General features: G+C 40.1%; 89 protein-coding genes, 2 tRNA genes and 1 pseudogene (2 of these 92 cut by a window edge). 49 read left to right on the top strand and 43 right to left on the bottom strand.

Translation table 11 applies throughout. The features are described from left to right. From FRX97_RS00240 to FRX97_RS00280, 9 genes are all read right to left on the bottom strand, one after another. A protein-coding gene (locus FRX97_RS00240; RefSeq protein ID WP_147012176.1) for a peptidoglycan DD-metalloendopeptidase family protein crosses the window boundary here: on the bottom strand, positions 1-1,036 show its 5' portion. The gene continues 248 nt to the left of window position 1, outside the view; 1,036 of the gene's 1,284 nt are visible here — the first part of the coding sequence; it begins with the start codon at positions 1,034-1,036; its stop codon lies off the left edge, out of view. Position 1,037: 1 nt separating this feature from the next. Continuing rightward, positions 1,038-2,006, bottom strand: coding sequence for a tryptophan 2,3-dioxygenase family protein (locus tag FRX97_RS00245; protein WP_147012178.1), 969 nt, complete (start codon positions 2,004-2,006; stop codon positions 1,038-1,040). An 11-nt stretch (positions 2,007-2,017) separates the two neighbouring features. Continuing rightward, entirely contained in the window at positions 2,018-2,824 is an 807-nt protein-coding gene (locus tag FRX97_RS00250) for a DUF3108 domain-containing protein (protein WP_170226955.1), read from the bottom strand. Positions 2,825-2,853: 29 nt separating this feature from the next. Continuing rightward, positions 2,854-5,661, bottom strand: a complete 2,808-nt coding sequence (leuS, locus tag FRX97_RS00255; RefSeq protein WP_147012183.1) for a leucine--tRNA ligase — start codon at positions 5,659-5,661, stop codon at positions 2,854-2,856. A gap of 40 nt (positions 5,662-5,701) precedes the next feature. After that, complete coding sequence (locus FRX97_RS00260) at positions 5,702-7,216, bottom strand: sensor histidine kinase (protein ID WP_147012185.1); 1,515 nt, start codon at positions 7,214-7,216, stop codon at positions 5,702-5,704. Between the two features lie 2 nt (positions 7,217-7,218). Then, a complete protein-coding gene (locus FRX97_RS00265; RefSeq protein WP_147012187.1) occupies positions 7,219-9,714 on the bottom strand; it encodes an AsmA-like C-terminal region-containing protein in 2,496 nt (831 codons plus the stop codon). Positions 9,715-9,794: 80 nt separating this feature from the next. Continuing rightward, on the bottom strand, positions 9,795-10,688 hold the full coding sequence (locus tag FRX97_RS00270; protein ID WP_147012189.1) for a pseudouridine synthase: 894 nt from the start codon (positions 10,686-10,688) through the stop codon (positions 9,795-9,797). Positions 10,689-10,719: 31 nt separating this feature from the next. Further along, entirely contained in the window at positions 10,720-11,067 is a 348-nt protein-coding gene (locus tag FRX97_RS00275; protein ID WP_147012191.1) for a YraN family protein, read from the bottom strand. Beyond that, positions 11,057-11,947: a S66 peptidase family protein gene (locus FRX97_RS00280; protein WP_147012193.1), complete on the bottom strand. Its 891-nt coding sequence runs from the start codon at positions 11,945-11,947 to the stop codon at positions 11,057-11,059. Before FRX97_RS00280 ends, FRX97_RS00275 begins: the two co-directional genes overlap by 11 nt. Positions 11,948-12,029: 82 nt before the next feature. Here FRX97_RS00280 and metG point away from each other — a divergent pair, with 82 nt between their 5' ends. Together metG and FRX97_RS00290 are read left to right on the top strand one after the other, a co-directional pair. Further along, a complete protein-coding gene (metG, locus tag FRX97_RS00285) occupies positions 12,030-14,093 on the top strand; it encodes a methionine--tRNA ligase (protein WP_223266529.1) in 2,064 nt (687 codons plus the stop codon). A 2-nt stretch (positions 14,094-14,095) separates the two neighbouring features. After that, positions 14,096-14,476 carry a rhodanese-like domain-containing protein gene (locus FRX97_RS00290; protein ID WP_147012196.1) on the top strand — a complete coding sequence of 127 codons (381 nt, stop codon included), beginning with the start codon at positions 14,096-14,098 and terminating at the stop codon, positions 14,474-14,476. Here the strand turns inward: FRX97_RS00290 and FRX97_RS00295 are convergent. Together FRX97_RS00295 and FRX97_RS00300 are read right to left on the bottom strand one after the other, a co-directional pair. Then, positions 14,466-15,077: a polysaccharide deacetylase family protein gene (locus tag FRX97_RS00295; RefSeq protein WP_147012198.1), complete on the bottom strand. Its 612-nt coding sequence runs from the start codon at positions 15,075-15,077 to the stop codon at positions 14,466-14,468. The two genes, FRX97_RS00290 and FRX97_RS00295, sit on opposite strands and share 11 nt — an antisense overlap. Further along, entirely contained in the window at positions 15,077-18,454 is a 3,378-nt protein-coding gene (locus FRX97_RS00300) for a protein O-mannosyl-transferase family (RefSeq protein WP_147012200.1), read from the bottom strand. Before FRX97_RS00300 ends, FRX97_RS00295 begins: the two co-directional genes overlap by 1 nt. A gap of 122 nt (positions 18,455-18,576) precedes the next feature. Here FRX97_RS00300 and FRX97_RS00305 point away from each other — a divergent pair. Continuing rightward, positions 18,577-18,649: transfer RNA gene (locus FRX97_RS00305), tRNA-Gln, on the top strand. A gap of 163 nt (positions 18,650-18,812) precedes the next feature. On the opposite strand, the gene ispG is transcribed toward FRX97_RS00305, so the two are convergent. Genes ispG through hemW form a run of 7 tightly spaced genes read right to left on the bottom strand, consistent with a single transcriptional unit; the run spans position 18,813 to position 24,974 of the window. Continuing rightward, on the bottom strand, positions 18,813-20,735 hold the full coding sequence (ispG, locus tag FRX97_RS00310; RefSeq protein ID WP_147012202.1) for a (E)-4-hydroxy-3-methylbut-2-enyl-diphosphate synthase: 1,923 nt from the start codon (positions 20,733-20,735) through the stop codon (positions 18,813-18,815). Position 20,736: 1 nt separating this feature from the next. Further along, the gene (locus tag FRX97_RS00315) at positions 20,737-21,645 is read right to left on the bottom strand and encodes a DMT family transporter (protein ID WP_147012204.1); all 909 of its coding nucleotides are present in this window, start codon (positions 21,643-21,645) and stop codon (positions 20,737-20,739) included. Beyond that, complete coding sequence (locus tag FRX97_RS00320; protein WP_147012206.1) at positions 21,611-22,225, bottom strand: DUF502 domain-containing protein; 615 nt, start codon at positions 22,223-22,225, stop codon at positions 21,611-21,613. The genes FRX97_RS00315 and FRX97_RS00320 overlap by 35 nt, the downstream gene beginning before the upstream one ends. Beyond that, positions 22,222-22,581 carry an MmcQ/YjbR family DNA-binding protein gene (locus FRX97_RS00325; RefSeq protein ID WP_147012208.1) on the bottom strand — a complete coding sequence of 120 codons (360 nt, stop codon included), beginning with the start codon at positions 22,579-22,581 and terminating at the stop codon, positions 22,222-22,224. Before FRX97_RS00325 ends, FRX97_RS00320 begins: the two co-directional genes overlap by 4 nt. After that, the gene (locus FRX97_RS00330) at positions 22,578-23,060 is read right to left on the bottom strand and encodes an Lrp/AsnC family transcriptional regulator (RefSeq protein WP_147012210.1); all 483 of its coding nucleotides are present in this window, start codon (positions 23,058-23,060) and stop codon (positions 22,578-22,580) included. Before FRX97_RS00330 ends, FRX97_RS00325 begins: the two co-directional genes overlap by 4 nt. A 2-nt stretch (positions 23,061-23,062) precedes the next feature. Further along, positions 23,063-23,842 carry a cyclase family protein gene (locus FRX97_RS00335; RefSeq protein ID WP_317129528.1) on the bottom strand — a complete coding sequence of 260 codons (780 nt, stop codon included), beginning with the start codon at positions 23,840-23,842 and terminating at the stop codon, positions 23,063-23,065. Between the two features lies 1 nt (position 23,843). After that, on the bottom strand, positions 23,844-24,974 hold the full coding sequence (hemW, locus tag FRX97_RS00340) for a radical SAM family heme chaperone HemW (RefSeq protein ID WP_147012212.1): 1,131 nt from the start codon (positions 24,972-24,974) through the stop codon (positions 23,844-23,846). 38 nt (positions 24,975-25,012) lie between these two features. Here hemW and FRX97_RS00345 point away from each other — a divergent pair, with 38 nt between their 5' ends. From FRX97_RS00345 to FRX97_RS00395, 11 genes are all read left to right on the top strand, one after another. Further along, positions 25,013-25,888, top strand: a complete 876-nt coding sequence (locus FRX97_RS00345; protein ID WP_147012214.1) for a cell division protein FtsX — start codon at positions 25,013-25,015, stop codon at positions 25,886-25,888. A 4-nt stretch (positions 25,889-25,892) separates the two neighbouring features. Further along, entirely contained in the window at positions 25,893-26,126 is a 234-nt protein-coding gene (locus FRX97_RS00350; RefSeq protein WP_147012216.1) for a DUF3098 domain-containing protein, read from the top strand. A gap of 6 nt (positions 26,127-26,132) precedes the next feature. Continuing rightward, positions 26,133-26,918 (top strand): undecaprenyl-diphosphate phosphatase, encoded by a 786-nt coding sequence (locus tag FRX97_RS00355; protein WP_147012218.1) that lies wholly within the window; start codon positions 26,133-26,135, stop codon positions 26,916-26,918. After that, positions 26,915-27,619 carry a tRNA pseudouridine(55) synthase TruB gene (gene truB, locus FRX97_RS00360; RefSeq protein WP_147012220.1) on the top strand — a complete coding sequence of 235 codons (705 nt, stop codon included), beginning with the start codon at positions 26,915-26,917 and terminating at the stop codon, positions 27,617-27,619. The genes FRX97_RS00355 and truB overlap by 4 nt, the downstream gene beginning before the upstream one ends. Before the next feature lie 71 nt (positions 27,620-27,690). Then, the gene (queA, locus tag FRX97_RS00365; RefSeq protein WP_147012222.1) at positions 27,691-28,740 is read left to right on the top strand and encodes a tRNA preQ1(34) S-adenosylmethionine ribosyltransferase-isomerase QueA; all 1,050 of its coding nucleotides are present in this window, start codon (positions 27,691-27,693) and stop codon (positions 28,738-28,740) included. 67 nt (positions 28,741-28,807) lie between these two features. Beyond that, on the top strand, positions 28,808-29,479 hold the full coding sequence (gene ispD, locus FRX97_RS00370) for a 2-C-methyl-D-erythritol 4-phosphate cytidylyltransferase (RefSeq protein ID WP_147012224.1): 672 nt from the start codon (positions 28,808-28,810) through the stop codon (positions 29,477-29,479). Next, complete coding sequence (gene rlmN / locus FRX97_RS00375; protein WP_147012226.1) at positions 29,476-30,537, top strand: 23S rRNA (adenine(2503)-C(2))-methyltransferase RlmN; 1,062 nt, start codon at positions 29,476-29,478, stop codon at positions 30,535-30,537. The genes ispD and rlmN overlap by 4 nt, the downstream gene beginning before the upstream one ends. A 34-nt stretch (positions 30,538-30,571) precedes the next feature. Further along, positions 30,572-31,543 carry a polyprenyl synthetase family protein gene (locus FRX97_RS00380; protein WP_147012228.1) on the top strand — a complete coding sequence of 324 codons (972 nt, stop codon included), beginning with the start codon at positions 30,572-30,574 and terminating at the stop codon, positions 31,541-31,543. A 7-nt stretch (positions 31,544-31,550) separates the two neighbouring features. Then, a complete protein-coding gene (locus FRX97_RS00385; RefSeq protein ID WP_147012230.1) occupies positions 31,551-31,949 on the top strand; it encodes a toxin-antitoxin system YwqK family antitoxin in 399 nt (132 codons plus the stop codon). Next, positions 31,946-33,904 carry a DNA primase gene (dnaG, locus tag FRX97_RS00390; RefSeq protein ID WP_170226956.1) on the top strand — a complete coding sequence of 653 codons (1,959 nt, stop codon included), beginning with the start codon at positions 31,946-31,948 and terminating at the stop codon, positions 33,902-33,904. The genes FRX97_RS00385 and dnaG overlap by 4 nt, the downstream gene beginning before the upstream one ends. 271 nt (positions 33,905-34,175) lie before the next feature. Beyond that, a complete protein-coding gene (locus tag FRX97_RS00395) occupies positions 34,176-34,964 on the top strand; it encodes a DUF3050 domain-containing protein (protein ID WP_147012234.1) in 789 nt (262 codons plus the stop codon). On the opposite strand, the gene recJ is transcribed toward FRX97_RS00395, so the two are convergent. Next, positions 34,948-36,654, bottom strand: a complete 1,707-nt coding sequence (gene recJ, locus FRX97_RS00400; RefSeq protein ID WP_147012236.1) for a single-stranded-DNA-specific exonuclease RecJ — start codon at positions 36,652-36,654, stop codon at positions 34,948-34,950. The two genes, FRX97_RS00395 and recJ, sit on opposite strands and share 17 nt — an antisense overlap. Before the next feature lie 60 nt (positions 36,655-36,714). On the opposite strand from recJ, the gene FRX97_RS00405 reads away from it, so the two are divergent. Together FRX97_RS00405 and FRX97_RS00410 are read left to right on the top strand one after the other, a co-directional pair. Beyond that, positions 36,715-37,473 (top strand): glycosyltransferase family 2 protein, encoded by a 759-nt coding sequence (locus FRX97_RS00405; protein WP_147012238.1) that lies wholly within the window; start codon positions 36,715-36,717, stop codon positions 37,471-37,473. 1 nt (position 37,474) lies between these two features. Then, positions 37,475-38,563, top strand: a complete 1,089-nt coding sequence (locus tag FRX97_RS00410; protein WP_170226957.1) for a glycosyltransferase family 4 protein — start codon at positions 37,475-37,477, stop codon at positions 38,561-38,563. Here the strand turns inward: FRX97_RS00410 and FRX97_RS00415 are convergent. From FRX97_RS00415 to FRX97_RS12450, 5 genes are all read right to left on the bottom strand, one after another. Then, a complete protein-coding gene (locus tag FRX97_RS00415) occupies positions 38,545-39,930 on the bottom strand; it encodes an O-antigen ligase family protein (RefSeq protein WP_170226958.1) in 1,386 nt (461 codons plus the stop codon). The genes FRX97_RS00410 and FRX97_RS00415 overlap by 19 nt on opposite strands. 118 nt (positions 39,931-40,048) lie before the next feature. Then, on the bottom strand, positions 40,049-41,710 hold the full coding sequence (locus FRX97_RS00420; RefSeq protein ID WP_147012244.1) for a S41 family peptidase: 1,662 nt from the start codon (positions 41,708-41,710) through the stop codon (positions 40,049-40,051). Then, positions 41,700-42,092, bottom strand: coding sequence for a ribonuclease P protein component (gene rnpA, locus FRX97_RS00425; RefSeq protein ID WP_147012246.1), 393 nt, complete (start codon positions 42,090-42,092; stop codon positions 41,700-41,702). The genes FRX97_RS00420 and rnpA overlap by 11 nt, the downstream gene beginning before the upstream one ends. A gap of 50 nt (positions 42,093-42,142) precedes the next feature. Then, positions 42,143-42,877 carry a uroporphyrinogen-III synthase gene (locus FRX97_RS00430; protein WP_147012248.1) on the bottom strand — a complete coding sequence of 245 codons (735 nt, stop codon included), beginning with the start codon at positions 42,875-42,877 and terminating at the stop codon, positions 42,143-42,145. Between the two features lie 42 nt (positions 42,878-42,919). Further along, positions 42,920-43,447, bottom strand: coding sequence for a DUF4271 domain-containing protein (locus FRX97_RS12450; protein ID WP_223266538.1), 528 nt, complete (start codon positions 43,445-43,447; stop codon positions 42,920-42,922). A 192-nt stretch (positions 43,448-43,639) separates the two neighbouring features. Between FRX97_RS12450 and FRX97_RS00440 the strand changes: the two genes are divergently transcribed. After that, entirely contained in the window at positions 43,640-44,818 is a 1,179-nt protein-coding gene (locus FRX97_RS00440) for an acyl-CoA dehydrogenase family protein (protein WP_147012252.1), read from the top strand. A 6-nt stretch (positions 44,819-44,824) separates the two neighbouring features. Then, a complete protein-coding gene (locus tag FRX97_RS00445; protein ID WP_147012254.1) occupies positions 44,825-45,226 on the top strand; it encodes a (4Fe-4S)-binding protein in 402 nt (133 codons plus the stop codon). On the opposite strand, the gene FRX97_RS00450 is transcribed toward FRX97_RS00445, so the two are convergent. From FRX97_RS00450 to hemA, 5 genes are all read right to left on the bottom strand, one after another. Then, positions 45,223-47,904, bottom strand: coding sequence for an Ig-like domain-containing protein (locus FRX97_RS00450; RefSeq protein ID WP_147012256.1), 2,682 nt, complete (start codon positions 47,902-47,904; stop codon positions 45,223-45,225). The genes FRX97_RS00445 and FRX97_RS00450 overlap by 4 nt on opposite strands. A gap of 97 nt (positions 47,905-48,001) precedes the next feature. Next, positions 48,002-48,841 carry a choice-of-anchor V domain-containing protein gene (locus FRX97_RS00455; RefSeq protein ID WP_147012258.1) on the bottom strand — a complete coding sequence of 280 codons (840 nt, stop codon included), beginning with the start codon at positions 48,839-48,841 and terminating at the stop codon, positions 48,002-48,004. Between the two features lies 1 nt (position 48,842). Further along, positions 48,843-49,442 (bottom strand): uroporphyrinogen-III synthase, encoded by a 600-nt coding sequence (locus FRX97_RS00460; RefSeq protein WP_147012260.1) that lies wholly within the window; start codon positions 49,440-49,442, stop codon positions 48,843-48,845. 59 nt (positions 49,443-49,501) lie between these two features. After that, a complete protein-coding gene (gene hemC, locus FRX97_RS00465; RefSeq protein WP_147012262.1) occupies positions 49,502-50,413 on the bottom strand; it encodes a hydroxymethylbilane synthase in 912 nt (303 codons plus the stop codon). Positions 50,414-50,424: 11 nt separating this feature from the next. Further along, entirely contained in the window at positions 50,425-51,633 is a 1,209-nt protein-coding gene (gene hemA, locus FRX97_RS00470) for a glutamyl-tRNA reductase (protein ID WP_170226960.1), read from the bottom strand. Positions 51,634-51,739: 106 nt separating this feature from the next. Here hemA and FRX97_RS00475 point away from each other — a divergent pair, with 106 nt between their 5' ends. After that, positions 51,740-52,930 carry an NRAMP family divalent metal transporter gene (locus tag FRX97_RS00475; protein ID WP_147012266.1) on the top strand — a complete coding sequence of 397 codons (1,191 nt, stop codon included), beginning with the start codon at positions 51,740-51,742 and terminating at the stop codon, positions 52,928-52,930. Between the two features lie 97 nt (positions 52,931-53,027). Continuing rightward, positions 53,028-55,061: a M13 family metallopeptidase gene (locus tag FRX97_RS00480; protein WP_147012268.1), complete on the top strand. Its 2,034-nt coding sequence runs from the start codon at positions 53,028-53,030 to the stop codon at positions 55,059-55,061. Between the two features lie 127 nt (positions 55,062-55,188). On the opposite strand, the gene FRX97_RS00485 is transcribed toward FRX97_RS00480, so the two are convergent. The 4 genes from FRX97_RS00485 to FRX97_RS00500 form a co-directional block, all read right to left on the bottom strand. Continuing rightward, positions 55,189-56,088, bottom strand: a complete 900-nt coding sequence (locus FRX97_RS00485) for a phosphotransferase (RefSeq protein WP_147012270.1) — start codon at positions 56,086-56,088, stop codon at positions 55,189-55,191. Between the two features lie 262 nt (positions 56,089-56,350). Next, on the bottom strand, positions 56,351-58,705 hold the full coding sequence (locus FRX97_RS00490; RefSeq protein ID WP_147012272.1) for a ribonucleoside-diphosphate reductase subunit alpha: 2,355 nt from the start codon (positions 58,703-58,705) through the stop codon (positions 56,351-56,353). A 36-nt stretch (positions 58,706-58,741) separates the two neighbouring features. Then, complete coding sequence (locus FRX97_RS00495; RefSeq protein WP_147012274.1) at positions 58,742-59,716, bottom strand: ribonucleoside-diphosphate reductase small subunit; 975 nt, start codon at positions 59,714-59,716, stop codon at positions 58,742-58,744. A 248-nt stretch (positions 59,717-59,964) separates the two neighbouring features. After that, positions 59,965-60,555 (bottom strand): DUF3109 family protein, encoded by a 591-nt coding sequence (locus FRX97_RS00500; protein WP_147012276.1) that lies wholly within the window; start codon positions 60,553-60,555, stop codon positions 59,965-59,967. Between the two features lie 198 nt (positions 60,556-60,753). Between FRX97_RS00500 and FRX97_RS00505 the strand changes: the two genes are divergently transcribed. The 9 genes from FRX97_RS00505 (at position 60,754) to FRX97_RS00545 (ending at position 79,664) form a co-directional block, all read left to right on the top strand. Then, on the top strand, positions 60,754-65,067 hold the full coding sequence (locus FRX97_RS00505; protein ID WP_147012278.1) for an FG-GAP-like repeat-containing protein: 4,314 nt from the start codon (positions 60,754-60,756) through the stop codon (positions 65,065-65,067). A gap of 174 nt (positions 65,068-65,241) precedes the next feature. After that, on the top strand, positions 65,242-69,525 hold the full coding sequence (locus FRX97_RS00510) for an FG-GAP-like repeat-containing protein (RefSeq protein ID WP_147012280.1): 4,284 nt from the start codon (positions 65,242-65,244) through the stop codon (positions 69,523-69,525). Between the two features lie 89 nt (positions 69,526-69,614). Beyond that, positions 69,615-72,401: a hypothetical protein gene (locus tag FRX97_RS00515; RefSeq protein WP_147012282.1), complete on the top strand. Its 2,787-nt coding sequence runs from the start codon at positions 69,615-69,617 to the stop codon at positions 72,399-72,401. 123 nt (positions 72,402-72,524) lie between these two features. Beyond that, complete coding sequence (locus FRX97_RS00520) at positions 72,525-74,060, top strand: glycine--tRNA ligase (protein WP_147012284.1); 1,536 nt, start codon at positions 72,525-72,527, stop codon at positions 74,058-74,060. Positions 74,061-74,231: 171 nt separating this feature from the next. Next, complete coding sequence (locus FRX97_RS00525; protein WP_147012286.1) at positions 74,232-74,768, top strand: hypothetical protein; 537 nt, start codon at positions 74,232-74,234, stop codon at positions 74,766-74,768. Positions 74,769-74,830: 62 nt separating this feature from the next. Next, positions 74,831-76,084: a pyridoxal phosphate-dependent aminotransferase gene (locus FRX97_RS00530; RefSeq protein ID WP_223266530.1), complete on the top strand. Its 1,254-nt coding sequence runs from the start codon at positions 74,831-74,833 to the stop codon at positions 76,082-76,084. Between the two features lie 228 nt (positions 76,085-76,312). Continuing rightward, positions 76,313-77,776, top strand: coding sequence for a RimK family protein (locus FRX97_RS00535; RefSeq protein WP_147012288.1), 1,464 nt, complete (start codon positions 76,313-76,315; stop codon positions 77,774-77,776). After that, positions 77,773-78,996, top strand: a complete 1,224-nt coding sequence (locus tag FRX97_RS00540) for a glutamate-cysteine ligase family protein (RefSeq protein WP_147012290.1) — start codon at positions 77,773-77,775, stop codon at positions 78,994-78,996. The genes FRX97_RS00535 and FRX97_RS00540 overlap by 4 nt, the downstream gene beginning before the upstream one ends. Further along, the gene (locus FRX97_RS00545) at positions 78,993-79,664 is read left to right on the top strand and encodes an N-formylglutamate amidohydrolase (protein ID WP_147012292.1); all 672 of its coding nucleotides are present in this window, start codon (positions 78,993-78,995) and stop codon (positions 79,662-79,664) included. The genes FRX97_RS00540 and FRX97_RS00545 overlap by 4 nt, the downstream gene beginning before the upstream one ends. 60 nt (positions 79,665-79,724) lie before the next feature. On the opposite strand, the gene pth is transcribed toward FRX97_RS00545, so the two are convergent. The 3 genes from pth to FRX97_RS00560 are packed head-to-tail and all read right to left on the bottom strand — an operon-like array spanning position 79,725 to position 81,894. Continuing rightward, positions 79,725-80,285 carry an aminoacyl-tRNA hydrolase gene (gene pth, locus FRX97_RS00550; RefSeq protein WP_147012294.1) on the bottom strand — a complete coding sequence of 187 codons (561 nt, stop codon included), beginning with the start codon at positions 80,283-80,285 and terminating at the stop codon, positions 79,725-79,727. 23 nt (positions 80,286-80,308) lie between these two features. Next, complete coding sequence (locus FRX97_RS00555) at positions 80,309-80,929, bottom strand: 50S ribosomal protein L25/general stress protein Ctc (protein WP_147012296.1); 621 nt, start codon at positions 80,927-80,929, stop codon at positions 80,309-80,311. A 26-nt stretch (positions 80,930-80,955) separates the two neighbouring features. Next, a complete protein-coding gene (locus tag FRX97_RS00560) occupies positions 80,956-81,894 on the bottom strand; it encodes a ribose-phosphate pyrophosphokinase (protein WP_147012298.1) in 939 nt (312 codons plus the stop codon). Positions 81,895-82,111: 217 nt separating this feature from the next. Between FRX97_RS00560 and FRX97_RS00565 the strand changes: the two genes are divergently transcribed. From FRX97_RS00565 to FRX97_RS00575, 3 genes are all read left to right on the top strand, one after another. Next, positions 82,112-82,193, top strand: a tRNA-Leu gene (locus FRX97_RS00565). Between the two features lie 41 nt (positions 82,194-82,234). Continuing rightward, positions 82,235-82,687: a deoxycytidylate deaminase gene (locus tag FRX97_RS00570; protein WP_147012300.1), complete on the top strand. Its 453-nt coding sequence runs from the start codon at positions 82,235-82,237 to the stop codon at positions 82,685-82,687. Continuing rightward, positions 82,688-84,286 (top strand): S41 family peptidase, encoded by a 1,599-nt coding sequence (locus tag FRX97_RS00575; protein WP_147012302.1) that lies wholly within the window; start codon positions 82,688-82,690, stop codon positions 84,284-84,286. It abuts the gene before it with no gap. Here FRX97_RS00575 and FRX97_RS00580 read toward each other — a convergent pair. Both FRX97_RS00580 and FRX97_RS00585 read right to left on the bottom strand, forming a co-directional pair. Beyond that, complete coding sequence (locus tag FRX97_RS00580) at positions 84,270-90,752, bottom strand: T9SS type B sorting domain-containing protein (protein WP_147012304.1); 6,483 nt, start codon at positions 90,750-90,752, stop codon at positions 84,270-84,272. The genes FRX97_RS00575 and FRX97_RS00580 overlap by 17 nt on opposite strands. Before the next feature lie 99 nt (positions 90,753-90,851). Beyond that, entirely contained in the window at positions 90,852-91,838 is a 987-nt protein-coding gene (locus tag FRX97_RS00585) for a YhdH/YhfP family quinone oxidoreductase (RefSeq protein ID WP_147012306.1), read from the bottom strand. A gap of 84 nt (positions 91,839-91,922) precedes the next feature. Here FRX97_RS00585 and galE point away from each other — a divergent pair, with 84 nt between their 5' ends. The 3 genes from galE to FRX97_RS00600 are packed head-to-tail and all read left to right on the top strand — an operon-like array spanning position 91,923 to position 93,537. Next, positions 91,923-92,933, top strand: a complete 1,011-nt coding sequence (gene galE / locus FRX97_RS00590) for a UDP-glucose 4-epimerase GalE (protein WP_147012308.1) — start codon at positions 91,923-91,925, stop codon at positions 92,931-92,933. Further along, positions 92,909-93,292: a diacylglycerol kinase gene (locus tag FRX97_RS00595; RefSeq protein ID WP_170226961.1), complete on the top strand. Its 384-nt coding sequence runs from the start codon at positions 92,909-92,911 to the stop codon at positions 93,290-93,292. Before galE ends, FRX97_RS00595 begins: the two co-directional genes overlap by 25 nt. Then, entirely contained in the window at positions 93,289-93,537 is a 249-nt protein-coding gene (locus FRX97_RS00600) for a VF530 family protein (protein WP_147012312.1), read from the top strand. The genes FRX97_RS00595 and FRX97_RS00600 overlap by 4 nt, the downstream gene beginning before the upstream one ends. Positions 93,538-93,540: 3 nt before the next feature. On the opposite strand, the gene FRX97_RS00605 is transcribed toward FRX97_RS00600, so the two are convergent. Genes FRX97_RS00605 through FRX97_RS00615 form a run of 3 tightly spaced genes read right to left on the bottom strand, consistent with a single transcriptional unit; the run spans position 93,541 to position 96,069 of the window. Further along, on the bottom strand, positions 93,541-94,374 hold the full coding sequence (locus tag FRX97_RS00605) for a hypothetical protein (RefSeq protein WP_147012314.1): 834 nt from the start codon (positions 94,372-94,374) through the stop codon (positions 93,541-93,543). Positions 94,375-94,431: 57 nt separating this feature from the next. Next, on the bottom strand, positions 94,432-95,265 hold the full coding sequence (locus FRX97_RS00610; protein ID WP_147012316.1) for a hypothetical protein: 834 nt from the start codon (positions 95,263-95,265) through the stop codon (positions 94,432-94,434). An 18-nt stretch (positions 95,266-95,283) separates the two neighbouring features. Beyond that, positions 95,284-96,069, bottom strand: coding sequence for a hypothetical protein (locus FRX97_RS00615; protein WP_170226962.1), 786 nt, complete (start codon positions 96,067-96,069; stop codon positions 95,284-95,286). A gap of 486 nt (positions 96,070-96,555) precedes the next feature. Here FRX97_RS00615 and FRX97_RS00620 point away from each other — a divergent pair. Continuing rightward, a pseudogene (locus FRX97_RS00620) lies at positions 96,556-96,953 on the top strand (transposase). A 4-nt stretch (positions 96,954-96,957) separates the two neighbouring features. On the opposite strand, the gene rpoN reads toward FRX97_RS00620, so the two are convergent. Continuing rightward, the gene (gene rpoN, locus FRX97_RS00625) at positions 96,958-98,400 is read right to left on the bottom strand and encodes an RNA polymerase factor sigma-54 (RefSeq protein WP_147012320.1); all 1,443 of its coding nucleotides are present in this window, start codon (positions 98,398-98,400) and stop codon (positions 96,958-96,960) included. Between the two features lie 43 nt (positions 98,401-98,443). Next, entirely contained in the window at positions 98,444-99,880 is a 1,437-nt protein-coding gene (asnS, locus tag FRX97_RS00630; protein WP_147012322.1) for an asparagine--tRNA ligase, read from the bottom strand. Positions 99,881-100,023: 143 nt separating this feature from the next. On the opposite strand from asnS, the gene FRX97_RS00635 reads away from it, so the two are divergent. The 13 genes from FRX97_RS00635 to FRX97_RS00690 form a co-directional block, all read left to right on the top strand. Continuing rightward, positions 100,024-100,632: a TetR/AcrR family transcriptional regulator gene (locus FRX97_RS00635; protein ID WP_147012324.1), complete on the top strand. Its 609-nt coding sequence runs from the start codon at positions 100,024-100,026 to the stop codon at positions 100,630-100,632. Further along, entirely contained in the window at positions 100,629-101,960 is a 1,332-nt protein-coding gene (locus FRX97_RS00640) for a TolC family protein (RefSeq protein ID WP_147012326.1), read from the top strand. Before FRX97_RS00635 ends, FRX97_RS00640 begins: the two co-directional genes overlap by 4 nt. Before the next feature lie 14 nt (positions 101,961-101,974). Then, positions 101,975-103,117 (top strand): efflux RND transporter periplasmic adaptor subunit, encoded by a 1,143-nt coding sequence (locus FRX97_RS00645; protein ID WP_147012328.1) that lies wholly within the window; start codon positions 101,975-101,977, stop codon positions 103,115-103,117. 11 nt (positions 103,118-103,128) lie between these two features. Continuing rightward, positions 103,129-106,608, top strand: a complete 3,480-nt coding sequence (locus FRX97_RS00650) for an efflux RND transporter permease subunit (protein WP_147012330.1) — start codon at positions 103,129-103,131, stop codon at positions 106,606-106,608. Positions 106,609-106,775: 167 nt separating this feature from the next. Then, complete coding sequence (locus FRX97_RS00655) at positions 106,776-107,318, top strand: GNAT family N-acetyltransferase (RefSeq protein WP_147012332.1); 543 nt, start codon at positions 106,776-106,778, stop codon at positions 107,316-107,318. Positions 107,319-107,394: 76 nt separating this feature from the next. Continuing rightward, positions 107,395-108,141, top strand: coding sequence for an NYN domain-containing protein (locus FRX97_RS00660; RefSeq protein ID WP_147012334.1), 747 nt, complete (start codon positions 107,395-107,397; stop codon positions 108,139-108,141). 91 nt (positions 108,142-108,232) lie between these two features. Beyond that, on the top strand, positions 108,233-109,237 hold the full coding sequence (locus tag FRX97_RS00665) for an adenylate/guanylate cyclase domain-containing protein (protein ID WP_147012336.1): 1,005 nt from the start codon (positions 108,233-108,235) through the stop codon (positions 109,235-109,237). A gap of 76 nt (positions 109,238-109,313) precedes the next feature. After that, positions 109,314-111,254, top strand: a complete 1,941-nt coding sequence (gene dxs, locus FRX97_RS00670) for a 1-deoxy-D-xylulose-5-phosphate synthase (RefSeq protein ID WP_147012338.1) — start codon at positions 109,314-109,316, stop codon at positions 111,252-111,254. 213 nt (positions 111,255-111,467) lie between these two features. Beyond that, complete coding sequence (locus FRX97_RS00675; RefSeq protein ID WP_147012340.1) at positions 111,468-112,541, top strand: Fic family protein; 1,074 nt, start codon at positions 111,468-111,470, stop codon at positions 112,539-112,541. 163 nt (positions 112,542-112,704) lie between these two features. Continuing rightward, positions 112,705-112,863, top strand: a complete 159-nt coding sequence (locus FRX97_RS12310) for a hypothetical protein (RefSeq protein WP_223266531.1) — start codon at positions 112,705-112,707, stop codon at positions 112,861-112,863. Positions 112,864-112,874: 11 nt separating this feature from the next. Continuing rightward, positions 112,875-113,207 carry a helix-turn-helix domain-containing protein gene (locus FRX97_RS12315; protein ID WP_223266532.1) on the top strand — a complete coding sequence of 111 codons (333 nt, stop codon included), beginning with the start codon at positions 112,875-112,877 and terminating at the stop codon, positions 113,205-113,207. Positions 113,208-113,424: 217 nt separating this feature from the next. After that, entirely contained in the window at positions 113,425-113,757 is a 333-nt protein-coding gene (locus FRX97_RS00685; RefSeq protein WP_147012342.1) for a nucleotide pyrophosphohydrolase, read from the top strand. After that, positions 113,754-115,343: the 5' portion of a DNA/RNA helicase domain-containing protein gene (locus FRX97_RS00690; RefSeq protein ID WP_147012344.1), read on the top strand. Its footprint extends 621 nt past the window's final position; the window shows 1,590 of its 2,211 coding nt (coding positions 1-1,590); it begins with the start codon at positions 113,754-113,756; its stop codon lies off the right edge, out of view. The genes FRX97_RS00685 and FRX97_RS00690 overlap by 4 nt, the downstream gene beginning before the upstream one ends.

Below are 115,343 nucleotides of genomic sequence, written 5' to 3' on the forward strand. Positions count from 1 at the left end.
ACATGTGTAGATACTGAGAGGTATAGGTGGAATTATGCTTTATCTTAACATACCTACCATTGTATTTAGAGTACTTAGCCTCTAAAACCACCCCATCGCCCACCGCTAAAATAGGAGTGCCATGCGGTGCGGCATAATCGGTACCTAAATGAGCTTTATACCTTTTTTGAACAGGATGGAACCTCCTAAGTGAGTAGCGTGATGATATTCGTCCAAATTTCACTGGGGACTTCAGCATAGATTTTTGAAGATTCTCTCCCTTATGATCAAAAAATTGATCCATATCCAGGGCAGAATGGTAAAATCTAAATGCATCCAAAGTATCATTACCTGATCTATATTCGGCAGCCAAAACACGCCCCACTCCAATGGATTTACCCTCGGCTTTTCTCTCTTCGAAAAGGAAAGAGAACTCATCGTTTTTGTTTAATCGATAGAAGTCTAGAGTCCAAGCATAGATGTCGGATAACTTTAGTGCCAATCCCACCGGAAGGTCTTTTTCTTTAAAAGCATCGTACAGGTTACTTGTAATTTTCACATTACCCGACCTCAAAGTGGTCTCCACGGGAAGAGAAAAAATCTTTGCATTGGTACTATCTTTTAGCGATATCCGTAAAAAATCTGTTTTATCAATCTGATACAGAAAATAGGCTGCAGTTTCTATTGAATCTTTGAGATAGGTGAATACCGAATAAGCGTTTCCAGCTTTAATTTTAGTAACAGGAAAGACTTTTTTACAGCTATCTGCGGCTACCAATATTTGCTCCCAAGAAATGTTGTAATCCAAAAGTAAATCGGAGAAAACAGCACCGCGTCTTACCTCTCCTTCCACCACATTAAACTTGGTAATAGGAATACCAAACTTACGCTCCTCCACCTTCGGTTTTTGAACCAACAATGTATCTGTAGCGTCGGAGCCAGTGTTGGAAGGAGCATCTTTACCACCTCGGTTAAAAATAGAAAATAAGGCTATAGCGATGGTCCCTACAACTAGGACAATCCACCATAATTTCTTTTGGGGAGACTTCTTTTGCATATTACTTTAAGCCCAACGCACTTTCAACCCAATTCTTGCCCCAGTTATCTTTTTCTTCTTGAGTCCATAGGGTTGGGAAAAAGATTCTTTTTTGAAAGTGTGGAGGTAAATAATCCTGCCAATTGGTACCTCCTGTAGCAGCGATGTCTTTTTCTTTGCTTTGCAGGTAACGAACAGCAGATTTATAATGTACCAAAGGCCAATCTACGTTAACCAGGATGTCGAAGGTTTTAAGTTGGCGCTTAATTTCTTCATCCCCATCAGAAAGGTAACCTTCTAGCAACAGGTGATTTAGGTTGCAAAACTTCAGTTTGGTTAAAAGACCCAACAGTTCGGTATCGTAACGCTCTTCGAACATTTTAAGCGTTAGGGTTTTCTCCCCCGTATCTTTTGTAGTTGCTCCAAACTTCCAGTAAATGTTATCGAAGTTCTGGTTGATATCTTCCTCCTTGGTAATTTCTACCTCTCCTCGAACTGAGTGGTGCAACAAGTTTTCAAGTCCCGTTGCGTGAATTTCAATTTTACGGTATTGCACCGACTGAAATCCTGAAGCCGGCAAAAGAGCCATTCTAAATTTCAAAAACTGTTCCTTGTCCATTCCTTCGATCATAATTCCGAATGAATGCACCAAGGCTCTGAAGTAATTATTAATGCGCTTAAGCTTGGTAACGGTTTTTTTACTGTCCCATTTTTCCTTTTTAGACCCCCCACAGATATGATCTAGCTCCTGCAGACAAAGCTTAAAGTAAAGCTCCGTTATTTGATGGTAGATGATGAAAATATTTTCATCTGGATATATTGTTCGAGGAGTTTGCAGGGATAGTAAGGTATCTTGATGGATATAATCCCAATAGGTTAGAAACTCGCTATGAAGCAATCCATCTAGGTATGAGCCCAAATCTTGTCCACGTTCCGAAAACTTTTGGTGGAGCGCTTCTAACTTGTTCTGAATTTCTGAGGTAACAACCATTTAAAATCTATTTAATCAATCTTGGAAATTGGCGCAGCCAACCCCTTGTAATCTGTAAGTTCCATTTTAATAGAACCCACCAATACTTTTGCTTGGATCAATACCGGAATGTTGTTTTTATCCGCCGTAATCCAAACATTTAGATCTTCTTCGTCTTTAAAAATTCGTCCTTTTTGAACCACTGGGACAAATTTTCGACACTTAAATTTTCCATTCCTAATACTTACCACATCCGAACCCAGATACTTTATCTTCAGAGGCCAGTACTCATCGTCTACAAAAGCTGGAATGGTAAATACATCGCCAATTTTTGCCGTATCGAAATTTAGGGTTCTCGCATAATAAAATGCCGACAACATATCTTGGGTGTACTCGGGAATGTCAAAGACTTTATGCTTTCCTGTCTCGACTTTTTGCTGATGCTGGTAAAACTTATAATCTTGATTGATTTCGTACCCACCTTCGTTTACCCTTCGGATAAAAATCCAGGGAAATGCTCCATTAGCATCTAAATAACTCTCATAACGGTCCCTAACCTTAAAAAACCAGTTGAAAGCACCAACAGACCTTCCCGTTCCAACCAAATGCAAAAGTGGCCTCCCATAAACAGTTCTATCAGTAGCCTCCACTTTTAACTTGGCTACTCCTGCATTTACTAGACCATAGTGCAGAACGTAATCTAATTCTTCTCCAACCTTATATGCCTTTACTGAAAATTTTCTAAGTGTATCGGCACTGGCTTTTAAATTTTGGCCGTTCGTATTGGCATAAATGAACCCAATAGAAACGGTCAGAATAATGCTGCTTATCCATTTCATAATATTAGCTGAGCTCAAGAAGTGTGCCATTAGGCCACAACATTAACTATTTTCTTAGGTACAACGATGACCTTTTTAGGTTTTTTATCGACTAAATATTTTGCAGTTTGAGGATTTTTCAAAACCTCCTCTTCCACCTGATCCTTACTTAATGAAAGCGAAAGTTCTAGTTTAAACCTCATTTTACCATTAAAAGAGATAGGATATTCGAAGGTATTTTCCACAAGATATTCTTCGTTATGAACGGGGTATTCCGCAAATGTTATACTGCCAGTCATTCCTAGTTTTCCCCACAGTTCCTCGGCAATATGAGGAGCGTAGGGTGACAATAAAACACACAGCGGCTTAAGAATATCCTGCTTATTGCACTTAAGTGCTTGCAATTCATTAACGCAAATCATTAACTGACTTACCACGGTATTAAAGGAGAACCTATTGATGTCCTCGTTAACCTTTTTAATGGTAGCATGCAGAACTTTAAGCTCCTCTTTACTTGGTGCTTCCTGGCTTACACCTTGCTCTCCGTTAAATAATCTCCAGAACTTTTTAAGGAAGTTGAATACACCAGTAATTCCTTGAGTATCCCATGGTTTGTGTTGTTCTATAGGACCTAAAAACATCTCGTAACACCTCAAGGTATCCGCTCCAAACTGCTCAACTAAATCATCTGGATTCTGAACATTTAGCTTGGATTTAGACATTTTTTCTACCTCGTCATCACAAAGTACGTGAGTAGCATTTTCTGGGAAGAAGGTAGCATTTGCAAAATCGGGGGCTGAATTGCGTAGGGCTTCTAAACCGATCTTATCGTTTTCTACCAAGTTGATATCTACGTGAAGCTTTTGGAAACGATCGAATTTGAACTCCTCATTGGGAAATTGATCTTGATACTCCTGTAACTTATCCTTAGAAACAATAACATTGGGATTGGCTTTGTCCCTAAAAACAAAGTTACTTCTACCCAATATCATCCCTTGATTAATCAGCTTTTTAAAAGGCTCTTCGAATGGTAAGTAGCCTAAATCGAATAGGAATTTAGTCCAAAAGCGTGCATATAAAAGGTGTCCTGTAGCATGCTCAGCACCACCAATGTATAGGTCTACATTTTGCCAATAGGCAAGCTTATCCTGGCCAGCAAAAGCTTTGTCGTTATTAGGGTCTACGTACCTAGCGAAATACCAAGAAGAGCCAGCCCATCCCGGCATGGTATTGCATTCCATTTCATCGGCATCCACCTGCACATTCCAGTCTTCCTTTGCCGCTCTTGCTAAAGGTGGCTTACCATCTTTTGTAGGTTTAAACTCATTTATCTCTGGAAGTTCAATTGGCAGCTGTTCGTCGGCAATTAATTTTGGAATTCCATCTTGGAAATAAACTGGGAAAGGCTCGCCCCAATAACGCTGTCTTGAGAACACCGCATCGCGCAATCTAAAATTGGTTTTCCCCTTTCCTAAACCACGTTTTTCTATTTCCTTAATTGCAACGGGAATAGCCTCCTGCCCGGTAAGGCCATTTAAGAAATCGCCATTAATTACTTTGGCTTCTTTGGTGGCATTTGCCTCCTCAGAAATATCTACCCCTTCGAATATCGCAGGGATATCCAAATTGAATTTTTTAGCAAAATTATAATCGCGTTGATCGCCAGCAGGTACTGCCATTACAGCACCGGTACCATAACCAGCAAGCACGTAATCGGCTATATAAACTGGGATTTTATTTCCAGTAAATGGGTGGATAGCATAAGCTCCGGTAAAGCAACCTGTAACCTTATCGGTATCTGCCTGACGCTCTCTTTCTGTTTTTAAACCTGCAGTTTTGATGTATTTTTCAACCTCTTCTTTTTGCTCGGCAGTGGTAATGGATTTTACAAGCTCGTGTTCGGGAGCCAAAACCATGAAACTTACACCAAAAATAGTATCAGGACGAGTGGTAAACACTTCAATTTTGCCCTTTTCATTTTCCAACTCAAAGTTTACCGAAGCCCCTTCAGATTTACCTATCCAATTGCGCTGAATTTCTTTTAGCGCATCACTCCAGTCTAACTTATCCAGATCTTCAAGTAGACGCTCAGCATACGCTCCGATGCGCATCATCCACTGTTTCATCAATTTTTGCTCAACAGGGAATCCGCCTCGCTCCGACTTGCCGTCTTTTACTTCATCATTGGCTAACACTGTACCCAATTCTTCACACCAGTTTACCCAAGTATCTGCTAAATAGGTTAAGCGATATTCTTGGAGAATAGCCTCCTTTTCTTTATCGGAATAATTTTCCCAATCTGGAGCTGAGAAAATACGCTCACAGGAAGTTTCGGCTTCAACATTCTTATTTCCTTCTTTTTCAAAGAGAGACACTAAGTCTTCGATAGGACGTGCTCTGTCTAACCCTTTATCGTAATACGAATTGAATAACTGCTTGAATATCCATTGGGTCCATTTATAGTATTCGGGGCTAGAAGTTCTAATCTCCCGACTCCAATCGAAAGAGAAACCAATATTATCTAATTGCTGACGGTAACGAGCAATGTTGTTTTCAGTAGTAATTGCAGGATGCTGACCCGTTTGGATGGCATATTGCTCTGCTGGCAATCCAAAGGAGTCGTACCCCATTGGATGCAATACGTTAAATCCTTTATGTCTTTTGTAACGAGCAATAATATCGCTTGCAATGTAGCCCAGAGGGTGCCCCACGTGTAATCCAGCACCAGAGGGGTAAGGGAACATATCTAGTACATAGTACTTTGGCTTAGTACTGCTATCTTCAGCTTTAAAAACCTGGTTTTCTGCCCAAAATTTCTGCCACTTTTTCTCTATCTCTATGTGCTTGTATTCGCTCATTACCAAAAAACTTTGGCGCGAATTTAGGCATTAAGAAGCGTTATGCCCGTAAAAGAATCCTAAAGGTTGTACCTACACCTGGTTCTGAATGTTTTACAAAGATTTTTCCTTTGTGATAATCCTCTATAATTCTCTTTACAAGGGTTAAACCTAAGCCCCAACCTCTTTTGCGGGTGGTGTAGCCAGGTTCAAAAACCGTCTTCTGTTTGTTTGCAGGAATTCCTTTTCCGGTATCTGTAATATCTATGATAACCTCAGCACCTTTTGATTGGAGATTAATATCAATTTTACCTGAGCCCTGCATGGCATCCACAGCATTTTTAATAAGGTTTTCCAATACCCATTCAAACAGCTGAATATTAATCTTTGCAGCAGTATTGGCATCCTCTGCACTAATATTTATCTCAACCGTTCTCGGTATTCTCGGTTTTAAATAATCTACCCCAGCATTGATAATGGGTAACATTTTTCTTGGCGACAACTCAGGTGCAGCTCCAATTTTTGAAAAACGAGCCGTGATTACTTCCAAGCGTTTTATATCGTTCCCCATTTCCTTGAGGGTAGATTTATCAACCCCCTGCGACTCTAAAACATCCTTCCAAGCTAATAAAGATGATAACGGGGTACCCAATTGGTGTGCCGTTTCCTTGGCCATTCCCACCCAAACCTGATTTTGTTCGGCGTTGCGAAATGTGGAAAACAGTAGGTAGCTAATCAAAAGAAATACGGCAATGGCCACTAATTGTATATAGGGGTAATATCGCAACTGGGTTAGGATGAAGGAGTCTTTATAGAAAATGTAATGATCCTCTTGTTCCAGTGCCACCTTTATGGGAGCATTTTGCTCGCTCATTTCTTCAATCATAGCCGCGAGCAGTTCTGGTGTATTAATTACGATTGAATCTATATTACCCGAAGCGATTACTTTTTCGTGCGAACCATCGGTAAAAATAACCGGCACACTTGCAGAGTTAATCACTGTTTCGGAAATGAAATTGTTAATCAGGTTATCCATAACCTGTTGTAACTCCCTAAAGATGTGCGACTCTCGGTAGTAAAGGTACTGGCGTTTATTTTTGGTGTATTCTATTTCTAGTGGAGGGAAAGCTTTTTTCATTTTTTCCAATTCCGCAGACAAAATGGAATCGGTGGGAGCGCTATTCTCCAAAATGTTTTTCTCAATTACTACCTCTCCCTTATCATCCACCACAATTATTGGGATAGTGGTGTTATCGGAAATGATATCCGTAAGTAGTTTAAAGGTTTTTTGGTCTAAATCATTGGTTTCGTTGGAGGTTAATATACTGATCGCCATGAACCAGTGCTTCACCTTTTTTCGCTCCTCGGACCTGAGTGTTTCAAATAATTTTTGGGTATAGGCGACTAAATCTGCCTTATTTTGAATGGCGTTTGACCAAAGCCTTACTTTCTGCCTTTCTTCGTTTCGAATTTTATTTACAATGCGATTGGAATAAAACAAAGACACCCCGATAATAAGAGAAGCCAATATAAAAAGGACAATTTTTGTGCCTTGCTTTCGAGAATATAAGTTCATGCTTAAAAGTCTTCCTCCTCGAAGGAAATTTCAACTTTAGATTTTTCCTCCTTTTCAATTCGTAACCAAGACGGTTTTTTTTGCTTTTTCTTGTCTTGGGGGGATAATTTCTCAGAATTTTCCTGGGTAGTGCTGCTGTCTATTTGAATCAGAACCCGAGGCTTTTCGGGTTGGGTATTGGTTTCATTAGCAAAAATCTCCTTAAACAAGCCAACATCTTGTCCCTGCTTGTTTTTCTTATACTCTTTCGCAGCTTCCTTGTCAATTGCAAACTCTGGGTTTTCGGTTGTTCCTGTAATACGAAGAAAAATTCGTTTTCCGCTTTCCCTTTCCTCATTGGTTTTCCCGATGTTTAATGCATCTGCAAGGAGAAAATCTAGTTTATAATCTATTTGATTGGTGAGTTTATGCGATCCGGAGATATTTAGATTAAAAACATTGGAAGCTATACTCATTTTTGGAAACGTAATATTTCCATTCCTAATTGAAAACTCATTCCCCAGATTATCAAAGCGTACTGTTTTCAATGCCTGGGACATCTTTTTTACATTGATAAAGGTATTCGTAAGCAGGTTACCCTTTATAGCTGCCGCTAAATCATCAAACAATGGAAATTCAACCAATTCTCCATTGGCAATAAGTACGTTGCCCGAGGCATCAAGAGTTTGCGACTGAAGCTCCCAATTTGGAGTTAAAAAGCAAGAGAACTTAATGTTAGCATCCATATTTCCTGCTATGTATTCAGACTTCAGCGTTTGCTGACCAAAGTTCTCGAAGTCGGCAAACAACGTTTTAATATTCATTCCATCCAGCAACACATCACCCGAAAGTTTCACCGATTTGTTGGGCAAAAAGAAAAAGCTTAAATCTCCACCTAGAACTCCATCGTTCAATTGGGAGTTGAAACCCGAAAAATGCATTTCATTTTCCGACCAAACCACATGTCCAATATTTTCAGAAGACGAGATTTTTTGATAGTTAGCCTTCTTTATGTAATAATCTAGTTCCACTTCTACATTAATTGGCTCAGACTCGGCAGTTGGATCTGAGCTTTTTTGGGAAGTAAGCTGATTGAAATCGAATTCCTCGGAGGCTAGGTACCCCGTAATCTTGAGCTTTGGATTTAGTAAATCGTTACCGTAAAAAATGGTTCCAGAGTAATTCACTTCTCCGGCATCTATTTTTATGTTGCTAGATTGAACTTGGAGGTTTCCATCCGAATTTTTAACCCTAACATCTTCGATTTTCCAACCCGCTCCAGTTTGGATATTTTTTCCCGTTAATACCCCTTCTCCTGCATTAATTCGCAAACCATTACTAGAATGGGTAAGCCCAATGCTTCCTACATAACTAACTTGACCTTGAAGTTCGTCCCAAATTTGTTTCTGAGTCGTGATTTCAACCCCATCAAACCAAAGGTTAGTTCTATTTTCTACAACCCTAATTGCCCCTTTCTCGGTTTTAAAATCGAATGACTTATAGCGTCCTGCTCCTTCCTGAAATTTCACATAGACTTCTTCCGTAAGCTCAGAATAGCTAACATTTAATACTCCTTTTTTCAGGGTAAGCCAGTCATCTCCCGATTTCCAGGCACCGGACAATACATTCAAGTCTAAATCCAATTCTATGTTTTCTTTAGCTGAAATATTGGCTGAAAGCTTGAATTTAGAATCTGGTTTTACCTCTGTGGGTATGGTTTTATAAATAATGGGAAGGAAACTCAATTGATCTAACACCAAGGGATTGATGGTGATAAAGTTAGCGGACCAATTACCAGAAAAATCTGCATTTCCTAGGGTTGAAATTTCCAGTCCATTAACGGATATCCCATCGGATTTCCACTTAAGGTTATTATTCTCAATTTCTAGCCACAGCTGACCACCTACCTTAGATGGTTCCAGAAAAACCCCATTGGAATTACTGAATTTAAATTGGTCGGCATCGAGGAAAAGAACTAGCTTTTTGAATTGATTTTCACCCCTTAACTCCAAATTCTTGAATTCCGCTGTGAGAAAATCTCCATCCTTTGTTTTAAGAGAGGACTTTACATCGAAAAATTCGATCTCCCTAATATCAAATGTAACATTGCTGGAACTGGAGTTCTGAGATTTCCATACCTCTACATTCCATTTCCCATTTGATTGCTGCACAACATCGAGATTTCCATTCTGCGCACTTAATTTGCTGATGGTTATCTTTTTCTGAAGCAGATCCAAAAGGGAAAACTCGAGGTTAATTACCTCCAAATTCAAAATTTCGCTTTCTGAATCTGTAAGGCGGCAATCCTTTAGTGAAACTGCGGCGTTGGGAAATCTGCGGATAAGGTCGAGGTTGACATTTCCGACCTCAACAACAGCAGTAAGGTGTTCGTTTGCTGCTTTGGTCACCTCTTTAACCAGGTCTTGTTCGTAGTATTTAGAAAGCAACCACAAGCTGCATAATGCCGTAATACACAGCATTAGCAGCCAAAAAACAAGGTTTTTTAGTAATCGCAGCATGGAACAAATTTAAGATGGCCGTTTAAGCGATTGAGCTTAAAGGATTTAAGTTGCGAACGAAGCCTTGTTGAGATAATTGCTTATTTCATCATTTTTAGGTTTATCACCTCCTGCTCTGTAAGCTTTCTGTATTTACCTCTAGGGAGATTCTTTTTGGTAATTCCACCAAAATACACTCTATCCATGGCAACTACCTTACAACCAAAGTGTTCGAAAACCTTTCTTACCACACTGTGTCTACCCGTGGTAATTTCCAGACCAACTTGGGTTCTATCATCACCCTTACCCACAAATTCAATTGCTTCGGGTTTAAAGAAATGTCCATCAATTTCCAGACCTTCTTTAACCTCCTCAAGAGATTGCTCGGCAAACTTTCTATTTAGCGTTACGTGATAAATTCTCTTGATCCTAAATTTTGGATGTGACAGTTTGATGATAAGGTCTCCATCGTTAGAGAAAAGCAAAACTCCAGAGGTCATTTTATCTACCTTATCTACGGGGTAAATTTGCTCCTTACAAGCTCCTTTCATCAATATACTCACTGTTTTACGGCTGTATGGATCACCCATTAGCGGGTTAAAATCCTTAGGTTTATTTAGTACAAAGTATTGCTTGGTTTCCAAGCTAACTCGGTTACCATCAACCTTTACAACGTCTTTGTCAGGATTTACTTTAATCCCCAACTCCGTTACGTGAACATCATTTACTGAAACTGCTCCTGATTTGATCAGTACATCTGCCTCGCGTCTTCCACAAACTCCGGCATTAGATAAAAACTTGTTTAATCTAACTTCGGAAGAAAACTTAGGGATGTTTTCTAGTCCTTTATTGCGTCGGAACTCCTTCTTAAACCCAGGTTTAAAAGGTTTATTACCTCTGGGTTTATCGCCAGACTCCTGTCTTGAATCCTCGCGTTTAGCTTGAGCTCCTCTTCTACTTCCTTTATCTCTCCAATTACTGCGCTCTCTGCCCATTGCTTAAAAAATTTGCACAAAGATAGGTTAATTAATACGGCCTGAAAGCTTCCTTAAAATACTGTAAATCAAATTCTCCAATTCCAACAACATCAAATCGCACTTCACCATCGAATTGTGTAGAAATTACATACTCATTCGCAGCTCTAACTATTTTCTTTTGCTTAGCTCGGGTTACAAATTCATGTGGTTGACCGAAAAAATCAGAACTTCTAAATTTAACCTCGGTAAAAACCAGAAAATTTTCGTGACTTGAGATGATATCCACTTCTAATCTTCCAAATCGCCAATTGGTCTCAATTATATCATGTCCAATTTTCCTCAAATAGGCTATCGCCTTCTGCTCCGCCCAATCGCCTTTCTTTTTATTATCCGACATACTCTAATATAGCACTTTCCTTGCTAGAAACCCGAAGATTTACCTGTGCTCCATGAATAAGAGGTAAGTTATTTTCGCAGTGACCAAAGGGGAAATTAAATGCAACGGGGATCCCAAGATTTTTGGTGTAATCGAATACTATTTCATTCGCATTTTTCCCGAAAGGAACGGTGTTATCATTCATGTCGCTCAACTGGCCCACCACCAATCCTGCTATTTTATCCAAGGCCCCAGAGTGTTTCAAGTTTTGCATCATCCTATCTATGTGATACAAATACTCATCAAGATCTTCTATAAACAATATCGCGCCGTTCAGTTCGGGCATGTAAGGCGTATTTTGCATAGAATATAGCATCGAAAGGTTACCTCCAACCAAATGACCTGAAGCCACACCAGGACTGTTAAATTGATTGCGTGTTGCACTTAGACCAGGCAGTTTATTACCCTTTAAAAAATCGACAATACGCTCCAGAGATTCCGGGGTATTTGTGCCAAAATTAACTGGCATGGTACCGTGAATGGAGTAAAATCCACAACGTTGAAATAATCCATGCAGGGCAGTAACATCGCTGTATCCAATAAGCACTTTATCATTAGGCTTGTTACGAATAAGCTGCTTAATTTCTTGAGCTATTCGGATAGAGCCATAACCACCTCTAACAATCCAAATAGCATCTACATCGGTTTGATCCCAAGCCCATCTAAAATTTTTAAAACGGATTTCATCCGAACCGCCAAACTGATTATCAGATGCATAAAAGTTTGGAGGCAAAACCACGTTACACCCCATTTCATTGAGTCTTTGAATGGCTGGTATACAAAAAGATTCCTCCGCAAAACGTGCAGTAGCAACTAAAGCGATGGTGGGGGTATGGCTCATAATTATTTCCTATTTTATCTACGTTAATCTCAATTTTTTGGCGCGATGCAAATGGCTACCTTTGCCCAAATTTTTTCACACGTTGAGCAAAGCTAAAAGATACCTTGTAACCGCAGCCCTTCCATATGCAAACGGGCCTTTACATATTGGACATATAGCAGGAGCCTATTTACCTGCAGATATTTACGTGCGCTTTTTAAAAGCACAGGGCAAAGATGTTGCCTTTATATGCGGAAGTGATGAAAACGGTGCAGCAATTACTTTACGCGCCAAAAAAGAAAAAACTACACCAAAAGAAATAGTAGACCGATACCACGGAATCATTCAAAAAGCTTTTGAAGATTTCGGTATGTCTTTCGATATCTACCACCGCACCTCAGGTGATGACCACAAAGAAATGGCTCAGGAATTTTTTCTTGAGCTACATAAAAACCAAGCCTTTGAAGAAAAAAAGTCGGAGCAATATTTCGATGAAAAGGAAGGCATGTTTTTAGCGGACAGGTACATTACTGGAACCTGCCCGAAATGCTCAAATGAAGGAGCTTATGGAGATCAATGTGAAAAATGTGGATCGGCATTAAGTCCGGACGACTTGATAAACCCAAAATCTACAATTAGTGGAGCTACTCCAGTAAAGAAGGAAACTAGCCATTGGTACCTGCCTATGCAGCAGCATGAGGACTGGCTAAGAGATTGGTTGGTAGAAGGAAAGCTAGAGGGAAAGGAAACGCATAATCCTTCGGACTGGAAGAACAACGTACTTGGACAATGTAAATCGTGGATAGACGGTGGCTTGCAAAGTAGAGCCATGACACGTGATTTGGACTGGGGAGTACCGGTGCCTCTGGAGAACTCTGAAGGAAAAGTTCTTTACGTATGGTTAGACGCCCCAATTGGATACGTAACTGCAACTAAAAAATGGGCAGACCAACAAAAAAAAGATTGGAAGGAATACTGGAAAAGTGAGGATAGCGAATTAATCCACTTTATTGGAAAAGACAATATCGTTTTCCACTGTATTATTTTCCCCATCCTTCTGAAACTAAACAAGGGTTTCAACCTTCCGGCAAACGTACCCGCAAACGAGTTCTTGAATCTTGAGGGGCAGAAAATTTCAACCTCTAGAAATTGGGCGGTATGGCTCCACGAATACCTTGAAGATTTCCCTGGAAAACAAGATGAATTGCGTTACGTATTGTGTTCAATTGCCCCAGAAACAAAGGATAGTGAATTTACCTGGAAAGATTTTCAAGCTAGAGTTAACAATGAACTCGTTGCTGTGCTTGGAAATTTTGTAAACCGCGCTCTTGTGCTAACCCATAAGTATTACGAAGGTGAAGTTCCGGCGCCAAACACCTTAAATGAAACCGATAAAGAAGTACTAGCGGAAGCTAAAGCAATCCCTGCACGAGTAGAAAAGGCATTAAGCGAATACAAATTCAGAGAAGCGCTTCAGCATGCAATGAGCCTAGCCAGACTGGGAAATAAATATCTTGCTGATGAGGAGCCATGGAAGCAGATAAAAACGGATCAAGAACGCGTAAAAACGATAATGTCTATAGCATTAGAAATTACTGCAGGATTGCGCGGAGTATTACTTCCGTTTTTACCAAACACTGTTGCGAAATTAGACGCGATGCTAAATCTGGAACCAGCTACTTGGAGAACTTTACAAAGCGATATTTGGATAGAAGCTGGACATAAAATTAACAAAGCACAACTTCTATTCTCCAAAGTGGAGGATGCTGATATTGATAAACAAATAGAAAAATTAGCGCAAAACAACAAAGCCAATAATCAGAAAGTAAAACCCATGAAAGAACTTACCGACTTCGATACCTTCCAGAAAATGGATTTGAGAATGGCAGAAATAAAAGAAGCTGTAAAGGTGCCCAAGTCTTCGAAGCTGTTCCAATTGAAGGTAGACATTGGTTCGGAGGAAAGAACAGTGGTTTCGGGAATCGCGAAACACTTCTCCCCAGAAGATTTAGTTGGGAAAAAGGTATTGATGCTGGCCAACTTGGCACCAAGAAAAATAATGGGTATAGAAAGCCAAGGTATGTTATTGTTTGCCGAAGATGACCAAGAAAAACTGTATACTGTGGAAGGTAATTCCGACGTTATGAACGGAGCAACAGTAAGTTAACTATGAAAAAGTATTTATTCTTTATATTGATTCTAGGTTTAAATCTTAGCGCTTGCGCTCAAAATGAGGTACTGGAGCCAAAGGTTTTTATTGAAAACTTTAAAACCCATGAAAATGCGGTTTTATTGGACGTTAGAACTCCAGAAGAGTGGAATCAAGGGATTATTGAAGGAGCTAAAATGATCAACTTCTTTTCTCCTGCATTTGAGGCAGAACTCAAAAAGTTAAATAAGGAGCAAGCGGTTTATGTATACTGTAAATCGGGAGGGAGATCTGGTAAAACAGCTGCAAAACTTAAAACATTGGGTTTTACCGAGGTATATGATTTATCTGGTGGGATTACCGCTTGGAGAGATCAGGACTTACCGACGGTTAAACCTTAATCGACTTAAACGTGTACCCCAGATTTTGATAGTGTTCCAGAAATCTGGGGAGCACATACTCTAAATTCTTTCGGGCCTTTAAACTATCGTGAAATACGATAATATCTCCCTCCTTGCATTTCAAGGCATTATCTAAAACCTGTTGAGGAGATAAATTTTTACTGTAATCCTTGCTTAAAACCGACCATAAAATGGTTGTGTAACGTCTTTTAAGCCATTCTAACTGCCCCTTGGTAAATTTGCCATAAGGAGGTCTAAAAAGCTTACTATCTACCCATTTTGAACAGGCCTCTACGTTGCTTACGTAGTTACTCTTAGAACTTTTCCAGCCATTTAAATGGTTTTGTGTGTGGTTTGCTACCCCATGTCCTTCTTCTATTATCCTTTGGTAAATAGCTGGATGTTTTTGCACATTATCCCCAATACAAAAGAAGGTAGCTTGGGCATTGTACGAAAGAAGAAGGTCCAACACCCAGGGTGTAACCTCGGGAATTGGACCATCATCAAAAGTTAAATAAAGTTCTTTTTCTGCGGTTTCTACACGCCATAGCACCCCAGGGATTGCTTTTTGAATCCACTGAGGTGTATTAGCTGGTATCATTAGAAACTTATTCTTTGATTTCTTGATTGAAGCTTCTCGTTCGCCTCGGTTACCTTTTGGTTTAACACCTGTAACCTCGCTCTTAAATCTTCAGTTAGCGCAGTATCGTTTCCAAAACGACCCGACATTTGAACGATTCGATTGGCTACCATTTGGGCAATTTCCATTTCCCTTCTATCCTGAACCAAAAACTCCGGTTCTAAGCTGGTATAGTAATCGATGTCATCCTCGAAAATTTCAAATAAACGAACACTTAATCTATTTGCAGCAGCAGTATCTCCAATTTGGTAATACCCTTCAACCAGCGGCTGAACAATTCGGTTATATGGTACATTTTTCTCCGGCATAACCTCAAAGGCCTTATCCAGAACTTCCTTTGCTTTTTCGTTATCACCAGCAGCAATAAATTCATCGGCAAGGTTTGAGAATTGTAGTCTAAGGTTAGTTGTCATCCTTAAATTATTCTCATCCATGTAGATTTCCTCGGTATCCATGTTACCCCAAGTGAATTTCTGCATCAGATTTTCGTACATGATATCCGCTGCAATTCTTCCACTCACATTAGGATTAGAGTTATTGCTCTTAATTGGAACTAAACGATACGTTAAGCCCTCTAATTGGAAGTAATCTTGAAGTCCAAGGTATGCATCGGCCCCAGTAGTTACTGCAAAATAAATTGGACGTTCCCAATCGTTAGTAGCCAGTAGATCTAGCACCATTAATTGTGCTTTTAATAAGTAGCGCTTATTAATTTGCCATTTTATTTCATCAACAACTAGACTGGAATCCTTAACCGCAACTGTACCGTTAGACAATATCTTGTCTTTGTCTACACTTACGCTAAAGCGTTTGGTTGGAATATAGAAAACCGATTCTCCGCCTTGCGTTTGAACTTTGTTTCCATCGTCTTTAACAAAGTCCATAATTCGATCAACATCTACGTACAGTCCCGCTTTGTTTTTAGAATTATCCAGGAAAACAATATCGCGAGTTCCTTGGCGATATTGGTATTCGCTTAAGCTAAATGGAACAGGATCTGAATCGTATGCCTTTCTCTTCATCTGATCAACATACCAGTCGGTATTCAATAATGAAAGGTTAACAATTCTCACATCAGTTCTATACCCCTCTACTTCCTGCGCATACCAAAGTGGGAAGGTATCGTTATCACCATTGGTAAATAAGATGGCATTTGGAGCACAACTATCTAGGTAATTTTTTGCGAATGCAACTGCAGTTTCACGCTTCGCTCTACTGTGGTCGTCCCACCCTTCTGCCGCCATAATTAATGGCACAGGAATGGTAACCAATAGGGCCAAAGCTGCCTGAGTAAGCGGCTTCTTAACCTTGGTTCCAATAAAGCTGAACAAGGCTAAGGCGATAAGTGCTACAACAGAAATGTATAAAATAGAGTATGAAAGTCCATGATCTGATCCCGAAGCGGCCTCTACTAAGAATAAGAAGGCACCTGCTCCCAATGAAGGAATAGCAATTTTCTTAAGTACCGCTAAGTTAGCTTCTCTTGCCATTTGGTATAGGGCATAGGCTCCAAATCCTATCCAAATTGCAAAGGCGTAGAAAGATCCTACATAGGCATAATCACGCTCCCTTGGTTGAAGAGGATATTGATTTAAGTAGACCACAATAGCCAATCCTGTAGTAAGGAATAATAGCATCACCACAGACCATCCCTTAATGTCTCTAAATAGATGGAATACCAATCCAATCATCCCTAGGATAAATGGAAGTAGATAGAATTTATTATACGCTTTGTTATTCTTCTGGGTCTCGGTAATTTTTTCCTGATTACCTAGGCGTTGCTCGTCTATAAAATCGACTCCAGAAAGCCAGTTTCCATCGGTGTGATTTCCATGACCTTGAATATCATTTTGACGACCCGCGAAATTCCACATAAAGTAGCGCCAATACATCCAATCTATCTGATAGGCGAAGAAAAACCTAAGGTTTTCTCCAACTGTTGGCTTTCTTAGAATGGTTTGCTGCCCAGTTTGTGGGTCTCTTGTTCTTATGGGTTTCCCCTCGAAGTTACTCCACTTCTTATATTGTGAAATATGATTGTCTTGCGGAGAATACATCCTTGGGAAAATACTGCAAAACTCAGGATCGTAGTTGTACTTGGCTCCCTTTTGGTCATCGGAAACAATGTATTCCGTTTCTATGCTTAGGTTAGGAAGCTTTGAGGACTCGATGAATTGACTTGCCTCAAAATTGGCAGCATAAGTTCTTATGGTACGCTCTCCAGATTTAACTGTATATCCTTTCGTGTAAACCGGATTTCCATCTCTTCTGGGGTTCGCTGGGTCTAGCGGAGCCATCCAATATTGTCCGTATAAAAGAGGGCGGTCTCCGTATTGCTCACGATTTAAGTATGAAAGTAATGAGAAAACCGATTCTGGGTTGTTTTCATCCATGGGTGGATTCGCAGCAGAACGAATCATGATGGTAGTATAGGTACTGTACCCTAGAAGGACTACTCCAAGACAGATTAGGACCGTATTCCAAAGTGGTTTTTCCTTTTTCTTGGTGTAATTCAATCCAAAAACAATTCCCGCTGCTATTAAAATCAAGAAGAAAATTAATCCAGAATGAAATGGAAGGCCTAGTGAGTTAACAAATAGCAACTCAAATTTACTAGCCAGTTTCACTGAGCCAGGAATGATGATCGATTGGAATACCCCTAAAATAACCATGGAAATCAGGAAGGTATAGATTACCCCTTTTCTGGTCACTTTAAAGTTTCTGAAATAGTAAACAAATGCAATAGAAGGAATTACAAGAAGGTTAAGAAGGTGAACCCCGATGGATAATCCCATGAAATAAGCAATAAGAACTAACCAGCGAGTGGCATGTGGCTTATCGGCTACCTCGTCGTATTTCAGGATGGACCAGAATACCACGGCCGTGAAAAGCGAAGACATTGCATATACCTCTCCCTCTTCTGCAGAGAACCAGAAAGAATCTGAAAAGGTATAAGCAAGTGCACCAATAACACCGCCTATCATTATTGCCCAGATATTCCCTTGGTCCAATACTTTTTCTCTACGTAGTTGTAACTTTTTTAACAGTGCTGTTATCGACCAGAACAAGAACAGGATGGTGAATGAGCTACATAATGCCGACATAATATTAACGGCGTATGCAACAAGATCTTGAGGAACAAAAATGGTAAAGAAGCGGGCGATAAGCATAAACAGGGGAGCTCCGGGTGGGTGCCCAACTTGCAGCTTATATGCCGAGGTAATAAATTCCCCACAATCCCAAAAACTTGAGGTTGGTTCAACTCCTAATACGTAAGTGGCGGTGGCGATAATAAATACAAACCATCCGACTAGGTTATTCAACTTTTTATATTCCATCGAAAACAGTTAACGCTGCGAATTTAAAAATATTAGCAGGCGGAAAAATTTAATCAATGCATCATTCTTGTTGTGGGATTAAAAAGAAAGTATTTATATTTGCACCCGCATTCGCGAAACAATGCCCGATGGTGTAACTGGCAACACGTCTGATTTTGGTTCAGAAGAGTCTAGGTTCGAGCCCTAGTCGGGCAACTAAGAAAAAACCGACATCCAAAAGATGTCGGTTTTTTTATGTCCTATTTTTTTGGAAATAATTGGAGCTGGGGATTTTTATTTGCTTTTTTTAAGCAGTAGCCTTTCTAATTAGAATAAAGATGTGATTTGATTATTCCCGTACGGAAATCCTAACCCTCTATCATACTGCTTCCGGCTCTTTCCAATCGCCGTGTGTTTTAATAAGATCAATAAGCGCATCTACGGCCTCTTCTTCTGGCACGTTTCGTGTTACCACCTCTTTTTCTTTATAAAGCGTAATTTTTCCTGGCCCCGTGCCTACGTAGCCATAATCTGCATCGGCCATTTCTCCTGGACCGTTTACAATACAGCCCATAATACCAATTTTCACCCCCTTTAAGTGGTTGGTTACCTTTCTGATTTTAGCCGTAGTTTCCTGAAGATCGAAAAGGGTTCTACCGCAACTTGGACAAGAAATATATTCCGTTTTAGAAATCCTCGTTCGCGTAGCCTGAAGTATCCCAAAACATGTTTCCATCTTGTCTTTTAATGGAATTTTGGGCGCATCTAAGAATAATCCATCTCCTAACCCGTCGATTAATAGTAGTCCGGCCCTTGCAGACGCGTACAACTGTACATCTTCCTTTTCCGCTCGCTTATCGCCAACTTGAATGATAATGGGTGCCTTAGAATTGGATCTCAATTTTAAAAATGCGGCACGTAAAGATTGACCTTCTTCTACAGCAGAGCTTAAAACTATTACCGCCCTGTCTGGTAAAACAGAATAATCATCATTTTCAAAAACCTGGGTATCCGAAATTTTCACAAATACCTCAGTAGAAGGAAGCGACCTTTCGGTTAGTTGATTAAAATCTATAACGGGATGTACCCTTTCCTTTTGCTCCCATACCTCAACATCCTGCAAGACGTGTAAAGTTCCGGGAATTTCAAAATCGAGGTTATTTTTACCTATGTACACGGCATCTACAGCCATGGACATGATATTCCATTTATCTAGTGGCACGGAATAATTATATCCAACTGGGAAAAGACTTGCTGGTTTAATCTGGTCGCGATCCGATAAATCTGAAAGCACAACAGGATGATTTCCACCACCAATCCAACCTAAATCCTTCGATTCACTTTTTTGATATGCGTAGGGATTAATATTGTACCAATCCGAGATATCCGGTAGACTTCTATCTATTCTATTTTTGTATGATGCAGCTAATTTTGCCGCAACTGGAATTTCTGCTTCCGGTTCTTCGGTTAACGAAACCCTAATGGTATCGCCAAGCCCATCCTCTAGCAAAGCACCAATACCCACAGCAGACTTTATTCTTCCATCTTCTCCATCTCCAGCTTCAGTAACGCCCAAATGCAATGGATAATTCATTCCTTCGGCATGCATCTTATTCACCAACAAGCGATATGCCTGTACCATAACAAGAGTATTACTGGCCTTCATGCTCAGTACTATGTTGTGGTAATCCATCCTTTTTGCAATGCGCAAAAATTCGAGTGCAGACTCCACCATCCCCTCTGGAGTATCGCCAAAGCGACTTAAAATTCGATCGCTTAAAGAACCGTGGTTAGTTCCAATACGCATTGCAGTGTTATGCTTTTTACACAACTCAACAAGGGGTACAAATTTCTTCTCTATTCGGTTTAGCTCTTCCTGATAACTATCGTCGGTATACTCTATGAACTCGAATTTTTTCTTATCCACAAAGTTCCCCGGGTTTATTCTTACCTTCTCCACAATTTGCGCCGCAACCTCAGCTGCGTTGGGTGTGAAATGGATATCCGCTACTAGAGGAGTATCATGCCCCATAGCCCTTAGAGCATTTTTAATTTCTAGCAGATTTTGAGCCTCCTTTTTACTAGGGGCAGTTATACGCACCAACTCACAGCCCGCTTCAATCATCCTTACAGATTGCTCCACGGTTTCCTTGGTATTCATGGTGTCGGTGGTAGTCATACTTTGCAGTCGGATGGGATTATTACCGCCAATTTTTACCGATCCTACCGTTACCTCAAGTGTCGATAATCTTTTATATGTAGTTAGGGATTCGCAGTATGTATGTGGCGTAAAGTCTTTCATGCTAAGTATTAAGCTTTGCTTTTTGCTTAAGGCGCTTTTTAATAATGGAGTTCAAAAGTATGGAGGCTATTATAATTGTTGCCCCAATTACAAAAGAAAAATTCCAGAGTTCGTATTCTTCAAAAATTACAAATGCCAGTAAAATGGCATAAATAGGTTCGAGATTTATGCTTATGGATACCGTAAAAGCTGGCAAATGTTCCATCACGCGAATGGATGCCACAAAAGCGAAGGCGGTACAAGCGACTCCAAGAACTAAGAGCCACAATAAATCTTCGGTAGAAATTGAAAAAAATTGGGCGTCGAATTTTCCAGAGAAAATAAAATAAAGGGTAACGGCTGCCCATCCTGCCGCCATTTCCCAGAAGGAAACTCTTGATGGAGCTAGAGATCGAATAAACTGCTCGTTTATCAATGTAAATACCGAAGCTAGAGCTGCAGCAATAACACTTAAAATTATTCCCACCCTAAAACTGGTGGATATTTGAAATATCACTCCAATTCCAACCAATACCATAATACCCAGAAGAACTTCGTATGCTAGTATTTTTCTTTTGGTAAACAGGGGTGATAATAATGCGGTAAACAACGTACTGCTGGTAACCCCTACTAACGCTACCGAAACAGAGGATTGTTTAACCGCCTCGAAGAAAAATATCCAATGTATAGCGATAACCGCTCCTGTTGCTAATACCTTGGGAAAAGATTCGCTAGGAATTTTGGGTTTTGGGAAGGAAACCAAATACAATCCCAAAGCTATTGCAGCTATCCCCATTCTGTACCAAACGATGTCAGAAGATCCAACAGAAATCAATTTGCCCAATACCCCAGTAAATCCGAAAAGAAAAACCGTTAGGTGCAGCAATAAATAGGCATTAGTTTTTTTCGGCATCGCTCTGCTGTTCGTCATTTTCTAGGGTATCGAAACTGGAAATTCCCCCAGAGACAATATACTTCATCACATCCGCAGATTTTGCTTGGATTGGAGTAACATTTTTCTTGGGAACAATGAAAATATTGCCCGAGAATGCATAAGAATGGGGTAGATAAACGGCAATTTTACCTTCACCGGCATCCAAGCTCTCAAGTGTTTCATCGGTAACAAACCCAATCCGCTCTACTTCATAGGCCTCGGTAACTCTTACCAAAACAGGCTTGTTAAAGCCCTTTTTTTGCCCAACGAAAGCCGATAAAAGATCCTTAATAGAGGAATAAATGGTTTTAATAAGAGGAATGCGATCTAAAAGACTTGAGAAATACTTGGTTATGGGCTGAGCTATGAACGTAGACCCTAAAAAACCCAAAGCGGTTAAAGCCACCACAAATGTTAAAATCCCAAGGCCTTTTTCCTCGAATCCAAAGATTCCATCAATGTATTCGAAAGCAGAAACCAGGATATAAACCGTTAGGGCCAAAGGCACGGTTAGTAATATTCCCCTAAAGAAATATCCGGCAAAAAGTTCTGCAACTTCCTTAAAGTTGGGCTTCATGATTCGCTTGCTAAAATTTGGGACTGCAATTTCTTGGTTAGGGAATTAAAAACCAATTCGTAACTGTGGTCAATGAGCTCTTTTAACAATTTGGTATTGGCCAATTCTTCGGGGTAAACCGAGTTCCAATGCACCTTGCTCATATGGTAACCTGGCTTAATAGCACTATACGTTTCCCTTAATTCTACGGCACGCTCCGGATTGCACTTCAGGTTTACAAATTCATAATTCGCCATACCCGTTAATGCAAACATTTTATCGCCCACTTTAAAAACCAAAGTATCCGCATCAAACGGGGTGTGCTCCGATGTACCGAGTTTGGCTAGGCAATATTCCCTAAACTCTTCTAGGTTCATTCTGGGTAATCTAGAGGCAACAACTTAGAGTCCTTGATTTTATTAAGAACTACCATTGTTTGCATACTTCCAATTTCCTCTATTTCGGCTAGTTGTTCCCTAATTAACCTTTCAAAATCAGAGATGCTTTTTGCATGAACTGTTAACTGGTAATCGAAAGCTCCAGTAACCTGATAAATTTCAACGACCTCGGCAACCTGCTCTGCCTTAGCCAAAAATTTAGCTGCCGCATCTTGCACCTGACGAACCAAGGTAACCTGGATAAGTGCCTGAAGGTGTAATCCTAGTTCACCCTTATTCAATTTTGCATGGTAACTTTCTATAATGCCGTTTTGCTCTAATTTTTTTACCCGCTCCAAGGTTGGCGCTGGGGAAAGACCAATGGTTTTAGAAAGGTTAAGGTTGGAGATTTTTCCGTTTTCCTGTAGTACCTTCAGAATTTTGAAATCTGTACTATCTAAGTTGTGGTTTTTGTCCATTTCTATTGGATTCTTTTTAATGGGTAAATAATCGGTCTGGAGGGTACTGCGTCATTTTCGAATGCGCTCAACATTAAATTGAGCCAATACCAGCCATCTTTTGCCTCATCGGGCACAAAAATTAGTTCTGTTATGGTTCGGTAACTACCGTTTTCATTTTTTATCTGGCTCCAAAAGGCTCTGTGCGCCAACAATAAACCATTATCGTGTTCTCTATCCACGGAAGGTAAATCCACCAACAAGTGGTCCACCCCTATATCTGCAAGCCATTTCAACGCTTTGGGATCGAAGTAACACGGGTTGGTATTGGAGTAATTCAATTTTTTCTTTTCAGCCGTATTGGGAAGGGTACGCACTATCACAGCCTTTGGTTTTGCACCGCCTAAAGCCTCCTGAATTTGTCGTTCCGAAATCCATAAATCGCCCTTTTCGCTTACTTCTATTTCCCCTCCCTCTAATACCTGGGGTTTAATACTTAATACCACCGCGGTGCAGTGATAATGTTTAAGCTTATCAAGCGTCTCGTGCTGGGGGGTAATATGACCTATACATTCTGTATGCGTCCCGTGTCCATGGGGGTTAAATCCTATGTCGAAAAAGTTAACCGATCCACCTTGATCTACCGCTCCAACAAACCCATCTCCCCTTACCGGTTCAATTTTTGGTGGATCAACATACCAGGCTTTAACACCTTCCTTTTTTATAGCTATCGATAAATCAATTCCTTGATCTAAATCTACTTTGAAAGCCTCTTTATCGGTTTTTACACTTACTTCTATCACACTATCTAAATAACTTGGCTGCAATTCCGTCAGCTAAATGACGGCCTTTTTGGGTGAGAGACAGCCTATCGCGGCTCAAAGATATCATTCCTTCCCTATATAATTCGTTTATAACAGAGTTTTGCAGAATATTTTTCGGAGATTCTCCACTTTCCAACCATAGGTGAACCGAAACTCCATCCTTCCGGCGCAACCCCGTCATTATTTTTTCGTTAAACGCATCCGTTTCACTCAAAATTTCAATCTCATTTGGAAGATTTCCCTTTGAAATTTCTTTCTGATAAAGTGCATTGGAGGCAGGGTTCCACCACCTTTTTCCTTTCCGGTATGAATGTGCTGAGGGCCCAATTCCCAGATAAGGAACGCCATTCCAGTAATTACTATTGTGCTTAGATTCTTTGCCTGGCTTTCCCAGGTTAGATATTTCATAGTGATTGAAACCATTCCCCTCAAAAAAAGAGGAAAGCATATCAAACTGGGTTGTACTCACCTCATCTTCAGGCATGGTGAGCTCGCCATTTTTAACCATTTGTTCCAGTTTGGTTTTCTCTTCTACCGTAAGGCAATAGCACGAAACGTGCTGAATATTTAATTCCAACACCTTTGTTAAATTCTCTTCCCATTGGCTATGTGTTAGACCAGGAATTCCATAAATAAGGTCTACTGAAATATTATCAAACCCAACTTCCTGAGCCAAACGAACGGCTCTTAATCCTTCCTCGGCTGAGTGCGCACGGTTCATCCAAGTTAGAATTTCATCTTGGAATGCCTGAAGGCCAATACTTAAACGATTCACTCCAAGCTCCTTCCAAGAGTGCAACTTCTCTAGGGTAACATCCTCAGGATTGATTTCAAGGGTAAACTCAACTTCATCACCCCAAGAAAAATTGCTTTTAGCTCCATTTACCACCGCACTTAACTCATCGGAGTTAAGAATCGATGGAGTTCCCCCGCCAAAATAGAGGGTTTGAAAATGGTAATTGCACCAATCTTCCTTCCAAAGAACCATTTCAGAAACCAGGGCGTCGCAAATTTGAGCCCTATTCTTTTGATTCACGGTAAAATGAAAATCGCAATAAGAGCAAGCCTTCCTGCAAAAAGGAATATGTATGTATAATCCAGCCGAATCCACTTAATAATATTTCTAATTTAGCTGCCGTTGAACGAATTATGGCAGCAAGTCCCGAAAAAATATCCAGAATAAGTGCGCGAAGTTCCTACATATCTACGGTAATAGGAATTTCTTTGGTTCTTTTTATGTTAGGATGTTTGGGTTTTATTTTGGTAAATGCCAAAAAACTTTCCCAGCATGTTAAGGAAAATATCCAGGTCCAGGTATTTTTAAAGGAAAATACAGATGAAAAAGATGTACTGCGGGTAAAGAAAGTTATAGAGGCCGAAACCTTTGTAAAGCGCTCCGAATTTATTTCGCAAGCTAAAGCGGCAAAGTCGCTTGAAGAAGAAATTGGAGAAGATTTCGTTTCATACTTAGGGTATAATCCCCTTCCTCCTTCTATTGAGGTATTTCTTCACTCAGACTACGCCAGCCCCGATAGCTTACAATGGATAGAGCAAGAATTAAAGCGAAATGCCTTTGTAACAGAAGTTGATTATAGTCCAGACTTACTGGAAACCGTGAATGCAAATATCAATTCCATCACTCTAGTATTTCTGGGTTTTTCTATACTCTTATTGCTCATTAGTATTGCCTTAATTAACAACACCATAAGGCTAGCCATTTTCTCAAAAAGGTTTTTAATAAAAACTATGAAGTTGGTAGGTGCAACACCCAGCTTTATTAGAAAACCATTTGTTTGGAGCGGAATTGTACAAGGACTTTTAGCAAGTTTTATTGCCATAGCCATAATTATTGCACTGCTAATAAGTTTTAAAGAGCAGTTACCAGAGTTTTTCGAATTACAAGATTTGATTTCCTTTGGGGTTGTATTTGCTGGCATTACTGTAATGGGAATTATAATCTCCTGGTTATCAACCCACTTAGCGGTTAGGCGATACATAAAATTAAAGAACGACGACGTTTATTAAGATCATGACAAATTCTAAGAAAGAATTTCCTTTAACCAAAAGCAATTACAAACTCCTAATTGCGGGAATCGTTGTAATTGTAATGGGTTACATCCTAATGAGTGGTGGGGGAACCGACAATCCAAATCAATTCAATCCAGAAATATTTTCTTTCAGACGTATAACCTTAGCGCCGCTAATTTTGTTAGCTGGATATGGCCTTGTAGGATATGCGATCATGAAAAAAACAGGTGAATAATTCCCCATGTCTTGGCTGCAAGCATTAATCCTTGGAATAATTCAAGGACTTACCGAGTATTTACCAGTAAGTAGCAGTGGGCATTTAGAAATTGCCGCCGTTATTTTTGGAAGGGATGCCCTTCCAGAGGAAAGCATGTGGTTTACTGTATTGTTACATGCGGCAACCGCACTAAGTACCGTTGTAGTGTACCGTAAACGTATAGCAGAAATTTTTGCTGGACTATTTTCTAGAAATAAGGAGCAGTGGAACTTTTCTATGCTCATTGTTCTTTCCATGATTCCCGCGGCAGCCGTTGGTTTGTTTTTTGAAGACGTCATAGACAACCTATTTGTTGGCAACTTACTATTGGTTGGAATTGCGCTAGTTGTAACGGCGTTCCTTCTGTATTTTGCAGATGTTTATACTGCCAAAAAAGAGCCGGTAAAAGTAAATTCTGCCCTGTGGATGGGTATTGCACAAGCCATTGCTATCCTTCCAGGTATTAGTAGGTCGGGCGCAACCATAGCCACTGGAATTTTATGCAAGACGGATAAATCCAAAGCTGCTGAATTTTCCTTTTTAATGGTTATCCCATTGATCTTAGGGAAAATGGCAAAGGATTTAATCGACGCCCCAACGACCATTAATACGGAAACATCGGTCTTAGCATTGGGATTCTTAGCTGCATTTATATCCGGTATTTTCGCTTGTACTGCGATGATAAAATTGGTGAAAGCTAGTAGCCTAAAATACTTCTCCATTTACTGTCTTTTGGCCGCTACAGGCTGCATCATTTATTACTTTTCATGAGCTTAACTCTTCCCGAAACGGGTTTTGTAGTTTTAGTGGATAAACCCTACGGCTGGACCTCCTTTCAGGTGGTAAATAAAACTCGATGGCTACTGAAAAAACTTACGGGTATCAAAAAAATAAAGGTGGGACACGCAGGCACCCTAGATCCTTTAGCTACAGGACTTATGGTGCTTTGTGTAGGGAAGATGACCAAGCAAATTAGCTTGTTAACTGCAGATGAAAAAGAATACCAAGCAACGGGATGTTTTGGAAGATGGAGCCCCAGCTTCGACTTGGAAAAAAGAACCATAGAAACCCACCCAACCCCAAATTTCAATGCTAAACAATTCGAAAATTGTATAGAAAAATTTAGAGGTAAACAGCTTCAAAAAGCCCCCATATTTTCTGCGAAAAAAATTGACGGCAAAAGAGCCTATTTATCTGCCAGAGCAGGAGAAAAAGTGGAAATTAAGGCCAACGAAATAGAGATTTTTTACCTCAATGCAGACGCCAGTAAATGGCCCAATGTAAACTTACATATCCACTGTAGCAAAGGAACATACATAAGATCATTGGTTAATGATTTGGGTGCTTGTTATGGAACAAACGCCGTTTTAACTGCGCTACGCAGAACCCGAAGTGGAAACTATAAATTATCCGAAGCCGTTAAAATAAGTGAATTAAAAGCGCATCTTGCGAGTAAGCTTACACAAGGTTAAATCTCAATACTTTAGGCATTTTTTTTTTATTAAATTCGCACCCCTTTTAAGGAATTCCAAGGAAACCATTTATGAAGCTATCACAGTTTAAGTTAGACCTTCCGAAAGAGTTAATAGCTACACACCCAACTATAGACCGCGAGGATAGTAGGCTGATGGTTGTTGACCGCAAAAGCGGAAAAATAGAGCACAAAACCTTTAAAGATATCATCAATTATTTCGATGACAAGGATGTTTTTATCCTAAATAATACAAAGGTTTTCCCAGCTCGTTTGTACGGAAACAAAGAAAAAACCGGTGCTAAAATCGAAGTATTCTTACTTCGCGAATTAAACCGTGAATCATTGCTTTGGGATGTACTTGTGGATCCAGCAAGAAAGATTAGAATTGGAAATAAGCTTTATTTCGGCGAAGACGATTCTCTTGTTGCTGAGGTAATCGACAACACTACCTCTAGGGGAAGAACTTTGAGGTTTTTATACGATGGTCCTCACGAGGAATTTAAAAAGACCATCATGGCGCTTGGGGAAACTCCAATCCCGAAGTACATCGATAGAGAGGTAGAACCAGAAGATGCAGAGCGCTACCAAACGGTATACGCTAAGCACGAAGGTGCTGTTGCAGCGCCAACTGCTGGTCTGCACTTTAGTAAAAACCTACTTAAGCGTCTTGAAATCAAGGGAATAAACTTTGCTGAGGTAACCCTTCATGTTGGATTGGGAACTTTCCGACCTGTAGAGGTTGAAGATCTTACCAAGCATAAAATGGATAGCGAGCAGGTAATTATTCCTTCTGCTACCAGCAATATGGTAAACGAAGCCATTGAAAATAGAAGAAAGGTTTGTGCGGTTGGAACAACAGTAATGAGAGCTATAGAATCATCAGTAAGTTCTAATGGAAGATTAAATCCGATAAACGACTGGACCAATAAATTCATCTTCCCTCCTTACGAGTTTAGCATTGCCGATTCTATGGTAACTAACTTCCACATGCCAGAAAGCACCCTACTTATGATGGTTGCTGCTTTTGCAGGGTACGACCTAACTATGGAAGCATACCAAGAGGCTATAAAAGAGAAATACCGTTTCTTCTCTTATGGAGATGCGATGTTGATTCTTTAAGAACCGATTTTCCTAGATATTAAAAAGGCTACCTTCGTGTAGCCTTTTTGTTTTTACAGGATTTACAATGAATAAATACGGCGTCGTAATTGTTGCAGGTGGTGTTGGTAAACGAATGGGAAGTAGCATTCCCAAACAATACTTAACCATCAAAAACACTCCCATTATTGCTTGGACTATTCGGGCTTTTTACGATTGGAATAAAAACCTGGATATCGTGATTGTGATATCCAAAGAAATGCAAGATGTATTCCAAGAAATAAAAGATCAATTCCTACCTGACATAACCATTTCCACGGTATTTGGTGGGAAAGAGCGTTTTCACTCGGTGCAAAACGGAGTACGTGCTTGCAAGGCAGAAATTATTGGTATTCACGACGCAGTAAGGCCTTTAGTAAACAACAAAACACTCGAAACTTGTTACTCCACTGCCGAAAAACTAGGGAACGCAATCCCCTTTATACCTTCTGGAAATTCATTGCGTTGGAAAGAAGGAGATCAAAGTAAAGCGTTAGATCGGAGTAAGGTAGTACAGATTCAAACGCCACAATGTTTTACCAGAAAACTAATTAACCAAGGGCTAGAACAAGAATTTTCGGAAAACTTTACAGATGATGCATCCGTTGTAGAAGCAATGGGAATGGAAGTAAATTTGGTGGAAGGGAATTTTGAAAATATTAAAATTACTTCCCCAGTAGATTTAAAAATTGCAGCAGCCTTATTACCAGATAAGTTTTGACAACAGAGAATAAGCCAAATATTAGAGCACTTAGCTTTGAAGAGTTAAAGGAAAAGATGGTTTCATGGGGAGAAAAACCCTTTAGAGCCAAACAACTTTACGAGTGGATATGGACGAAATCCTACACTGGATTTGATGAAATGACCAATCTCTCCAAGGCCCTTAGAGAAAAGTTACACGAGAATTTCAGTTTTAGAAAATTAGAAATTTCAGATTTACAACACAGCTCAGATGGGACTTTTAAAGCTGCTTTTAAATTATTTGACGGCAATGTAGTCGAGGGGGTTTTAATCCCTGCAGGCGACCGCATGACCGCATGTATTTCTTCGCAAGTTGGATGCAGTTTAACCTGCGCCTTTTGCGCTACTGGTAAACTTAAAAGAGTTCGAAACCTAAGCCCTGATGAGATATACGATCAGGTGGTTACCATTAAAAATCTTGCTCAGGAACACTATGGTAAAAACCTAAGCAACATAGTTTACATGGGGATGGGCGAACCTCTTTTGAATTACAAAAACACCCTTGAATCGGTAGAAAAAATTACTGGAACCTACGGCTTAGGTATGTCTCCCAAAAGAATTACCATTTCAACAGCTGGGGTTTCGAAACTCATCAAGCAATTGGGTGACGATGAAGTGCGATTTAACCTTGCCCTTTCTCTTCACGCGGCTAATGACGAGAAGCGTAATAAAATAATGCCGATTAATGAATCCAATAACCTAGAAGTACTAGCGGAAAGTCTTCGTCATTTCCACGATAAAACTGGAACTCGCGTAACCTTTGAATATATCATTTTTAAAGACTTTAATGATGAGTTGGAGGATGCTCAAGAGCTTGCTGATTTCTGTAGGCATGTCCCTTGTAAAATTAACATTATCGAGTACAATCCTATAGACGAAGGCATATACCAACAAGCTGATCCAGAAAAGGTAGATCGATTTTCCGCCTACTTGGAATCGAGGAATTTAGTAGTAAATGTTAGACGTTCTCGAGGTAAAGACATAGATGCTGCTTGTGGGCAATTAGCAAATAAAAACAAGGCGGTAGAGCTGCCCTAAATCCCTAAACCATATATTAGCGGCAAATTAAAACATGGGTCGGGTAGATAACATTAAAGCTCCCATAATAGAGGAATTAGAAGCCTTTGAAGATCGCTTCAGAAAATCCATGAAATCCAAGGTTCCACTCTTGGACAAAATCACCCATTTTATTATTAAGCGCAAGGGGAAGCAAATGCGTCCCATGTTTGTTTTCCTCTCTGCAAAAGCTGTTGGAAATATTTCAGACGGAACCTTCAGAGCGGCTTCACTAATAGAACTACTCCATACGGCAACTTTGGTGCACGATGACGTGATTGACGACGCCATGGAGCGCCGTTCATTTTTCTCCATAAACGCCCTTTGGAAAAATAAAATAGCGGTACTGGTAGGAGATTATTTACTCTCCAAACTTTTAGTTTTAGCGATAGACCACAACGAATTTGAATTACTGAGAATAGTTTCCACTTCGGTAAAGAAAATGTCGGAAGGAGAATTATTACAGTTAGAAAAATCGAGAGGAATAAACCTAAACGAAGAGGTCTACCTAAACATCATAGAACAAAAAACGGCGAGTTTAATTTCTACCTGTTGCCACGCTGGAGCTACCTCTGCTACGGACAATGAAGAGCATAAAGAAGCCTTAAAAAACTTTGGAACTCAGGTGGGAATGGCCTTCCAAATTAAGGATGACCTTTTTGACTACGGAACAGATGCGGTGGGCAAACCATTGGGTATAGACATCAAAGAAAAAAAGGTAACCCTGCCTTTACTTTATGCGCTAAACAACTGTAGTTGGCTAGAGCGAAAACAAATTATTTTTCAGTTAAAAAATCACCGAAATAAGCGGGAGCGAATTCAAAAAATTATTGATTTTGTAATTGAAAAGGGTGGAATTGAATATGCAAAAACGAAAATGCTGGCTTACCGAGATGCTGCCCTAGAGTGCATTAAAGTAATTCCAGAATCGGAAGCAAAATCATCCTTGATAGACCTAGTACAGTATACCATAGAAAGAACCAAATAATCGATTTATGCGCAGAAAATTCATTTTTAGCCTATTGATCATTGGTTGCTTGGCTTGTAACCAAACCTCCACATCGGAAGAAACCCAGAAGCAAACGGAGCAAACTAGCAAAAACCTCGAAAAAAAAGAGATCATAACCTACTACGAAACTGGGGAATTAGAAAGCATTGGCTTCGAGCAAAATGGACAACGGATAGGGACCTGGAGCTCTTGGTACAAAACGGGAGAGAAAAAAACCGAAGTAGATTTCATCGAAGGAAAAAAACACGGACTATATAGAATTTGGCATAAAAATGGGAAAGTGCAATTAATGGGAGAATACGATATGGATATCCCTGTGGGCACTTGGACCTCATACGATACAAACGGAATTCAAATTTCACAAAAAGTTCATACGCAAGATTGATCCCAAAGGAAACCATTCAGCAAATAATTGACTCCGCCTCCATTGAGGAGGTGATTGGAGAATTTGTTGCCTTAAAGAAATCGGGATCAAATTTTAAAGGACTAAGCCCATTTACTGACGAAAAAACTCCATCGTTTTTCGTTTCACCATCCAAACAAATATTTAAGTGCTTTTCTACCGGAAAGGGAGGCAATGTGGTCTCCTTTTTAATGGAGCACGAAAAGTGGACTTATCCTGAAGCCCTAAAATGGCTGGCCGGCAAGTACAACATTCTCATTGAGGAAAAGGAACAAAGTCCTGAACAAATTCAAGCAAGGTCTGAAAGAGAATCCATAGCCGCATTAAACCGTTTTGCCGCTGATTATTTTGAGGATTGTTTGCACCAAACAGAGGAGGGAAAAAACATTGGACTCTCTTACTTCTATGAAAGAGAGTTTACCGATGCCACAATCAAAGAATTTAATCTGGGGTACAATCCAGAAAAAGATGGGATTACCCAAGAAGCCCTAAAAAATCAATTCAATCAAAAGTATTTGCTGGCTGCTGGATTGAGTAAAGAAGGTAGATCAGGACTTTACGATTTTTTACGCGGACGGGTTATCTTCCCTATCCATAATTTATCTGGCCAAGTATTAGGTTTTGGTGCCCGCACCTTAAAAGCGGATAAAAAAATTCCAAAATACCTCAACAGTCCAGAGAATGAACTGTACAACAAGAGCAAAGTGTTGTACGGCTTGTATCAAGCGAAAAACACCATAACCAAAGAGGATAACTGCTTTTTGGTAGAAGGTTATACCGACGTTATTTCCCTACACCAAGCTGGAATTAAAAATGTAGTAGCCTCCTCGGGTACATCACTAACCAAAGATCAGGTTAAACTTATCCGTCGTTACACGAAAAATGTTACCATTTTATTCGATGGCGATTCAGCGGGGATAAAAGCATCTTTCAGAGGGATTGACCTTTTCCTCCAGGAAGATTTGGCTGTAAAGGCCTGTCTATTTCCTGACGGTGAAGACCCAGATTCCTTCGCTAAAAAACACGCCAGAGAAGAGGTTTTAGATTTCATCCAGGATAACGCCAAAGACTTTGTATCATTTAAGGCTAGTATTTTAACAGAAGGTCAGGAGTTAAACGACCCCATTAAAAAGGTAGCTGTTTTGCGGGAAATGGCTGAAACCATAAGCCAAATTAGCGACCCCTTAGCAAGAAATGTTTACGGTAAGAATTGTGCCGGCTTGCTCGATATTGATGAAGCCGTTTTACTTAAAGAGGTTAACAAATACCTCCGCGGTAAGGCCAGAGAAAACCTTAAACAAGGCTTCGATAGCGACCAAATAGAAGGTGAAATTACCGCTCGAATTGCAGGAACCGAAATTCCCACCGAGAAGCAAAACCTAAAAAAAGGACTCAGCGCTGATATTCAGGAAAGAGAAATACTTCGGTTACTATTGCAATATGGCGATAAACAATTCCTTTATCGAGAGAAAGATGGTGCTGGCGAAATAATTGAAGCTGAAGTTGGTGTTAGAGACTTTATTCTTGAAACTTTAGACGCCGATGAAATAACTTTTCAAAGCGAAAAACACCAAAAACTACTAGCCTTTATTCGAGAAAATGAAAATTTCTCTGAGGCCATTAAGTGGGTTGAAGATTCAGAAATTACTTCCCTTTACGCAGACATCATAACTCCAGCCTATGAACTAAGTCCTAATTGGGAGAAAAAGCATTTTATTTTCACCAATAAAGAAGAAGCAAACTTAAACTTAGCCATTACTAAAACCCTTTACACCTATCAATTGCTAAGGGTTGAAATGGAAATACGAGACATTCAGGAGGCACTAAAAACCACGCGTTCGGAAGACGAAATGATGGAACTTTTACGCAATCAAAAAGAATATGATCGCGCTAAAAGTCAGTTATCAGCTCGACTATCCAGAGTTATAATCCGTTAGTTTTTCCACCTAGAATTCCAACTTGGAAATCACTACACCAAATTTTATTTTCCCAAATTCAATCAGTTCATAAAAAAACTGAATTATTGGTATGCTAACCGCTATTTTAACCTACTTTTGTACTAGTAGTCATTTTTGTAAAAACAAAACAGCTTAAATCTTGTTAGAAGTATAGGTCAGAGATGCTTAACGCATTGACGAACACTCAGAAAGACAAAAAAACCATACCAAGTTTAAAACGAAACCGTAACATTTACCGTAAGTGGCAATTATGAGAACAGAAGAAATTCAAGACGCAGTAGCCCCTCTTCGACAAGATTTAATCAATCATTCCCTTTACAACCAGTTAGACAGCATTGAGAATGTGAACACCTTTATGGAGCAGCATATCTTTGCCGTTTGGGACTTTATGAGCCTTGTTAAGTGGCTTCAGAATAAAATAACATCAACCGATATTCCATGGAACCCAACCCGAGGAAATGGAAAGATAAAGCGTTTTATAAATGAAATAGTAACTGCCGAAGAGTCTGATTACTTCCACGATGGAAGGGTAATGAGCCATTACGAAATGTACATTGAAGCTATGAAGGAAAGCGGAGCAAATAGCGCCGATGCTCAGACTTTCTTTAGAGCTGTTAATGGAAAAAAGGATGTTGTTTCATACTTAAGGCAAACTATTCTTCCGGGAAAAGTGGGGCCATTTTTAGAAAGCACGTTCGATTTGCTTCAAAACGGAAAAGCTCATGAGGTAGCTGCAGCCTTTACTTTTGGGCGTGAAGACTTAATCCCCGACATGTTCCTAAGCATTCTTAAAGACATGAATAAGGATGGAAGACTCAATTCCTTAATCTATTACATGGAAAGACATGTGGAAATTGATGGGGATGAGCATGGTCCTATGGCACTAGAAATGGTTGCTGACCTTTGTGGTAAAAATGAGCGTAAATGGGAAGAAGCTAAAATTGCTGCACGCGAAGCTCTACAATCACGAATTAGACTTTGGAACGGAATTGAAGAAACCTTGGCAATGAAAGGTCAGGGGGTTAAAATTCTGGTTTAATATCCTTTACAACCAATTGTAATTCAACTCGGCCATTCCAATGGTTCTCTTCAATAGAGGCCAGCATTTGGAATGGCTTTTGATTTTCTATAAACTGAAGTTTTTCAGCCATACCAAAGGCTATACACGGAAAATGTATGGACTCTGTGCCACTTTGGGTAACGTTAAATTTTAGATGTTTTCCTCCCAATATTCTCGATCTACCCTGAACAAACACCTCCTTAAATAAAAATAAAGGGGCCAAGTTACCTGGACCGAAGGGCGCCATTTGTTTAAGCACGTTGTAAAACTTGCCCGTAATCTGGCTTAAGTGTAATTCATGGTCATATTCAATTTCTGGGATGAGTAGTTCTTTTGGGATTTTTCGGCTAACTACCTCTTCAAATTTCTGGGAAAAGGCATCCAGCCTATCCGCTTTCATAGTTAGGCCAGCAGCATATTTATGTCCACCAAATTGCTCTAGGTAATCACTGCATTCACAAAGGGCATCATGCACATCAAAACCTTTAACGGATCTAACGCTTCCAGTAATTTTATCATCTGATTTACAAAGCACAACAGTGGGACGGTAATATGTTTCGGTAAGCCGAGAGGCAACTATTCCAACCACTCCTTTATGCCAGCTGGGATCGTACACTACCGTCGTATTTTTTTCTCCCAACCCCCTAGCCAAAATTTGCTCCAAGGCTTCGGCTGCCATTTCTTGATCTAGTTGCCTGCGCTCCATATTGAGCACATGTAGATTTTTAGCCAAGTTTGTTGCCTCGTCCATTTCATCGCGAGACAATAATTTTACCGCCTCTTTTCCATGTTCTATCCTTCCCGCAGCATTAATTCGAGGAGCAACGGTAAACACCAGGTCCCCTACTCCAATTTCTTTTTTGTTGCCAGCAGCCTCAAACAAAGCCTGAATTCCAGGTCTAGGATCACTATTTATAACGGACAAACCCAACGCAGTAAGGGTTCTATTTTCATCTACAATTGGGACTATATCAGCCGCTGTTGCTATGGCCACTAAATCTAATTGAGCCCAGAGAACCTCTTCCTCTAAATTGTACTTTTCCACCAGCCCCTGCAACAACTTAAAACCAACACCACAACCACATAATTCCTTAAATGGATATGCACAATCCTTTTGTTTTGGATTTAAGATAGCCGTAGCGATTGGCAATTCGTTTCCGGGAAAATGGTGATCACAAATGATAACATCTATGCCAGCATCTGTAGCAATTTTTAGAGTTTCAACTGCTTTGATACCACAATCCAGAGTAATCAACAAATCTACACCTTGGTCGATAGCATATGACATCCCTTGGTGAGACACCCCGTATCCTTCTCCGTAGCGATCGGGAATATAAAACTCAATGTTGTTGTGGTACTTCTTTAAAAATCCATAGACCAACGCAACCGCCGAGGTGCCATCAACATCGTAATCTCCATAAACCATTATTTTCTTTTGCTGCTCTAATGCCATACCTAGACACCGAACCGCAGCATCCATCCCTTTCATTAAAAAAGGGCTGTACAGCTGTCCTATGTTTGGTCGAAAAAAGGATTTAGCAGATTCGAAATCGTTTATTCCCCGTTGCAACAACAGGTCTGAAATTACTTTTGAAACATTTAGCTTTTGACTTAATCCGGAAGATTGATCCTCAGCTGGTAGGGGAGTTGGGGTCCATCGTTTGTCCATAACATAAAAATAACAGATTCTGGAGATTAACCGAACTATTGCTTTTGCTACTTTTGAACAATGACAGGGATTTCCGTTGCTATTATTACAAAGAATGAAGCGGCCAATATAGAACGCTGCATTCGCTCGGTTAAAAATATTGCCGACGAAATTGTAGTAGTAGATTCATTCTCAACCGATAACACTACGGAAATCGCGAAATCTCTGGGGGCGAAAATTATTGAGCAAGAATTTTTAGGTTATAAGGAGCAAAAGAATTTTGCTAGGGATAAATGTTCAAATACCTGGGTACTTTCCTTGGATGCCGATGAAGCCTTGAGTCCAGAATTAGAAAAATCCATAAAAAAAGCCAACTTAAATTCTTTCGATGCTTTTGAAATGAATCGATTGAGTGAGTTCTGCGGTAAATGGATACGCCATGGATCTTGGTACCCAGACAGGAAAATTCGTTTGTTTAAAAATGACAGCGGATACTGGGGAGGAAGAAATCCCCATGATAAGTACATTTTGTACCCAGGCAAAAAACTTGGCTTTTTAAAAGGCGATATACTTCATTATACATTCCAATCTTTTGAGCAACACGAAAAGCAAATAGAGCACTTTAGTAGCATCTCTGCCCAAGCACTTTTCGAAAAAGGTAAAAAGTGGTATCCCGGCAAACCAGAATTAAGAGCGACAATGCGTTTTGTTCGAAATTATATTTTAAAAGCCGGCTTCTTGGACGGGAAAATGGGCCTTTATATTGCAAAGAAAAGCGCCGGAGCTACGTACAAGAAATACGTAAAGCTTAAAAGGCTAATTGATGAAAAGCACGGGTAGCATGATGAAGATTTTACACATATCTACCCCTAAAACTTGGCGCGGAGGTGAACAACAACTCGCCTACCTAATCGAAAAGAGTAGTTCTAACCTATTCCATACCGTTTTATGCCCCATAGATGCAGAACTAGGAAGAAAAGGTTTTGCAAAAGATGTGGACTTTGAGTTTTTTGAAACCCATGGTTTAGGGAAAAGAATTACTTCCACCGTAAAGTTGTTAAAAACCAACCGCTACCACCTTATCCACACCCACGACTCAAAATCGCATACTATTGCCCTTCTTGCCCTTATTATTTCAAAGCTGGATATTCCCTTGGTAGTATCCAGGCGAGTAGATTTCCCAATAGGAGGGAATGTGTTAAGCAAATGGAAGTATGAGCATAATAGAATTAGTGCCATCCTTTGTGTTTCGGAAACGATAAAAAAGATATGTAAAGCCAGCCTACAAAGGAATAAAGGAAAACTTCAAACGGTTTATTCAGGAGTTGACGCCGAAAAGATTGGGACTTTTAAAGGTATTCTTAGGCGGGAATTAAATATCCCACCCCAAACATGGTTGGTAGGATGTGTGGCAGCATTAGCCCCCCATAAAGACCACCTCTGCCTACTTAAAGCTTGGAAAGAATTTTTAAATCAGATTCCAACAAATGAAAATGCCCAATTAATATTAGTTGGCGAGGGTGGAGAACGAGAGCATATTGAGCACTTTATAAAAGAAAATGATTTAAGCAAAACAGTTAAACTACTGGGCTACCGAGCCGATGTACATCAGATAATAAGCGATTTTGATGTCTTTGCTCTAAGTTCTTCAACAGAAGGTTTGGGCACCTCCATTATTGACGCCATGTTCGCTAAACTCCCCGTTATTGCAACCAAAGCTGGAGGTATTCCAGAATTGGTACAACACGAGAAAAATGGTCTTTTATGCCCACCAGGAGACTATAATCAGTTTGCAAAAAACCTATTATTACTCTACCGAGACTCAAATCTTGCGGAAAGCATGGGGAGGTGTGGAGCAGAATTAGCCCAAAACTTTAGCGCCAAGGCCATGGCTAAAAAAACGGAGAAAATCTACGCTTCTTTGTTGTGATTTCCTTTTATAAAAAACCAAGCCATCCAAAAACCAGCAAAAGTTGCCCCCATTTGTGTTTCTAAGGTGTCTTCCGCAAGAAATGAAACCAACAAAACCAATAAAAATAATCGTGCTACATGCTGAGCGCGCCAGGGGAAGATCACCAGAGCAAAACCAAGAGAAATGAGGGAAAATCCAAGTACCCCATAGCAAATTAAAAAGGTAAGAAACTGATTGTGTGCTCGTCGCCTATACTTCTCATCTATTTTAAACCTAAAGGACTCATACGCCTCAGCATAATTAGCTTTTAAGTTCTGTACCCCATTCCCTATCCATGGACGCTCCGAAAAAATTTTTAACCCCAACTCCCAGTAAACCAGGCGCATTCCAACAGAATTAGAGTTTGGATTTCCGTTACTGAAATAATTTTCCATTTGAAACCTTATCGCTTCGAAACGTTTTTTTAAGGGCCACCAAGAAGGATATTTATAATTCGTTATTCCCTGCTCAATGAGGGCTATATCCCTTTGACTGAGCTTTGCAACACCGATGCTGTCCTTGGTTAAGTTTTTGGAACTCAGGTATCGCAATAAAGCACCTCTAAGGTTATAACCTCTATCGGAGGTACTATCTATAGAAATATTACTTTTTAGTTCCCAAGCACGAGCCATTCCGTCATCATCCGAAATCGTATGTACATAATGTCCGTTTTCGGTGATAAAACTCTCTTGATTTGGTTGTGGTTGATCTCTTTGGATAAAGTAGGATACCACCTCAAAACCAACATAACCTACCCCAAGAATGGCGAGCAATACCAGCAATTTACCCAGACGGGATTTCACCAATCGCTTGATAGAAACCAAAGCAGCAAGAAATAAAATGCCTAACCCAGTAACCGACTGGAGAACGATAAGTGCCAGGAACATAGGCACAAACAGAAGGATTCGGTATTTCTTTTCGAACAACCCATCCCCCACAAACACGAGCAGAAGAATGGCCAATACAAGATTGAGGCTCAATCTGATATGGGAAAAAAATGGGCTGTACTCCCTAAATTCCAAATCCATCCATCCAACCAAATCTGAAAAGGCTAGAACACAGGTAGTCAAAGCTGAACCAGCAGATGCCATTAGAAATATACGCAACACCCTATCTCTCCATTTCGCAGAGATTTTTGGACCATAGGCAAAAAACAAAGGAAATGCCAGAATGGGAGCCTTTATTCGGATATCATTTAATGCATGGTCAAAATTATCTCCAGGAATTAGGAGCCAAGCAAATACTACCCCAGTAATAATTAAAAAACCACATACCCTTAATAGCGGTGCAGATGTTTTAACGGCCTTTTGGTTAGAAAGCAGGTAGACAAAAAAGGCAATTGCCATTAATAAACTACCTACAGAAATCAGAAATTTACTCAAGGGCAATCCCACAACTACTAAACACAATGCATACAAGAACAGTGTGCTACTTAAATTGACTAGGTCCCCCCTTGATGGCATTTTACTTAGATAATGCTAACAATTCTGATTGCAACTTTGGATTCAGGTATTTCATTGCAGAATCCATAATTGGATCGTCACTTAACGAATGTTGTAACCTTCCTTTAATTGCGTAATAACGTGATACAATTTCGTTTTCTAAGATGTTTCTAATCTGATACTCGAATTTTTCTAAATCTCGATTTAGGTTCGGTTCTAATTTTTGAGAAAGCATCTTAAAGTCTTCCGAGGCATCGTCAAAATACTTTTCACGTTTTGCAACCTCCATAACCTTATCTAGATATTTCGAAGACTGGGTGGAATAGTCTATATCTGCCTCGGTAACTGTTTTCACAAAGGCTGCATAGTCTACATCGCTAATTCTAAATTTAGCTGGAGCAACAATAGAGTCATGCTTTAATACATAATCGTTGGCGTATTTAAAAAACAACGCCTTGGCATAAATTCCACCAATAACTCTACCCGCTTCCTCATCCTCAACTTTCACATCTGGCTCTATTCCCCTTCCGTCCATCACGGGCCTTCCAGCCTTGGTTTGGAACTTTTTTAGTAGCGAATCTGGAACCTCAGTAGGTAGACCAAACTCATCGCGCTCCGAGTAATCTATTTTTTGAATACATCTCCCACTTGGGATGTAATACTTAGCAATAGTAAGTTTCAGCTTAGAATTATAGCTTAAATCCACCGCGTTCTGTACCAATCCTTTTCCAAAAGTAGTTGACCCAATAATAACCGCTCTATCCAAGTCTTGGAGCGCTCCTGAAACGATCTCAGAGGCTGATGCCGATCGCTCATCAACCAATACTGTTAATGGAATTTCGGTATCCAGAGGTTCGTTTAAGGCATAGTGTTCAGAGTTTTGCTCTTCAATTCTGCTCTTAGTTGTTACTACCAAAGAACCTTTGGGAACAAAGAAATTAACGATTGCAACCGCTTCTCTCAATAGTCCCCCACCATTACCGCGTAAATCTAAAATAATGCCCTTAGCGCCATTAGATTTAAACTGCTCCAGAGCCTCTTTTACTTCAGATGATGCCGTTTCGGTAAAGGCATCTAATTTAACATAGCCAATACTGTCATATAGCATCTCAAAATGCGAAACATCGTCCATTTTCACATTCTCGCGTTCTAGTTCAACCTCCTTAGGTTGAGTACTACCATACGGTAAAACTTTAAGTTTAAGTTTTGTACCCGCCTGTCCCTTCAGTCTATCACTAACTTCAGAGGTAGGTTTCCCTTTAACCGACTCACCATCAACTGCAAGTATTTCGTCACCCGCTTTCAACTTTGCCTTAGCAGCAGGAAATCCTGGATAGGGCTCACTTATAACTACCCTTCCATCCATTTGACGAATAGTAGCTCCAATTCCACCATAAACCCTATTGGTCATGAATCGGTAATCCTCTATTTGGGCTTCGGAAATATAAACGGTATAGGGGTCTAAAGAAGATAGCATGGCATCTATTGCCGTGCGCATCAGTTCCCCAGGTTTGGTTTCATCCACATAATACATGTTGATTTCACGATACATGGAAGTGAAAATCTCAATGTTCTTAGCTATTTCGAAGAGGTTTCGCTCCCTAACGGTAAAAGCTAAACTCGAAAAAACCACTATCACTAGGGTTGCGATAGCAATTGGTCGTTTAAAAAATTTATTTTTCATCTTCTTGCAACTGTTCAATCAAACGATTTATAAGGAAACTTATTTTTGATTCTATCTCGGTAAAGTTAAATTCTTCGGTGGCTTGATAAACCCAAAACACGTTAAGGCTTATACCCCTATCACGAGTGATTTCGAGCAAGCCGGATTTATTTAAGCGATAGGCTTCACGCATCAAACGCTTAATCCTATTCCTATTTACCGCAGATCTCACCTTTCTTTTAGATACCGAAAAGCCCGCCTTAACTCCATTTGCTTCGTCGGTATCGCCAGGTAAATAAAATACTTGGACTGGAAATTTACCAATACGGATTCCTCCTTCGAAAAGCGACTTGATGGCTTTTCTAGATTTCAATTTCTCTGATTTGGGGAATGTATTAGGCATAAAAAAAGCACCCGATTGGGTGCTTTCAAAAGTATAACAATTACTATAGACTACTTCTTTAAAAATTGCTCTATTGCCATAGACATAGAAGGTGCATTTGGAAGCGGGGCATTTAGATCTAATCTTAAGCCGTGATCTTTAACTGCCTTAGCAGTAGTTGGACCAAAAGCAGCAATTTTGGTATTGTCTTGAGTGAAATCTGGAAAGTTTTTAAACAAAGACTCAATTCCAGAAGGACTAAAAAACACCAACATATCGTATTTTATATCCTTTAAATCCGAAAGATCCGAAGCCACAGTGCGATACATTACCGCCTTAGTAAAGTTGATGTTCGCCTGATTTAAAAGATCTGGAATCTCAGATTTTTGAATATCCGAACAAGGCAATAAGAACTTTTCGTTTTTATGCTTCTTGATCGAGTCCATCAACTCCTCGAAACGAAGATTTCCAACAAAAACTTTACGCTTTCTGTACACGATATAGTTTTGAAGATAGAAGGCGGTAGATTCCGAGATACAGAAGTATTTCATGGTATCTGGAACGGTAATTCTCATTTCCTCGCAAAGGCGAAAAAAGTGATCCACTGCATTTCTACTGGTTAAAATAACCGCAGTATGATCGAGAATATTGATCTTTTCCTTGCGAAATTCCCTAGCCTCAACACCTTCAACATGAATAAATGACCGGAAGTCAATCTTCACTTTATGCTTCTCAGCAATTTCGAAATAGGGACTTTTGCCGTTCGAAGGGGCCGGCTGTGAAATAAGAATGCTTTTAATTTTCAAAACAATATTCGATTTTGTTTGAACTAAGCCAAATACACTTTATCAAATGATGGCCTTAGCCAAGCATAAGAGGGGTGTAATTTCGAGCGCGCAAAGGTACAAAATTATATACCATATCGAAAGCCCCTTTTTCACGGAGAAATTTATTCCTTGAATTATCCGAATACCTAACAGTATTAAAATCAATGCTATAGCGAGATACAGCAGTGGCTTTACACTTCCAAGAGGAATAAATATTAACAATAGATTAATAGGCACACCTATTAAGCCATAAAATCGAAAAACTCGATAAAAAGAATTCTTTAAATACAGGAATACGCGGTTTTCATCGGATAGCCAAAAACCAAAATTAAAAAGCAACATATAGATCGCGATCCAAAAAGCAACCCCTATGGCGCTTACCAAATAACTATAGCTCCCCGTAAAAGAAAATGCATCCCAGTTAAAATACTGTCCTACAAGATTTATGGTAAAGGCAACATTTAGCCAGCCTAAAGTAGTTAGCGAGACATTAAGAAAATTTAGGCTGTTATTATCCGACTCCTGGTTAGGGCGCACTACAAGCGACATCCATTGAGGCCAACTTAATCCCGTGCTTAATCGCAGTGAACCAAATATTAGCAACTGACTTATTATAAAGTAGAAGTGCCAGGATAGAAAGGAATTAAAGGGTGCTTTCGCTATAAATTCCAAGTTTTTTCTTTTAACATTGGCGTTAGATTACAAAGGTAAAACATATTAACGGTTTCCACAGAATATCATATGAAGAGCGACTTATTTAAAGGTGTAGATTACTACGATATAGACGAATTACTTACCGAAGAACACAAATTAATTAGAAATTCTGCTCGTGAATGGGTAAAGGCGAAATTGTCTCCCATCATTGAGGAGGCTTATGAAAAGGCTCAATTTCCGAAACAACTCGTTCCAGGTTTGGCCGAAATTGGTGGATTTGGTTCTTATATCCCAGAAGAATATGGCGGTCTAGGATTAGATCAAATATCTTATGGTTTAGTAATGCAGGAGCTAGAACGTGGAGATTCTGGAATACGTTCAACCTCATCAGTGCAAACCTCTTTGGTAATGTATCCCATTTGGAAATACGGCTCAGAAGAACATCGTAAAAAATACCTTCCCAAGCTTGCCACTGGTGAGTGGATAGGGTCATTCGGGCTAACCGAACCAGACCATGGTTCTAACCCAGGTGGAATGGTTACCCGAATTACTAAAACCGATGGAGGATTTCTCCTGAATGGAGCAAAATTATGGATCTCTAACTCTCCGTTTTGTGATGTTGCTGTGGTTTGGGCTAAGAATGAAGAGGGTAGAATAAAGGGTGTAATTGTAGAACGAGGAATGGAGGGCTTTACTACTCCAGAAACCCATGGAAAATGGAGTTTACGCGCATCGGCAACAGGTGAATTGGTTTTTGACAATGTGTTTATTCCAGAAAATAATATTCTCCCTAACAAAGACGGTCTTGGCGCCCCTCTTGGATGTTTAGATTCAGCTAGGTATGGTATCGCTTGGGGTGCAATTGGCGCCGCCATGGACTGTTACGATACAGCACTTCGATACGCCAAAGAAAGAATTCAATTCGATAAACCCATTGCTTCCTTCCAGCTAGTTCAAAAAAAGCTTGCAGAAATGGTAACTGAAATTACTAAAGCTCAGCTTTTAGCCTGGAGATTAGGTACATTGAGAAATGAGGGTAAGGCGTCCACGGCACAAATCAGTATGGCCAAAAGAAACAACGTTCACATAGCATTGCAAATTGCTAGGGAAAGTCGCCAAATACTGGGAGCTATGGGTATAACAAATGAGTACAGCATCATGCGACACATGATGAACTTAGAATCAGTAATTACCTACGAAGGGACTCACGATATCCACCTTTTAATTACGGGTGCAGATGTAACGGGCATCCCAGCATTTAAATAAATTCTCATGGAAAAAGAATACAAAAAAGGCGAGTTAACTGTTGGCTGGAATCCAGATAGGTGCATCCACAGTGCTAAATGTTGGCACGGTCTGCCAGAGGTTTTTAATCCTAAAAGAAAACCTTGGGTTGACTTAAATGCTGCGGATAAATCTGCGATTATAAAACAGGTACAGACTTGCCCCTCTGGTGCTCTTTTTCTAAAAGATAAAAACGAAACTAAAATGGATAAGCCTAAAGTGACTTTGGCTAAAGACGGCCCAATACTCATACAGCAAGACCTGATTATATGCAATGAACAGGGAGAGGAGGAAATTAAAAAAGGCCCCACAGCACTATGTCGCTGCGGAGCCTCCTCAAAAAAGCCATTCTGTGATGGTTCTCACAAAAAAGTGAACTTCACGAGCTAGTTAGACTCTCTTCGCAAGAGTATTTTTTTGGATATAATTTGCTCGCCAGCAAATACCGTGAAATAATACATTCCATCATCTAAGGCAGATAAGTCTACCGTTCCCTTTACGTCTAGAATAAAGGACTCTTTCATTAATTGTCCTTTACTATCTCGGATCTCGTATTTATCTACAAATACATCGGATTCAAATCTAAATACACCCTCGTTTGGGTTTGGACCTAGCGCTACAATCTCAGCCTCTAAATCTACCAATGGAGGCTCAACCGGAGGTTCTACCGGAGGCTCAGGTGGTTGAGGTGGTTCTGGGGGCTCTGGCGGCTCTCCACCCGTAATAGTATCTACAATATTTACATAAACCGAAACCTCCCTACTTGGTAAACCTTCACCCAAAGCAAAGTAGGTAAACTGGTCATTGCCTTTTATAGAATCCTCAGGTATATACACAAATGACCCATCAGGGTTTAGGCTAACACTTCCCCTTGCAGGTTGCGTACCCAGTTGAGCCCTTAGCACTTTACCATCGAGTTGAAAATCATTGGAAAGCACCCCTTTACTAGCATCTACGGTGGTAGTTTTATTTGCCTCGAATTGATAATAATCGCATCGACCAATGGTTGGATTTGATACCATCGTAATTAAGCTATCCTTAACTAGAAAATATGCCTCCTTAAACTGCTCTTGGTATGGAAAAGTAGTGGTAATCCATTTTTGCCAAGAATATCTATTCGTAGTTTCCAACTTTTGATTTTCGTAGAAAAAAGTGAAGGCAACACCATCGGAAACGGCTGTTTCTTTCACAAATCGTGTTGCAGTATCATCGTGTAATACTTCCATCTGACTTGGATCGGTGAAATTAATCATAGTCCAAGGCAGTCTAATTTCTACCTCAGTATTATTATTGGCATAAGAGATAGAATTTAGGATTTCACCTGGCTGATTGATTTTTAACTCTCCAATTTTCTGTATTGCATTGACATCTAATTCATCGTTATGCCACTGCATCAAGACCCATTCTGCGCCATTGGAAACAATAGACCGGTAGAGTTGTCCTGGCTTATAAATTTCTTCTTTATCTATTCCGAAGAAAATACCATCGATATCGTAGGCTTTTGTAACGTATAGGTTTGCCGAGGTTGAGGTTAGCTCCAAGGCAAATTCCATTCGGTTGCTACTGCTCACCCCATTGGGCAAAATGCTTTCCCCTATTGCATTATCGTAAGTATCTATACCTACCCAAAGGGTATCACCTGCTTCAATGGGATCATTGAGCAATAATTTTGTGTGGAAATAAGCATAACTAGCAGCATTTTCAACTGATACTATAGGCGCTGTTACCCCAAAAAATTGTGTGGACTGAAAACTGATATTAGCTTGAACATATTCTTTAAGACCAAAATTCTGTTCTGCAGCCATGAGATTGTGCCATCTTTGTCGGCTATAGACGTTAAAATCAACCTCATCGGTTATCCAAGTCCTTTTAAACCATTCATCTATCCAAGCAAAATAACACCCTCCAGCAATATTGGCCTGCTGATAATTTCGAAACATTCGAATAGCATTATTTCCCACTTGATTAGATGAGTTTCCTCCGTGGTTCATATTACTTCTCGAATCACTTGCACTAGCCCAGGAGGTTGGGGTACCAAACTCCGCAATTAATAGGGGCATACCTTTGTGAAACGCCGCCATATCTTCTATGTAGGCCAAATATGGATTTTCACCAAGGTGATCTTGCCTACCTTGATATTTAGGATCTTCATCAATAAAAGGTGGATAGTATGGATAGGCGTGGAAGGAGGCAAAAATTCCTCCTGGAGCGCGACTGTGATCTATTCTGGTTAAATCAAAAAAAGCAGTATCCTCCACTAAATAGGTTCTACCCGGAAACAATGGGTGATCGATGGGGTCTAATGTTGGCCAACTTGAAAAACTAATAGGTCTTGCGGTTCCATAGTTATTCATTTCGTGTTTTAGCACGTTATCCATTCGCTGGGCCAACCATGTAGTGGCTGGCTGTGCACTATCCACCGATAAAAATTGTCCAACAAAAGATGTGTTTGTAGGATGGCGCAAATTGGCATTAACCACTTCTTCCCAATACACTTCTCTACCGATAATGTAGCCTATTACCCATTGGGAAATATCAGTAGTATATTCACCGCATCCCTTACCAATTCTTGGACAAGGTACATTAGCATTTCCGTGCACCGCGTCTACAGCAATGCGGCCATTAACATCAAAGGTATCTGTTAAGGTGTATAAATCGAGATCGTATCCCTCTAACTCTTCCTCTAGCCATATTCCAACAAAAACAAAAAGCGGATTATTCTTATTGGCAGTGTTAAAGGAGTCTAGGGCGTGGTAAAATCTTGGGTAGTGCAGCGTATAAATTCTGATGGCATTAAACCCCGCATCCTTGATTTCCGTAAACCAGCGATAATAATCTTCTGTGGTTGCCGCTAATTCTCCCGGACTCGTTCCCGGGACAGAGATACCCAAGTTCATTCCCTTCACAAAAAATTGCTCGTAAGATTCCCCGTTCCAAATTTTGAAGTGCGTTGAATCGGTGGTAAAAGGCAAAGTATCTACAACAGGGCAGATAGTATCCTGTGCCTTGAGCGAGAAATTAATTAAAGAAAAGCCAAAAAGAAAAAGAAGGAATAAGAGTTTGCGCATATGTGGGGATTGACTTTATGCAAATCAAATAAACCAATACGCAATTTCCTATGTAAATACTTAGAAGTAAAGGGCTTATATACTGATTTTACTCAGTTTATCTCTTTAAAAATGGAGTTACCGCGGTGTAATTCTCGCTAAATACTCGAACATAATATTGTCCCGAAGCTAGGTCACCCACACTTAAAGCCAGTTTACCACCGTTAGATTCTCTTTTTTCGTAGAATGCTCTTACCACACCGCCTGCATCGATAATATACACCCCGTAGGTTTCATTCATTCCCTCCGGAAAATCTAGGTTGATTCTGTTGGTTGCTGGGTTAGGATAAACAGAGAGATTTAAGTTTCTTTTCTCTCTTTTCTTAACAGAGGTAGAAACTGGATCAACTTTCTTTTGGCTTACATACACGTTATCGCCTGAGTTACCATTTGCACCATCCGCAGCCATTAGTGCAGCATAAAATGTTATGGCTCCGGCACTTACCTCAGGTGCTTTCCATTGCATTTCCCAAGTTTTAGTTCCCGACCCAACTCTTCCGGACGAGGTGTGGGTTACTACTTTATTAGAATTGGTTAGGCGCGTTTGGTCTGGCGCAGTTAAAATCCACTCTCCTATTTTAACATTATTATCCGTTTCTGCCGTTAGCTCAAATCCAAATCGGTTCCTATTAGATTCTTGAATGGTTGCCGAAATGTTGTAAATCTCACCTGGAATATATCCAGACGCAGGTATATCAGACGTGATTGCATTCTCAATTGAACTTGCATTTGGCCCGCTATGACAAGTTCGGCAGGTTTGACCATCTCCTATAGAACCAGAGTACCCCCCTGGTGAACCAGAAGACCTAGCATGTATATCGTTTTGAGATAACTGTACAATGAGAGTGGCAATTGCTAGAACAAATACTGCCAAGAAAAGCTTTTTGAATAATCGCATATCAAGGTTGTAAGGAGCGCGAAAATAACTTTATCATCGCATCTTCACTGAAATCTTCCTGTAAAATAGATTTTATCCCCTTTTCTGAAAGCATTTTTTCGGTGGATTTACCAACAACCCCGATTTGAGAATCCTTGGGTAATTGATTTTGTTTTAAAAATGCATCAATCTGTGTGGGACTTGTGAAATGATAATAAGTATACCCATCATTTTCTTTGATTTCCAATGAGTTATTTTTATAAAAAACCCACTTTTCAACATTGATTTGATCTAAACCCATATATACTTTATCCAGACTCTTATTACCAGATAGTATAATTACCTTCTCATTTTCTCCAACGCAATCCTTAAACTGCTGGGCAATTAACTCTGTAGAATTCCCACTCCCAACAAAAGTTGTAGTTAATCCAATTTTCGATAGTGCTTTGTCTGTTCCATCACTTAACGCGGCTATTTTCCCTAGTTTCAATCGGGATTTAATTCTTTTGGAAGAACCTATAAGGGATGCAGCCCTGGGACTTTGCACAAAATACCACTCGGCGTCTGGAATCCTTTCATTGGTTAGCTGTAAATAGATGTAGGACTTTAAAAATAAGTCCATACCCAATTTAGCCAAACGTGCTTTTACGGAGAATTTATCCTGGATGAGAAAAGTGCTGATTACTTTTTTTTTTCAGGCTGCTTTATCCATAGTAAAGCCTCCTCATGCAAACGGGCAAAATCCTTTCCGTGAAGCAGGGTATGATCTGCCGTACCAGATGTGCTTGGCGCATAGGCTAACCAAAAATCAGCAACTCCATCATCCTTAATAAGGACATGAGCACCCAAAGGCACCTGACACCCTCCTGATAAGGCCTTTAAAACACCCCGCTCCAGATTAATTATTGCTCTGGATTGCTCGTTATCCAACACTTCTTGCACAACCCTTACCACGGGGTCTTCCTCTCTACATTGAATACCCAAAAAGCCCTGTGCTGGCGCTGGTACAAATATTTCTGGTTTTAACTCTACCGCTACAAGATCAGATACATCCAAATTAAGTCTTTCAACTCCCGCTGCTGCTATCAATATTGCATCGTATTCCCCATTTCTCAACTTATTTATGCGAGTGGGTACATTTCCACGAAGCATTTTAATTTGATCAGGCGCTATATATCTGTGTAATTGGGCGATTCTACGAGCAGCCGAGGTACCCACAATAGCTCCAGGCTTTAAATTTAGATTGGCAGTGGGATTGTAGGCCTCTTTTCTTATTAAAAGTAAATCATGCGGATTCGCTCTTTCGCTTACCGCGGCAATCGTTAATCCTGGAGGATTGGTTGTTTCCAAATCCTTGTGCGAATGCACCGCTAGATCGATTTCATTTCTAAGTAAGGCCTCCTCAATTTCTTTGGTAAAAAATCCTTTTCCTTCCATTTTATCGAAGGGTAGGTCTTGAATTTTATCCCCCTGAGTTTTAATGATTTTAATTTCACAGGGGTGCCCAGCGTTTTCCAATTTCGACTTTACAAAATTAGCTTGCCACAGGGCGAGGTCACTTCCTCTAGATCCTATTATTATTTTTTTACTCAAAAGAATATGTTTTAATCGAGCAGTACCGATTTGGTTATTTTGTATGGAATTCCCACGTATTTTTTCTCGAGGTAATCGAGCATTTTTTCTACCGTTTTTCGGGATAATTCATCCATTTGCTCCAATTCGGTTGCAAATATTTCCTTTTCTGCTCTATCTCTAAATTTTCTCATTTCAGCAGGAATCCCTTGAAGGGCCAATTCCAGCTGACGGTTTCTTATCACCTTATCCCAGTTATCAAGTGATTCAGCAATTATCTTAGAACAAGCTCTTACGGCTTGATGTCTTGCAGCTAAATTGCTTTTTGAAATAGGCTGCAAACGCGCCATAGAAATCAAATTAGCTCCTATATCATCGGCTACCGTTGGATCTACATCGGCTGGTAACCCGAGGTCTATTACAACTTTTGGCAAAGTATTATTTCCTTCCCTCCAAGCATCAACGATGGTGTGATTGATTATAGCCTGCTCAGCACCAGTACAGGCAACCAGGATGTCTACATCCCCTTGGTGCTCTGAAAGGAATTTCAATTCCCTTGCGGATCCGTCTACCATAGCAGCAAGCTCTTCACCACTTTCCAAGGTTCGGTTATATATGGTATAACTAAATCCTGGATGATGCTTTTTTAGAAAGCGCAGGAAATTGGTGTTAGTTTGACCCGATCCTACCACCACTACCTTGGCGTCTTTGGGATGCGTAAGCTCTTGAAACTCTTTAAACGCAATGGAAACCACTGATACAGGTTTGGTAGCGATATCGGTTTCAGAAAATATACGTTTGGCAGTTAAAACCACTTCGTTCGCCAACAATTTTATACTCTCGCCTACCAAGTTATTTTTCTCCGCAAACTCAAAAGCAGACCTAAATTGAGTAATAATTTCGCGTTCTCCAACCACCATGGACTCCATAGAAGCCGCTACTTTCATAGCATGCTCAACAGCTACCTTATCTTGGTAGGGTTGAAATTCTTTAAGCAAGTCTATAGCAACATTGGGGTAAACACGGGCCAAAAATGCCGGATAGTTGAAGTCGGAGGGAATTCCAGACAATATCCACTCCACCCTATTACAGGTAGAAAGAAACATTAACTCCTGGATATTAAACTTCCGCTTAATTTCCTGAAGCTTCTCTGCCTGTATGTCTGGACTTATGTGGAATTTACCCACCTCCTCAACACACAGTTCTTTATGTGATATGGCAAGAATTAAAAGGTTCTTCACGGCTAATCGGCTGCAAATTTCTGAATACATTCGCTGTGTTGTGTCAGATTTTTGTCTTGATTTTTAATACAGAATTAATCTAAATAAACCAGCGGTTAAGCGTTTGATGAGCAGCTTATTCAAAAATTTAGGGCCCGGATTACTATACGCAGGAGCGGCCATTGGAGTTTCCCATTTGGTACAAAGTACTCGGGCGGGGGCAAATTATGGTTTGGTACTCATAATTGCTGTTGTCCTTATTCACATTCTTAAGTATGGATTCTTTAGAGCAGGAGCGTTAATCCCCTTAAAATCGGGCAAAGACTTAGTTGCCGCCTATTCAAATCATTCCAAATGGGCGTTAGCAATTTTTGCCATCATCACATTTGGAACCATGCATATTGTTATTGCGGCCATTTGCATTGTTACAGCTGGATTAGTTGCTAATTTATTCGGCCTAGAAAACACCAACTGGGTAAACCCTATTCTGCTCGTACTTGCAGGTATTCTGGTGGCCTCTTCGAACACCAAAAAGCTCTCCGATTATCTAAAATGGGTAGTACTTTTGCTAGGGATCGCTACCCTGATATGCTTTTTTCTAAAACTTGATAAGCTGGCCGATCTCCTACCCACGTTTTCTCTTAGTCAGTTCAATTTCTCGCACCATCAAGATTTAGCCTTTTTAATTGCCTTTCTTGGCTGGATGCCTGCTCCAATGGACATTACCTTGTGGCAGTCGATATGGATTACTCGATCAAACGATGAAAAATCAGAAAGGCAGCAATTTCAAGATTTCAATATTGGATATTGGGGAACAGCTATAATGGCCGTATTATTTATTGCGCTTGGAGCTGCCACTTTATTCCAAACAAATGTTGAATTACCAACAAGTGCTGTAGGGTTTACAGCAGCATTTTTGAAAATGTACGCGTCTACTTTAGGCAGCTGGAGTTACCCCATTATTGCATTCGCGGCAGTAGCAACTATGGTTAGCACCCTTATAACTTGTTTAGACGCATATCCTACAAGTGCCGAACGTAGTTTACAAGAATTCCAGGCCCCGCAATGGCTCACCAATAAAAAGCTTTGGGTGGTTTTTAATGCGTTGGGAGCATGGTTTGTACTTTTTTCATTTGGAGACTCATTAAAAAGTCTGGTAGATTTTGCAACGACCCTATCTTTCCTCCTCGCCCCCTTTCTTGCCTACTACAATCTCAAAATACTTACCCAATACGATAATCGCACTTGGATTAAGGTAGTTTCCTACCTTGGATTGTTGGTTTTATTACTCCTCGCCAGTTATTCAATCTGGACCTAAAAGCCCCTTTGTGTTTACAATCTTAGCATAAAGCTAAACTTCCAAGTTCTAAATTAGGACAATACATTTGGCGCGATTAATCGTCAAATCCTTTTCGATGAAAAAGAATGTAATAGTAGCTGCTGTAGCTGCTGCCGTTTTATCGGCATGCGGTGGTGCAGGTGAAAAATCTGAAAAACTTAGTTCTGTAGATTGGAACGGAATGGATACCACCGTTTCTCCGAAAGAAGATTTCTACCGCTTTGCCAATGGTAACTGGATGAAAAACAACCCAGTACCAGAAAGTGAGTCGCGTTGGGGAAGTTTTAACGAAGTAAAAGATCGCAATAACGATATCATTAAAGAAATTCTTAATGAGGCTTCTAAAAACGACACTGCAGAGAAAGGTTCGGCTACTCAGTTAGTAGGAGATTACTACTACTGCATCATGGATAAGGAAAAAAGAGCCGTAGATGGAATTGCTCCTATCCAGTCTCAATTAGATAAAATTGATGGGTTGACTAAAGAAAACCTTGAAACTTTCTTAGCCGATTTCCACAAAACTGTAGGTTCTACACCTTTTGGATTTTCAATATTCGAAGATTTAAAGGATAACGAGGTTTACGCAGTTTACCTTGGTCAACACGGTTTGGGTTTACCAGACAAGGAATATTACTTTAAGCAGGATGAAAAATCTGTTGAAACCAGAGCTAAGTACGTTGAGCATGTTGACAAAATGTTTGCCCTTGCAAACGTAAACAGCAAAGATGCTGGAAAGAAAATCCTTGCGATTGAAACAGAGCTGGCTGGAGATATGATGAACCGCGTTGAGCAGCGTGATATTTCCAAGCTATACAATAAAATGGCATATGCGGATATCAAAAAACAGTGGAACAACTTCAATTGGGATAAATATTTCTCAGCTATTGGCGTAACCGATTTTGATAGCGTAATCGTAATGCAGCCAAAATATATGGCTAAGTTCAATAAAGCCATTAAAAACATGCCGCTTAGCGATTGGAAACTCTACTTTAAGTGGGAGCTTATCAATGCTATGGCCTCTACGCTAACTCCAGAGATGGAGCAGCAAAACTTTGCATTCTACAGCCAATACATGCGTGGTGCTAAGGAAATGAAAGAAGATTGGAAACGAGCTATTGACGCTATGACTTCATCTGTGGGTGATGTAATGGGTAAAGCATTTGTAGAAAAAGCATTTTCTCCTGAGGCAAAAGAAAAAATCAATGCACTTGTTGACAACCTACAAGCTGCCCTTGGCGAGCGCCTAGAGCAATTAGAGTGGATGTCGGATAGCACCAAATTGCAGGCCAAAGAGAAAATGGCTTCGTTTACACGTAAACTAGGATATCCTGATGAGTGGAAAGACATGAGCAGCTTAAATATTAGCCGCGAATCATATGCTGCAAACAAAATGGCGGTAAACCAGTGGCAGTTTAAAGACATGCTAGACAAGTACGGTAAGCCAGTAGACAAAACCGAATGGGGTATGCCTGCGCACATGGTAAATGCCTACTACAATCCTATCCAAAACGAAATCGTTTTCCCTGCGGGAATTATGCAGCCTCCATTCTTCGATCCTAATGCAGAAGATGCTGTGAACTACGCTAGAATTGGTGCGGTTATTGGACACGAAATGATTCATGGTTTCGACGATCAAGGTGCTAGATTTGATGCTACTGGCTTATTTAAAAACTGGTGGACAAAAGAAGACCTTGAAAAGTTTAAAGCACAGACTGGAATATTAGTTGAACAATACAACCAATACACTCCTATTGAAGGAAACGACGAGGTTAAAGTAAACGGAGAACTAACTCTTGGAGAAAACATAGCCGACTTTGGTGGCTTAACCATCGCTTATTATGCGTTCCAAAAATCTTTAGAGGGCAAAAAGGAAGAAGAAATCAATGGATTTACTCCAGAGCAAAGGTTCTTTATTGCATTCGGTCAAATCTGGAAAGGAAACGCAAGAGATGAATATCTCAGAACCCAGGTACAAACAGACCCACACTCTCCAACTGAGTTTAGAGTAAATGGTACCCTTTCTAACATGCCAGAGTTCTTTGCGGCATTTAATGTAGAGGAAGGTGATCCTATGCGTCAACCTGCAGAAAAAATTGCTACAATTTGGTAATCTACAAAAGCTAACCCTACAGCTTTTCTAAATAAAATCCACTCGGAAACGGGTGGATTTTTTTTGTCCGAATTTTGGTAATACCGGTTTAGATTAAACTTTCTAAAGTAACTGCTTTTTCAAAATTCTAATACCTAGATACCTTGTAGTGGTCTGGATTCCAGCCTAAAAGAAAGCGTTGATAGTCGTTTTTACATACTTCAACCATGGCTTTCCACTCCTTTACTATTTCCTTGCCCCCTTCAACCTCGAAAAACTCCATCTGTTGCTGGAGCAAATCGAAATATAGGTTGGTATAGCTTGTCCAGTCCTTCTGGTTTTCGCAAATACTGTAGAGGTAACACACCAAATCCTGGGTACCAATACCCTGTCCCCAATATTGAAAATCGTAGGCAATAACGTTGTTATCATTATTCAAAGCGTAGTTGGCAGGTTTGGCATCGCCATGAATTATGGTTTTAAATTGAGCATTTTTAATTGTCTGATCCCAGGTCTGGGCATTATCCTTAAAAAATCCACCCTCCATTTTATCAAACTCAAACGGACGGGTTTCTAAATGCCAATACCCCCCCTTATGCGCTTCGTTTACATTTAAATTGCGAATATGGAAGTCCACCAAAAACTCGAGACAAGCCTTAACATGATGGGAACGTAAAGGTTGTGGGTTACACACAAAACCCATACTTTCCAAATCGTCTAGGACTATAATGATTTCTCTATTGTTTTCCTCAAAACCATAGGCAAGTGGTATACCAGCTTGTTGTGCCATTGGCATATCTCTATACCATATCAACTCGTTTCTAAAAGAGGATCGTTTACGAGCTACAGCAAAGCGCTGTGCCTCATCTTGAATGGAATCTTCCTCGGGCCATTGATAGTGCTTAAGCACCAACTTTTTGCCCTGTCCTTGTAGAGCGTACAAACAACCATAATCTGCCCAAAGCGTTTTTCTTCTTTCAAGAGTGGCGAGGGCTTGATCACCAAATTTTTCGATTACAAATTGCTTTAGAAAGGTGCTTAGATTCATAATAACAAATGTACAACGTGGGGAACAAGAAAAATTTACCAACAAAAAAAAACGCGCCGTTACCGACGCGTTTTAAACCCCATTAATGGTTCAACAGCAGGGACTACCGTACTAATATTTAGGAGCAATTAGACTTCGTCTTCTTTTGCTGAATTTAGTGGAGATAATTCCTTGGAATAGGAATTATGCTCCACACATTTAGTCGCAATTGACTTCGTCTTCTTTTGCTGAATTTAGTGGAGATAATTCCTTGGAATAGGAATTATGCTCCACACATTTCACAGTTGTCTGGATCATCGAGTGAACAAGCAATAGCGGCCTCATTTTGCTCTTGGGACACTTTTGGTTGAGTAGCTTTTGACTTATCAACCGTAAACTGAATTGCCTGTGTAGCCGCCTGAGATCTCAGGTAGTACATCCCTGTTTTTAATCCTTTCTTCCAACCATAGAAGTGCATAGAAGTTAATTTCCCGAATGTTGGGCTCTCCATAAACACGTTGGTAGATTGAGATTGGCAAATAAATGCCCCTCTATCTGCCGCCATTTCAAGAATAGACTTCTGAGAAATCTCCCAAGCCGTTCTATACAGTTCTTTTAGGTTCTCTGGAATCTCTGGAATATTCTGAACTGATCCATTAGATGCAATCAGTTTGTTTTTAAGATCATCATTCCAAATACCAAGCTTAACTAAGTCTCTTAATAGGTGCTTATTAACTACCACAAACTCTCCAGAAAGTACTCTTCTGGTGTAGATGTTAGACGTGTATGGCTCAAAACACTCGTTATTTCCAAGAATTTGAGCTGTAGAAGCAGTTGGCATTGGAGCTAAAAGCAGTGAGTTTCTTACACCGTGCTTTTTAATTTCCTCCCTCAAAACATCCCATTCCCATCTATTTGAAGGCTCAACACCCCACATATCAAATTGGAATTGACCTTGAGAAATTGGAGAACCTTCGTAGGTTTCGTATGGTCCTTCTACTATCGCCATGTCTTTAGAAGCAGTACAAGCCGCGTAGTAAATGGTTTCGAAAATATCTTTATTCAATTGCTTAGCTTCAGCAGAATCGAATGGGAAACGCATCATAATGAACGCATCCGCCAATCCTTGCACACCTATTCCGATTGGACGGTGACGCATGTTACTATTTCTTGCCTCTGCAACTGGGTAGTAATTGTGATCAATAATTTTGTTAAGGTTCTTAGTTACTTGATAAGCAACTTTAAACAGCTGATCGTGGTCGAATTTACCTTCCTTAACAAACTTAGGAAGTGCAATGGATGCTAGGTTACAAACTGCAACTTCGTCTGGAGCTGTATACTCTACAATCTCCGTACAAAGGTTAGAAGATTTAATAACCCCTAGGTTCTTTTGGTTCGATTTGCCGTTACAAGCATCTTTGTAAAGCATGTAAGGGGTTCCTGTCTCAATTTGAGACTCCACTATCTTATACCACAGGTCTTGTGCTTTAATTTGCTTACGACCTTTACCTTCTGCTTCGTATTTGGTATATAGCTTCTCGAATTCCTCTCCGTAAGTTTCAGAAAGTCCAGGACATTCATTTGGACACATTAGGGTCCACATTCCGTTTTCCTCAACGCGCTTCATAAATAAATCTGGCACCCAAAGGGCGTAGAATAAATCTCTAGCACGCATTTCTTCCTTACCGTGATTCTTTTTAAGATCAAGGAAATCGAACACATCGGCATGCCATGGCTCTAGGTAGATCGCAAAAGATCCTTTTCTTTTTCCACCACCTTGATCCACGTATCTAGCAGTATCATTAAATACTTTTAGCATAGGAACGATGCCATTTGAAGTACCATTGGTTCCTTTAATGTAGCTTCCTTTTGCACGGACATCGTGAATGCTCAATCCAATTCCACCTGCCGACTGAGAAATTTTAGCACACTGCTTTAGTGTATCATAAATTCCTGATATACTGTCTTCTTTGGTAGTTAGAAGGAAACAAGAAGACATTTGAGGTTTAGGAGTACCAGCGTTAAAAAGAGTAGGGGTTGCATGGGTAAACCAACCTTGCGACATGCTATTATAGGTAGCAATAGCCGCTTCAATATCGTCTTTATGAATTCCGATAGAAACGCGCATCAACATTTGCTGAGGACGCTCTGCTATTTTTCCATTAAGCTTTAACAGGTAGGACCTTTCAAGTGTTTTAAACCCGAAATAATCGTAGTTAAAATCTCTATCGTAAATAATGCTGCTATCTAGAAGTTCAGCGTTTTTTTGGATGAGTTCATACACATCATCCGCCAATAATGCTGCTTTCTCACCAGTTTTAGGATCCTTGTAGGTGTACAAGGCCTTCATTACACGAGAAAAAGATTTATCGGTGTTTTTATGTAGGTTAGAAACGGCTATACGCGAAGCAAGCTGAGCGTAATCTGGATGGGTAACCGTGTTGGTAGCCGCCACTTCTGCCGCAAGGTTATCTAACTCTTCGGTGCTTACACCTTCGTATACACCTTCAATTACCTTCATGGCAATTTTGGTAGGCTCAACTGCGGGGTCTAAGCCATAGCAAAGCTTCTTAATTCGTGCGGTAATTTTATCAAATTTTACCGCCTCTTTGCGTCCGTCTCTTTTTAATACGTACATAAGTAATTGGGTTAATAGGTTTGGGTGGATGGATTACTAAAAGTCTTCGTCGAAAGAAATGGCCTTACCTCCACCCGACATTACACCGGCTTTTTGGTAGTCTCCAACTCTTTTCTCGAAGAAATTGGTTTTACCCTGCAGAGAAATCATTTCCATGAAGTCAAATGGATTCTCCACATTGTAAATTTTGTCATTGCCCAGTTCCACCAGTAACCGGTCAGCAACAAACTCTATATATTGGGTCATTAAATCGCTATTCATTCCAATCAGCTTAACAGGAAGGGCATCGGTAACAAACTCCTTCTCTATTTCTACTGCATCGGTGATGATCTTTTGGATTTGCTCTTTAGGCAATTTGTTTTTTACGTGACTGTTGTACAATAAACAAGCGAAATCACAGTGTAGCCCTTCGTCTCTTGAGATCAGCTCATTAGAGAAAGCTAAACCTGGCATCAATCCTCTTTTCTTAAGCCAGAAAATAGAACAGAAAGATCCAGAAAAGAAAATACCTTCTACCGCTGCAAATGCAACCAAGCGCTCTGCAAAAGATCCATTATCAATCCAACGCAATGCCCACTCTGCCTTTTTCTTTACGCAGTCTAAGGTCTCGATAGCATTGAATAGGGTGTTTTTCTCTTTTTCGTCTTTGATATAAGTATCAATCAGTAGCGAATACGTTTCGGAGTGGATGTTCTCCATTGCAATTTGGAAACCGTAGAAAAACTTCGCTTCGGTATACTGCACCTCAGCTACAAAATTCTCCGCTAAGTTTTCGTTTACAATTCCATCACTCGCTGCGAAGAATGCAAGAACGTGCTTAATAAAGTGACGCTCATCGTCGTTTAGCTTATTTTCCCAATCAATAAGATCTGGTTCTAAATCAATTTCTTCTGCCGTCCAGAAACTTGCTTCTGCTTTTTTATAAAAAGCCCAAATATCATCGTGCTGAATTGGAAAAAGAACAAAGCGATTTTTATTCTCTTCTAAAATTGGCTCGTTTACCGTACTCATTATTATAGTTTTTTAATTAACACTGCTATTCCCTAAACGTTACAGTCTAAAAAACGCTTCGAAAAGCTCAATTATCTTAACAATTGTTAGGGAAGGGGGAAAATCATCCAGAACAAATTTGGGAAATAGAATCGCTAAATGGATAAAATTTGACCCAGAGTTATGCACAGAAAATGGGGTAAAAAATGCAAAACCTTAACACCATTGGGAGTTACCCATGGTTGATAAATTTTAATCGCAAAAAGGCATCATTTTTGTTGCTCAGATTTGAAATTTTCATAAGCCGCAGCTACATCGTTGAGTTCATCAACAAATGCCTTCCCAAACTTGGTCTCAAGTGGTTCTTTTAAAAATTTATAGACTGGCACCTGTTCTTTTTGACCAAGACTGCAGGCCGCTTCACATATATGCCAACGGTGATAATTAAGGGCAAAATTATCTCCAATTTTCGCTACTCTTATGGGGTATAGATGACAAGAAATTGGTTTGCGAAAATTGCTTTTTCCATCCTTCCAAGCCATTTCAATTCCGCATTTTGCTGTGCCATTTTTTTCGAAGACCGTGTAGGCACACTCTTTACCATTTACAAGTGGGGTTACGTATTCTCCATCCACGTCCACTTCAAAAGCACCTTTTTGTTTTAATGCCTTCTGTCCAGCCTCTGGTAAATAAGGTAAAACCGACTCCAAATTTTCTTCCAGCTTGTCAATTTCTTCAAGCTCAACTGGAGCACCAGCATCACCTTCAACGCAACAGGCACCTTTACATGCTTTTAAATCGCAAATAAATTGTTCATCAAAAATCTCTTCCGAAATTAACTTATCCCCCAGCTGAATCATTCCGCAAAGGTACGGTGGATTAACCACTGTTCATTGCATCATTCGATCAAATCCTTCGACACTTCATGTATTTGAAATTTTTATCTAGAAAAGTTGTGATTTTCATTCACACCAAAAAGTGGGAGGTTCACAACAAAAAAATGACTTGCGTTTGTTTTTAAGATTTTTTTGCAAGTTGAAATCAACCATAATTACCTTATGAAAAAACAATTAAAATGGGTTTCAGCAGTTGTTGCCACTTTATTATTTGGGAACATTTCTGGACAGGTTTTTAACCCACAACCTAGAATTTTATCAGATAGTGGATTTGAAATTGGAGAATCTGTTACTACCATCGACTTTGATGGAGACGGAGACTTAGATCTTGTAATCCAGAATCACTCTAATGTTTATGTGAAGGAGAACTTAGGAAATTATAATTTCCAACTCCATAACTTAGGTGCTGTTGGTAACTTTAGTTCTAGTAGAGCATACGTTTGTATGCCCGTAGATATTGACAATGACGGTGATATTGATGTGATTTCAGGTGGTCAGCAGCTTGAAGTTTTTAGAAATGATGGGGCTTGGAATTTCTCTAAACTCCAAATTGCTCCTATAAACAATGTTCGTGATTTTGATATTGAGGATATTGATGGAGATGGATTCATGGATATTATTTGTGGAGCCACTAAAAGCAATCTAGGATCCCTAATTGTTTACTTCAATAGATCCTCATTTGGATCTATAGCGTTTGATGAACTTGTAGTTGCGAATGATTTTACTACAGAAACTATAACTGCATTGGCCCATGACATGAATGGTGATAACCTTCCTGATCTAATTTGTGGGTCAGCCAGACAACCATACAAATTGGACATGTTCATCCAAGATGAAACTGGGAATTTTTTAAGACAGCCAATTTCCACAACCATTGGAGGTATACGAACGATTGAAGCAGCCGATTTAGAAAAAGATGGTGATATTGATTTATTAGTTGGTACCTGGGTGAACAATTCTATCAAGGTATTAAGAAATGTAGGGGGCAACCAATTCAATGAAATTACATTAAGATCTAACATAAATGATCCACAGGGAATTCAGGCAGCTGACATTAATTTGGATGGTAAGCTAGATGTAATATGGAGTGATTACGATGGTAATGTAGTTTGGGAAGAGTATACCATTGAAAATGGTGAAATGATCTTCACTCCAAACAACCTAACTCCATTCCCAAATAACACTTGGGGTGAAACAACCGATTTTGATTTGGATGGTGATATGGATTATATCGCTATTGACTGGATTAGTGGTCGCCATAACATTTTGCTCTACGAAAACACCCTGAACGACTGTTTGGTTGAAGAAAAAATTATCAATGGTATTCCAAATACTTATGTTGGATTTCCATCTGTATTTAATATCGAAAATTCTGATGTATCTACCTTATATACAGTTGTTAGACCAGCAACCGGTGAAATAGTAGGAAGTGAGATGGGTAATGGTAATACATTAACCATTTATACAGATACCTTAGTTTATGGTTCTAATGTCTTTGAAGTATATGGCCAAAAGAGTGAAACTTGTGAGCCGATTTTTCTTTTTACAGGTTCCCTTAATGCTTGGGATACCCCAGCGGAGAAAAACATCTTTGATCCAAATGAGATTGTAGTTGCTCAAAACCCAGAGATTTCTATTCCAGAGTCAGTATTCCCAGTTGATATGAACAATGATGGGATGATGGATTTCCTTTCAACAACAAGAGGAGATCATAAGGTTATCCTGCATGTAAATCTTGGTAAATTTGAATTTGACAACGTTGTTATTTCTAATCAATTTCAAGGTGGGGAAGATGTTAAGGCTATTGATATGGACCTAGATGGTGATATGGATATTGTAGCAGCATTTTCTACAAGTGACGATTTAGTTTGGTTTGAAAATGATGGTCAACTTAACTTTACGCCACATGTTATTGACGGGAACATAGACCATGCAATTCATTTTTATGCAAGTGATATTGACGGTGATAACGATATAGATCTAGTTGCTTCTCCTTTTACCTCAGGAAATCTAAATCTTTATACCAATGATGGTAACCAAAATTTTAGTAAAAGAGTAATTGCCTCTGGTTTCGGAAAATCTGAAATGGTTGTGGTTAGAGATATAAATGGTGACGGTAAAAAGGACATCCTTTACGGAAATGCTTACCAAGGTGTAAACTCTAAATTAGTTTGGTTGAAACAAACTACCACGATGGAATTCGAGCAAATTCTAATCAGCACCAATATTCAATCTCTTAAGGGATTAGCCATTGAAGATATCGACAATGATGGTGACCTGGATTTCTTCACTGCTTCCACAGAAGATGATAAGATTGCACTATTTAGAAATACAGGAAACGAATTATTCGTTGAGGAGACTCTAATTTCCAATGCAGATGGAGCAGAGCATGTATTTACATCTGATATGGACTTAGATGGAGATCAAGACATCGTTTGGGTTTCATTCCTGGATAATAAGATTTATTGGCAAGAAAACATCGATGGTGGATATAACTTCAGACCTTATGAAATCTCTATTGCTAATGCAGGATTGGTTTGGTCTGAACCGGCAGATTTTGATGGTGATAGTGACCTAGATATAGTTGTGGCATCTCCACACGGTGACAAGATATCCATCTTTAAAAATATTTTATTTGACTGCCAAATCGAAGACGTAAACGTTTTTACTCCTGAACAAGCATATTTCAGAACTTCTGCTGAGGTAATCATTCCTCTTCCGCAAGAAGGGGTAACTTACTATCTAGAAGATGAGTCTGGTGAAATTTCTGTAGAGGGGTATATCAATACCCAACACGAAAATGAGGTAGTATTTAACACCCCTGAGTTAGAACTGGGTACCAATGAATTCTTTATCTACGCAGTTCATGCAAATTGTGAAGATTACCTTCAAACTCCAGTTATCATAGAAGGAATTGAAACTCCAATTTCTTTCTTCTTCCAAGATAACTACGCTGCAAATTCTGAAGACTTTATTGTTCCTGTACTTATTAACCCACACGATTCTATATCTGGAATCAACGGTAAATTTAGTTACGATGTAAGTGCTTTCTCTAACGTATACCTTGATACAGCTAATGCTCCAGAAGGTCACTACTGCGAAAGCAATACCGACACCATTAACGGAACCGTAAACTTCGTTTGGCAAGGTGCAGATTTCGTAGCGGGACATGGTGCTGAAGACACTGCTGTTGCTTTCAACTTTGTTTTCGTTCCTAGAGATACCGTAGGTATTTTCGATATCAACCTTATCGACCATGCATACCACTGGACTGTTTCTCATGTTGAGGGTTATGCTATTCCTTTTACCCTGTACAATGGTACTGTTGAGCTTGCTAGATTCTTTACTCTTCAGTCTGAATTCAGAACCATAAATGGAGAGATGGTACCCGATGTACATTTCGCATTCAATGGTAGAGGTGGTTTCGATACTACTTTTGTAGACCTTGCTTACTACAGAAATGAGCGTCTACTTCCTGGTGATTTCACTTTCAATATTGCTAAGGATGCAGACAACGATCCTACCAATGGTATTAACGTTGTAGATATCACTCTTCTTAGAAGACACATGCTTCAAATTAGTGAGCTTTCAGGTGCTCAACTTGTAGCAGCCGATGTAAACAACGATGGTAACCAAAACCTTTCGGATGTACTTAGCACCAAGTTGATTATTCTTGAAATTCTTAACTCTTTTGGTGGCGAAGCGTGGAGATTTGCTCCTTGGAACCACAACTTAGAAGATCCTAACGCCCTTGGTTTTGAATTTACCACTTACTTACAAGAAGATGCTTTACTAGACTTTATGGCTATTAAACTAGGAGACATCGATGGGTCTTGGGACGGTCCTCTTAACAGTAGCAAAGCACCTATCGCTTTCGATCTAATCCTTGGCGAAAAAAATGCTGAAGGGCACATTCCAGTTTACCTTCCTTACAGTATGAACCTAACCGGTATCCAGTTTACACTTGAAACTACCAAAGGAGAAATTAACATCATTAACGGTGCTATGAATATCCAACAAGGAAACACTACCGAAGGTGTAGCTACAGGGCTTTGGGAAGATGCAAGTGCACAAGGACAAGTATTCTCTGAAAATGAGCCTATCTTCTATATCATGACTGAAGGCGAAGTAAACTTCAGTGACAGGTTTACTCCTTGTTTGGTAGCAACCGATGCGCTTGAAGTATCTAGATTTGGTGGAGCAGCTACTACTAGTATCAATGAAAACAATGGATTGAACCAATGTTTAGATGTATTCCCAGTTCCTGCAACAAACCACATCAATGTTAACCTTTGCAATGATGTAACAGTTACTGGTTACCAAATCATTACTACCGATGGTAAGGTAATTAGCGCTAAGCAAGTAGATAGCAACTCAATTACTATTGAAAATGCCGATCTACCAGCACCAGGTGTTTACCAACTTATTATTGAAACTACTAACGGAAAAGCTGTGAAGCCTATCGTTATTAAGTAAAAAGTAGTACTTTTTATAATCAAACCCCGAGTAGCTGATGTTACTCGGGGTTTTTTAGTTGATAATGCTTAAAAAGTTCATTCACACCAAAAAGTGGGGGGTTCACAACAAAAAAATGACTTGCGTTTGTTTTTAAGATTTTTTTGCAAGTCGAATACCTTGAAACAATTTTCTATGAAAAACCGATTACAATATGGTTTACTTGTAGTGGCTAGCTTTTTTATTGGCCAACTATACGGAACCAATTTTAACCCCAACCCCATCACCATATCCTCGGGTGAGTTTGTTCGGGGAGAGTCAGTTACCGCAGCTGATATAAATAATGATGGGCTAGAGGATTTGATCCTTCAATCTAATAACCAAACCATAATTAAGGAAAACTTAGGACAGTTTAATTTCCAGTCACATGTTATTGCCAACACTAATGTTGGTATGTTCTCAATGGCATCCGATATTGATTTGGATGGTGATTTAGATATCGTGGTTGGTAGCCATGGGGCACCTCATAAAATCGAATGGCTAAGAAACGATGGTAACTGGAATTTCAGCAAGATACTAATCGCAGAAGTTCAAAATATTAGAAGTTTCGACATCAAGGATGTGGATTTTAATGGCACTCCAGATATTATTTGTGGTGTAGGGTCTTCGCTAGGGCAAGTTGTTCTTTTTTCCAATAACGTTCCAACCAACGAAACATTTGATCAAATAGTGGTAGGAAACATCGGAACCATGTCAGAAACAGCTTTTGCATTTGATTTGGATCAAGATGGGGATTTGGACCTAATTGCAGGTTCCTCAAGGTCTCCTTATGTTTTTAATTGGTATGAACAAACGGATAGCTTAATTTTTCAGGAGCACCAAATTTCAACAACACTGGGTGGTATACGAGCCGTTGATGCAGCGGACATAGATAATGATTTGGATATAGATCTAGTTGTAGCTTCTTGGGATCAAAACAAAATTTACCTTTTGAAAAATAATGGTAATGAAACTTTTGAAACGATTACGTTAAGTCCAAATGGAGTTGACATGCAAGCAGTTCATTTTGTTGACATTGACCTTGATGACGATCTTGATATTGCCTGGGCATCACATGGTTCTAATATTATTGGTTGGCTGGAAAACACCAGTACGTCAGCAACTTTTACCTACATCTCTCAGGAGTTGCCACAACATTATAGAACTACCTGGTTAGACCATGCGGATTTAGATAATGATGGAGACCAAGATTTATTTTCAATCGATCATCAAGCCAATGTGGGTAGTCTAGTGGTTTATGAAAATTTTGCTGCTCCACCTTGCTCGATTAACGAGATTGAATTTGAAATCGATAGTGTAACCTACGCTGGGTTGAGTGCCAGTGTGTACCTAAAAAGCACGGAAGTTGGAGTAGACTATTACTTAACTGACAACCCAGAGACACTTGACCGTGTTGGCGGTAAATTTGGTGAGGGAGAGGGAATTGTACTTACCGTTGATTTCCTACCTGCTGGGCAAACTGAATATTTCATAGTTGCCGTTAAAAACGAATTCTGTGAGGTGGTTTTTGATCAAACAGCGGTGTTTTTTGGAAATGAATATACTTTACCAACACCTATTTTTAGTGAAATCACCGCTTTGAGTATCCCATTCAATAATGTTGAGGCAGTGTACAGTGCCGATTTCAATAACGATGGGTTACAAGATATTTACGCCACTGGAAGAGATTTTGTAAAACTATACATTAATCAAGGTGGTTTGAATTTTGAACAGGTTATTGTATTCCAAGGGTTCTATCATGGCTTTGACGTAAAAGCAATCGATATAGATAAAGATGGTTTCTTGGATATCGTTGGTACCGAGTTACATTCTAAGTCCATGCATTTTTTCAAAAACAATGGAGATTTAACTTTTACCAAAAGCTTACTTATTCCTGAGGTACGAAATGTTCGCTATTTTGAGGTTGAAGACATGAATGGTGACGGGAATCTGGATGTAGTTCTTGCCTCAAGAGAAGGACATAATGATGTGAGATTATATTTAAACGATGGGAATTTGAATTTCACTGAGACAAAACTTGCATTGAATACAGAGCTTGCACACACTGTGAAGGTAGGCGACATCAATGGAGATGGCCTTAAAGATATTGTTTGGGGAAATTTTTCTGAGCTCAATCCTAAGTTAGAGTGGTTAGAGCAAGACCAGAATGGAAATTACATTCCTCATCAAATTCAATCAACAATCAATGGATTTATAAGTGCAGATATTGCAGATCCAGATAATGATGGAGATATGGATATCGTTTTGGCATCAGTGGTAGGAAATAGCATATTCCTATACATAAATGACGGTAATAATAATTTCAGCGAAAAGGAGTTTTCTCTGATGGAGCGTCCAGAATCCGTTGAATTTGTTGATCTTGATTTAGATGGAGATTTGGATATCTCAGCTGTTGGTTGGACGGGATTCGTAGGTTGGTTTGAAAATCTAGGAGGTAAAAACTTCTTCGAACATCCTATTGTTCAATCAGGAACCGGGGATGGTCCAACTTGGTCCTCTACTAGTGATTTAGATAACGATGGAGATCTTGAAATAGTTGTAGCCAATTACCTTATCGGGGTAAATATCTATGATAATACTGCGATCACATGCCAAATTGAAGAAGTAAACGTTCTTGCTCCTGAGCAAGCTTACTTTAGAACTTCTACCGAGGTAATTATCCCGCTTCCACAACAAGATGTTACCTACTTCCTAATCGACCCTATCACCTCCTCTTCTATCGAAGGAACCTTAAACAGCAATAACGAGGTAGTTTTCACTACTCCAGAAATGGAGCTTGGCACGAACGTTTTCGAAATTTATGCGGTACATCCAAATTGTGAAGGAACGCTTCAATCGCAAGTTATTATCGAAGGAATTGAAACTCCAATTTCTTTCTTCTTCCAAGATAACTACGCTGCAAATTCTGAAGACTTTATTGTACCTGTACTAATCAATGCACACGACTCTATCTCTGGAATCAATGGTAAATTTAGTTACGATGTAAGTGCTTTCTCTAACGTATACCTAGACACAGCTAACGCTCCAGAAGGACACTACTGCGAAAGCAATACCGACACCATTAACGGAACTGTAAACTTTGTTTGGCAAGGTGCAGATTTCGTAGCGGGACATGGTGCTGAAGACACCACTGTTGCTTTCAACTTTGTTTTCGTTCCTAGAGATACCGTAGGTATTTTCGATATCAACCTTATCGACCATGCATACCACTGGACTGTTTCTCATGTTGAGGGTTATGCTATTCCTTTTACCCTGTACAATGGTACTGTTGAGCTTGCTAGATTCTTTACTCTTCAGTCTGAATTCAGAACCATAAATGGAGAGATGGTACCCGATGTACATTTCGCATTCAATGGTAGAGGTGGTTTCGATACTACTTTTGTAGACCTTGCTTACTACAGAAATGAGCGTCTACTTCCTGGTGATTTCACTTTCAATATTGCTAAGGATGCAGACAACGATCCTACCAATGGTATTAACGTTGTAGATATCACTCTTCTTAGAAGACACATGCTTCAAATTAGCGAGCTTTCAGGTGCTCAACTTGTAGCAGCCGATGTAAACAACGATGGTAACCAAAACCTTTCGGATGTACTTAGCACCAAGTTAATTATTCTTGAAATTCTTAACTCTTTTGGTGGCGAAGCGTGGAGATTTGCTCCTTGGAACCACAACTTAGAAGATCCTAACGCCCTTGGTTTTGAATTTACCACTTACTTACAAGAAGATGCTTTACTAGACTTTATGGCTATTAAACTAGGAGACATCGATGGGTCTTGGGACGGTCCTCTTAACAGTAGCAAAGCACCTATCGCTTTCGATCTAATCCTTGGCGAAAAAAATGCTGAAGGGCACATTCCAGTTTACCTTCCTTACGGTATGAACCTAACCGGTATCCAGTTTACACTTGAAACTACCAAAGGAGAAATCAACATCATCAACGGTGCTATGAATATCCAACAAGGAAACACTACCGAAGGTGTAGCTACAGGGCTTTGGGAAGATGCTAGTGCTCAGGGACAAGTTTTCTCTGAAAATGAGCCTATCTTCTACATCATGACTGAAGGCGAAGTAAACTTCAGCGACAGGTTTACTCCTTGTTTGGTAGCAACCGATGCGCTTGAAGTATCTAGATTTGGTGGAGCAGCTACTACTAGTATCAATGAAAACAATGGATTGAACCAATGTTTAGATGTATTCCCAGTACCTGCAACAAACCACATCAATGTTAACCTTTGCAATGATGTAACAGTTACTGGTTACCAAATCATTACTACTGATGGTAAGGTAATTAGTACTAAGCAAGTAGATAGCAACTCAATTACTATTGAAAACGCTGATCTACCAGCACCTGGAGTTTACCAACTTATAATCCAAACAACTAACGGAAAAGCTGTGAAGCCTATCGTTATTAAGTAATACAACAAACCCAAACCTCAGGGCCCCTCCTTTTTGTGGAGGGGCTTTTGAGGTTTTTACACCTCCCTACCCTTACCAAGCATTTAACCATGAAAAGATTAATATTTACCACCTTAATTAGCCTTTTTAATCTCCTAGGTTTTGGTCAAAGGATTTACACCAATCCCATTCAAGGATATGTAGGAGAACAACAAACCATTACCCTTTTCGCAGAGGATTTCCCTAACGATTCAATCATAGGTTTTCAGTTGCGAATGGATTTTGATGAAACGCAAGTCAGTGTAGATAGTCTTGAGTTTCACCAAGGTGCATTTAACCAAAATACCGTTAACCTTTTACAGACGGAATCTAGCTTGAGTATCTACTTTTTAAATGAAGTAAACGGCGCTCAGACCCACTTTTTAACCAGTACTATTGAAGATGGACCCATCTTAAGTTTTAATATTGCTTTTACCGGAAACAAACCCGGAAATAAAACACCACAAGCATCTGGGTTTAATGTTTTCACATACAAAACAGGAGAATTTTTTCAGTTCGAAACCGAAGTATACCAATACCAAATTGCACCGGTAACCTTGGTAAAAACCGAACTAGACCTTAACGTGAACAAAAGACTTTTTTGCTTTGGTGATACCCTAAATGCAGAATTTTTAACCAATAGAAACCCAATTCCGGCCAATACAAGTTTCGAACTGCAACTTTCAGATAATAAGGGAAACTTCAACCAGCCCACTACCATAGCAACCTTAACTGGCGATGATGGAGCTTTCGAACCCATTATTATGAATTTCGACAGCACTTTTAAAGATGGATTTTACACCCTACGAGTAAAAGGTAACAATCCAAGCTTTATCAGCCCAGAAGACACCGTAGTAATTGCAATTGGAAGAAATTACAATGACACAATTCAAAAAAGCTTTTGTAATGGTAGAACCTATAGGCTTCCGTGGGGGCAGGAAGTTAGAACCTCCGGTACTTATTCCCACCTGTACAAATCTTTTGTTAACTGCGACAGTAATGTAACATATACCCTGTCGTTTAACGAAGCAACACTTAAACCAAAAGCGGTATTCTGCATTAACCAAGACACTGTTATTTTAAATGTTGGACAGCAGGGAGAGGGAACTTATTACATCGCGGGCCAGAAGTACTTTTCAGAATTTTACCCTTCCCAATTTAATCCAGGAACTTACCCTATAACTTATCTAAAGAATTTCGAAGAATGCTTCGGACTGGCTAGAGACTCAATTATAATTGCGGATACTTCTCAAATAGAAGCAACTTTAGGAGAACTTTGTCAGGATGCTGCTTTAGATCTAAATACATTAGTTTCTCATCAACCTGGAATTTTCTCGGGTGAGAACCTTTATGGAACCAACTTTATTTCCACCGGATTGGATCCTAAAAATTACCAAGTTAAATATCAATATACCAACCCATTAGGATGCACTTCAACCAGCTCTATTAACATTCTTGTTAACCCTACTCCACTATTTTCAGTGGATTCCATACCCGACTTCTGTGTTATAGATAGCACCATAACTCTACTCGAGCCACAAATCAACGTACCTGGAAATGGTATTTTCTTAGTAAATCAAATCCAAACACAGGAATTTAACCCAAACGAATTAGAAGCTGGAGAACATTGGGTGAAGTTTGATTTCACTTCCTTAAAAGGCTGTTTTAACTCCGACTCTGTATCTTTTAAAGTAAATCCTAACCCAGTTTTAACCCAAAATTCAGCAATAGACCCTATCTGTAATTCATCAGACGAAATTAAAATAGATACCACCATTTTACCACTTGGTGGAACCTATTCTGGATTTGCCGTATATGCAGATTCAACCGGATTTTTCTTTAATCCTCAAACAGCAGATTCGGGATCCTTTGCTATCGAATATGCTTATACGGATTCTTTGGGTTGCTCTTCAACTACCAGCTTCAATATTGAGGTGCGCAAACAGGTGTATCCTCGCATATTAAATTTAGATACCGCTATATGTAAAAATGGAAATGCCATATTACCCTTAGCAGATTTAGAAGGAGGGATTTTCACCCTTAATGGAAAGGAATTGGACAGCATTTTACCTCATTTATATATTGCGGATACAACATACGCAGTACATTACTACCTAACAGACGGTGTATGTGAAACCACCATTTCAGACTCCTTTTCTATAATAGCACCCCAAGAAGCAAATCTAGTCCAAGGTAATTTCCCAGTTTGTGATGGAGAAACCGTGCGATTTGAGCTAGACAACCCCAATGCATCAAACTTTAGATGGTTTCGATCCATAGATTTAAATAAAGACTCTATTGAAATTGGGACAGAAAAAGCTATAGAATTTGGAGAGGCTGGAAACTACTTTGTACACTTTTTTGATGGCCAGTGTTATTCAAAGTCCGAACCCGTATCTGTTGAGTTTTTCCAAAATCCGCAGCCATTTATCTACCAGGAAGGCGAGGAAATTTATTTGGACAAAGAATACAAAAGCAACACATGGTTGTTCAGTGGAGATACTATTACTACAGATACAACTTATTTCTATCCGAACCATCCAGGAGACTATGAAGTGCTAGTAGTAGATGAGAATGGATGTAGCGCTTTTTCAAACTTAATTACAGTTGGTTTTTACAAAAGTGTCGTAACCCTTGGACCGAATCCCACCAATGGGCCTCTTAAGATATACTGGGAGCAACCCTACACCGAAATAGATGTGCGGATTCAAGATATGTCTGGAAAAATTGTCATGGAAACCAACCTTAGTGGCGGGTTATTTGGAGAAATTAATGTTCCGGGCGAGCAGGGATACTTTATTATTACTATAACCAGCCAAGGAGAATTGCTCGACCGTTGGAAGGTTTTAAAATATTAGATGTAATAGCACTTAAACCTTTCCTTTAACCAAGGGGGAACACATTTCCCCCCTCTAGCAGTTGACAAGAATTTTTTTAAGCTTTTTCTTAAGCTAATCTACTATGCTTGTTACTTTTGCGCCATGCAAGAGGATTTACTTAAGAACATTATATCGCACGCTAAGGAATACGGTTACGTTTTTCCATCTAGCGAAATCTACGACGGACTTTCTGCAACCTACGACTACGGTCAGTATGGATCGGAGCTAAAGAACAACATCAAAAAGTATTGGTGGGATAGTATGGTGCGCCTTAACGAGAATATCGTAGGGATAGATGCCGCTATATTTATGCATCCCAAAACGTGGAAAGCATCTGGTCACGTAGACGCATTTAATGATCCTCTTATAGATAACAAAGACTCTAAAAAGCGCTATAGAGCCGATGTTCTTATTGAAGAGCATGTTGAGAAAATCAACCAGAAAATCCAAAAGGATGTTGATAAGGCTGCGAAGCGTTTTGGCGATAGCTTCGACGAGGCTCAATTTCGCAGCACCAACGGTAGAATTATAGAACGTCAAGCAAAAATCGACGCCATTAACGCGCGATTTAAGAAAGCCATGGACGACGAAAATCTTGCCGATGTTAAAACGCTTATAGAAGAGGAAGGTATTACCTGCCCCGTTTCAGGATCTAAAAACTGGACCGAAGTTCGCCAGTTTAATCTGATGTTTAAAACAGAATTAGGTTCTGTTTCTGGTGATGCGGCAGATATATACTTGCGTCCTGAAACCGCGCAGGGAATCTTTGTAAACTTCTTGAACGTATTCAAAACCGGAAGGATGAAAATTCCTTTTGGGATAGCCCAAATTGGTAAGGCATTTAGAAATGAGATTGTTGCCCGCCAGTTTATTTTCCGCATGCGCGAATTCGAGCAAATGGAAATGCAATTTTTCGTTAAGCCAGGCACCGAAATGGAGTGGTACGAACATTGGAAAAACCAGCGTATTAAATGGCATAAATCGCTAGGATTGGGCGAAGAAAATTATCGATTCCACGATCATTTAAAGCTGGCACATTACGCGAACGCAGCTGCCGATATTGAGTTTAATTTCCCTATGGGCTTTAAAGAGCTTGAAGGTATCCACTCCAGAACCGATTTCGACTTAAAACAACACGAAGAGTACAGTGGTAAAAAGCTTCGCTACTTCGACAACGAGGATAACGAATCGCTAGTTCCTTACGTAGTAGAGACTTCTATAGGCCTAGACCGTATGTTCCTGGCTGTACTTAGCTCGGCATTTAAAGAGGAAAAATTAGAAGATGGATCTTCGAGAACCGTTCTGGCCCTTCCTCCTGCTCTTGCACCTGTAAAAGTGGCGATCCTACCTCTTGTTAAGAAAGATGGATTACCCGAAAAGGCAAGAGAAATTTTCGACTTGTTAAAGCTAGATTTTGCGTTGCAATACGATGAAAAAGATGCCATTGGAAAGCGCTACAGACGCCAAGACGCCATTGGTACCCCATATTGTATTACGGTAGACCATGATACCTTAGAAAACAATACCGTAACAATCAGAGAACGCGATAGCATGACCCAAGAGAGAGTTGAAATTTCTAAACTGTGGGATATAGTTGATGGCAAAGTGAATATGAAAAACTTGCTTAAACAACTATAAAGTATTGATATAAAACGGTTTAACTTAAATAAACCACAAAATATATTGGTCCCGAGATTTCATGTTATATCATGGATTTCGGGACCTTTTTTGTTATAAAGAGGAAGGAATTAAACTTACAATTCATCTAAAAAGGCCCAACATTTAGGCAACTTTATCTACTTTTCTCATATGAAATGGCTACTATTTGCTACCCTAATACTTTTTTCTGCAGGGCTTTGGGCGCAAGAAAGCGATAGCCTTAGCGATGAAGCCTTCATGGAAAATGAACTTCTAGTTATTGCAGGAAAGGTTAAGTCGGAATATAAAAATGCACCCTTGGAAAATGCCGAGGTAATTGCAATTACTGGCTCCGATACCATTGCGAAATTCATTACCAAAAAGGACGGTTTAGTAAACATGGAGTTGGATTATGGATCCATATATCAGATTCATTACAAGCACCCGAATTTTGTTCAGAAAATAATTACCGTAGATACCAGAAAAGTACCCAGAGTAATAAGGGTTGAAGGAGTAGAGCTACGCATGGATGTTGCTCTTCCTCCGAAAATTGAAAACTTCGATTACAGTTTACTGGAGCGCCCAATCGGACTCGCGAAATACGATAGAAACGACATGAACTTCACTTTTGATAACAAGTTCACTCGCAGTAAATTACAGGAATATTTTAAGCTCAAAGGCAAATTATCTATTGCCCTAGAGCAGTGAGGCAAAATCCTTTTGGATCACAAAAAGAGTCCTACCTTTGCCGCCGTTAAAACGGAAGCAAAATGAGTGCATTATCGGCAATGGCGGAGAACCTTAAGGGCTCCGAAATCATAAAATTAGCAGGTGAAATCAAAGAGAAAATTGCCAATGGAGATACCATTTACAATTTTACAATTGGAGATTTCGATCCCAACATTTTCCCTATACCCTCAGCATACCAAGATGCAATTATAAACGCATATAAAGCCGGAGAAACCAATTACCCTGCTGCTAACGGAATTGCTGAATTGCGTAAAGTTTTAGCTCAATTTATCGCAGAGGAACAAGGACTAAATTACTCGGCAGAAGAATTCTTAGTTGCCGGAGGTGCTCGTCCTCTCATTTACGCTGCTTACCAAGCGGTTGTAGATCGCGGCGAAAAAGTACTTTTCCCCGTTCCATCCTGGAACAACAACCATTATACCCACTTGGCTCATGGCCAACAAATTTTCTTGCAAACCACGCCAGAAAATAACTTTATGCCTACGGCCAACGAGATAAAACCCTACCTCTCTGAGATAGGATTATTGGCACTTTGTTCGCCTCTAAATCCTACCGGAACCGTATTTACAGCGGAGGACCTAAAGCCTATTTGTGAAGCCATTGTAGAGGAAAACAAAAGAAGAGGAGACCAAAAGCCCGTTTATTTATTGTACGACCAAATCTATTGGCAAATTACCCATGGATCGACAAAACACGTTGATCCGGTTTCGCTTTGTCCAGAAATTAAACCTTACACCATATATATCGACGGACTTTCAAAGTCACTTGCCGCAACGGGTGTTAGAGTAGGTTGGGCATTCGGTCCGAAAAAATTAATAAATGCCATGAAGTCTATCCTTGGACATATTGGCGCATGGGCTCCAAAAGCAGAACAAGTTGCATCTGCTAAATACTTGGCTCAAAAGGAAGAGGTTAATGTATTTCTCAATGCTTTTAAGCAAGAGATAAACAATAGATTGAAAGGATTCTACGAGGGAATGCAGGACCTTAAGGAGGCTGGCTACCCTGTAGATGCCATTGCGCCTCAAGCGGCTATTTACCTTACCATTAAATTCGATTTAGTGGGTAAATCTTTTAATGGTGAAAAGCTTAATGATATGAAGGATGTTACAAGCTTCTTACTAAATGAAGTGGGATTAGCCATCGTTCCATTCTACGCCTTTGGAGCACCAGATACATCTCCGTGGTTTAGGCTTTCGGTTGGTACTTCTACCATGGACGACATAGATGCCTGCTTTAAAAAGCTCAATAGAGTTTTAGCGGAATTAAGCTAAAAGTCAAAAATCAAAATTTTACTAAAGCCCTGATAGCTTATCCGCTTTTCAGGGCTTTTTTATGCCTAAAGATGAGCTCCACATATCCCTCCAAAGCGGCTTACACCCATATGCTGAGCAATAAAATCCATTGATAACCAAGCCCTAGGGCCTTTTCAACTTTTTTGTAGGAGACTACAATAAATTCGGGAAGGAACTGTACTTTAATACCCAATAAAAGCCTGTGAATTGAGAAAAATATTAGTAGTGGAAAATCCAGCGCAATGGCCGATAAATATTGAGCATTGTGAGATTATTTCCGCGAAAGAGTACCTAACAAATCCCGAATGGTCGCAAGTAAAAAACGCCAGAGTTTTTAATCTGTCTACTGAATATAGATACCAGTCGAAAGGATACTATGTCTCTTTAATGGCCGAGGCCAGGGGCCATAGACCCATTCCCAACATTAAAAACATACAAGATTTAAATACCTCCGGAATGATAAAAATCGTTTCGGAGAATTTAGATGAGCTTTTCCAAAAGAGTTTCAAAAATTTAAAGTCGGAAGATTTTATCCTGAGTATATATTTTGGTAAAAACCTCGCCAAACAATACGACAAACTTAGTTGGGAGCTTCATCGATTGTTTCGATCCCCCTTTATGCGTGCTAAATTCACCCATAATGGTAAAAAGTGGGTGATTCAGAGCCTAAAGACCATTCCATTTAAGGAAATACCCGAAAGTCATAAGGACTTTGTTTGGGAAGCTGCCAATCAATATTTTAAAAAGTCGCGTTTCGCCAATCAAAAAGAAAATGCTTTCCAATTCGATCTAGCTATTCTTGTCAACCCAGATGAAAAAGCGCCTCCCTCCAATAAAAAAGCGTTGCATAAATTTATTGAAGCAGGAGAAAAACAAGGATTGTGTGTTGAGCTAATTGATAAAAACGATTACGCGCGTCTCTTGGAATTCGACGCACTATTTATCAGAGAAACAACTGCGGTTAACCATTACACCTATCGCTTTGCTCGTAGAGCGCAACAGGAGGGAATGGTAGTTATCGATGACCCTGAATCTATACTCAAATGTGCCAATAAGGTTTATCTCGCAGAATTTTTAAAACTGCATAAAATACCTACTCCGAAAACCATCGTAGTGCATCATGAAAATAAGCAAGACGTTCTGCATCAGTTGAATTTACCCGTGGTACTTAAATCACCCGATTCATCCTTTTCCCAGGGAGTTTCTAAAGCAAAAACAGAAGAGGAATACAGGGAAAAAATTGCCAAACTTCTCGCTCATTCCGACTTGGTAATTGCTCAAGAATACCTACCCAGCGATTTTGATTGGCGCATTGGCGTACTTGATAACGAAATAATCTTTGCATGCAAGTACTACATGGCAAAAGGTCATTGGCAGATTTACAATTGGGACAGTAAGAATAAGCAAGATGTAGAAGGCGAATTCGATAGTGTCCCGATAGATCAAATTCCCGCGGAGGTTAAGAAAGTTGCCCTTAAATCTACCCAGCCAATTGGCAACGGCCTTTATGGAGTGGACATAAAGGAGAGTAACGGTAAGGTGGTAGTTATAGAGGTGAATGACAATCCCAATGTAGACCACGGCGTGGAAGATCACCTAGAGGGAAATGTGGTTTACAGCAAAATAATTGCAAGTATTAAAAGGAGAATTCAAGCGCAAATAAAGCCATGAGTTATAAATTATTCGAAGTATTCGGTGTGGAGCTAGAATACATGATCGTAGATAAAACCACCTTTAAAGTAAAACCCATAGCCGACCTAGTTTTTAAAGAATGTACAGGCTCCTTTACTTCAGATTATGAAAACGGAACCGTAGCCTGGAGTAATGAATTGGTTTCGCACGTCATAGAAATAAAAACCAATGGCCCCGTAAAGGAAATGGGCCCCATGGCAGAGGCATTTCACAGTAATGTGACCGCTATTAATAAACTTTTGGAAAAGCACAATGCCATTCTTATGCCAGGTGGTGCGCATCCTACCGTAGACCCTTTAACGGAGACTAAAATTTGGCCGCACGAATACAATGAAATTTACGCCCTTTACGATAGGGTGTTTAACTGTAAAGGTCATGGATGGAGCAATTTACAAAGTACCCATATCAACCTACCCTTTCAAGGAGATGGTGAGTTCCGCAAATTGCATGCTGCGATCCGAGCAATTTTACCCTTCATCCCTGCCCTTACGGCAAGCACACCCATTTTAGATGGTGCGCTGAGTGGATTTAAAGACACTCGACTGGAATATTACCGGAAAAACCAGCAAAAGATCCCCATTATCGCTGGAAAAGTAATTCCTGAGCCAGTTTACAGTAAGGAAGCCTACCATCAAAAAATCTTTAACCCAATTAAAGATGCTATCCGTCCCTTTGATTCTGAGGGTATTTTAGATCATCACTTCCTAAATTCTAGGGGAGCCATTGCACGCTTTGATAGAGGTGCCATTGAGATTCGAATAATCGACAATCAAGAAGCTCCAAAAGTGGATATCGCCATCTTATGCCTAATTGTGGCGGTTCTAAAAGATTTATGCCAGCAGTCGGAGGCGGAAATATCAAAATTGGCTCTGTTGGATACCGATTTGCTTGCACAACAATTGTTAGCGGCAATAAAAGATGCAGAGAAGGCAAAAACGACTTACCCAGACTTGACAAAGCATTTGGGAATTGATGAAAAGGTGGAAAATCTCGGAGAGGTATGGAAACAACTGCTGAACAGATATAAGACATCACTTACCGCAGACCAATTTAACACGCTAAGCTACATCGTTGAAAATGGAAGTCTTGCTAGCAGGATGGAATCTAGATTCAACGCCAACCCCAACGCACAGGGCATAGCTGAAATTAATAAAGAAATGATTCGCTGTTTGCAGCATAATGCACTATTTACCAAATGAATTTAATAATCAGTTGCGAACACTACAGCAATGAATTGCCCCATGAATTCAGCAATCTTTTTGCACAAAATGAGAAGGTTGCTGAAACGCATCGGGCGTACGACATAGGTGCAAAACTCATTTTTAGTGGACTACAAAAGCTGGCTTTCGCAAGTTTTTATTATCCCTATTCTAGATTATTAATAGAAGTAAACCGGTCCTTACATCACCCCAAACTGTTTTCGGAGTTTTCTAAAAAGCTAGATAAGCAAACAAGAAAAAACCTAATTAACTCTTATTATTTACCCTACAGAAATAAAGTAGAAAAAGCCTGTTGGGGACAAATTGTTGAAGGGAAGGAATTCCTTCATCTTTCTGTCCATAGCTTTACACCAGTATTAGGAAATGAAATTCGGAATGCAGATATCGGATTATTGTACGACCCAAAAAACCCTATAGAAAGAGAGTTTGCGAAAAAATTTAAGGAGTCGATACGAGCTATAGATCCAAATTTGAAAGTGCGATTTAACTACCCCTATTTGGGAACTGCAGATGGATTTACCACGTATTTGAGGAAAAAATTAGGCCCAAAATACGCAGGAATAGAATTGGAGGTTAAAAACGATGTAATTAATAATCAAATCATTGAAACGCTGTACAAAAGCTTGCAAAAGGTGATAAGAGAATAAAGCCATTTAGCCATTCCCACAAACTACGAGCTACGAGCTACGAACTACGAGCTAAAAAAACTAGCCATTAAATTTATTCATGGTATTCATTAACCCATGAAACGTAAAAGAGAAGGCAGCATCGGCCGACTTTTTAATCAGGTCGTCTATGGTTTTAGATTCTTCCTGATTCCATTCGCCTAGGACGTAATCTACTTGCTGTCCTTTTTGAAAATCGGCACCCACTCCAAATCTAAGACGGGCATATTTAGGGGTTCCAAGAACGCGCTGAATATCCTTTAGGCCATTGTGCCCACCATCACTCCCTTTTCCCCTTATACGAATGGTTCCGTATGGAAGAGCAAGATCATCGGTGATGATAAAAATATTCTCAAGTTTAATTTTCTCCTGCTGCATCCAGTAAGCAACAGCTTTCCCGCTTAAGTTCATATAAGTATTAGGCTTAAGGAGAATAATTTGTCTGGATTTAAATGAGGTTTGAGCCATCCAACCATGGCGGCATTCCTCAAAAAAAGAATTGGACGCTATTCCCATAGCGTCCAACACTTTAAAACCAATATTATGTCGAGTGTTTTCGTACTTGGCACCCGGATTCCCTAATCCTACGATCAGGTATTTCATAATACTAACAGATTGAGATGTTTTTACTCAGCAGCTTTTTCTTCAGTTGCTGCTGCTTCTCCTTCACCTTCTTCATCCTCTTCGTCGTCGGTATCTACCGCACCACGTGCAGTACGTACTTGAACTACCATTGCGTTAGGATTGTTTAAGAAAGTAAGACCTTCGGCAGAAAGCTCCTTAACACGGATAGAAGTACCAATTCTTAACTTGGTAATATCTACTTCGAATTCAGAAGGAATTGCTTCTGGAAGCCCTCTAACATCCAACTTACGGAACATTACCATAAGTTTACCCCCGTTTCTTACACCGATAGAGTTACCAACGATTTTCACAGGAAGCTTAATCTTAACCTCTTTGTTAGGAATAAGCTCTAGGAAGTCGATGTGCACTATGGCATCAGTTACAGGGTGAAACTGTACATCTTTAACGATTGCATTGTAGCTTTCACCATTGATATCCAACTCCACATTATACACGTCTGGTGTATAAATCACTTTAGCTACGTCTAGGCGCGATACCGAAAAATGTACTTGTTTTTCGCCACCGTAAAGCACAGCAGGTACATTACCTGCATTTCTTAACGCCACTGACTCTTTTTTCCCTACGTTCTCACGGGGAGAACCGCTCAATTTTACTTTTTTCATCAGTTTGCTTTATGGTTGTTTATTATTTACCCTTGAATAATGAAGTGAGAACTAATAGACTCGTAGTTCTGGATGCGCTTAATAACATCTGCAAATAAATGCGCTACTTCAATCACTTTAATTTTGTTGGATTGTTGCTTTAATGGAATGGTATCAGTTACCACCAACTCCGTTAGAGAAGATTTTTCGATTCTCTCGTAAGCAGGTCCGCTTAAAACAGCGTGTGTACAAAGTGCTCTTACACTACTAGCTCCACGCTCCATCATGATATCTGCGGCTTTAGTGATGGTACCAGCAGTATCAATAATATCATCAACAAGAATTACATCCTTGCCTTTAACGTCACCAATTAAAATCATTTCGGCTACTTGGTTCGCCACCTTGCGGTGCTTATAACAAATCGCCATATCTAAATCCAAGTGCTTTGCATAGGCATTAGCTCTTTTGGTACCTCCAGTATCTGGAGCTGCCATAATTGGATTAGGTAGATTTAATTCCTTGATATAGTTGGTAAACAGTGTACTTGCAAAAAGGTGATCCACAGGAACCTCGAAAAAACCTTGAATTTGATCTGCGTGAAGATCCATGGTAACCAAACGACTAATTCCAGCAGCTGTCAAAAGGTTAGCTACCAGTTTAGATCCAATTGCTACCCTTGGCTTGTCTTTTCTATCCTGACGTGCAAAACCGAAATAAGGAACAACCGCAACAATTCTTTTTGCAGAAGCTCTTTTCGCCGCATCTACCAACATCAACAATTCCATTAGGTTGTCTGATGGTGCAAAGGTAGACTGCACTATAAACACATCTTTTCCTCTAATAGACTCCTCGAAAGAAGGTTGAAATTCTCCGTCGCTAAAGCGGTTAAACACTACGTTTCCTAGCGGTTTTCCGTATGCCGTAGCTATTTTTTCTGCCAAGTATTTAGATGCCTGACCGTAAAAAATGCGAGAATTATCTTCCATGAGAAAAATTTTTGGAGGCGCAAAGGTAAGCTTTTAGCAAAGTATTAAAAAGTTTATTTACAAGTAATTAAGATCACCTTAAGCGCGAATAGATATTTTTTTACTTTTGTGCACCCTTAACCGAGGCAAAAATCTCAATTAATTTTGAGAAATCTTCAGTTAAGTTGCCAGGTGGCGGATCTCGGAAACAATCGAGTTAAAACGCACCTATTGGAATGCCCAGGTGGCGGAATTGGTAGACGCGCTGGTCTCAAACACCAGTTCTTTCGGGAGTGCCGGTTCGAGCCCGGCCCTGGGTACATAGCCCCGCCTGTTTGGTGGGGCTTTTATATTTAAAGCCATGTCAGTACTAGATGGACTAACATACGACGACCCCAAGAAGCAAGATAGGTTCGATAGAGCTTATTTAAAAATGGCTCAAGAGTGGGGACAACTTTCACATTGCAATCGCAAAAAGGTGGGAGCACTTCTCGTTAAAGAAGGCATGATTATTTCCGATGGCTTTAACGGTACCCCATCTGGATTTCCTAATGATTGTGAAGACGAAAACTACGAAACGCATTGGTACGTTCTCCATGCGGAAGCTAACGCAATTACCAAGGTTGCCAAGAGCGGAAATAGTGCTAAACATGCAACGCTATACATCACTCTTTCTCCTTGTAAAGAATGCTCCAAATTAATTCTGCAAGCCGGAATTAAAAGAGTAGTTTTCCGAACAAAATATAAAGATAGCTCGGGTCTCGATTTTCTAGAAGAAGCGGGCATATTAATCAAGCAAATCGAAAATCCATAGATGAAATCGCTTCGTTTTTTCCTACCTCTAGTTTTTGCCGCAACTCTAATTCTAGGTGTATGGATGGGGTTTTACTTGGCCAATAACATTGGATCTAAAAACATTGAATTCATAATCCCCACAGGAAGCAACAACAAACTTTCCCGGATTATAAACTACATAGACGAAAACTATGTAGATACCGTCGCGAAGGAGCGTCTTATTGATAAAGCCATTAAAACGGTTCTCGAAGAATTAGACCCACACTCCTACTACATTAGCAAAGAAGATTTTAATGCCATTAATGAACCTCTTGAAGGAAATTTTGAAGGGATAGGGATAGAGTTTGTAGTAAATAAAGACACACTGCACGTAGTACACACCATAGCCGGAGGTCCATCGGAACAAGCTGGATTAATACCTGGAGACCAAATTATTGTGGTTGAAAATGACACCATAGCTGGTGTGGGAATTAAGAACTCCGAAGTGGTTAAACTTCTTCGCGGGAGAAAAGGCTCCATCGTTAACATTAAAGTAAGAAGGAAGGGCGAAGACAAACTGATTCCCGTTGAAATTACTCGGGACGAAATTCCGATAAAAAGCGTAGACGCCGCGTTGGGCGTAAACGACACCACAGGATACATTAAAATCAGTCGATTTGCGAAAACGACCTACGAAGAGTTTATGGGTGCAATGGATTCTTTGTCCGCAAGCCATCCAAATATCCAACACCTAGTTATCGACCTTAGAAATAATGGAGGGGGGTATCTAGACGCTGCCATTAAAATTTGCGAACAACTCCTACCCAAGGGCAAACTAATTGTGTACACCCAAGGCAAAGGCAATAAACGAGAGTATTTTTCGAAGAAAGAAGGTAAGTATCAAAACATCCATCTAACAGTTCTTATCAATGAATTTTCCGCCTCAGCCTCAGAAATTGTTGCGGGAGCCATTCAGGATCACGACCGTGGGACTATAGTAGGTAGAAGATCTTTTGGTAAAGGGTTGGTTCAAGAACAATTGAGTCTTAAAGATAATTCCGCCCTTAGACTTACCGTTGCTAGATATTACACTCCAACAGGGCGCTGTATACAAAAACCCTACGGGGGTAACATAGATTACGACGAAGATTATTACCTCCGCTACGAAAGTGGGGAACTCTTCCACAGAGATAGCATAAAGGTTACGGACTCGCTTAAATTCACCACACCAAAGGGTAAAATTGTTTACGGTGGAGGTGGTATAATTCCCGATGTTTTTGTCCCTTTAGACACTACAGGGAATTCAGAAATTCTATCTGGGTTTGTATACGTAGGGAATATGAATGCTTTCGGTTTCAACTACGCTAACAAACAACGTAAAGAATTAGAAGCTATGGGACTGGAGTCCTTCCTTAACGGTTTCACCATTCCAGACACAATAGTAGACCGCATGTTGAAAGAAATTTCTGCTTCAAAATCTCAGTATAAAAAACTAAGTGCTGACCAAAAGGAGCGAATAAACGAAAGATTTAGAGGTATCGTGGCGCGCCATATTTGGAATAGTAAAGGCTTCTACCTCAACAGTCTTAGAAGAGATACTATGTTAACAAGTCTGGGGTTCTTTAACGAAGCACCGTAACCATTCCATCCACGAAGCCTTTGGTTCCATCGGTTCGGATGTAAGTGAATTTAACCGGGTAAATGCCATTGTCTACCAGTTGGCCCAAATAGGTACCATCCCAAGGTTCGTCTGCATGGGTGAAACTGTACACAAGCTCTCCCCATCGATTGAAAATCTGCCCTTTCCAGCTTAAAATGTCTTCTGCAACAGGGTAATATCTATCGTTAATCCCATCTCCATCTGGAGAGAAGGAATTGGGAAGGAAAAATAAGTCTTGCTTATCTGCAATGGCCAATAGGGAAACTTCGTCTATGCATCCTCCAGAATGCTTGACTAATAATTTTATTAAAGTAGAATCACTCCTTAAGGTATGTCTTGGTAATTCTCCTTCTAAAGTATCGCCACCTATTACCCATAAATAGTTAGACCAGTCTTGTGGAAGACTGCTACTTAATATCACCTCGGATCCTACAACAGGTGGATCAGGAAGGGTATAAATTTTCCCTCCTAACAACTGGGTAATTTCCTCACCCAATTCGCCCGTCCAAGTATTAGAACACCCTCTGCTATCTGTTAATGTGTAGGAATAAGTACCTGCATTTAGGTTTAGGCGATAGTCCTGACTAAATACCTCACCGGTAATATTATTCTTGAAAAGATAAGGGTGATGGGAACTTTCGACCCAAGGATTAAATAGAATTTGACCATTATCTAATTGGCAATATTCAGGCACCACCACCGGACTCATTACTGGTCCATAGGTAAAAGGAATTGTATCTACAAATTCCCTAACACAGAACTGGTTGGTTGCGGTTACTCGTACCACCCCAGCGGTAAGGGTATTATTAACCGTTTGGTTGGATATACCATTACTCCAAACAAATGAATTTACCCCAACCCTATTCACAAATTCAGCGCCTCCATCCTTTTGGTTACACGCCTCACTACGTAGCACATTAATTTTCCCTTGTGGCGCCGCTCCGTTAATTAGGTTTACGGTGCGGGAATAGGAGCACAGTGAATCTGAAATGGTGAAACTGTGCGCCCCGGCTTTCAGACCAGTTCTTTGATAATCCTTATTACCATCATCCCATACGATATCCAACAAAGAAGAAAACTGAGTGGGTACCACTTCTATCTCTCCATCTTGTTGGTTACATTTTTCTGGAAAGGAGTAGATGGTGTATTTTAAATCGCTTCCAATTGGGATATTAAAACTTCCTTGAACCGCACACATTTCGTCGTAAACCGTATAGCTGTGATTTCCCGGACCAAGATTTTTCAGCGTATCGAAAGAAGTTATAACCTCAGATCCCATGTCCAACTCCGCGCTTCCAGTGACATTGGATAAATTAAAAAGTACCTGACCAGAATTTTCTCCGCAATCGGCATTTTTAATTACTTCTGTCTCGACTGTCAAGGGGGGTAAGTCCTTTATTACGAAGGGTACGGTTTCTTTACAGATCGCTCCTGCCACGGTAAGAAAATAGACGCCGGGAGCCAAATTACTGTGCTCCAACTTATTCCCCATTTCTGGTTTATTCCATGAAATTAGGTAAGGCGCCTCCTCTCCACTTACTTCGATTTTGAGGTAACCATTATTCTCACCGCAAGTTGCATCTAGCTTAGATGTTTGCAAGATCAATGGACTCGTGGGTTTATTTTCTAAAATCACTGTATCCAACATGGTACACCTGCCATCGGTAAAAGCATAGGGGTATACACCTGCTGAAAGGTTATACCTGTTAAATCCGTTGGAAAAATTATCGGCCCAAACAATGGAGAAAGGAGCTAACCCTGTAGGGCTGGCCTGAATAGATCCATTTCTATTTCCGCAAGACTCTGGAGTTAAGTCGGGATTTAATTTTGGTGCTTCAATTTCGTGCACCCTAAAAGTTCCCGATGTGGCACAATAACCATCGTTAATGGTAAAAGTATGCAAGCCAGGCCAAAGACCTTTAACCGTGTCGCTTACAGTGCTGCCCGTGCTATCGGTAAAAGTAAATTGCCCGGTACTGCTGTTACCCGATAAAATAACCTGACCATTCGCCTCTTCGCAAGTAGCCTCATTGCTAACGGCGCTTATCTCTGGATTTGGAACTTTAGATACCAAAATGGAATCCTTGAAAATGCAGTTCTCATTTTCCACCTCAAAGGATATCCATCCAGAATCCAATCCACCTATTTGATTGCTGGTGTTTTCAGGATTTCCAATCCATCGATAGATATAGCTTCCTTGAGGATTGGGAATAATCTCCGCTTCTCCAATATTTAAATCGCAGTGAGTTGGAGTAGATTGGGTGGATATACTAAAATCGTTAACCCGACCCACCGATATTTCTTTGTTTACCACACAGTATCCATCTGTATATCGCAAGTGGTAAGTTCCAGAATCTAAATTCTCGATGTAACCATCATTTATTTCAGGAAATTCCTCCCAATAAAAATTGTTGTTCCCAGAGCCACCCGCAATCGAAACTCTAATCCAGCCATTATCCGCATCGCAATGCGTTGGCTCTGTGTTTACAAATAACTTAGGACTGGTTTCCTTGGGAATAAAAATGTTAAAGCTCTTGGTACAGAAAGTATCGCTAACCTGAATTTCATAGGACCCCGTTCTTTTTCCACCCAAATAATTTGAATCTACTCTTGGAGAGGTTTGCCATTGATAACTGTAGGATCCCTTCCCTCCCCTTGCAAAAACTTGTGCGCTTCCATTTGCTGTATCGCAACGCTCTGGCTCAATAATACTGTAATCTATTTCCAGATCTGGTATGCGATTCACCTTAACCACGGTGTCCACCGAACAAAGGCTATCGGACACTTGCAGGTAATAGGTACCTGGAGTTAGATTATTCAAACTATCCCCATCAAAGGGCTGCCCCAAAAAGGATTTTAGATTGTAGTAGGATGTATACTGAGTTACATCGAAAACAATTTTCCCATTGTTTAATCCACAGTGTGGTGGTGTTAAATCAAATGTGAATTCGGGATCTTTATAATCCGTTACTGTAAACTCAATCTGCTCCTTACAGTTTTGGTCTCTTGCAATTACAGTATAAACCCCTTCACCCAATCCAGAGATTTCATTTCCCGATAGGGTATCTCCATCCATTACCCATTCAGCATTGTAGGGCTCCGTACCTCCACTTCCCTGAAGAGTTGCTTCGCCCATTTTTTGGGAGCAGTGATCAGCTTGTATGGCAATTTCAAAATCGGGAATTGGAACCGTAGGCACATCAGCTACCTGATTGTAAAAACATCCATTTTCATCCCGGATGTACACGTCGTATTTACCCTTCTTTAAGCCGTTAAATATTGAATCCAGGCTATACCCTTGTTGCTCCAGGGCATATTGGTAATCTCCTGTTCCGCCTTTTCCATTTAAAAACACCCTTCCTGTAGCGGCATCGTAACATCCGCTAGGCAGGGTATTAATATCCAGCGTTAAGCGCTCAGGCATTATAATTTCTACGGTTGTATCTGCCGAACACCCTTTTTGATCTGTGATATGGATATCGTAAAAGCCCTCCTTTAAATTCCTATTTCCAGAGGGATTTCCCGACTCATCGAGAAAAATAATGTTATACGCTCCGTTTCCTCCAGATGGGTATAGATCTATTCTTCCATCCTGCTTACCAAAACAAGAAATTTGTTTCACAACCGCATTAAAATAAAGCGGGTCGGGTTGTGGGATTAACACCGTATCCGCAGCTCTACAGCCCTCGGCATCTGAAACCTCATACCACAACAATTCGGAGGATAAATTTTCCAAAACCAGTGCCGTTTCACCAGTATTCCATCTCGGGTTGTTGTAAGGTTCTACCCCTCCCTTAATTACAGCCTCAGCCCTACCATCGGCCAAACCAAAACAGCTTATGGAGTCTGCCTTAGTGCTTACGATAAAAGTATCTGGTTGTAATATTACAATGGTATCGCGCTCGCTAAATCCATAATCATCTAGCATGGTAACCACATAGGTTCCCACATCTAAACTGTCTCTAGTGTCTCCAATAAAACCGTCATCCCAAATAAAAATATAGGGAGGGGTGCCCTCGGAGCCTACAGCGGTAATGCTTCCATCCTTATATCCAAAACAACTAACATCTTCCTTGCTCGTGGTGAGAACTGGAGGAGGGGTATTTACTGGTTTTAATTTTGCACCGCTACCGGGAAAGCCGTAGCCATCGTCCAAACCAAAGCCATACACAGAAACGGAGATGGTGGTATCACTTGTGACCATGTGAGTCCCTTCTGAAACCCTAATTTTTGCAGCATAATAATCTGTATTCCCCACCTTTTTAAAAAGGCCTTGATTTATCATGTTACCATCAATGGCTACTCTTCCGACTTTGGCGCGTTTTACGACATTGATGTAATGTAGCGGGAAGGTTGGAGAAATTACTGTACTAAAGGTGTAATTCGATCCCCATTGTACATCTGGTAAAGCATTAATAAAAAAGGGATCGGTACTAGATCGCGGGGCACATTGCCCACCTGTACACATTTGTACTACCTGGATAGGGTTGGTTGCTAAAATTCTAAGCTCACCTTGAAATTTATGATCGACATAATCGCCCGCTCCATTAAGCACATATACCGTTCCACCTACATTTACCGTAGTAGAAGGGTAATCGCCGCTTACAATTCTTACAATATCATCGCCGGGTTTAAAGGCAAAATCGGTTAGGTAATAGCTATTTCCCCATGAGGTAGCCGGGGTTTGCTGTTCCATAATATGGTCGCAATACTGGCAAGCCCCCTGTTGGCCAAACCCAGGTACCGTAGCACATTGCGATCCGCCAATTACCCCTATTTTATGGTTTGAAGTAATTTTACTTCCCGTTAAATCGAAAGTGTTCGTGGGTATGCCAACCGTGCGCTCAACCTCTGCTTTAATAAGATAGGTCTCACCAGCATTGAGTAGGGTTGTTATGGTATCCCCTTTTTGTTTTCCATTTGCTGGAGCAGATAATACCACTTCCGCAACGGTACTATCCTCCGTTCCAATTAACAAGATTTCGGCCGGTAATTCTTCCTCCGTAGTTTCTCCCACCTCAGCGGCAAAGAAGGTTCCAACGGGAGCAATACTATAGTACTCTCGTCCCAGTGAGGGTGTTGGTATAGCGAGATATGCATCCGAGCTTTGGGGGGCGTTGGATAACACGTAAACCGAAATCTCCTTATCGGAACTCACTCTAATTCCTATAGGCTGCCTTACCCCAACTTGGTCGCAGGCAATGGTGTAGCCACCATAGTTTACCGGCACATCCACAGTTTTCACGTCGAAAGGCAGAACCGAAACCGTTTGGCTCCAACCTAAACTGGGCAGGCTAACGGTAACGTTTGCAGTATCGATAGAAGTGATAAATATTTTCTGCTCTAGCGAAGCTGGATTGCTGAAGTTCTGCATATATCCAACCCAAAAATCAGTACCTGTGTAATCCAGTCCTTCAAACTGATCTTTCCTAACCCATATTAACCGAGTTATGGTGTCGTTATTTCGATTGATGTCGTTGGGATTGTTTACCCAGTATTTTATGATTTTAAACCCTGGTTTATCTAGGGTAACCGGGTTTTGAAAAGTAAAACTCCTGGTTTCGTTTTTGGTCATGGTTATACCTGGATATTCCCGGTTGGCCTGTTGTCCCTCCACCTGGTAACCAATTTCATAACCAGAATAACTATTACAACTAAAGTTTCGGATCGTAATTTTTGGAATGTGCACCGAACCCACGAACTCCAATCCCGAGGGATTTTCTGCCTTCGTAGTAATAAAGTCATTCACACCAATGGGGTTGGCATAAAATGAAATAATGGGTCTATTAAGATAGCGCTGACCGTTGCTAGTTACCGTATCGCAGAGATAAACACTGTTATTAGACCAATCGTGCCACGAGTAATATTTTACCGAATCGGGAAAACTGGTGTTTACCCCCGCGTTTTGCGTCATTTCACCCTCTTGGTTTTGCACGCAAACCTGAATGAGCAGGTTTTTTCCGCTATCGTAACAATAGGGTTGTGAAAACTCGTGAACATTATTCCCATCATTTTCGGTAAATGAGTTCCGGAAATAAACTTGCTTGAAATTTTCGTTTACACCTGTTGCTGGAATTTCATCGTAATCCACCTCGGCAATAGAAATAGTGAAATTTCTAAGAGGCGCTCCATTTCTGTTTATTACATCAAAGGAGATCCCATAGATTATTTTGCCTCCGGTTATAAAGGCATCGAGTTCTTCTTGAGTGTATAAATAAATAGAACGATAAGAAACCGCCTTGTTCGCATAGGGATTGGGATACTCGTAGAAAAAATTATCTGGAATATCTGGAGGCCCAGGCACTCCACCTCCACCACCGGGTACCCCAGGACCACCGATAGGTATCCCTGGTAACTGACCATAACAACTCCAACTCAGAATTGTAAAGACAACAATTCCAAGCAGTTTGTTGATCAAACTACGCCGGGGTCGTGGGTAAAGCATTTGTTGGTTTTAAGCGCTGGACTTAAAATTAACATTTTCAAGCTATTAACCTTAAATCTTTCGCTATAAATACAGACGCAAATTTGCTTCTTATGCTGCCTACTGGTGTTTTAAAATTACACGGCCGAAACTCTTTCCGGATAACATCCTTTCAATCTCAGTTTCAAGTTGATCCAAACCAACCTCTCTTATCATGTGCTGAGGTAGGGAGAAATTCCATTTTCCAGACAAGTTTTCCCACAGTTTTTCTCTAACCCATCGCGGACAGGTTGCGGTTTCTATTCCCAGCAAATTATTCCCCTTGATGATAAACGGGTAAACTGTAGCAGAGAACTCTGGCGAAGCTACAAGTCCACATACCGCTACGTTAGCATTGGCCATAGCGGCTTTTAATATTGTAGTCAAGGTATTTCCTCCCACCGAATCGATGGCACCCGCCCATTTTGGACTTAAAAATGGCTTGTTCGATTGATCATCAACCGCTTCTCTAGAAATTATTTCATCGGCGCCCAAAACTTCGAGATCGCCATAGGCCGACTCTTTCCCAGAAGAAGCAATAACATTATATCCCGCTTTTTTCAACAAGGCAATAGAGGCCGTACCTAATGCCCCTGTGGCACCTGTAACCAAAATAGGACCCATATCTGGGTGCTGCCGGTTTTCTTCCATTTTATACAAGGCCAGCGCTGCCGTAAAGCCAGAAGTCCCCATTATCATGGCATCTCTGGTTGTCCAACCCGAAGGCAAACGAACGGGCCATTCGGCTGGAACTGAAATTAACTCACCAAATCCACCTGCGGTGTTCATCCCGAAATCATAGCTGGTAACAATTACCTTATCACCCGCTTTCCATAGATCGGATTTTGATTCAATCACTTCGCCCGCGGCATCGATACCTGGGGTATGTGGGAAATTTCGCGTGATTCCTTTATGTCCCGAAGCGGAAAGAGCATCTTTATAGTTTAGAGCCGAATATTCAACCTTTATAAGCACCTCATTATCAGGGAGGTTTTTACGATTTAAAGTCTTGATCGTTTTTACAAAAGTACCGTCGATTTCGTCTACAACTAATGCCTGATATTTCATGATGTGTTTTTGCGTTGACACAAATCTATTTAAATCGATTGAGCCTGAAATACTTTATTAATTTGCGAGGCATTCTATTCTGGCATGAGCAAAATTTTAGTCACAGGTGGATTGGGATTTATCGGTTCGCATACCGTAGTTTCATTGATTGAAGCTGGATACCAACCCATTATAATTGATAATCTTAATAACTCAGAACTAAGGGTTCTAAGCGTTCTGGAGGAACTTTGTGAGCAAAGGCTCCCTTTTTACCTGGGCGACTGCACAAAAAAGGAAGACCTATCCCGTGTTTTTGAAGAAAATCCTGAAATAGCCGGAGTAATTCATTTTGCCGCATACAAGGCCGTTGGCGAATCAGTAGAAAAGCCGCTTATGTACTACCACAATAATGTTGGCGGACTTGTTACCTTGCTTCAAGTAATGCTCGAATTTGGGATAAACAACCTTGTTTTTTCATCGAGCTGCACGGTTTATGGGCAACCAGAAAAATTACCAGTAAAGGAGGATACTCCAAGACAAAAGGCAGAATCGCCTTACGGTAATACCAAGATGATTTGCGAGGATATTATTCTAGACCATCAGAAAGCGAATCCCAATTTCAGATCGGTTTTACTAAGATATTTCAACCCAATTGGGGCGCACCCTAGCGCAAAAATTGGAGAGCTCCCACTCGGTGTACCTAACAATCTTGTTCCATTTATTACGCAAACCGCTGCCGGAATAAGGGAGTGCCTAACCGTTTTTGGAGACAACTATAAAACTCCAGATGGATCGGCTATTAGAGATTACATCCACGTAGTAGATTTGGCAGATGCCCACGTAAACGCTTTGGATTACAACAAAAAGCAAGATCTGGGTGTAGATGTTTTTAATGTCGGAACCGGACATGGAAATACGGTTCTTGAGGTGGTGAACTGCTTTAAAGAAGAATGCACCGATTTCAACTACAAAATTGGTCCACGCAGACCGGGAGATGTTGAATCTGTTTACGCAAACACCGAAAAAATTAATACGATCCTTGGCTGGAAGCCAAAATATAGTTTAGCCGAAGCCCTCAAGCACGCATGGAAATGGCAATTAAGCTTAAAGTCGTGAGTTTTAAAGAAGAATATAAAAGCTTTGGTTATGCCGCAAAAGGGGCTTGGAAATCACTTATGGAAAGGCATGTTCGGTTTCATTTGATTTCTTTCCTATTGGTACTGGTGGTTAATTACTTACTCAATCTAAACACCATGGAATGGGCAGTTACCGTAGTTGCCGCCACTCTGGTATTATCTATGGAAGTAATGAACACAGTAATTGAAGATCTAATGGACTTTGTTCATCCAGATCGTCATCCCTCGGTAGGAAGAATTAAAGACCTAGCTGCGGGAGCAGTTTTCTTCGCGGCAGGGGGAGCACTTATTGTTGCCGGATTGATTTATGGACCAAAAATTTGGGACCTCCTAGCATGAAAAGAAACAGTAACCCTCCAGAAAAACAACCCAATAACCCCCTTCACGGAGTTAAGTTAGCAGACATGCTTTCAGCCCTTCAGGAAAAGTATGGATGGGACGGGTTGGCATTGCGCTTGGATTTCAACTGCTTTAAGAGCAATCCAACAATGAAATCTAGCCTTAAGTTTATACGTACCACTCCCTGGGCAAGACAAAAAGTAGAAGATCTATACCTAAAGCTGGCAAAAGGAGAGTTACGCTAAAAATTAAAATCCAAAGGTTAACCCACCAGAAACGAAGGGACTTTGATCGGTATAGACACCATTATTAACGTAATCTATCATTTTAACCGAGGCCGATATTCCCACATAATACTTCTGGAAAATGGGGTACAGAACATTGATACCTATTTCCGGTATTACCATATTGTTTCTATTGAATTCCAGATTCTCCTGGACAGCATCACTATTACTAAGCGATGAGCTTTGACTACCGGAAGACCGATCATATTCCGTTTCATAGTCACTTACAAACTCGGTTAGGTTATTGGAGTGGCTTAACTCCATTCCAAAGGTGAAGTTGGCGAAAAGATAGGTTTGTAGTTTATTCTGAAACAAACCTAAAATTCTGGATTGAAAGCTAGCAGCCAAAGTCAGGTAGGTGGACTCGGCAGAAAAATCTGCATAAAAACTATTCGTTTTTAGTTGCAAATGCTGCAAGTTTCCACCATCATCATACTCCGCCTCCATTTTGGTATATATTTCCTGGGTGGAATAGGAGAATCTTTTCCGTTGTAACCCCATTCCAAGGTAGATTACAGAATATTTTTCTTGATGAATTTTTTGAAAGATGGAAATAGCTGAAAAATATTCTTCAATGCTCTGACCTTTACTTACAAAGTCAGGATCTTCATATTTTTCAAGCTTATCATAATGCTTGTAATACTTACTAAATGGAGTTTGGTCTGCTCCTCTACCATTTCCATTGAAAACTCGTCGCTCTAAATCGTAGTTTATAAGCGTACCTGGTCTGTTATTAATCTGCTGTGCTAAACCAAATAAACTGCCTAGCAAAAGGGGCAGGGTAAGGATGAATTTCATGTCTTTTTCTAGCTGGTAATTTTATTTTTTTTAAGCCGAATAACTCAATTGAAGCTCCTATAGCTGCACCCCGAGACTAATACTATAATTGGTAAGATCTTTTGACGCAGGTTTTATATCACAACACGCATCTCCAGAATCATTTAAAGCATCGAGGTGTAAAATGCCCACCCCGAGATAAACAGATTTACCAGATTTAAAGTCGTAGTGAAACTCCAAATCTGCGCCCATCATAAAATTATCCAAACGGTAATCGTCAACCGCAACGGTTATTTGAGAACCAACATTCCCTGTATTGTTTTCGTTGGACTCCTCCGTTACCATTACATGGCTTTTGTTGAAGGCAATAGCGCTATATTGAAATGAAGTTTCTCCGTAAACCGAAATTCTTTCTCCCATTTTCCCAATCAAATAAGAAAGCTCTATCCCTGGGTTTAACTGGGTAGAATAATAATCGAAATCAAGATCTAAAGATTCTATTAGGTCATCGTTTGGATCTACTGTTCTTTCTTCGGTGTATTTAGAGAGAAGATAAAAACCCCTTTTAACCCTCAACATACTTACAGTACCTCTTATTTGAAAATTGCAGATTTTATTCTCCCATACTTTGATTCCGACATTAAAGCCCTGAACATGAATAGGATCTTGACGGCCACTAAATCTCAATCTTGCACCAGTTTCATCAGGTATTCTGAAATACTTTTTATAGTTGCTAGCACCCTCAAATCTTAGTGCATCCGCCCAGGATAATAAGGTGAAGGAATTACCAATCATAAAGGTTTGCTTACCCACTTGCCATTGCGATTCGAATGAAGCGCCAGATTGAGCCTGAACACCGAAACCCGCTATAAAAACTGTTACTATTAAAAGAGAAATTGACCTTAAAGACATTTGTTTTTTTTAGAAGTGTTAAAATCCAAGCGCCAATCCACCGGTAAATCCAGATTGGCTATTAAAAATTCCAGGGTTGCTGTGTTGCGAGCTTAATCTGTATCCAGCATAAATCCCAAGTTCGTAATTTTTGTAGATGCTCCAGTTCACACGCATTCCCAGTTCAGGCAATACAAAAATGGGATCTGGCATATCGATATTTTTCAATTCGGAAATTTCCAATTCTGAATTTTCCAGTGTGGATTCCATAGGATAGTACATATATTGTTCGTCCAACTCATTTTTATACTGTACTGGAATTCCTACCCGAAATGCAGCATAACCATTGAAGCTAATTTTGTTTTTGGCAATACGCATAAATTCTCCCTCAAATTCAGGACCAACATATATCACACGATGCATGGATCTGTAATGTGCCCAATAAGATTCATATCTCCCCTCGGAAGAAGAATTCTTTGGAATTGCCTTAATCTCCTGATACCTATAGTGACTATTTACCACACCCATTCCAGCACCTAGTTTTATTACCACCATTTCACCTCTAAAAATAGCAGCGGAAATAAGAATTGTAGGTTGGTGAATAGCACTCTTATCGATAACCCTATGATCCAATTCATACTCCTGTCCCTCTCGAATATTTTGAGCCAAGACTGTATAGGGAAGTAACCCATAATTGTTTACTGAAGCGACATTATATGTACTGGTACCGGAGCTTAAACCAAGATCTAGTTTTACTTCAAATTTCGATTGTGCCATAACAGCTCCCGCCAATATACAAGCGATAAGGGTAAGTATATTCTTCATTTCAAGGATAAGTTTGGTTGTAATGGTTTTGGCAAAACGCTCCAAATATATACTAACCACAAGGATCTGTTAAAATTATTTAATGTTTTGAATAGGATTCCCGATATGAGCAAAGGTGGGGCCACTGTGGCTGAAATACTGGTAGAGCGCCTTGAGAAGGGTGTCACCCCTCCGGGGTTTTGGCTTCCCACTACTTGCTTGCTTATAGTACTGCTAGTCCTCCGGACTTGGCTACCGAACTTCCTTCCTTTTTTATGTCGCTCTTCTGGAGCTGGGGTTCACCGACTTCTACTGGGTTATAAATACATCGGTCCTAAGGACCTTTATAAGACTTTTCCAATCTGGGTGATGGGCCATTAGCCCTGCTAAGGGCGTTATTTCTATAACCATTATCACCCCCTTTTTTTTCAAGCCCCAGAGGGGCGGTACCTAGGAATACTTGCAACCAGATTTTTGTATCTTCTATTAACTCTCAACCATTAGAACATGGCCAATACATATACCAGGATTTATATACACATTGTTTTTGGCACAAAATATCGAAAGCCCTTGCTTAAAAAAGAATGGCGAATACAACTTTTCAAATACATGTCGGGAATAATTTCAGAAAAAGGCCAAAAGCCAATATCGCCATCTCAAAATTGGTTGGAGAAATTAAAACAGGATCCTGCAATTGGATCAATAAATCTAGGTTCGTCAAGGAGAGATTTCAATGGCAAAATGGATTTGGTGCTTTCACCTATAGTCACTCCCACTTAACTGGAGTTTATAACTACATTCTTAACCAAGAGAAACATCACCAAAAGAAAAGCTTCAAAGATGAATATGAGGATTTACTACGAAAATATGAAGTCAACTTTAACCCAGAATATTTGGTGGGTTAACCCCCTATATCTCCTTCCTCAATCTTGCTACGGGGATATTAAGTTGTTCGCGGTATTTCGCAACGGTTCTACGGGCAATATTATATCCTTTTTCTTTTAGGATTTTAGCCAATTTCTCGTCGGTTAGGGGCTTTTTCTTATCCTCTGCATCAATAGCGTCTTGCAAGATTTTCTTTACCTCAATGGTAGAAACTTCTTCACCATCATTTTTGGTTAAACTTTCAGAGAAGAATGACTTTAATAGAAAGGTTCCAAAGTCGGTTTGTACATACTTACTATTCGCTACCCTAGAGATGGTGCTAATATCCAAACCTACTTTTTCAGCGATATCCTTTAAGATCATCGGCTTCATTTTGGTTTCATCACCAGTAAGGAAGAAATCGTGCTGTATCTCTAAAATTGCTGACATACAAAGCATAAGGGTCTGATTTCTTTGCTGTATTGCATCGATAAACCAACGGGCTGAATCTATTTTCTGCTTTATAAAAAGTGTGGCTTGCTTATCTCGCTTTGTTTCTGAGTAGCGTTGTAGCATCTCGCGGTAGGACTTAGAAACTCTTAAATCCGGTGCATTTTTACCGTTGAGCGAAAGCTGCAATTCTCCATCCTGTTCTGTGACCAAAAAGTCTGGAACTACGGTTTGATTTATTTTTACCGAATCCTGCATACTATTCCCTGGCCTTGGGTTTAGCTTGGTAATTTCATTAATCGCATCCTTCAAATCTTCCTCCTCAATTTCTAGGTCGGCCAAGATTTTTTTGTAATGCTTTTTGGTGAATTCTTCGAAATGATATTCAATAATGCGATGGGCAAAAATCAGGGGTTCGGTATCCAGGTTTTTCTTATCCAGCTGAATTTGAAGGCACTCTTGCAAGTTTCTCGCTCCAACACCATAGGGCTCCAAATCTTGGATAATCAAAAGAACATCCTCGAGTTCATCGATATCACACAGGATATTCTGCGTAAAGGCAAGATCATCGACCAGCGCTTCCATTTCCCTACGCAGATATCCGTCGTCATCTAGGTTTCCGATTAGGTGTTCCCCAATTTTTCGTTGCTTTTCAGATAAAATTCTCAGATCCAGCTGAGCCTTTAAATTATCATGAAAAGTTGATCCCCCAGAAATTGGAATCCCTTTTTCCTCAACATCCTTTCCGTGATTAGAGGAGTATAGTTTATAATCGGGGATATCATCATCGTTGAGATAATCCTCAATATCTATTTCCTTTTCTGCCTCGGTGCGGGTATCTTCTTCCTCGTACTCGTTTTCGTATTCATTATCGGTCTCAAGCTCTTCCCTACCCTCTTCTAGTACTGGATTTTCCTCTAGTTCCTGCTTAATGCGCTTCTCGAGCTCAACAGTAGGCACCTGCAACAATTTCATTAACTGAATTTGCTGCGGAGATAGCTTTTGAAGTAGCTTTTGTTGAAGGGTTTGCTTGAGCATGCCGAAAATTTACGCTTTGCAAAATTTTGGTACAAGCAAAAAATTAAAATTCTGCATTTTTAGGAGTTCTCGGAAAAGGTATTACGTCTCTAATATTCCCCATTCCCGTTACAAACTGCACCAAACGCTCAAATCCTAAACCAAACCCAGAGTGCACACAGGTTCCAAATCTGCGGGTATCCAAATACCAGTACATTTCTTCAGCTGGAATATCGAATTCTTTCATTTTTTGCTCCAACACATCTAGCCTTTCCTCGCGCTGCGATCCTCCTACAATTTCTCCAATTCCAGAGAAAAGGATATCCATTGCTGCCACAGTTTGGCCATCTTCATTTAAGCGCATATAAAAAGCCTTGAAACTAGCGGGATAGTCGGTAATGATAACGGGCTTTCCAAAATGCTTCTCAACCAAATAACGCTCGTGTTCAGATTGCAAGTCGGTCCCCCATTCTACTGGGTATTTAAACTTCTTCTTTTTGTATGGCTTAGAGTTCTGAAGCACGTTGATAGCTTCTGTATAGGTAATGCGCTCAAAGCTATTGCTAACAATTTCTTGCAAACGTTCTATCAAACCCTTTTCCGACCTTTCATTTGCTGGCTTTTGTTTTTCAAGATCCACAAAGCGCTTATCCAAAAACTCAAGATCTTCTTGGCAATTATCCAAGCAGTATTGAACGCAATACTTGAGGAAGTCCTCAGCCAAATCCATGTTGTCTTTTAGATCGTTAAAGGCAACTTCAGGTTCTATCATCCAAAATTCTGCAAGGTGACGCGTAGTGTTTGAGTTTTCGGCTCTGAAAGTAGGTCCGAATGTGTACACTTTACCAAGCGCCAAAGCACCCAATTCGGCTTCAAGCTGTCCCGAAACGGTTAGGTTGGTTTCTTTTCCGAAAAAATCTTCAGCATAATTTACAGCACCCTCCTCGGTCTTAGGCGGATTGTCTGCGGGCAAAGTGGTTACCCTAAACATTTCACCTGCACCTTCAGCATCTGATCCAGTAATTATTGGAGTATGTAAATTGTAAAATCCTCTATCGTTAAAGAATTTATGAATAGCGAAGCTAAGGTTGTGACGGATTCTGAAAACGGCAGCCATGGTGTTGGTTCTAAAACGCAAATGGGCATGTTCGCGCAAGAATTCCATGCTGTGTTTTTTGGGCTGCATAGGGAAACTATCTGGATCGGCTTTACCCAATACTTTTAATTCCTCGGCGATTAGCTCCACTGCTTGTCCCGATCCTTGGGATGCCGCAAGTGCTCCGCTCACTTCGATACAAGCTCCAGTGGTAACGTCTTTTAAATCCTCTTCCGAGAAATGCTCCACAGCAGCAACTACTTGCAAATTTCCTAAACAAGATCCGTCGTTGAGTGCAATAAAACTCACGTTTTTGCTTCCCCTCTTGGTTCTAACCCATCCTTTAATAACGAGCTTCTCCCCTTCTTTTCCTTCGCTTAATATGGATTTAATGACTGTCGACATAGATCTGTTTTTTCTCCCAGCAAAAAAACGGCAAAAATGTAGGTGTTACAAGCATTTCTTATATCGAATAAAAAACTCTAGAAACTTTTAAGGTATTTTAAGTTTCCGACGACGTCTTTTTGTCTTTAATTTGTACCCAGATTATGGAGAAAGAGACGGCAAACATTTTAGACGGTGCACACGAGTTGTTTCTAAAACGCGGCTTTAAAAGCGTTACCATGGACGACATCGCAAGCCATCTTAAGGTATCTAAAAAGACCATTTACAAGTGGTTTTCAGACAAAGAAACCCTAATTACGAAAGTGGTACAAAGACATCTAGAACAAGTACAATCAATGGTTTGTGAAATATGCAGCGACCAAAAAAATGCAGTTGCCGAAATGCTTAGTATTGGAACATGTATTTCGAAAACTAAACAATCTGTTTCCCAGAACATTTTTTACGAATTAGAAAAATATTACCCAGACGCTTTTAAATTAATTGAAGATCATCGTGAGCATTTTGTAAAAAAACTCATTGTTAAAAACCTCAACCGCGGTATGGAAGAGGGAATATATCGAGATGATTTAGATGCAGACTTAATTGCATCATTGTACATTGCCTCAACAAACCATTTATTGGAGCACGGGTTGTTATTGGGTTCTCTTACCGACAACCCTTTAAAGCAACTCTTTAACTACCACCTACGTGGGTGTTGTACACAAAAAGGAATTGAAATTTTAAAACAGAATAAACCCAAACCACAACTATGAAACGCATATTAGCTCTTTGCCTCTTTATTGCAGGAGTGTCTGGAAATACTGGATACGCGCAAGGGCAGAGTTTTAGTTTGGCCGAGGCCCAAGATTATGCTTTGGTTCACAACTACTCCTTGTTAGAAAGCAAAGAGGAAGTTGAGAAAGCCCAGGCAAGGGTAAACGAGGTAATTGCCTCTGGTTTACCTCAAGTAAATGGCTCGGCTGGATATCAAAACTTTATCAAGCAACCTGTTCAGTTAATACCGGCAGAATTTTTCGGGGGCGAACCTGGAACTTTCCAACCGGTAATTTTTGGTACTAAGCAGAACATGAATTTGGATGTAACTGCAAACCAGTTACTATTTGATGGTAGTTATATTATAGGATTAAAGGCCGCACGCGAGGTGGTTGAACTAAGCAAATTACAGCGCAAATTATCCACCCAAGAAATTCGCAAAAAGGTGTACGATGCCTACGCAATGGCCGTAGCAGCTGAGGAAAACCTTAAGACATTAGAAGCGTCGGCGAAAAACCTGGAGGAACTGGCTAATCAAACCGAGGCTCTTAAATCTGAGGGTTTAACAGACGACATAACAGTTTCTCAACTTCAGATTAATCTTTCTAACCTACAATACGCGGTGGATAATGCCAAAACTCAAATTACAATGGCAAAAAATCTATTGAAGTTCACCCTTGGTTTCCCCATAGATAGAGAGGTGGTTTTAACCACGGGGATAGACGCTTTTACCGAGGTTGGAATCGATCAATTTGCTACAGACCAGTACAGTGCCTTGCGCACAACAGAGGCTAAGCTTGCAAGACAAAATTTGCTTCTAAAAGAGTACAGATACAAGGCAGATCGAGCCTCTTACCTTCCTACGCTTAGCGCTTATTTTAGTCACCAACAAAACGCTTTTGGACAGGAGTTTTCGGTTTTCACCAATAGCGACAACTACTTTACTACCAATTTGGTTGGAATAAATTTAAGTGTCCCAATTTTTTCCTCGCTGCGTAAGAAAAACGAAATCAAGCAAAGTAAAATTGAAGTGACCCTGGCCAAAATTAACGACCAGAAAGTGTCTGAAGCCATGCGATTAGAAATTAGCAACGCTCAAGCCACCCTAAAAAACCAAATCAACAATTACAAAACCCAACAGGCGAATTTAGATTTAAGTACAAAAATTCGGGAACAAACGCTGATTAAGTTTAAAGAAGGTTTAGCCTCTAGTTTCGACTTAAACCAATCGGAAAATCAATTTCTAGAGGCGCAAGCCAAATACGTAAACGCAGTCATTAATTTAAGTCAAGCCAAAAGTAATCTCGACAAACTTTTAAATAATTAAACCCAGAAAATCCGATGAAAGCTAAATATATATTACCCCTTATTGCTGGAATTTTCCTGGCATGTCAACCTCAAGAAAGCGCCGAAACAAAAGGTGTGGAGGAACTAAAAAAACAGAAATCCGATTTACAGGCAGAATTCAAAATTCTGGGTGAAAAAATTCAGGAGATCGACAACCAGATTAAAGCCATTACTGGAGAAAGCAATCAGCGCGTTTTTAAAGTAAAAACCGTGAAGGCTAACCCTCGACCTTTCAACCACTATTTTCAGGTGCAGGGTCAGGTTGAGGCTGAGCGCAATATTCTCTTAACTGCCGAGGTAAATGGAGTGGTTAAATCCATTCATGTTTCCGAAGGACAAAAGGTAGCTGCAGGTCAAAAAATTCTTTCTTTAGATACCGACATTTTAGACAAACAAATAGAAGAGGCAATGGCCGGATACGATCTTGCTTCGTTTGTTTACGAACGTCAAAAGCGACTTTGGGATCAAAACATCGGTTCTGAACTGGAGTTTAAGCAAGCCAAAAACAACAAGGTTACCTTAGAGGCAAGACTTAGTTCTTTAAATGCACAAAAGGAAAAATCCATTATCAGAGCACCCTTTAGCGGGGTTATCGACGAAGTTTTACCTAAAACTGGAGAACTGGTTAACGTAGGTAGACCTATCGCCAGATTGGTGAACCTAGACAGACTAAAACTAGAGGCAGATGTTTCTGAGAAATACGTCGGTCAGATTGAAAATGGGACTGAGGTACTCATTAAATTTCCAGCAATAGGAACCGAGGTAAGCTCGGAGCTTTCTCAGGTAGGAAATTATATAGATCCAAACAACAGAACCATAAAGGTTGCTGCGAAATTGCCTAAGGCCAACAACCTCATCCCAAACTTGGTAGCCGAGCTAAATGTTAGAGATTATAGCAATGACAACGCCATAGTTATTCCAACCAAAGCAATACAGCAAGATTTAAACAACGAGAATTTTGTGTACGTGCTTAAAAACGAAGGCGACCTACAAACAGTGGAACGTGTTTTTATAAAAACTGGATATAGCTACCAAGGTGAAACTGAGGTAATTTCTGGACTTGCTGGAAACGAACAAGTTGTGGTTCAGGGTGCTAGAAATATTACCGAAGGATCTGTTGTAAAAGTTGAAAAATAAGGGAAGATATCATGACACAGGATTCATCCAACAAAAAGAATTTTAAGGAATTCGGCCTCTCTTCCCTTGCGGTTAACAACCGAAGGACCGTATTCTTACTAGCTATATTAATTGCCTTTTCTGGACTTCTGGCCTACGTTGCCATGCCGAGTGAAAACTTTCCGGAGATTAAAATTCCAACCATTTACGTTGGAACCGCTTATCCAGGGAACTCACCCAAGGTCATAGAAGATCAAATAACCCGAGCGCTCGAGCAAGAAATTTCTACCATAGAGGGGTTGGATAAACTAAGCTCTACCTCGGTTCAGGGTTATTCCACGGTTATTGCCGAATTCGACTTCGATGTTAAATCTGAGGACGCGCTCATTAAAGTTAAAGACGCTGTAGACCGTGCGAAATCCGACAAAGATTTCCCCAACGATCTACCGGCAGATCCTAATGTATTTGAGCTGAACTTTTCAGATTTCCCAATTATGAACATCAACCTTTCAGGTGATTTCTCAATTGATCAGCTGAAAGAATTTGGAGAGTATTTACAAGAGGAAATCGAGAAACTACCTCAAATTAATGAGGTAAATATTCGTGGGGTTCAAGACAAAGAATTAGAAATCGCTATCGACCCTATGAAGGCTCAAGCGGTTAAGGTTTCACTGGGCGACATAGAAAACGCCATTGTCTCCGAAAACATCACCATGTCAGGTGGTGAGTTATTGGTGGACAACTACCGCCGAACCATTAGGGTAGAAGGCGAATTTAAAAGCCCGGCAGAAATTGAAGACATAATTGTAAAACAAGAGGGGGGCGATTTAGTTTACCTTAAAGATGTTGCCGTGGTGCGCTTTGGCGACGAAGAAGCAGAATCTTTTGCCCGAGAATTTAAAAACCCAGTGGTTATGCTCGACGTAACCAAGCGTTCGGGAAAAAACCTATTGGAAGCCTCGGAGGCCATCGGTGAAATTCTGGAAATAGCAAAGAAGGAATACCTTCCTGCCAGTTTAAATATTACCATTACCAACGACCAAAGTGATGCCACCAGAGAACAGGTTTCCAACCTAGAAAACAGCATCATTTTTGGGGTAATGCTAGTAGTACTTGTACTGCTTTTCTTCTTGGGTCTTCGCAATGCAATTTTTGTGGGGGTGGCCATTCCGCTATCCATGATGATGTCATTTTTAATTCTAAATGCCTTTGGTGTTACCCTGAATACCATGGTTCTTTTCTCACTGGTACTCGCCCTGGGTATGCTGGTGGATAATGGAATTGTAGTGGTGGAGAATATTTACCGCCTCATGGACGAAGGTATGGGCCGGATAGAGGCTGCTAAAAAGGGAATTGGAGAAGTTGCGGTACCTATTATCGCATCTACAGCAACCACTCTTGCGGCATTTTTCCCCCTTGCCATTTGGCCGGGCCTAATTGGGGAGTTTATGAAATTCCTTCCCCTTACACTTATTGTGGTACTTGGATCATCGCTTTTTGTTGCGTTGGTAATTAACCCAGTTCTTACCGCCACTTACATGCGAGTAGAAACCGATAAACTCGACAAGAAAAAAGCAACCAAAGTCGGGTTATTGCTTACGGCTATTGGAGCTGGTTTCGACCTTCTGTTTTTATACGTATTGAATATTAACACCCTATGGTTTGGAAACCTGTTTTTACTAATAGGGTTGTTGATTTTGGTTAACGCCCACTTCTTAAATCCAGGATCCATCAAGTTCCAGAAAAACTTCTTACCCAAACTTGAAAAAGGTTATCGCAAGTTTTTAGATTTCGCACTAGAAGGTAAACGCCCGAGAAAATTCCTTTTCGGTTCTTTTGGATTGTTGTTACTATCCTTTGTTTTACTTGGCGTTTTCACTCCCAAAGTACTTTTCTTCCCCATTAACGAGCCACACTACGTAAACGTATTTGTGTCTATGCCTATTGGAACGGATATCCAGAAAACCAATGAGGTAACCAAGGAAGTTGAAACCCGTGTTTTAGAGTACATCAAAAAATACGAAGAAGAGGTTCCATCTGAATTAGAGGGAATAAACAAAAAGCAAAACTGGTTGGTAAAATCAGTAATTGCCCAGGTGGGGCAAGGGGCTTCAGACCCTAACGAAGGACCTTCCATGAACACAACTCCCCACAAGGGAAGGGTAACCGTGTCTTTCGTGGAGTTTCCGTACCGAAGGGGAATAGAAACCTCTAATGTTATGGAAGAAATTCGCGAAGTGGTGCAAGGGTTCGATGCCGATGTGCAAATTTCGGTGGACAAAGATCCTGCCGGACCACCTCTAGATCCACCTATTTACATTGAGGTGGAAGGAAAAGAATACAACGAAATTCTTGCTACAGCTTACCGTATTAAAAACCACATCTACAACTCTGGAGTAAAAGGTTTCGATGAAATAAAATTGGATGTAGACCTTGGTAAACCTGAATTGCCAATTGAAATTGACCGAGAGAAGGCAAGGGCTTTCAATTTATCCACCTACACCATAGCCTCTCAAATTAGAACAGCGCTTTTTGGAAAAGAAATCAGCACCTTTAAACAAGGCGAAGATGACTACCCCATTAACCTTCGCTATTTAGCAGAAGATCGCTACAATTTAGAGAACCTCTTAAACCAGAAAATAACCTTTAGAGACCAGACTACTGGAAAAATCAACCAGGTACCTATTTCTGCGGTAATCAAGGAACCTAAGCGCACCTCTACCTACTCTTCTATCAAAAGGAAGGAGCAAAAAAGGGTGGTGAGTTTGTTTTCTACCGTTCAAGATGGCTATAATCCTAACGAGGTGGTAGCATCGATTCAAGCGGCTATGGAAAACTTTAGCGACATCAAACCAGGCTACAGTTTCAAATTCGCGGGTCAGCAAGAGGAGCAGGCCAAAGAAATGGCCTTCTTACTAAGAGCACTTATTATAGCAGTATTCCTGATATTCATGATTATGGTGGCGCAATTTAACTCCACCCTAACGCCTGCGGTAATCATTACTGCGGTGGTGCTGAGTTTAATTGGTGTGCTTCTTGGATTAGTGGCTTTCCAAATGGACTTTGTGATTATCATGACCATGATTGGAATAATTTCTCTTGCAGGGGTAGTAGTAAACAATGCTATTGTATTGATAGACTACACCAACCTAATTATGGATAGAAAACGCAAGGAAATGGGATTAAAAGAAGATGAAAAACTACCCATGAGCGTGGTTATAGAAAGTATATCCGAAGGAGGTCAAACCCGTTTGCGTCCGGTATTGCTAACGGCCATTACTACGGTACTTGGACTTATTCCGCTAGCAATTGGTTTAAACATAGACTTTGTGGGATTATTTACGCACTTCGACCCAGCAGTTTACATGGGTGGAGATAACGTAATTTTCTTCGGACCTATGTCATGGGCCATCATTTTTGGTTTGAGTTTCGCAACCTTCTTAACGCTGGTAATTGTACCAGTAATGTACCTTATCCTAAACAAGGTGAAATACCGTTACAACATCGATTAAAATCTAATTATATGCATGCAAAAGCCCGTTTAATTCTTATTAAGCGGGCTTTTTTATTTTCCATCCACGCTTTAAGAAACTAAAAAGTCCGGTTTTATGCTTTCATAACATCCAGAACCAAGGGGTTTCTACTTTTACCGCGAGGAATACCTTAGCTTTACAACAGAATGAAAAACCCAATAGCAGCCACTCCCAGATTTTTCCTAAGCACCATTGCTCAAACCGATATAGAATTTGTTTTTGAGGGATTATCAGACCCAGATGTTACCCGCTACTATGATGTTCATTTCAATAGCCTACGAAGCACCCAGGAACAAATGGATTGGTATGATAATTTATTAGAAACCAAAACTGGAAAATGGTGGTGTATAATAGAAAAGGGGAGCAACAAATTTGTGGGTGCTGGTGGGTTCAACAACGTAGATTACGAGAATAAAAAAGCTGAAATAGGTTTTTGGGTCCTTAAGAAATACTGGGGAAAAGGCATTATGAAAGAGGTGATGCCGCTTATTCTAAAAATGGGTTTCACCGAATTCAATCTCAATCGGATCGAAGGTTATGTGGACTGCTTAAACGCGGCTTGCAAAAACGCCATTTCAAAAGTTGGTTTTCACCACGAAGGCACGCTGCGGTCTGCAGAAATAAAAGAGGGACGCGATATTGACATAGACATCTACAGCATTTTACGCGAGGAGTTTATGAAAGATTAAATTTCCATTTCGTCTTTTAAACTTATCTTTTACGCCCACAAGCGCCTATTTATCAGGCTACAACATCCTATTTAATATGAAAGATGAAAATCTTGCGGTGTTAATTGATGCCGACAATGTTCCTCACGCCCACATAAAAGAAATGCTGGATGAAATTGCCAAATACGGTAATCCCACCATAAAAAGAATTTATGCAGATTGGACCCAACCCCAATCCAACGGATGGAAAAATGTGTTGTTAGAAAATGCCATCACTCCTATACAGCAATACAGCTACACCAAAGGAAAAAACTCTAGCGACAGTGCATTAATAATTGATGCCATGGATCTTTTGTACTCCAACAAGGTGAGTGGATTTTGCATTATCTCTAGCGATAGCGACTTTACTCGGTTGGCAACACGCCTGCGCGAGGCTTCTATGTTTGTTATTGGTATTGGGGAGAAGAAAACCCCGAAACCCTTTATTACGGCCTGCGACAAGTTTATCTACATAGAAATTCTTAGAAAGGAAAGGAACGACGAAAGGGATCCAAAACAGGATAAATCTAAAAGCACCAAACCCAACACCAAAGATGTTGATCCCAAATTGAAAAAGCTGATTTCTGAAAGCATAGAAGAGATTTCTGATGAGAGTGGTTGGGCATTTTTAGGTTCGCTGGGTAACTATATCCTGAAAAAAAGCCGAGACTTCGACCCAAGAAATTACGGATTTAGCAAGCTGTTCCCACTAGTTAAAAGCCTAAATGACATAGAAATAGAGGAAAGAGAAACTGGTGAGAAAAATATAAAACACATTTACGTTAGAAATAAAGTACGCGGATAGAAATATCCTTTTTACCCAGTATTTTGCCAAAAAGCACCAGCCCCTTTTGAAACTATATTTTCTTATTTTGCCCTAGCATACCACGCAATACATGAGCATTTTTCTCAGTAAGCTTTTAGGCCGATGTATACAAACAGGAATAATTGGGGTTTTAATTAGCCTTGTTTGTCTATTGATAGCGTGGAACACCTACCGGCACGAACACATTATCTATGGTTTTATACTAGGTTTTTGTATTGGACTTGTAGAACTATATGTGCTGCGCCGATTTAAGCTAAAGGCAAATTTGCTGAAGCTCTTTGCCAGACTACTGCTTTACTCGCTCACCATTCTGGTTATTGTCATCTTTTTTGGAACCGTTTTGCTTTGGTTTAAAGGAAACGACTACAACCTTGAGGCCACCGAAAAAGATGTTATGCTTACCGTTGTACAATCGGTGGTGGTGGCATTTAGCATTGGGTTGTTTCTTCAGCTTGAGGCCATAGTGGGGGTAAGAATTCTTAGCCAATACCTTTTGGGAAGATACATCCGCCCTAAGGAAGAACGCCGATTTTTTATGTTTATCGACCTCAACGATAGTACCAGCATAAATGAGCGCATTGGAAATCGAGCCTACTACAAATTGCTCAACGACTTTTTTAGAGATTTATCTCTTCCCGTTTTTGAGAGCGATGCACAGATTTACAAGTATGTAGGAGACGAAATTATACTATCCTGGCCCTTTAAAAAAGGGGTAAAAAATAGCAACTGCCTTAAGCTCTACTTCAATTTCCTATTTAACATTTACAAGAACAGACACCTCTACGTAGAAAAATATGGGTTTATGCCAACCTTTAAGGCCGCTTTACACGTAGGTGAGGTAATTGTTGCTCAGGTGGGTGACTTAAAAAAAGAAATAGCGTTCAACGGCGATGCCTTAAATACTTGTGCCAAAATAATGGAACACTGTAAGCCATTTGGTCAGGGATTTTTAATTTCCGAAGAATGTTTTTTAACCTTAGATCACATTAGTAGTTACAATTTTCAACTGTATCCCAACGTTAAGCTGTCTGGGAAAGAAGACGAGTACAATCTGTATGCCGTTTTACGGAAATAGCAAAACAATTGAACCCATCTTTCAGTTTAATACACAATTGCATAGCTAATGCTATCTTTGCACCTTATAATCCGTTATGAAAGAATTTGTTGCAGGTCCACTTCTTAGTAAAGTCATCACCCCAGAAGACTTAAGAAAGATACCCAAGGAGAAAATGGCTCAGATGTGTCAGGAACTCCGCGATTACATCGTGGATATGGTTTCCGTAAAAGGAGGTCACTTTGGTGCAAGTCTTGGGGTTGTGGAACTTACCGTTGCGCTGCATCGTATTTTTAACACACCCTACGATCAGCTTGTATGGGATGTTGGACATCAAGCATACGGACACAAAATCTTAACCGGTAGAAGAGATCAATTTCACACAAATCGCCAGTATAAAGGGATAAGCGGATTTCCCAAGCGCAGCGAAAGTGAATACGACACTTTTGGAGTAGGACACTCCTCTACATCGGTTTCTGCAGCTTTGGGGATGGCTGTGGCAAGCAAATTGCAAAAACTACAAGACAAACAACATATTGCGGTTATTGGCGACGGTGCCATGACAGCTGGTTTGGCCTTTGAAGGATTAAACCATGCAGGAGTTGAGAATTCTAACATGTTGGTGATCCTTAACGATAACTGCATGTCTATTGACCCTAACGTTGGGGCCCTAAAAGAATATCTAACCGACATTACCACCTCGTCTACCTATAACAAGGTAAAGGATGATGTTTGGCATTTACTAGGGAAAATCTCAAAATTCGGTCCCAATGCACAGGCCATTGCTCAAAAAGTGGAGAACGCTGTAAAAACGTCCTTACTAAACCAGAGCAACTTATTTGAGAGTTTAAAGTTCCGCTATTTCGGTCCTATCGATGGGCACGATGTAATGCGCCTGATGGATGTGCTTGAAGACCTTAAGAATATCCCAGGTCCGAAATTATTACACGTACTAACCAAAAAAGGGAAAGGGTACCACTATTCAGAAACGGGAAATCCAACCCAATGGCATGCCCCAGGTTTGTTTAATAAAGAAACCGGTGAGATTGTTAAGGTAGTACCTAAAAGTCCAGAGCCTCCAAAGTACCAAGATGTATTTGGACACACCATAGTAGAGCTTGCGGAGAAAAACGAGAAGATAGTTGGGGTAACTCCAGCGATGCCATCTGGATCATCTTTAAACATAATGATGAAGGCCATGCCAGATAGAGCCTTCGACGTGGGAATTGCAGAACAACATGCAGTTACCTTCTCGGCAGGAATGGCAACGCAAGGACTCATTCCTTTTTGCAATATTTACTCCTCCTTTATGCAACGCGCCTACGATCAGGTTATACACGACGTGGCCCTGCAAGACCTACCAGTAGTATTCTGTTTAGATAGAGGTGGACTGGTTGGGGCCGATGGACCAACTCACCATGGAGCTTACGATTTAGCATATTTCCGTTGCATTCCTAAGATGGTGGTTTCTGCGCCTATGAACGAGGAAGAGTTAAGAAACTTAATGTACACCGCACAAACTGGGAAGTATGGACCCTTTTCTATTCGCTACCCAAGAGGAAAAGGCGTAATGCAAAACTGGAAGACCCCATTCAAGGAGATCCCAGTTGGAAAAGGAAGGAAAGTAAAGCATGGAGAAGAAATTGCTATACTTGGAATAGGACACATAGGTAACCTAGCTTTAAAAGCAGCTGAGATCTTGGAGCAAGAAGGCATAAGCGCCGCTATGTACGACATGCGCTTTGTAAAACCCATAGACGAAACATTACTACACGAAGTATTCAGCAAGTTCGACAAGGTAATTACCGTTGAAGATGGGTGCATACAGGGCGGAATGGGCTCGGCAGTACTAGAGTTTATGGCGGACAACGATTATCAGGCCACCGTAAAAAGACTGGGCGTACCAGACCGTTACATTGAGCACGGAACCCAAAACGAGCTTTATAAAGAATGCGGCTACGATGTAGATGGCATTGCTGAAACAGCAAGAAAAATGGCCCAAAAAGCGGGAGCCAAAGGCGAATTAAGTTACTCCTAATAGAGAAAAAATACCGATTGTAAAAGAGTCCCGGCCCGCTAGGCGCCGGGACTTTTTGTTTGGGGGAATGGATGGATATTTACAAAAACACTTTCTTTAGGCGGATTCTTTGCAACCCACATCTCAGAAATACATGAGACAAAAAGTCCCACGTTTTTATAACGTGTACCTTTTTTGGTATTTTTGGTACATGTGTAAATAATACGCGACTGAATGCACCAGATCCCAAAACTTGAGAAACTACCGCCAAAAAAGGAGCAAGTGGAAACAATTGAAATCCTTAGGCAGCTTGCTAAGTCGGCTCAGTCATTGGGTGAATTAAAAGGCATTGCCCAAACGATGCCTAATCAAGAAATGTTAGTTAATGCGGTTGTAATTCAAGAAGCCAAGGATAGTTCTGAAATTGAAAACATCATAACTACCCAAGATGAATTATATAAAGCTCTTTCTACAAAATCCAGGCAAGATCCTCAGGTTAAAGAAGTAATAAACTACCGTAAAGCAATTCTGCAGGGATATGATCTAATTAAGCAGCAAGGTTTCCTAAAACAAAAAGACCTAGAATTCATCCAACACACCCTCTTAGAAAATAATGCAGGTATAAGAAGTGTCCCGGGAACCGTTCTGAAAAATGATAAAACGGGTGAAGTAGTTTATACACCACCGCAAAACAAGGCAGAGATTTTAGAATTGCTGAGTAATTTTCTGGAACATTTTAACGTAAACCTAGAGCAAACACATCCATTAATTAATTTGGCAATACTTCATTATCAATTTGAAAGTATCCACCCATTTTATGACGGAAACGGTCGCACTGGCCGCATACTCAACATATTATATCTAATAATAAATGATCTCCTAGATGTTCCAATCCTATATCTCAGTTCTTACATTAATAAAACCAAAGCTGATTATTACAAACTACTAAACGGAGTAAACAACAAAGCTGAATGGGAACCATACATTCTGTATATACTTAAGGGAATAGAGTTAACATCCTTAAGAACCATTTCCAAAATTCAATCCATAAATCAGCTTCTTTCCGATACTATCTTGGCTGTACAGCAACAGGAACCAAAAATTTATAGAAAGGAACTTGTGGAGTTACTCTTTGAGCATCCTTATTCTAAAATTGAAAATGTGGTTGATAAACTTAATGTAGAAAGAAAAGCAGCCTCTAGATACCTAAACGCCTTGGAGAAAATCGGCATTCTTAAATCGGAAAAAGTAGGACGGGAAATTATCTACGTTAACACCAAGCTTATCGAAATATTGAAAACGAACTAAACGCCCCCTTTGAAGTGTTTTTTTGCTGTGATACAGCTCTAGATAGTTCGGTTTAATTCCGAACTTATTTTTAATGGTTTTGTGTTACACACAGGTTGGATGTGAACATGAAAACTGATTTTGACATAAAAAACTGATTGAATGAGGGCAAATCTTAAACGAATTGGAGTTAGAACGCGCTTACATTGCCGAACGAAAACTCCGTGTTTTAGCTAAGGAGCATCCCGCTCTTAGAAAAGAGAGACTTGCCTTACACGATCTAATAGAAAAATACGAAGCTGAAAATTGGTCTATTGAAGCTCAAATTTCCTCCAAAAGCTAGCAGATGCAGATTTGGCAGAGCGCCTGGCAGAAACCGAAAGAATATTTTTAAAACGGAGGATAGACCTAATAAAGAAAAGGCTTAAGAGCTATGGATTAACCCAACAGGATCTTGGTTTGGTTTTAGGTCATCCTAGTAAAAGTTATATATCAGAGCTTGTGAATGGCGTTAGTCCCTTTACCATTAAAGACCTGATCATCCTTCATCATGTATTAAAAATAGATTTAGCCGATTTAATTCCCACGGTACTTCCTATGGAGAACCGCAAAAAAATACAAGAATCCCTATCCCAACTAAAAAGCAAAAACCCAAAGTTAAAGGCTGCTGATTTTGAGGCGATATAGCACAAGATTATAGTTGGTATCCCATGAGGATAAGAAAGATAATATTATTAAATCATGAATAACTTACCTTTCCTATAACTTAAATTTCAAGTTCATTTTGAAAAAAAAATTGATTTCCATTTTTTGGCCACTCTTATCTTTGAGTCACTTTCACTAATTTACCGGTCAATTAATTCCTTAATTTCTTTGGCCCCCTGGTCACAAAGTCCACAGCCCAATGAGTGAAATAGACGACATTACCCAAGCACTGATTAAATTCCGTAATGAGCGAGATTGGGAACAATTCCATAACCCCAAAGATCTTGCCGTTGCCCTGAGTATTGAAGCAGGGGAGCTGCTTGAAAACTTTCTATGGAAACCATCGGAAGACGCTAAATCTGAAAAGGTAAAAGAGGAGCTTGCAGATGTTTTGGCCTATGCCTTTCTCCTAGCCGAGAAATACGACTTTGATGTTAAGGAAATAGTACTTCAAAAGATTAAAAAGAACGCCGAGAAATACCCTGTAGATAAAGCAAAAGGCACAGCTAAAAAATATAATGAACTTAAATGAGTGCAGCTGAGGTAAGGATTGACCAGTACGATTTTGATCAAAGCCTTTTTCAGGACTTTAATAGCAACCGATTCGCCAAAGACCTGTGGCCATTGGTGTATATCTTAAGTGATGGAAATACCAAAACAGCCTACGTTGGAGAAACTACAGATGCCTTTAATCGAATGAGTGCGCATTTAAAGCACAACGCAAAAAGTAAACTCACTTCAGTACACCTAATTACCAGTGATAAATTCAATAAGTCAGCAACCCTTGATATAGAGTCCAACCTGATTAAATACATGTCGGGGGACAATAAGTACACCCTTCTCAATGGCAATTTGGGGTTAGCTAACCATAATTATTATCAGAAACAAGAAGTTTATTGGGCAGTTTTTAATGCGATTTGGAATCAACTTCGATCTAAGGGAATTGCAGATCACTCGATAGACCACATCGATAATTCTGATCTATTTAAATACTCTCCATATAAATCGCTAACCAAGGAACAAAGTGAAGGGTTATTTAAAATCCTTGAATCTATTGCAACTGGCAAATTCAAAAACATCGTTGTTGAAGGTGGAGCCGGTACTGGAAAAACCATTCTAGCTATCTTTTTATTTAAGATGCTATCTACCGATTTGATGGATTTTAACTTCAGAGAATTTGGTTCCGAAGAACAAAAGTTCATAGAACTAATTAACCAAATTAGGAATAAATTCAGCAAGCCTAAAATGGCCTTAGTTGTGCCGATGTCCTCTTTCAGGAGCACCCTAAAGAAAGTATTTAAGAACATAAAGGGACTTAGTGCAAGCATGGTAATTGGTCCCGCGGAGGTGAGTAAAAATCAATACGATTTTTTAGTTGTAGACGAGTCTCATAGATTAAGAAGACGTGTAAATCTTGGTGCTTATTTTGGGGCGTTCGACAAAGCTTGCGCCGCCTTAAAGTTAGACAAACATACTTGCAGCGAACTAGATTGGGTTACAATGCAAGCCAAGCATACCATCCTATTCTACGACGAGGGGCAGTCCATAAAACCTTCCGATGCGAGGAAAGAAGATTTTGATACGCTTAAGGCAGCAAAAAACACATGCATTCAGAGGTTAAAATCTCAATTTCGGGTAAGGGGTGGTAACGCTTACGTTCAATACATCAGTACATTATTAAACGGCAAATTAGATTCCTCAACAAAAGCCATAAACAAAACGGATTACGAGTTTTTACTTTTTGACTCACTAGGTGAGATGGTCAAACAAATCAAAAAGAAAGATCAAGAGTATGGACTATCGCGTTTAATTGCGGGCTACTCATGGGAATGGAAATCAAATAAAAATTCTAACCTGTACGATATTGAAGAAGACGGGGTAAAATTAAGATGGAATGGAACCCCTACAGACTGGATAAACTCTAAAAATTCTGTAGACGAGGTAGGATGCATTCATACCACCCAGGGGTATGATCTCAATTATTCAGGGGTGATTTTCGGGCATGAGATATCCTACGACCCAAAAAAGCAAGAGATAATAATAAAGGAGGAGAATTATTATGACAAAAATGGGAAGCAATCGGTACGTAGTCCAGAGGAGTTAAAATCCTTTATTCTC

The organism is Luteibaculum oceani (assembly GCF_007995015.1).
Lineage (GTDB): Bacteria > Bacteroidota > Bacteroidia > Flavobacteriales_D > Luteibaculaceae > Luteibaculum > Luteibaculum oceani.

What these genes read in the sequence shown, in the direction of transcription:
- FRX97_RS00275 (WP_147012191.1), bottom strand. Translation starts at nt 11,067, where the DNA reads ATGTCGGATAATAAAAAGAAAGGCGATTGGGCGGAGCAGAAGGCGATA.
- FRX97_RS00610 (WP_147012316.1), bottom strand. Translation starts at nt 95,265, where the DNA reads ATGTCTTTAAGGTCAATTTCTCTTTTAATAGTAACAGTTTTTATAGCG.
- FRX97_RS00605 (WP_147012314.1), bottom strand. Translation starts at nt 94,374, where the DNA reads ATGAAATTCATCCTTACCCTGCCCCTTTTGCTAGGCAGTTTATTTGGT.
- FRX97_RS00415 (WP_170226958.1), bottom strand. Translation starts at nt 39,930, where the DNA reads ATGGCAATTGCCTTTTTTGTCTACCTGCTTTCTAACCAAAAGGCCGTT.
- FRX97_RS00615 (WP_170226962.1), bottom strand. Translation starts at nt 96,069, where the DNA reads ATGAAGAATATACTTACCCTTATCGCTTGTATATTGGCGGGAGCTGTT.
- FRX97_RS00480 (WP_147012268.1), top strand. Translation starts at nt 53,028, where the DNA reads ATGAAAAAGAATGTAATAGTAGCTGCTGTAGCTGCTGCCGTTTTATCG.
- FRX97_RS00600 (WP_147012312.1), top strand. Translation starts at nt 93,289, where the DNA reads ATGAAAAGAAACAGTAACCCTCCAGAAAAACAACCCAATAACCCCCTT.
- FRX97_RS12450 (WP_223266538.1), bottom strand. Translation starts at nt 43,447, where the DNA reads ATGTCGCTTGTAGTGCGCCCTAACCAGGAGTCGGATAATAACAGCCTA.
- queA (WP_147012222.1), top strand. Translation starts at nt 27,691, where the DNA reads ATGAAGCTATCACAGTTTAAGTTAGACCTTCCGAAAGAGTTAATAGCT.
- FRX97_RS00495 (WP_147012274.1), bottom strand. Translation starts at nt 59,716, where the DNA reads ATGAGTACGGTAAACGAGCCAATTTTAGAAGAGAATAAAAATCGCTTT.
- FRX97_RS00545 (WP_147012292.1), top strand. Translation starts at nt 78,993, where the DNA reads ATGAATTTAATAATCAGTTGCGAACACTACAGCAATGAATTGCCCCAT.
- FRX97_RS00265 (WP_147012187.1), bottom strand. Translation starts at nt 9,714, where the DNA reads ATGCTGCGATTACTAAAAAACCTTGTTTTTTGGCTGCTAATGCTGTGT.
- FRX97_RS00460 (WP_147012260.1), bottom strand. Translation starts at nt 49,442, where the DNA reads ATGGACTTATTTTTAAAGTCCTACATCTATTTACAGCTAACCAATGAA.
- FRX97_RS00510 (WP_147012280.1), top strand. Translation starts at nt 65,242, where the DNA reads ATGAAAAACCGATTACAATATGGTTTACTTGTAGTGGCTAGCTTTTTT.
- FRX97_RS00325 (WP_147012208.1), bottom strand. Translation starts at nt 22,581, where the DNA reads ATGAACCTAGAAGAGTTTAGGGAATATTGCCTAGCCAAACTCGGTACA.
- FRX97_RS00320 (WP_147012206.1), bottom strand. Translation starts at nt 22,225, where the DNA reads ATGAAGCCCAACTTTAAGGAAGTTGCAGAACTTTTTGCCGGATATTTC.
- galE (WP_147012308.1), top strand. Translation starts at nt 91,923, where the DNA reads ATGAGCAAAATTTTAGTCACAGGTGGATTGGGATTTATCGGTTCGCAT.
- FRX97_RS00685 (WP_147012342.1), top strand. Translation starts at nt 113,425, where the DNA reads ATGAGTGAAATAGACGACATTACCCAAGCACTGATTAAATTCCGTAAT.
- FRX97_RS00485 (WP_147012270.1), bottom strand. Translation starts at nt 56,088, where the DNA reads ATGAATCTAAGCACCTTTCTAAAGCAATTTGTAATCGAAAAATTTGGT.
- FRX97_RS00350 (WP_147012216.1), top strand. Translation starts at nt 25,893, where the DNA reads ATGACAAATTCTAAGAAAGAATTTCCTTTAACCAAAAGCAATTACAAA.
- asnS (WP_147012322.1), bottom strand. Translation starts at nt 99,880, where the DNA reads ATGTCGACAGTCATTAAATCCATATTAAGCGAAGGAAAAGAAGGGGAG.
- FRX97_RS00245 (WP_147012178.1), bottom strand. Translation starts at nt 2,006, where the DNA reads ATGGTTGTTACCTCAGAAATTCAGAACAAGTTAGAAGCGCTCCACCAA.
- FRX97_RS00385 (WP_147012230.1), top strand. Translation starts at nt 31,551, where the DNA reads ATGCGCAGAAAATTCATTTTTAGCCTATTGATCATTGGTTGCTTGGCT.
- FRX97_RS00490 (WP_147012272.1), bottom strand. Translation starts at nt 58,705, where the DNA reads ATGTACGTATTAAAAAGAGACGGACGCAAAGAGGCGGTAAAATTTGAT.
- FRX97_RS00295 (WP_147012198.1), bottom strand. Translation starts at nt 15,077, where the DNA reads ATGATACCAGCTAATACACCTCAGTGGATTCAAAAAGCAATCCCTGGG.
- FRX97_RS00660 (WP_147012334.1), top strand. Translation starts at nt 107,395, where the DNA reads ATGAAAGATGAAAATCTTGCGGTGTTAATTGATGCCGACAATGTTCCT.
- ispD (WP_147012224.1), top strand. Translation starts at nt 28,808, where the DNA reads ATGAATAAATACGGCGTCGTAATTGTTGCAGGTGGTGTTGGTAAACGA.
- FRX97_RS00300 (WP_147012200.1), bottom strand. Translation starts at nt 18,454, where the DNA reads ATGGAATATAAAAAGTTGAATAACCTAGTCGGATGGTTTGTATTTATT.
- pth (WP_147012294.1), bottom strand. Translation starts at nt 80,285, where the DNA reads ATGAAATACCTGATCGTAGGATTAGGGAATCCGGGTGCCAAGTACGAA.
- FRX97_RS00575 (WP_147012302.1), top strand. Translation starts at nt 82,688, where the DNA reads ATGAAATCGCTTCGTTTTTTCCTACCTCTAGTTTTTGCCGCAACTCTA.
- FRX97_RS00475 (WP_147012266.1), top strand. Translation starts at nt 51,740, where the DNA reads ATGAGCAGCTTATTCAAAAATTTAGGGCCCGGATTACTATACGCAGGA.
- FRX97_RS00500 (WP_147012276.1), bottom strand. Translation starts at nt 60,555, where the DNA reads ATGATTCAGCTGGGGGATAAGTTAATTTCGGAAGAGATTTTTGATGAA.
- FRX97_RS00555 (WP_147012296.1), bottom strand. Translation starts at nt 80,929, where the DNA reads ATGAAAAAAGTAAAATTGAGCGGTTCTCCCCGTGAGAACGTAGGGAAA.
- FRX97_RS00560 (WP_147012298.1), bottom strand. Translation starts at nt 81,894, where the DNA reads ATGGAAGATAATTCTCGCATTTTTTACGGTCAGGCATCTAAATACTTG.
- FRX97_RS00570 (WP_147012300.1), top strand. Translation starts at nt 82,235, where the DNA reads ATGTCAGTACTAGATGGACTAACATACGACGACCCCAAGAAGCAAGAT.
- FRX97_RS00515 (WP_147012282.1), top strand. Translation starts at nt 69,615, where the DNA reads ATGAAAAGATTAATATTTACCACCTTAATTAGCCTTTTTAATCTCCTA.
- rpoN (WP_147012320.1), bottom strand. Translation starts at nt 98,400, where the DNA reads ATGCTCAAGCAAACCCTTCAACAAAAGCTACTTCAAAAGCTATCTCCG.
- FRX97_RS00355 (WP_147012218.1), top strand. Translation starts at nt 26,133, where the DNA reads ATGTCTTGGCTGCAAGCATTAATCCTTGGAATAATTCAAGGACTTACC.
- FRX97_RS00450 (WP_147012256.1), bottom strand. Translation starts at nt 47,904, where the DNA reads ATGCGCAAACTCTTATTCCTTCTTTTTCTTTTTGGCTTTTCTTTAATT.
- FRX97_RS00505 (WP_147012278.1), top strand. Translation starts at nt 60,754, where the DNA reads ATGAAAAAACAATTAAAATGGGTTTCAGCAGTTGTTGCCACTTTATTA.
- FRX97_RS00650 (WP_147012330.1), top strand. Translation starts at nt 103,129, where the DNA reads ATGACACAGGATTCATCCAACAAAAAGAATTTTAAGGAATTCGGCCTC.
- FRX97_RS00330 (WP_147012210.1), bottom strand. Translation starts at nt 23,060, where the DNA reads ATGGACAAAAACCACAACTTAGATAGTACAGATTTCAAAATTCTGAAG.
- dxs (WP_147012338.1), top strand. Translation starts at nt 109,314, where the DNA reads ATGAAAGAATTTGTTGCAGGTCCACTTCTTAGTAAAGTCATCACCCCA.
- FRX97_RS00250 (WP_170226955.1), bottom strand. Translation starts at nt 2,824, where the DNA reads ATGAAATGGATAAGCAGCATTATTCTGACCGTTTCTATTGGGTTCATT.
- FRX97_RS00290 (WP_147012196.1), top strand. Translation starts at nt 14,096, where the DNA reads ATGAAAAAGTATTTATTCTTTATATTGATTCTAGGTTTAAATCTTAGC.
- FRX97_RS00280 (WP_147012193.1), bottom strand. Translation starts at nt 11,947, where the DNA reads ATGAGCCATACCCCCACCATCGCTTTAGTTGCTACTGCACGTTTTGCG.
- FRX97_RS00410 (WP_170226957.1), top strand. Translation starts at nt 37,475, where the DNA reads ATGATGAAGATTTTACACATATCTACCCCTAAAACTTGGCGCGGAGGT.
- FRX97_RS00595 (WP_170226961.1), top strand. Translation starts at nt 92,909, where the DNA reads ATGGCAATTAAGCTTAAAGTCGTGAGTTTTAAAGAAGAATATAAAAGC.
- FRX97_RS00315 (WP_147012204.1), bottom strand. Translation starts at nt 21,645, where the DNA reads ATGACGAACAGCAGAGCGATGCCGAAAAAAACTAATGCCTATTTATTG.
- FRX97_RS00345 (WP_147012214.1), top strand. Translation starts at nt 25,013, where the DNA reads ATGGCAGCAAGTCCCGAAAAAATATCCAGAATAAGTGCGCGAAGTTCC.
- FRX97_RS00645 (WP_147012328.1), top strand. Translation starts at nt 101,975, where the DNA reads ATGAAAGCTAAATATATATTACCCCTTATTGCTGGAATTTTCCTGGCA.
- leuS (WP_147012183.1), bottom strand. Translation starts at nt 5,661, where the DNA reads ATGAGCGAATACAAGCACATAGAGATAGAGAAAAAGTGGCAGAAATTT.
- FRX97_RS00580 (WP_147012304.1), bottom strand. Translation starts at nt 90,752, where the DNA reads ATGCTTTACCCACGACCCCGGCGTAGTTTGATCAACAAACTGCTTGGA.
- ispG (WP_147012202.1), bottom strand. Translation starts at nt 20,735, where the DNA reads ATGAAAGACTTTACGCCACATACATACTGCGAATCCCTAACTACATAT.
- FRX97_RS00640 (WP_147012326.1), top strand. Translation starts at nt 100,629, where the DNA reads ATGAAACGCATATTAGCTCTTTGCCTCTTTATTGCAGGAGTGTCTGGA.
- recJ (WP_147012236.1), bottom strand. Translation starts at nt 36,654, where the DNA reads ATGGACAAACGATGGACCCCAACTCCCCTACCAGCTGAGGATCAATCT.
- FRX97_RS00270 (WP_147012189.1), bottom strand. Translation starts at nt 10,688, where the DNA reads ATGGGCAGAGAGCGCAGTAATTGGAGAGATAAAGGAAGTAGAAGAGGA.
- FRX97_RS00530 (WP_223266530.1), top strand. Translation starts at nt 74,831, where the DNA reads ATGAGTGCATTATCGGCAATGGCGGAGAACCTTAAGGGCTCCGAAATC.
- FRX97_RS00520 (WP_147012284.1), top strand. Translation starts at nt 72,525, where the DNA reads ATGCAAGAGGATTTACTTAAGAACATTATATCGCACGCTAAGGAATAC.
- FRX97_RS00585 (WP_147012306.1), bottom strand. Translation starts at nt 91,838, where the DNA reads ATGAAATATCAGGCATTAGTTGTAGACGAAATCGACGGTACTTTTGTA.
- FRX97_RS00440 (WP_147012252.1), top strand. Translation starts at nt 43,640, where the DNA reads ATGAAGAGCGACTTATTTAAAGGTGTAGATTACTACGATATAGACGAA.
- rnpA (WP_147012246.1), bottom strand. Translation starts at nt 42,092, where the DNA reads ATGCCTAATACATTCCCCAAATCAGAGAAATTGAAATCTAGAAAAGCC.
- FRX97_RS00445 (WP_147012254.1), top strand. Translation starts at nt 44,825, where the DNA reads ATGGAAAAAGAATACAAAAAAGGCGAGTTAACTGTTGGCTGGAATCCA.
- FRX97_RS00405 (WP_147012238.1), top strand. Translation starts at nt 36,715, where the DNA reads ATGACAGGGATTTCCGTTGCTATTATTACAAAGAATGAAGCGGCCAAT.
- FRX97_RS00525 (WP_147012286.1), top strand. Translation starts at nt 74,232, where the DNA reads ATGAAATGGCTACTATTTGCTACCCTAATACTTTTTTCTGCAGGGCTT.
- truB (WP_147012220.1), top strand. Translation starts at nt 26,915, where the DNA reads ATGAGCTTAACTCTTCCCGAAACGGGTTTTGTAGTTTTAGTGGATAAA.
- FRX97_RS00455 (WP_147012258.1), bottom strand. Translation starts at nt 48,841, where the DNA reads ATGCGATTATTCAAAAAGCTTTTCTTGGCAGTATTTGTTCTAGCAATT.
- FRX97_RS00395 (WP_147012234.1), top strand. Translation starts at nt 34,176, where the DNA reads ATGAGAACAGAAGAAATTCAAGACGCAGTAGCCCCTCTTCGACAAGAT.
- FRX97_RS00420 (WP_147012244.1), bottom strand. Translation starts at nt 41,710, where the DNA reads ATGAAAAATAAATTTTTTAAACGACCAATTGCTATCGCAACCCTAGTG.
- FRX97_RS00675 (WP_147012340.1), top strand. Translation starts at nt 111,468, where the DNA reads ATGCACCAGATCCCAAAACTTGAGAAACTACCGCCAAAAAAGGAGCAA.
- FRX97_RS00380 (WP_147012228.1), top strand. Translation starts at nt 30,572, where the DNA reads ATGGGTCGGGTAGATAACATTAAAGCTCCCATAATAGAGGAATTAGAA.
- FRX97_RS00540 (WP_147012290.1), top strand. Translation starts at nt 77,773, where the DNA reads ATGAGTTATAAATTATTCGAAGTATTCGGTGTGGAGCTAGAATACATG.
- FRX97_RS00635 (WP_147012324.1), top strand. Translation starts at nt 100,024, where the DNA reads ATGGAGAAAGAGACGGCAAACATTTTAGACGGTGCACACGAGTTGTTT.
- FRX97_RS00665 (WP_147012336.1), top strand. Translation starts at nt 108,233, where the DNA reads ATGAGCATTTTTCTCAGTAAGCTTTTAGGCCGATGTATACAAACAGGA.
- FRX97_RS00655 (WP_147012332.1), top strand. Translation starts at nt 106,776, where the DNA reads ATGAAAAACCCAATAGCAGCCACTCCCAGATTTTTCCTAAGCACCATT.
- FRX97_RS00260 (WP_147012185.1), bottom strand. Translation starts at nt 7,216, where the DNA reads ATGAACTTATATTCTCGAAAGCAAGGCACAAAAATTGTCCTTTTTATA.